This is a genomic window from Frankia umida, from assembly GCF_023242945.1.
GTDB classification, from domain to species: Bacteria; Actinomycetota; Actinomycetes; order Frankiales; family Frankiaceae; genus Frankia; species Frankia umida.
Window position 1 is genome coordinate 112585 of the sequence record NZ_JALKFT010000005.1, and the last position, 115343, is coordinate 227927.

General features: G+C 72.3%; 75 protein-coding genes, 2 tRNA genes, 1 other RNA gene and 1 riboswitch (2 of these 79 only partly in view). Of the genes, 46 read left to right on the top strand and 32 right to left on the bottom strand.

Annotation, left to right across the window (positions count from 1 at the left end; all coding sequences use genetic code 11):
* The 5 genes from MXD59_RS07070 to MXD59_RS07090 all read left to right on the top strand — a co-directional run.
* Positions 1 to 1654, top strand: the 3' portion of a protein-coding gene (locus MXD59_RS07070) for a cytochrome ubiquinol oxidase subunit I (protein WP_248823972.1). The gene continues 428 nt to the left of window position 1, outside the view; 1654 of the gene's 2082 nt are visible here — the last part of the coding sequence; its start codon lies off the left edge, out of view; the stop codon is at positions 1652 to 1654.
* The gene (locus MXD59_RS07075) at positions 1651 to 2643 is read left to right on the top strand and encodes a cytochrome d ubiquinol oxidase subunit II (RefSeq protein WP_163549767.1); all 993 of its coding nucleotides are present in this window, start codon (positions 1651 to 1653) and stop codon (positions 2641 to 2643) included. Before MXD59_RS07070 ends, MXD59_RS07075 begins: the two co-directional genes overlap by 4 nt.
* A gap of 161 nt (positions 2644 to 2804) precedes the next feature.
* Positions 2805 to 3608, top strand: coding sequence for a CPBP family intramembrane glutamic endopeptidase (locus MXD59_RS07080; protein WP_372511956.1), 804 nt, complete (start codon positions 2805 to 2807; stop codon positions 3606 to 3608).
* Between the two features lie 192 nt (positions 3609 to 3800).
* Positions 3801 to 5369, top strand: a complete 1569-nt coding sequence (locus MXD59_RS07085; RefSeq protein ID WP_248823973.1) for a CYTH and CHAD domain-containing protein — start codon at positions 3801 to 3803, stop codon at positions 5367 to 5369.
* A gap of 474 nt (positions 5370 to 5843) precedes the next feature.
* Positions 5844 to 6047: a cold-shock protein gene (locus MXD59_RS07090; protein ID WP_018500469.1), complete on the top strand. Its 204-nt coding sequence runs from the start codon at positions 5844 to 5846 to the stop codon at positions 6045 to 6047.
* Positions 6048 to 6532: 485 nt separating this feature from the next.
* Here the strand turns inward: MXD59_RS07090 and MXD59_RS07095 are convergent, their stop codons facing one another.
* Both MXD59_RS07095 and MXD59_RS07100 read right to left on the bottom strand, forming a co-directional pair.
* Positions 6533 to 7630 carry an aspartate-semialdehyde dehydrogenase gene (locus MXD59_RS07095; protein WP_248823974.1) on the bottom strand — a complete coding sequence of 366 codons (1098 nt, stop codon included), beginning with the start codon at positions 7628 to 7630 and terminating at the stop codon, positions 6533 to 6535.
* A 136-nt stretch (positions 7631 to 7766) separates the two neighbouring features.
* On the bottom strand, positions 7767 to 9035 hold the full coding sequence (locus tag MXD59_RS07100; RefSeq protein WP_248812626.1) for an aspartate kinase: 1269 nt from the start codon (positions 9033 to 9035) through the stop codon (positions 7767 to 7769).
* 297 nt (positions 9036 to 9332) lie between these two features.
* On the opposite strand from MXD59_RS07100, the gene MXD59_RS07105 reads away from it, so the two are divergent.
* Positions 9333 to 9917 (top strand): TerD family protein, encoded by a 585-nt coding sequence (locus tag MXD59_RS07105; RefSeq protein WP_163550012.1) that lies wholly within the window; start codon positions 9333 to 9335, stop codon positions 9915 to 9917.
* Between the two features lie 175 nt (positions 9918 to 10092).
* Here MXD59_RS07105 and MXD59_RS07110 read toward each other — a convergent pair whose 3' ends face one another.
* On the bottom strand, positions 10093 to 10545 hold the full coding sequence (locus tag MXD59_RS07110; protein ID WP_248823975.1) for a hypothetical protein: 453 nt from the start codon (positions 10543 to 10545) through the stop codon (positions 10093 to 10095).
* 888 nt (positions 10546 to 11433) lie between these two features.
* Here MXD59_RS07110 and MXD59_RS07115 point away from each other — a divergent pair.
* On the top strand, positions 11434 to 12072 hold the full coding sequence (locus MXD59_RS07115) for a hypothetical protein (RefSeq protein ID WP_248823976.1): 639 nt from the start codon (positions 11434 to 11436) through the stop codon (positions 12070 to 12072).
* A 99-nt stretch (positions 12073 to 12171) separates the two neighbouring features.
* Here the strand turns inward: MXD59_RS07115 and recR are convergent, their stop codons facing one another.
* The 4 genes from recR to ffs all read right to left on the bottom strand — a co-directional run bounded on the left by recR (position 12172) and on the right by ffs (position 16440).
* Complete coding sequence (gene recR, locus MXD59_RS07120) at positions 12172 to 12771, bottom strand: recombination mediator RecR (protein WP_163550014.1); 600 nt, start codon at positions 12769 to 12771, stop codon at positions 12172 to 12174.
* A gap of 34 nt (positions 12772 to 12805) precedes the next feature.
* Positions 12806 to 13345, bottom strand: coding sequence for a YbaB/EbfC family nucleoid-associated protein (locus MXD59_RS07125; protein WP_248823977.1), 540 nt, complete (start codon positions 13343 to 13345; stop codon positions 12806 to 12808).
* 53 nt (positions 13346 to 13398) lie between these two features.
* Complete coding sequence (locus MXD59_RS07130) at positions 13399 to 16305, bottom strand: DNA polymerase III subunit gamma and tau (RefSeq protein ID WP_248823978.1); 2907 nt, start codon at positions 16303 to 16305, stop codon at positions 13399 to 13401.
* A gap of 38 nt (positions 16306 to 16343) precedes the next feature.
* Positions 16344 to 16440, bottom strand: an RNA gene (gene ffs / locus MXD59_RS07135) — signal recognition particle sRNA small type.
* Between the two features lie 105 nt (positions 16441 to 16545).
* Here ffs and MXD59_RS07140 point away from each other — a divergent pair.
* The 3 genes from MXD59_RS07140 to MXD59_RS07150 all read left to right on the top strand — a co-directional run bounded on the left by MXD59_RS07140 (position 16546) and on the right by MXD59_RS07150 (position 17722).
* Positions 16546 to 16633, top strand: a tRNA-Ser gene (locus tag MXD59_RS07140).
* A 111-nt stretch (positions 16634 to 16744) separates the two neighbouring features.
* The gene (locus tag MXD59_RS07145; RefSeq protein WP_248812631.1) at positions 16745 to 17302 is read left to right on the top strand and encodes a Uma2 family endonuclease; all 558 of its coding nucleotides are present in this window, start codon (positions 16745 to 16747) and stop codon (positions 17300 to 17302) included.
* Positions 17303 to 17368: 66 nt separating this feature from the next.
* Entirely contained in the window at positions 17369 to 17722 is a 354-nt protein-coding gene (locus MXD59_RS07150) for a VOC family protein (RefSeq protein WP_248812621.1), read from the top strand.
* 64 nt (positions 17723 to 17786) lie between these two features.
* Here MXD59_RS07150 and MXD59_RS07155 read toward each other — a convergent pair whose 3' ends face one another.
* Together MXD59_RS07155 and MXD59_RS07160 are read right to left on the bottom strand one after the other, a co-directional pair.
* Entirely contained in the window at positions 17787 to 18377 is a 591-nt protein-coding gene (locus MXD59_RS07155; protein WP_248823979.1) for a GNAT family N-acetyltransferase, read from the bottom strand.
* A gap of 13 nt (positions 18378 to 18390) precedes the next feature.
* Positions 18391 to 19620: a helix-turn-helix transcriptional regulator gene (locus tag MXD59_RS07160; RefSeq protein WP_248823980.1), complete on the bottom strand. Its 1230-nt coding sequence runs from the start codon at positions 19618 to 19620 to the stop codon at positions 18391 to 18393.
* A gap of 181 nt (positions 19621 to 19801) precedes the next feature.
* Here MXD59_RS07160 and MXD59_RS07165 point away from each other — a divergent pair, with 181 nt between their 5' ends.
* Positions 19802 to 20719 (top strand): hypothetical protein, encoded by a 918-nt coding sequence (locus MXD59_RS07165; RefSeq protein ID WP_248823981.1) that lies wholly within the window; start codon positions 19802 to 19804, stop codon positions 20717 to 20719.
* A 62-nt stretch (positions 20720 to 20781) separates the two neighbouring features.
* Here MXD59_RS07165 and MXD59_RS07170 read toward each other — a convergent pair whose 3' ends face one another.
* The gene (locus tag MXD59_RS07170; RefSeq protein WP_248823982.1) at positions 20782 to 22209 is read right to left on the bottom strand and encodes a lysine N(6)-hydroxylase/L-ornithine N(5)-oxygenase family protein; all 1428 of its coding nucleotides are present in this window, start codon (positions 22207 to 22209) and stop codon (positions 20782 to 20784) included.
* A 430-nt stretch (positions 22210 to 22639) separates the two neighbouring features.
* Here MXD59_RS07170 and MXD59_RS07175 point away from each other — a divergent pair, with 430 nt between their 5' ends.
* The 15 genes from MXD59_RS07175 to MXD59_RS07250 all read left to right on the top strand — a co-directional run bounded on the left by MXD59_RS07175 (position 22640) and on the right by MXD59_RS07250 (position 68388).
* Positions 22640 to 23791, top strand: coding sequence for an iron chelate uptake ABC transporter family permease subunit (locus tag MXD59_RS07175; RefSeq protein WP_308301663.1), 1152 nt, complete (start codon positions 22640 to 22642; stop codon positions 23789 to 23791).
* Complete coding sequence (locus MXD59_RS07180; protein ID WP_248823983.1) at positions 23788 to 24876, top strand: FecCD family ABC transporter permease; 1089 nt, start codon at positions 23788 to 23790, stop codon at positions 24874 to 24876. Before MXD59_RS07175 ends, MXD59_RS07180 begins: the two co-directional genes overlap by 4 nt.
* A gap of 58 nt (positions 24877 to 24934) precedes the next feature.
* Positions 24935 to 25876 carry an ABC transporter ATP-binding protein gene (locus MXD59_RS07185; protein WP_248823984.1) on the top strand — a complete coding sequence of 314 codons (942 nt, stop codon included), beginning with the start codon at positions 24935 to 24937 and terminating at the stop codon, positions 25874 to 25876.
* A gap of 101 nt (positions 25877 to 25977) precedes the next feature.
* Complete coding sequence (locus tag MXD59_RS07190) at positions 25978 to 27708, top strand: ABC transporter ATP-binding protein (RefSeq protein ID WP_248823985.1); 1731 nt, start codon at positions 25978 to 25980, stop codon at positions 27706 to 27708.
* A complete protein-coding gene (locus MXD59_RS07195; RefSeq protein WP_248823986.1) occupies positions 27701 to 29425 on the top strand; it encodes an ABC transporter ATP-binding protein in 1725 nt (574 codons plus the stop codon). Before MXD59_RS07190 ends, MXD59_RS07195 begins: the two co-directional genes overlap by 8 nt.
* A 133-nt stretch (positions 29426 to 29558) precedes the next feature.
* A complete protein-coding gene (locus MXD59_RS26320; protein ID WP_283096488.1) occupies positions 29559 to 29879 on the top strand; it encodes an MbtH family protein in 321 nt (106 codons plus the stop codon).
* Positions 29876 to 35071, top strand: coding sequence for a salicylate synthase (locus MXD59_RS07205; protein ID WP_248823987.1), 5196 nt, complete (start codon positions 29876 to 29878; stop codon positions 35069 to 35071). Before MXD59_RS26320 ends, MXD59_RS07205 begins: the two co-directional genes overlap by 4 nt.
* Positions 35068 to 36738, top strand: a complete 1671-nt coding sequence (locus MXD59_RS07210) for a (2,3-dihydroxybenzoyl)adenylate synthase (RefSeq protein WP_248823988.1) — start codon at positions 35068 to 35070, stop codon at positions 36736 to 36738. The genes MXD59_RS07205 and MXD59_RS07210 overlap by 4 nt, the downstream gene beginning before the upstream one ends.
* A gap of 283 nt (positions 36739 to 37021) precedes the next feature.
* Entirely contained in the window at positions 37022 to 57169 is a 20148-nt protein-coding gene (locus MXD59_RS07220; protein ID WP_308301664.1) for a non-ribosomal peptide synthetase, read from the top strand.
* Between the two features lie 63 nt (positions 57170 to 57232).
* A complete protein-coding gene (locus MXD59_RS07225; protein ID WP_248823989.1) occupies positions 57233 to 58459 on the top strand; it encodes a YqcI/YcgG family protein in 1227 nt (408 codons plus the stop codon).
* A gap of 136 nt (positions 58460 to 58595) precedes the next feature.
* Complete coding sequence (locus tag MXD59_RS07230) at positions 58596 to 62339, top strand: non-ribosomal peptide synthetase (RefSeq protein ID WP_248823990.1); 3744 nt, start codon at positions 58596 to 58598, stop codon at positions 62337 to 62339.
* Entirely contained in the window at positions 62336 to 63931 is a 1596-nt protein-coding gene (locus tag MXD59_RS07235) for a cupin domain-containing protein (RefSeq protein WP_248823991.1), read from the top strand. The genes MXD59_RS07230 and MXD59_RS07235 overlap by 4 nt, the downstream gene beginning before the upstream one ends.
* Positions 63932 to 64579: 648 nt before the next feature.
* Entirely contained in the window at positions 64580 to 66241 is a 1662-nt protein-coding gene (locus MXD59_RS07240) for an amino acid adenylation domain-containing protein (protein WP_248823992.1), read from the top strand.
* 89 nt (positions 66242 to 66330) lie between these two features.
* The gene (locus MXD59_RS07245; RefSeq protein WP_248823993.1) at positions 66331 to 67329 is read left to right on the top strand and encodes an iron-siderophore ABC transporter substrate-binding protein; all 999 of its coding nucleotides are present in this window, start codon (positions 66331 to 66333) and stop codon (positions 67327 to 67329) included.
* A 339-nt stretch (positions 67330 to 67668) separates the two neighbouring features.
* Positions 67669 to 68388: a GNAT family N-acetyltransferase gene (locus MXD59_RS07250; RefSeq protein ID WP_372511958.1), complete on the top strand. Its 720-nt coding sequence runs from the start codon at positions 67669 to 67671 to the stop codon at positions 68386 to 68388.
* Here MXD59_RS07250 and MXD59_RS07255 read toward each other — a convergent pair.
* On the bottom strand, positions 68346 to 71417 hold the full coding sequence (locus MXD59_RS07255) for an nSTAND1 domain-containing NTPase (protein ID WP_248823994.1): 3072 nt from the start codon (positions 71415 to 71417) through the stop codon (positions 68346 to 68348). The two genes, MXD59_RS07250 and MXD59_RS07255, sit on opposite strands and share 43 nt — an antisense overlap.
* A gap of 1193 nt (positions 71418 to 72610) precedes the next feature.
* On the opposite strand from MXD59_RS07255, the gene MXD59_RS07260 reads away from it, so the two are divergent.
* Positions 72611 to 74080: a pyridoxal phosphate-dependent decarboxylase family protein gene (locus MXD59_RS07260; RefSeq protein ID WP_248823995.1), complete on the top strand. Its 1470-nt coding sequence runs from the start codon at positions 72611 to 72613 to the stop codon at positions 74078 to 74080.
* Positions 74081 to 74184: 104 nt separating this feature from the next.
* On the opposite strand, the gene MXD59_RS07265 is transcribed toward MXD59_RS07260, so the two are convergent.
* Positions 74185 to 74826: an NAD(P)-dependent oxidoreductase gene (locus tag MXD59_RS07265; RefSeq protein WP_248823996.1), complete on the bottom strand. Its 642-nt coding sequence runs from the start codon at positions 74824 to 74826 to the stop codon at positions 74185 to 74187.
* 259 nt (positions 74827 to 75085) lie between these two features.
* On the opposite strand from MXD59_RS07265, the gene MXD59_RS07270 reads away from it, so the two are divergent.
* On the top strand, positions 75086 to 75565 hold the full coding sequence (locus MXD59_RS07270) for a toll/interleukin-1 receptor domain-containing protein (protein WP_248823997.1): 480 nt from the start codon (positions 75086 to 75088) through the stop codon (positions 75563 to 75565).
* 91 nt (positions 75566 to 75656) lie between these two features.
* On the opposite strand, the gene MXD59_RS07275 is transcribed toward MXD59_RS07270, so the two are convergent.
* From MXD59_RS07275 to MXD59_RS07285, 3 genes are all read right to left on the bottom strand, one after another.
* A tRNA-Ser gene (locus MXD59_RS07275) sits at positions 75657 to 75743 on the bottom strand.
* A 307-nt stretch (positions 75744 to 76050) separates the two neighbouring features.
* Positions 76051 to 76545: a tRNA adenosine(34) deaminase TadA gene (gene tadA / locus MXD59_RS07280; protein ID WP_308301665.1), complete on the bottom strand. Its 495-nt coding sequence runs from the start codon at positions 76543 to 76545 to the stop codon at positions 76051 to 76053.
* Complete coding sequence (locus MXD59_RS07285) at positions 76538 to 77035, bottom strand: tRNA adenosine deaminase-associated protein (protein WP_248823998.1); 498 nt, start codon at positions 77033 to 77035, stop codon at positions 76538 to 76540. The genes tadA and MXD59_RS07285 overlap by 8 nt, the downstream gene beginning before the upstream one ends.
* Before the next feature lie 558 nt (positions 77036 to 77593).
* On the opposite strand from MXD59_RS07285, the gene MXD59_RS07290 reads away from it, so the two are divergent.
* The 3 genes from MXD59_RS07290 to MXD59_RS07300 all read left to right on the top strand — a co-directional run bounded on the left by MXD59_RS07290 (position 77594) and on the right by MXD59_RS07300 (position 80423).
* Positions 77594 to 78844 carry a Mur ligase family protein gene (locus MXD59_RS07290; protein WP_248823999.1) on the top strand — a complete coding sequence of 417 codons (1251 nt, stop codon included), beginning with the start codon at positions 77594 to 77596 and terminating at the stop codon, positions 78842 to 78844.
* The gene (locus tag MXD59_RS07295; RefSeq protein WP_248824000.1) at positions 78841 to 79680 is read left to right on the top strand and encodes a type 1 glutamine amidotransferase; all 840 of its coding nucleotides are present in this window, start codon (positions 78841 to 78843) and stop codon (positions 79678 to 79680) included. The genes MXD59_RS07290 and MXD59_RS07295 overlap by 4 nt, the downstream gene beginning before the upstream one ends.
* 92 nt (positions 79681 to 79772) lie before the next feature.
* On the top strand, positions 79773 to 80423 hold the full coding sequence (locus MXD59_RS07300) for a PHB depolymerase family esterase (RefSeq protein ID WP_248824001.1): 651 nt from the start codon (positions 79773 to 79775) through the stop codon (positions 80421 to 80423).
* A gap of 760 nt (positions 80424 to 81183) precedes the next feature.
* On the opposite strand, the gene MXD59_RS07305 is transcribed toward MXD59_RS07300, so the two are convergent.
* From MXD59_RS07305 to corA, 3 genes are all read right to left on the bottom strand, one after another.
* Complete coding sequence (locus MXD59_RS07305) at positions 81184 to 82155, bottom strand: C40 family peptidase (RefSeq protein WP_248824002.1); 972 nt, start codon at positions 82153 to 82155, stop codon at positions 81184 to 81186.
* Positions 82156 to 82280: 125 nt separating this feature from the next.
* Positions 82281 to 82459: riboswitch (cyclic di-AMP (ydaO/yuaA leader) on the bottom strand.
* 386 nt (positions 82460 to 82845) lie between these two features.
* The gene (locus MXD59_RS07310) at positions 82846 to 83232 is read right to left on the bottom strand and encodes a hypothetical protein (protein ID WP_163548335.1); all 387 of its coding nucleotides are present in this window, start codon (positions 83230 to 83232) and stop codon (positions 82846 to 82848) included.
* A 282-nt stretch (positions 83233 to 83514) separates the two neighbouring features.
* Positions 83515 to 84843, bottom strand: a complete 1329-nt coding sequence (gene corA / locus MXD59_RS07315; RefSeq protein WP_248824003.1) for a magnesium/cobalt transporter CorA — start codon at positions 84841 to 84843, stop codon at positions 83515 to 83517.
* A 170-nt stretch (positions 84844 to 85013) separates the two neighbouring features.
* On the opposite strand from corA, the gene MXD59_RS07320 reads away from it, so the two are divergent.
* Entirely contained in the window at positions 85014 to 85796 is a 783-nt protein-coding gene (locus tag MXD59_RS07320; protein WP_248824004.1) for a PhzF family phenazine biosynthesis protein, read from the top strand.
* Positions 85797 to 85891: 95 nt separating this feature from the next.
* Here MXD59_RS07320 and MXD59_RS07325 read toward each other — a convergent pair whose 3' ends face one another.
* Positions 85892 to 86320 (bottom strand): hypothetical protein, encoded by a 429-nt coding sequence (locus tag MXD59_RS07325; protein ID WP_248824005.1) that lies wholly within the window; start codon positions 86318 to 86320, stop codon positions 85892 to 85894.
* A 182-nt stretch (positions 86321 to 86502) separates the two neighbouring features.
* Between MXD59_RS07325 and MXD59_RS07330 the strand changes: the two genes are divergently transcribed.
* The 6 genes from MXD59_RS07330 to MXD59_RS07355 all read left to right on the top strand — a co-directional run bounded on the left by MXD59_RS07330 (position 86503) and on the right by MXD59_RS07355 (position 92489).
* On the top strand, positions 86503 to 87345 hold the full coding sequence (locus MXD59_RS07330) for a hemerythrin domain-containing protein (protein WP_248824006.1): 843 nt from the start codon (positions 86503 to 86505) through the stop codon (positions 87343 to 87345).
* Positions 87346 to 87522: 177 nt separating this feature from the next.
* Positions 87523 to 88716, top strand: coding sequence for a PP2C family protein-serine/threonine phosphatase (locus MXD59_RS07335; RefSeq protein WP_248824007.1), 1194 nt, complete (start codon positions 87523 to 87525; stop codon positions 88714 to 88716).
* Positions 88716 to 90521: a sensor histidine kinase gene (locus MXD59_RS07340; protein ID WP_248824008.1), complete on the top strand. Its 1806-nt coding sequence runs from the start codon at positions 88716 to 88718 to the stop codon at positions 90519 to 90521. Before MXD59_RS07335 ends, MXD59_RS07340 begins: the two co-directional genes overlap by 1 nt.
* Positions 90514 to 90954, top strand: coding sequence for a response regulator (locus MXD59_RS07345; protein ID WP_248824009.1), 441 nt, complete (start codon positions 90514 to 90516; stop codon positions 90952 to 90954). The genes MXD59_RS07340 and MXD59_RS07345 overlap by 8 nt, the downstream gene beginning before the upstream one ends.
* Before the next feature lie 89 nt (positions 90955 to 91043).
* On the top strand, positions 91044 to 91889 hold the full coding sequence (locus MXD59_RS07350; protein ID WP_248824010.1) for a TIGR03085 family metal-binding protein: 846 nt from the start codon (positions 91044 to 91046) through the stop codon (positions 91887 to 91889).
* Positions 91890 to 92009: 120 nt separating this feature from the next.
* On the top strand, positions 92010 to 92489 hold the full coding sequence (locus MXD59_RS07355) for an NUDIX hydrolase (RefSeq protein WP_248824011.1): 480 nt from the start codon (positions 92010 to 92012) through the stop codon (positions 92487 to 92489).
* 15 nt (positions 92490 to 92504) lie between these two features.
* Here MXD59_RS07355 and MXD59_RS07360 read toward each other — a convergent pair whose 3' ends face one another.
* The gene (locus tag MXD59_RS07360) at positions 92505 to 93842 is read right to left on the bottom strand and encodes a glycoside hydrolase family 26 protein (protein WP_248824012.1); all 1338 of its coding nucleotides are present in this window, start codon (positions 93840 to 93842) and stop codon (positions 92505 to 92507) included.
* A gap of 506 nt (positions 93843 to 94348) precedes the next feature.
* Here MXD59_RS07360 and MXD59_RS07365 point away from each other — a divergent pair.
* Positions 94349 to 95008, top strand: a complete 660-nt coding sequence (locus tag MXD59_RS07365) for a CD225/dispanin family protein (protein ID WP_248824013.1) — start codon at positions 94349 to 94351, stop codon at positions 95006 to 95008.
* A 7-nt stretch (positions 95009 to 95015) separates the two neighbouring features.
* Positions 95016 to 95432, top strand: coding sequence for a CD225/dispanin family protein (locus MXD59_RS07370; RefSeq protein ID WP_248824014.1), 417 nt, complete (start codon positions 95016 to 95018; stop codon positions 95430 to 95432).
* Here the strand turns inward: MXD59_RS07370 and MXD59_RS07375 are convergent.
* From MXD59_RS07375 to MXD59_RS07400, 6 genes are all read right to left on the bottom strand, one after another.
* Positions 95398 to 96255 (bottom strand): cytochrome b/b6 domain-containing protein, encoded by an 858-nt coding sequence (locus MXD59_RS07375; protein WP_248824015.1) that lies wholly within the window; start codon positions 96253 to 96255, stop codon positions 95398 to 95400. The genes MXD59_RS07370 and MXD59_RS07375 overlap by 35 nt on opposite strands.
* Positions 96242 to 96901, bottom strand: coding sequence for a molybdopterin-dependent oxidoreductase (locus MXD59_RS07380; RefSeq protein ID WP_248824084.1), 660 nt, complete (start codon positions 96899 to 96901; stop codon positions 96242 to 96244). Before MXD59_RS07380 ends, MXD59_RS07375 begins: the two co-directional genes overlap by 14 nt.
* Positions 96902 to 97044: 143 nt before the next feature.
* A complete protein-coding gene (locus tag MXD59_RS07385; protein WP_248824016.1) occupies positions 97045 to 97881 on the bottom strand; it encodes an ABC transporter in 837 nt (278 codons plus the stop codon).
* Positions 97878 to 99131: an ABC transporter ATP-binding protein gene (locus MXD59_RS07390; RefSeq protein ID WP_248824017.1), complete on the bottom strand. Its 1254-nt coding sequence runs from the start codon at positions 99129 to 99131 to the stop codon at positions 97878 to 97880. Before MXD59_RS07390 ends, MXD59_RS07385 begins: the two co-directional genes overlap by 4 nt.
* Before the next feature lie 48 nt (positions 99132 to 99179).
* Positions 99180 to 99821 carry a response regulator gene (locus tag MXD59_RS07395; RefSeq protein ID WP_248824018.1) on the bottom strand — a complete coding sequence of 214 codons (642 nt, stop codon included), beginning with the start codon at positions 99819 to 99821 and terminating at the stop codon, positions 99180 to 99182.
* Positions 99818 to 101212: a sensor histidine kinase gene (locus MXD59_RS07400; protein ID WP_248824019.1), complete on the bottom strand. Its 1395-nt coding sequence runs from the start codon at positions 101210 to 101212 to the stop codon at positions 99818 to 99820. Before MXD59_RS07400 ends, MXD59_RS07395 begins: the two co-directional genes overlap by 4 nt.
* Before the next feature lie 156 nt (positions 101213 to 101368).
* Here MXD59_RS07400 and MXD59_RS07405 point away from each other — a divergent pair, with 156 nt between their 5' ends.
* Both MXD59_RS07405 and MXD59_RS07410 read left to right on the top strand, forming a co-directional pair.
* Positions 101369 to 101812, top strand: a complete 444-nt coding sequence (locus MXD59_RS07405; RefSeq protein ID WP_248824020.1) for a hypothetical protein — start codon at positions 101369 to 101371, stop codon at positions 101810 to 101812.
* Complete coding sequence (locus MXD59_RS07410; RefSeq protein ID WP_163550298.1) at positions 101809 to 102453, top strand: dTMP kinase; 645 nt, start codon at positions 101809 to 101811, stop codon at positions 102451 to 102453. Before MXD59_RS07405 ends, MXD59_RS07410 begins: the two co-directional genes overlap by 4 nt.
* Before the next feature lie 16 nt (positions 102454 to 102469).
* On the opposite strand, the gene MXD59_RS07415 is transcribed toward MXD59_RS07410, so the two are convergent.
* The 3 genes from MXD59_RS07415 to MXD59_RS07425 all read right to left on the bottom strand — a co-directional run bounded on the left by MXD59_RS07415 (position 102470) and on the right by MXD59_RS07425 (position 104786).
* On the bottom strand, positions 102470 to 102982 hold the full coding sequence (locus MXD59_RS07415; protein ID WP_248824021.1) for a hypothetical protein: 513 nt from the start codon (positions 102980 to 102982) through the stop codon (positions 102470 to 102472).
* Between the two features lie 31 nt (positions 102983 to 103013).
* On the bottom strand, positions 103014 to 103685 hold the full coding sequence (locus MXD59_RS07420; RefSeq protein WP_248824022.1) for a hypothetical protein: 672 nt from the start codon (positions 103683 to 103685) through the stop codon (positions 103014 to 103016).
* A gap of 150 nt (positions 103686 to 103835) precedes the next feature.
* Positions 103836 to 104786 (bottom strand): acyl-ACP desaturase, encoded by a 951-nt coding sequence (locus MXD59_RS07425; RefSeq protein ID WP_248824023.1) that lies wholly within the window; start codon positions 104784 to 104786, stop codon positions 103836 to 103838.
* 305 nt (positions 104787 to 105091) lie between these two features.
* On the opposite strand from MXD59_RS07425, the gene MXD59_RS07430 reads away from it, so the two are divergent.
* Together MXD59_RS07430 and MXD59_RS07435 are read left to right on the top strand one after the other, a co-directional pair.
* Entirely contained in the window at positions 105092 to 105820 is a 729-nt protein-coding gene (locus MXD59_RS07430) for a response regulator transcription factor (RefSeq protein ID WP_248824085.1), read from the top strand.
* A 16-nt stretch (positions 105821 to 105836) separates the two neighbouring features.
* Entirely contained in the window at positions 105837 to 107486 is a 1650-nt protein-coding gene (locus MXD59_RS07435; RefSeq protein ID WP_248824024.1) for a sensor histidine kinase, read from the top strand.
* Between the two features lie 89 nt (positions 107487 to 107575).
* Here the strand turns inward: MXD59_RS07435 and MXD59_RS07440 are convergent, their stop codons facing one another.
* The 3 genes from MXD59_RS07440 to MXD59_RS07450 form a co-directional block, all read right to left on the bottom strand.
* The gene (locus MXD59_RS07440) at positions 107576 to 108502 is read right to left on the bottom strand and encodes a polysaccharide deacetylase family protein (RefSeq protein ID WP_248824025.1); all 927 of its coding nucleotides are present in this window, start codon (positions 108500 to 108502) and stop codon (positions 107576 to 107578) included.
* A gap of 204 nt (positions 108503 to 108706) precedes the next feature.
* Positions 108707 to 109246 (bottom strand): DinB family protein, encoded by a 540-nt coding sequence (locus tag MXD59_RS07445; protein WP_248824026.1) that lies wholly within the window; start codon positions 109244 to 109246, stop codon positions 108707 to 108709.
* Positions 109247 to 109335: 89 nt separating this feature from the next.
* Positions 109336 to 110733 (bottom strand): amidohydrolase family protein, encoded by a 1398-nt coding sequence (locus MXD59_RS07450; RefSeq protein ID WP_248824027.1) that lies wholly within the window; start codon positions 110731 to 110733, stop codon positions 109336 to 109338.
* A 402-nt stretch (positions 110734 to 111135) separates the two neighbouring features.
* On the opposite strand from MXD59_RS07450, the gene MXD59_RS07455 reads away from it, so the two are divergent.
* The gene (locus tag MXD59_RS07455; RefSeq protein ID WP_248824028.1) at positions 111136 to 112935 is read left to right on the top strand and encodes a glutamine synthetase family protein; all 1800 of its coding nucleotides are present in this window, start codon (positions 111136 to 111138) and stop codon (positions 112933 to 112935) included.
* A gap of 137 nt (positions 112936 to 113072) precedes the next feature.
* A protein-coding gene (locus tag MXD59_RS07460) for a pyruvate carboxylase (protein ID WP_248824029.1) crosses the window boundary here: on the top strand, positions 113073 to 115343 show its 5' portion. Its footprint extends 1113 nt past the window's final position; 2271 of the gene's 3384 nt are visible here — the first part of the coding sequence; its start codon is at positions 113073 to 113075; the stop codon falls past the right edge of the window.

Here is a 115343-nt window from a genome sequence, read left to right on the forward strand (position 1 = left end):
GCTGTTCATCATCACGGTCAACGCCTGGATGAACGTGCCGCGCGGCATCACCGAACGGGACGGCCGGGTCATCGCCGAGGAACCGCTCGCCCCGTTCACCAGCCCGTCGTTCGGACCGCAGCTCGTGCACATGCTGCTGGCCGCGTTCATGTGTGCCGGTGGAATGGTGGCGGCGATCTACGCGGTCGGCATGCTGCGCGGACGTCGGGACACCTACCACCGGCGTGGCCTCGCCATCGGACTGACCGCGGTGCTCGTCGCCGCCCCGTTGCAGCTCATCGCCGGTGACTGGGCCGGCCGCAGCGCCGGCGAACACCAGCCGCTCAAGCTCGCCGCGATGGAAGGGCTTTACCACACCGGTTCGAACGCCCCGTTCACACTCGGCGGGATCTACGACGACAAGACCGGTGAGGTCCGCGGCGGCCTGGAGATCCCCGGCATGCTGTCGTTGCTCGAGGGCTTCTCCACGAACCATGTGATGACGGGGCTCGATTCCGCCCCGCCGGAGGAACGCCCCGACGGCACGCTCGTACACGGCGCGTTCACGGTGATGATCGTGCTTGGTTCGGCCCTGATCGCGTTGTCGGGGGCGACCGGGTTCGCCGTCCTGCGGCGGCGGCGGCGCGGGCAGCACCCGCTGCTCCCGACCGGGCGGCCCTGGCTGCTCGCCGCGGCCTGCACCGGCCCGGCGGCGATGCTGGCCATGATCGCCGGCTGGGAGGTCACCGAGGGTGGCCGGCAGCCGTGGATCGTCGGTGGCCACATGAAGGTGGTCGACGCGGTCACCGGCAGCGACGGCGCCGCGCCGATCTTCGCCGGCACGCTCACGCTGTACCTGGGCCTGGCCGGCGCGCTGATCCTGATCCTGCGCCGGATGGCCACCGGTGGACCCAGCGGCGAGCAGCTGGTGCCCAACCGGCCGAGTGGGCCGTCGATGCCCAGCGCCCCGCGTCCGCGTGACGGCGGCCGTGGCACCGGCCCTGGTCGGCCCGATCGGGACGGCGACGGTTCCGACGGTTCCGACGGCAAGGACGACGACAAGGGCGACGCCAAGGAGTCCGCACCCGCCGCCACACACAAGCCCACCGCCGTACGTGAACCCGTCGCCGTGCGTGAACCCGCGGCCACGCATGAGCCCGCGGTCGCGCACGAGCCTGCCGCGACGCCCGCACGGGCCGACGCGGGCCGCTCGGCGACACCGTACGACCCGGCCGCGGAGCACGCGGGCCGCTACGCCCTCACCCCCGCCGGCGCCCCCGTTCCCGCCGGCGTCCCCCCGCGGACTCCGGCCGGCCGGGTTCCGGCAGACCGGGTTCCGGCAGAGCCGACTCCGGCAGACCGGGCTCCGGCCGCGGAGGCTGCGGCCGCGGAGGCTGCGGCCGACCAGGTGCCGGTCATCCCACATCCGCGGCATGAGGCGCGTACGAAGAGCGAGCGGGCGAACGCCGGGCGAGCGGGACTGTTCGGTCGTCCGTCCGGACGGCATGCCGTGTCGAACCGACGGTCGACGACCGTGACCCCGTCGGCTGGCCGTCCCGGTTGCACCCTGGCGGTCAACCCGCCAGAGCCGGGACCGACGACCGCCGCCCCGTCCGAGAACCGGGTCGAGGCCACCTCGGCCGCCGGCCGTAGCGAGCACGGAGAGTCCCGATGACATCCGCCGACCTGCTTCTCGTCGTCATGGTGATCGGGCTGACCGCCTACGCGCTGCTCGGCGGCGCCGACTTCGGCGGCGGCGTGTGGGATCTGCTGGCTCGAGGGCCGGACGCCCGCTCCCAGCGCCGGTTGATCTCGGCCTCGATCGGGCCGGTGTGGGAGGCCAACCACGTGTGGTTGGTGTTCATCGTCGTCGCCCTGTTCAGCGGTTTCCCGCCGGCCTATGGCGTGGTGGGATCGTCACTGGAGATCCCGCTGGCGGCCGCGCTCGTCGGCATCGTGCTGCGCGGCGCCGCCTACGTCTACCGGGCGTACGGCGCGGGCGCGGCCGGTCCGGACCACTGGTGGGGGCACGTCTTCGCGATCTCCTCGACGATCACCCCGTTCGCCCTCGGTGTGACCGGTGCGGCGCTGGCGACGGGCAAGATGTCGACGTCCGACCCGATGGAGCCGGTGCGCAGCGTCTTCGGGCTGGGCTGCGGCCTGTTCGCCGTCGCCGCGACCGCCTTCCTCGCGGCCGTGTACCTGTGCAAGGACGCCGGGGCGTCCCCGGTCACCGCGCATCTGGTGCCGGTGTTCCGTCGCCGGGCGTTCGGTGGGGCGGTGGTCTGCGGGGTGCTCGCGCTGGCCCTGCTGCCACTGTTCGCGCATGAGGCGCCGGTCGTCGCCGGCCGGTTCGGTGACCGATCGGTGCCGCTGGTCGCGTTGTCCGCGGTCGGTGGGGTCGCGGCGCTGGTGGCGCTGGGGCGCAACCAGTTCGTCGTCGCCCGGCTCGCCGCGGGCCTGGCCGTCGGCGGGATGCTCTGGGGCTGGGCGATCGCCCAGTACCCCGACCTGATCGTCGGCCAGGTCACGGTGGACGACGCCGCCGCGCCGTCGCCCAACATCCGCGCGATGCTCTACGCCGTCGTCGGCGGCCTGGTGATCGTCACGCCGCCGATGATCGTTCTGTACCGGCTGTTCACCCGCCCCGAGCCGGTCGAATGACGCGGACGGCCCGACGCGTCGAGGCGTCGGGCCGTCCCTCGGACCATCCCTCGAGCCGTCCCTCGGGCCATCCCTCGCCCAGGCCGTCGAGCCATCCCTCGAGCCGTCCGTCCGGCCATCCGTTGGGCGGGCGGCTCCGCGGGGTCGGCTAGGGTCGAACGGTGACGGACGCCGCGACGGCGCGGATCGTGGCGGGCGAGGACGGGCCGCCCACACGGCGCCAGCTGCGCGCCGAGCTCGGTGTCGTGCTGGGGATGTCCTTCGCGGCGTCGGCGCTCTACGCGATCATCCGCTATGTCGGTGTGCTGACCCGTCCCGGTCCGGTCCGCTCCCAGGTCGCGCAGCTCAACGGGTCGGCGGCCCCCGGCCGGCCGTGGCTGGACCTCGCCCTGCAGCTCGCCGGCGTGCTCACCGGCGTCATGCCGGTGCTGCTCGTGCTCTACCTGCTTGTCCGGCACGGCGGCGGGCGGCGGGCGATCGGGCTGGACGGCGCGAGTCCCGGCCGCGACAGCGCGCTGGGGGCGCTGCTGGCCGCCGGGATCGGCGGGATCGGTCTTGGTTTCTATCTGCTGGCCTGGCACAGCGGGGCCAACCTCACGGTGGCGCCGTCCGGGCTGCCGGACGTCTGGTGGCGCATCCCCGTCCTGGTGCTCAGCGCCTGGCAGAACGGGATCGCCGAAGAGGTGGTCGTCACGGGCTACCTGCTGGTCCGGCTGCGCGAGCTGGACGTCGCACCCCGGTCGGCGCTGGCGGCGAGCGCGGTGCTGCGCGGTTCGTACCACCTCTACCAGGGGCTCGGTGGATTCTTCGGCAATCTGGCGATGGGTCTGCTGTTCGGACGACTGTTCCAGCGCCGCGGCCGGGTGCTACCGCTCGTGATCGCCCACTCGCTGATCGACACCGTCGCGTTCGTCGGCTACGTCGTGCTCGTCGGGAAGGTCTCCTGGATCCCCGCGCCGCGTTAAGGTTAACGGCAGGGAAAGTGGCGTAGTCCATCTCGTGTGTGTCGCTTGCTCTCCAGGTGTCCCACCGTCCTTACGGCGGGTAGTCGCGGGGTGGTCGTCCATCGACCAGTGGGCCGCTGATCGCAGCGGTGCACGGGCACGGGCACGGGCCAGGTCTGGGCTGCGGCTGGGTGCTGGACGAAAGGGCAGGTCATGGCGGTCACCGTCCGGGAGATCGAACGTAAGTACGCCGTCACACCGGCGTTTGTGCTGCCGCGTCTCGGCGCGGTCAGCGGCGTGGTCACCGCTCGGACCCGCCGCACCGTCAGCCTTGAGGCCGTCTACTACGACACCGATGACCTGCGTCTGGCCCGCAACCGGATCACGCTGCGGCGGCGTACCGGCGGAGCCGACGCCGGATGGCACCTGAAGCTGCCGGTCCGGGTCGGCCAGCGCGACGAGCTGCGGCTGCCGCTCACCGCGAGCGAAGGCAGGATCCAGATCGCCGAGGGCGCCCGGCACACCCCGCCGGCCGAGTTCGTCGATCTGGTCGCGGTGCACGCGCGCGGGGCACAGCTGCGTCCGGTCGCCCGGCTGCGCACGCTGCGCACCGCCCGCCGGCTGCGCGACGCCACCGGCTCGGATCTCGCCGAGGTGGTCGACGACCAGGTCAGCGCGCAGACTCTCGGCGAGTCGACCACGCTGAGCACCTGGCGGGAGATCGAGGTGGAGCTGGTCGACGGCGGCCCCGAGGTGCTTGACGCCGTCGAGGAACTGCTGTTCGCGGCCGGCGCGGTGACCGCCGCCGACTCGTCGAAACTCGCCCGGCTGCTCGGCCCGGCCCTGGCCGCCGGCCCCGGGCCGGATCTGCCCACCGCCCCTCGGCGGCTGCGGCGCTCACAGCCCGCCGGTGAGGTCGTCCGGGCCTACCTGATCGAACAGGTGCGCGCCCTGCTCGCCGCCGACCCTCGGGTCCGCCTCGACGAACCCGAGGCCGTGCACCGAATGCGGGTCGCCTGCCGCCGAGCCCGCAGCGCCCTGCGGATCTTCGCCCCGCTGTTCCCGGCCCGGACGGTCGCGCAGCTCGACATCGAGCTGCGTGATCTCGCCGGAGCGCTGTCCGCCGCCCGTGACGCCGAGGTTCAGCTCGCCTACTTCGACGGACGGGTCGCCGAGCTGCCCGCCGCCCTCGTCGCCGGCGAGGTGCACGAGGTGGTCCGCGCCCACCTTGACACGGGCCTCGCGGCCGGTCGCGAGCAGGCCCTGGAGATGCTGCGCAGCGAGCGGTACCTCACCCTGATCGACAGCCTGCTCGCCCTGGTCCAGGCGCCGCTGACCGGCGAGGCCCGCAAGCCGGCCCGTAGCGTGCTGCCCACGCTCGTCCGCCGCGCCGACCAGGCGCTCGCCCGCAAGGTGAGCGCCGCCGCCCGGCTGCCCGTCGGCCATGAGCGGGACGAGCTGCTGCACACCGCCCGTAAGCAGGCCAAGCGGCTGCGCTACGCCGCCGAGATCGTGAGCCCGCTGTACGGGACGAAGGCGGCGAAGCTCGCCGATGCGGCGGCACAGGCACAGGAGCTGCTCGGCATCCATCAGGACGCCACGGTCGCCCGTGACCTGCTGCGCGCCTGGGGCATCGCCGCCCAGGCGCAGAGCAGTCCCACCGCGTTCACCCTCGGTGTGCTCTACGGGCTCGAGGAGTGCCGTGGCCGGCTGGCGGAGCGTGACTTCTTCGATGCCTGGCCGGCGATCTCCGCCCCCCGCCACCGCGGCTGGCTGTCCTAGCCCCTACAGCCGGCCCAGCCCCTACGGCCGGCCCAGCCTCCACGGCTGGTCCAGCCTCGTGGGGGGGTGGACCCCCACGAGGGTGTGGTCCCGACCGTGGTCGACCGGAAACCTCCGCGGAGATCACCGCTTCGGGTGCCACGTCCGGGCCATCGGCGCTCCAGCGCCGGCCGTGAACGGGTGAACCCCGGAAATGCCCTGGCAGCCCGCAGGATTGACCGATGACGTTGCCTGACCCGGCCGTGTGCCGACCGGCGGCGTTGTTCTGTTACCGGGGCATGAAGTGGACTTCCTTGCTCAGAGGACTCCCGCGAAGCCCTCCATCCGTGTAGCGTCGTCCTTGGCCGGAGTTCGCCAGTTCGCGTCTCATCCGAGACGCAGCGGAACAACGCCAGGAACTCTAGTGGCTTCCTGGCGTTCGGTCCGGGGCTCGCGTGGTGCGGGTCCTGACTGCACCAGCAGGGAGAACGGCACGTGGCTCAGGGCACGGTGAAGTGGTTCAACTCGGAGAAGGGCTTCGGCTTCATCTCCGTGGACGGCGGCGGCTCCGACGTCTTCGTTCACTACAGCGCGATTGACATGGACGGCTACAAGGCACTTGAGGAGGGCCAGCGGGTCGAGTTCCAGGTGACCCAGGGTCAGAAGGGTCCGCAGGCCGACGCCGTCCGCGTCGTCTGAGCCACGAGAGACTTCATGGTCAGCCCGCCCAACGGGTTCCCCGCTGGGCGGGCTTACTGTGTGTCCGGACTCTTCGCCACCCGTCCGATGGGCCTTCTCGCGGGTTCCGGGGCGCGGTGGATATTCCGGTTGACGGCGCGGGCGACCCCGGCCTGCCGGCTCGCCCCGCCCGTCCGCCGACAGTGTTGCCGAGCACCACCCGGCGGCACTGTCGGACAGTTCCGGAGAAGGCGGTATCCCACTGCTCGCGGTAGCAAAGGTGACGGGCCGCAGTCGGGTTGATGCGCTGTATCTCCGGTAATCCACGGCTACCTTGGTCGTATCGGGGACCCGGTCTTTTCATGCCAGCTTCGCATCGGCTTAAAGGTTCATAAGAAACAGTCGAAAAGCCATTGGTGTGCGTTGTCGAGATGCCTGGCCGGCGCTCTGCTGAGGCCGACCAGGCCATGCGTCGATCGAACGCGTCCCGGTTCGCCGACGCTGTGTCAGCCGGCCAGCGGTGCGGTCGTATCGTTCGCGCCCACCAGCAACTCGGCGATCTGCAGCGTGTTCAGCGCCGCGCCTTTGCGCAGGTTGTCACCGCACAGGAACAGGGCGATCTCGTGCGGATCGTCCGGTGACTGGCGGATGCGCCCGACCCAGGTGGGATCGGTACCGACCACATCGGAGGGCGTCGGGTACTCGCCCGCGGATGGATTGTCGACGACCTCGACGCCGGGCGCGGTGAGCAGCACCTCGCGTGCCTCACCGGCCGTCACCGGCCGACCGAAACGGGCGTGCACCGCGACCGCGTGTGTGGTGATCACCGGCACGCGCACGCAGGTCGCCGAGACCCGCAGCCCCGGCAGGCCGAGGATCTTGCGGGACTCGTTGCGGACCTTCAGTTCCTCCGACGACCAGCCGCCGTCCTTGAGGGAACCGGCCCACGGCACGACGTTGAGGGCCAACGGTGCGGGGAACGGGCCCAGCCCGTCCGCACCGAGGGCCTTGCGCACGTCGCCCGCGGTCTGCCCGAGCTCTCGGGTGCCCCCGACGGTGGCCAACTGGTCGTAGAGCGCGTCGATGCCGGCCTGCCCGGCGCCGCTGGCCGCCTGGTAGGACGCGGCGAACATCGACTCGAGGCCGAACGCGCGGTGCAGCGCCCCGAGCGCGACGATCATCGACAGGGTGGTGCAGTTCGGGTTGGCGATGATGCCCCGCGGCCGTGCGGCCAGCTGATCGGCGTTGACCTCGGGCACGATCAGCGGAACGTCGTCGTCCATCCGGAAGGCGCCGGAGTTGTCCACGGCGACCGCTCCGCGCGCCGCCGCGATCGGCGCCCACTCGGCGGACACCTCGTCGGGCACGTCGAACACGGCGACGTCCACCCCGTCGAAGACCTCGGGCGCCAGCAGGCGCACGACGACGTCCTCGCCGCGGACCCGTACCGTCCGCCCGGCGGAACGGGCCGAGGCGACCGGTCGGATCTCGCCCCAGACCTCCGGTCGTTCGGCGAGCAGCGACAGCATCACGGTGCCGACCGCGCCGGTCGCACCGACCACCGCAAGCGTCGGCCGTCGGCCCGGCGCTCCGTTGCCGCTCATCGTCCAGTTCCTCCGGTCGCTCGAGACTGCGCAGCAGCGCGCTGCGGCTGCCTGACTGGGTGGGTCAGTACGGCGGGGTGGGTCAGTACGGCGGGGTGGGTCAGTACGGCGGGGTGGGTCAGTACGGCTGGGTGGGTCATCGGCCGGAGCCGGCGTAGACCACGGCGCCGCCGTCGGGGTCACCGAGCTCGAAGGCGGCGTGGACGGCCCGCACCGCGGCCGGCAGGTCGTTGTCGCGGACCACCACCGAGATCCGGATCTCCGAGGTCGAGATGATCTCGACATTGATGCCGGCGTCGGCCAGGGAGCCGAAGAACCGGGCCGACACACCCGGATGCGACTTCATCCCGGCACCGATCAGCGAGAGCTTGCCGATGTGGTCGTCGTAGAGGGTCCGCTCGAAGCCGATCTCGCTCTGCACCTTCGCCAGCGCCGTCAGCGCGGTCCGCCCGTCCGTCTTGGGCAGGGTGAAGGAGATGTCGGTGCGTCCCGATCCGGCGACCGAACCCACCTGGACGATCATGTCCAGGTTGACGTCGGCGTTGGCGACGGCCCGGAACACCGCCGCGGCCACCCCGGGCTTGTCCGGACAGCCGACGACCGTCACCTTCGCCTCGGCGAGGTCGTGCGCGACGCCGCGGATGATGGCCTGTTCCACGAGCTGTGCCTCCGGAATCTCGGTGACCCACGTGCCCGGCTTCGAGGAGAAGGACGAGCGGACGTGCACGGGGACGTTGTAACGGCGGGCGTACTCGACACACCGCAACATCAGGATCTTCGCCCCGCAGGCCGCCATCTCCAGCATCTCCTCGTAGGAGATCCGGTCGATGCGACGGGCATCCGGGACGATGCGCGGGTCGGCGCTGAACACGCCGTCCACGTCGGTGTAGATCTCGCAGGCATCCGCGGACAGCGCGGCAGCCAGAGCCACCGCGGTCGTGTCGGAACCGCCGCGGCCCAGGGTGGTGATGTCCTTGGTGTCCTGGCTGACGCCCTGGAACCCGGCGACGATCGCGATCGCCCCCTCATCCAGCGCGGCGCGGATACGCCCGGGAGTGACGTCGATGATCCGGGCCCGACCATGGGACGAGTCGGTGATCACCCCGGCCTGGGAACCGGTGAAGGAACGGGCCTCCGCGCCCAGGGTGGTGATCGCCATCGCCAGCAGCGCCATCGAGATCCGCTCACCCGCGGTGAGCAGCATGTCGAGCTCGCGTGCCGGCGGCAGCGGGGACACCTGCTCGGCGAGATCGAGCAGCTCGTCGGTGGTGTCACCCATCGCGCTGACCACGACCACCACGTCGTTGCCGGCCCGGCGGGACTCCACCACCCGCTCCGCCACCCGTTTGATGCGGTCCGCGTCGGCAACGGAGGACCCACCGAACTTCGCGACCAGGAGCGCCATGGCAGTCAGGTTACCGAGCACAGCGGCCCGTCCGGGCTGCTCGCGAGCGAAACCACGCCACCCGTGGGCGCCTCGACGGCCCGGCTGGCCCCCTGCACCGACCCTGGACGTGGTCCGTGTCGTCCGGGCGACGGCAGACTGGGCGGATGCGGCAGGTTGTGCCAGGGTGACGGAGACGGCCGCGACAGCCACAACAACCGTGCCGGCACGCCGACCGTGCCGCGCACGGGTGCGCCCCGCGCGGCCCCGCGAACTGGCCACGACGCCGTGCGCCAGCCCCAGGAAGGACCAACCGCAATGGCAGTCAGCCTCGCCAAGGGTGGCAACGTCAGCCTCACGAAGCAGGCGGCGCAGGCCGGCAACACCCAGCTCACCTCCCTCAACGTGGGCCTGGGTTGGGATGCGCGCACCACCACCGGCACGGACTTCGACCTGGACGCCTCGGCGATCGGCCTCAAGCCTGACGGCAAGGCACTCAGCGACGCCTACTTCATCTTCTACAACAACCTCGCGACGCCGGACGGTGCGATCACGCTGACCGGCGACAACACGACCGGTGAGGGTGAGGGCGACGACGAGTCACTGATCATCAACCTGCCGGCGGTCCCGGCCGACATCGACCGGATCGTCGTGCCGGTGTCCATCTACGACGCGGCGAACCGATCGCAGAACTTCGGCCAGGTACGGAACGCCTACATCCGCGTCGTCGACCAGACCGGCAACGAGCTGGTCCGCTACGACCTGTCCGAGGACTACTCCACCGAGACCGTGGTGATCTTCGGAGAGGTGTACCGCAGCGGCGCCGAGTGGAAGTTCCGTGCCGTCGGTCAGGGCCACAACGACCTCGGTGGCCTGGCCCGCGACCACGGCGTCAGCGTCTGATCCACCGCCAGGCCACCGGCCGGCCGGGCCGCACGGTCCGAGCCGGCTGGCTGGCTGTGGTCTCCATCCGCGTCCGTCCAGCTGTGTGCCGGGCTGTCCGTGTGCCGGGCTGTCCCGTGCGTCGGGCTATCTGTGCGTCGGGCTGTCTGTGCGTCGGGCCGTCCCGTGCGTCGGGTCAGGTGGTGCGGGCGGCGAGGCGGCGTAGGAGCAGCGTGCCGGCGGCGGTGAGGGTCACCGCGGTGGCCACCTCGCGGGGGAGCCGGTTGCGCGCCTCGTTCTGAATACGCTCATGGAAGCGGTCGAAGCGGCTCGGCCAGGGGCTGATGCCGACGAAGTACCGTCCGACCTTGTCGGTGTCGGGCAGGCAGGCGCCGGTCATCCCGGCAAGTACCGCCAGGCGACGCCCGGGCGGAGCCGCCGCTGTCAGCAACGCCATCGCCGCGAGCCCAGCCACCCCGTCACGCCGGGCGATCGGTATCCACTCCGACTCGGTGTTCGGTCCGGTGCCCCAGTGCGGCATCGCGTCCATCGCCAGATGCGACGCGAATCCCGCCGCCACCGCCACCACCGGGTTGCGAACCGCCATCCCCACGAACGCGCCCGCGGGGACGTGCGAACTGATGATCATCTAGGGGCCTCTCTGGGACGATGCGGATGGGCTGGAGCTGTGGCCACCGCCTGACGCGTGCCACTCGACTCGCGTCCTGGTGCACTCGTGCTCCGTCAGCCTCCCACTCCCGCTTCGGGCCGCCCAACCCGCACCATCACTTCCCGCAACCAGACGAGCGCGCCAATCGGCCCGCCCGCGCCCCGCCCACGCTGGGGTTTCGTTTCCTCGTCCAGCCTCGGTGGGATTCGACCACCGTCTTCCGTTCGTCCGATATGTTCAGAAATAGGCGCATGTTGGGGTGCGGTGGTGGACGCCAAGCGCCTTGGCGCTCCCGTGATCGCGGCCTGGTTGCGGCCGAATCGCGGCCGAATCGCGGCCGAATCGCGGCCGAATCGCGGCCATGATCGCGGTATGCCGAGGGTTGTTCGGGGATTTCGGCTTCGCGATTGTGAACAGTCCTCGGCATGTGGCCGAACAGTCCTCGGCATCGTGGCTCGACGCGCCGAACGGGCGTCGGTGGCCGGGCGTACCAGCGGTCAGCGGTTGAGCCGATGGGACCCGAGCGGGTTACTGGTGGGTTTTGCCGCCGCGGGTCGAGGGGATGGTGAAATGCACCACTTTCAGCCGGTGTCGGGCGTGTGTCCGTGGCTGAGGGGTGGCCTGGCGGGCCGTCCAGCTGCACGTTTGGCGTGCGGGCGGGCGCATGTCCGAAGGGGCGGTATGACGCCTGACCATCGGCCCGGGCTGATGCCCGTGCAGATGCCTGGGCGAGCGCGCATCATTATGGGTCTGGACGCGGGGCGTAGCTGGCCTGTGCGGAGGGCGGAGTCTGGTCGCTGTCCGCAGCGCAGTGGCGCGCCGCTGATCGAGCCTCGAGGTGGCGGGTAGTCGAAGTTACGGAGGGTGATGGCGCTGGGAGGGGTGGCCTGGGGTGTGCGCGCGGGGTGCTGGCATCTGCATCCGCATCAGGTGCTCTCCGCCGAGGACTTCGCGCCGGATCTGCCGCCGGGAGCACTGGTCTCGGTGGCGTGGCTGTTGGACGGGGCCGGCAGGGTGGTCGGCGGGGCGCTACCGCGTGGCAACCCGCATGGCGGGGCCTGGGGTAAGCGGGTCCTGCGCGGTGAGGGCATCTGGCCGGCGGAGATGTATCCGCCGGGCCGGGAGATCACCGCGGAGCTTGACCTGGTGGAACCGGGCTCCGCCGCCGATCCGGCGCGCATCGTCGTCCACGGACCCCTGCATGACATCCCGGGCTTGGTCGACCAGCCCGGGTTACCCACCGCAGGCTGGACGCGGATGGTCACCCGCCTGCGCCGTGACTCGCGGCGCATCCGGATTCAGGCCGGGGGGCGGACCTGGTGGATTCGGGCGTCGCGGATGTTCGGGGTGCGGGTGGTCCGGGAGAACGGCGTGGACGTCTACTGCACCCGAGGCGGTCGGCAGGCGATGTTCAGCGCCGAGGCGGACGATCTCGACGTCAGCGTGGTGCTGTTGACTCTCGGGTCGATCCCCAGCTCCACCTACGCGCCGATCCTTGGTTTCTGAGCCCGCAGGGACGGTGCCAGAGCTCGAGCGGACAAGTGGCGAGCGGGCGAGCGGGCGAGCGGGCGTGCGGGCGGGCGGTCAGGCGGAGCTGGCGGGCGGTCAGGCGCCGACGACGCGGCGTCCCTCGAAGGCGCGGCCGAGTGTGACCTCGTCGGCCCATTCCAGGTCACCGCCCATGGGCAGGCCGCTGGCCAGCCGGGTGACCCGCAGGCCCATCGGGCCGATCTGACGGGCCAGGTAGGACGCGGTCACCTCACCCTCGGTGTTCGGGTCGGTGGCGAGGATCAGCTCGGTGACGGAGCCGTCGGCGAGGCGGGCGATGAGCTCACGGATGTGCAGGTCGTCAGGGCCGACGCCGCCGATCGGGTTGATCGCCCCGCCGAGCACGTGATAGCGGCCGCGGAACTCGCGGGTCCGCTCGATCGCGACGACGTCCTTGGGTTCCTCGACCACGCAGATGAGGCTCTGGTCGCGGCGAGGATCGGCGCAGATCCTGCACAGTTCGGCCTGGGCCACGTTGAAGCAGCTCCGGCAGAACCGGACCTTCTCCTTGACCTCGGTGAGCACCGCCGCCAGGCGACGGACGTCCACCGGGTCGGCGGCCAGCAGGTGGAACGCGATCCGCTGGGCGCTCTTCGGGCCTATGCCGGGCAGCCGCCCAAGCTCGTCGATGAGATCCTGGACGACGCCCTCGTACATCGGTGCTCCTGTCCGTCAGCGCCGGCGTGGCGACCTAGCGTGGAGTCTGGCCACCGGAGGCGGGCCGCGGATCGCCACCGGCAGCGCTGCCGCCGCCGGTACCGCCGCCACCCGCACCGCCGCCGAACAGTTCGCCCAGGGCGCCGAGGTCACCCAGCCCACCCAGGGCACCCGGAGCACGTGGCGTGCCCGGCGCGCTCGGAGCGCCGAAGGGGCTGCCCGCGGCACCTGGTCCGCCGAGGCCACCGGTGATGGAGCCCATGCGCTCGGCGGCGAGCCGGTGGGCGTTGGTGGTCGCGTCCCGCACCGCGGCGAGGATCAGGTCGGCGAGGGTCTCGGTGTCCTCCGGGTCGACCGCCTCGCGGCTGATCGTCAGATCGACCAGTTCGCCGCCGCCGTTGACGGTCGCCCTGACCAGGCCGCCGCCGGAGCTCCCGTCCACCCGGGCGTCCGCGAGCTCCTCCTGGGCGGACAGCAGTGCGGCCTGCATCTGCTGTGCCTGCTGGAAGATCTGCCCCAGCGCGAAGCCACCGGCTTCGCCCGCGTCACCGACGGGAATCTGCGGGTTCGACATATCCCCGAGCCTACTGTGCTCGGCGGTCCGCTCCCGACCGACGGCCCACCCGATCAGGAGGTCGGGGTCTGTTCGAGGACGGTCGCTCCGAGCCCCGTGCGCAGCAGGGACATCGCGGCCTCCTCACCGCCGCGCGGACCGCCCGCCTGCTGCGGGATGTCCTCGTCGTCGAAGGGCGGCTCGTCCATGATGGGCGGCCGCTGACCGGTGTCGAACGCGTCGCCGCCGCCCACGGTCGCTGGCCCTGAGGCTGCTCCGGGACGTCCCGCGGCGAAGGTGTTCCCGTTGCCCGCGACCGCGGCGCCGTTGGTGTTTCCCCAGGCTGGGGCGGCTGCGCGGGGCACCGTCCCATCGGGTCCGCCCGTCCCACCGGGTCCGCTTCCGCCCGGACCGCCCGGTCGGGGAGCCGGCGGCGGGTCGTCCTGGCCACCGCCGGTATGGACGATGGTGCTGGTGCGGCCCTGCACCGCACCGGCGTTCGCGGGATCGATGGCCGCCGCGTTCACCGCGGCCGCCTGTCCGAGCCCAAAGCCGCCGGCCTCACCCGTCGCGGCGACGCCCCACGTACCGGAACTTCCGCCGGAACCGTTCGGCACGGAACCGTTCGGCACGGAACCGTTCGGCACGGAACCGTTTGGCACGGCAGCGCCCTGGACGGCACCACCCTCGTCCCGGCCGCCCCAGGCAGGTGGCGATGTCGGCGTGCCCGCCGACGGGGGACGACCGAAGTCCTGACTGGCCGCGGCGCCCTGCCACTCTCCGGCGGTGGGCTGGCTGGGCTGACCGGGGCCGGGGGGATAGCCCGATCCGGGGGGGTGGGCAGGCCCGGCGGGTTGGCCCGATCCGTTGACGTGGCCTGCTCCGGACGGGGCCGTGCTGTCCGGATGGCCACCGCCCATGGCCACCGGGGGGGACGGTGGGGCGCCGCCGAACCCCGCGGCAGGGGACCCCGAAGCACCCGAAGGCGCCGGGGAGCCACCCCAGCTGGTCACGGTGCCCGGGCCGGTACCGCCGTGGCCTGCGCCGCCGTAGCCACCGGCGCCTCCGCCGTAGCCGCCGCCTGGGGGAGCGGGTGGTGGTCCGCCGGGACGTCCGCCGCCTCGTCCCGCGGGCGAACCACCGGCTGGCGCGACACTGACCCGCCAGCTCCCACCGACCTCTTCGGCCAGGGCGGCGCAGAACACCTCGGCGTTGTTGCCCTGCCCGAACATCCGACCCATCGGTTGGCTGGCGAACGCGAGGATGACCTCGTCCCCACGCACGTCGGCGACGCTGGCATGGTCCTTGAGGATCGCGTGGGTCTTGCGACTGCGCTGCGCGGCCCGGCCGAGGACGGCGTCCCACCGCGTCCGCAGCCCCGCCGCGTCAATCCGCCCGCCACCGCCCGCGCTGCCACTGCCCGCACCGGCATAACCACCGGTCATGCCGGTCGCGGCCGCCGATCCGTACCCTCCGGTCGGGCTGGCCACCGGAGCCCATCCACCGGGACCCTGGACGGCCGGACCAGGACGGACCGGGCCGGCCATCGCCGGAGCGCCGACAACCCCCGGCCCGCCCGGAATCCCGTGCCCGCCTGGCGCCCCGGCACCTTCGGACATCCCCTCCGGGACGTGCTGCCCGGCTGGGCCGGGCTGCTGCTGCCAAGCCGGGCCCTGCGGATCGACGGGAGGGCCGGCGGGGGTGGGGCGGCGCGGGTCGGGCGGGGGAGCGGCCGCCGCGTGGGCGGGGGGCTGGGCATGGGCGGTCGTGGCCGTGGGCGGGGGGCCTGCGGGCAGCGCGTCGTGGGACGGCAGGTGGCCGTCGAAGGCGGGGCGCCGTTCGAGTCGTTCGAGCCTGGTCAGCAGGGCCGCGGGATCGGTGGCGGCGGTGGGGAGCAGGGCGCGGGCCAGGATGAGTTCGAGCATGAGCCGCGGGCTGGTGGTGCCGCGCATCTCGATGAGGCCGGCGTGCAGCACGTCCGCGGTGCGGGAGAGCTCCGCCGGACCGACGGAGGTGGCCTGGGCGCGCATCCGGTCGACCTGGTCGGGGGAGAAGGACTCGAGCAGGCCGCGGTCGGCGGCGTCGGGGACGGCCGCCATCACGATCAGGTCACGGAACCGGTCGAGCAGGTCGAGGGCGAAACGCCGCGGATCGTGCCCGGCGGAGACGACCTTGTCGACCACGGTGAACAGGGCCGCGCCGTCCCGGCGGGCCAGCGCGTCGACCGTTTCGTCGAGCAGGACGCCGTCGGTCATGCCGAGCAGCGTCACTGCCCGCTCGTAGTGCAGGCCGTCATCATCGGCGCCGGCGAGCAGCTGGTCGAGCACGGACAGCGAATCACGCACCGAACCGGCGCCGGCCCGCACGATCAGCGGCAGCACCGTCGGGTCGACCGGCACCCCCTCCTGCTGGCAGATCGACGCCAGATGCTCACGCAGCACCGCCGGCGGCACGAGCCGGAAGGCGTAGTGGTGCGTGCGGGAGCGGATCGTCGGCAGGACCTTGTCCGGCTCGGTGGTGGCGAACACGAACTTCAGGTACGGCGGAGGTTCCTCGACGACCTTCAGCAGCGCGTTGAACGCCGCCGCCGTCACCATGTGCGCCTCGTCCACCACGAAGACCTTGAACCGGGCGGACGCCGGCGCGAAGAACGCCCGTTCGCGCAGGTCACGGGCATCATCGACGAGGCCGTGGGAGGCGGCGTCGATCTCGGTGACGTCCATCGACGACCCGGTGCGGATGCCGACGCACTCGTCGCACACCCCACACGGCTCCGGTGTGGGCCCGTGGACGCAGTTCAGCGAGGCGGCGAGGATGCGCGCCGAGGACGTCTTGCCGCAGCCCCGCGGGCCGCTGAACAGGTAGGCGTGGTGCAGCCGGCCCGTCGACAGGGCTCTGCGCAGCGCGTCGGTCACGTGCGCCTGCCCGACGATCTGGGCGAAGGTCGCGGGACGGTACCGGTTGTACAGCGCTGCGCTCACTGGCCTGCTCCACGTGCTCGTCGAGAAGATCGGCGAAACGAGGGGACCCCCCGCACACCCGCCAGAGCCCGCTTACCCTTGCTGCCTTCCGGCCCTGGGGGAGTTCACGAGGATAACGCCGCACGAGGGGTCTGCTGGGCAGTCTAACCTGCCCAGGGCGATCATGGGCGCCGAGGTCCCCCCACCGTCCCACCGACCCCCCTGCCCACGGTCCGCCGACGATCAGATAGTCTCGTCAGCGGAGGATTCGCCTAGTGGCCTAGGGCGCACGCTTGGAAAGCGTGTTGGGGGCAACCCCTCGAGAGTTCGAATCTCTCATCCTCCGCCAGAGATGCCAGATTTTCGCATGGACGGCCTGGGTCAGATCCGGCAAGCTCGGAGGCCGTGGCTGCGGCTGCCCGCTGGCTAAGTCGGGGAGGTGCGTGGCGTGACCGCGGAGATGCTCCCGCCGGTCTGGATGCACCAGCAGATCACGGCGGAGTTCTACGACACTCTCTCCGAAGCGCAGACTCGGGATATCGAGATCGTGGACGGGATGGTGCTCATGGTCCCGAGTGCCTCGCTGCGGCACAACCGACTCGCCAAGAAGGTCGCGGTCGCGCTGGAGGCGGCGGGGGCACCGGAATGGTTCGCTGATCTCGACTTCGATGTGCGGCTCGGCGAGGTACCGCTCACCGTCCGCCGGCCGGACATCGTGGTTTACCGGGCCAGCGCCGTGCGCGATGCGCCGATGCGCCCGGAGAACATTCTGTTGGTCGGCGAGGTGGTGTCGCCGGGGTCGGAGACCACCGATCGACTGGTCAAACCCGAGCAGTACGCCGCGGCCGGCATCGCCTGGTACTGGCGGATCGAGCCTTCCACCGCGGGGGGTGTCCCGATCGTGCACACGTACCTGCTCGATCCTGCGGCTCGGGTCTACCGGGCCGGCGACGTCCACGCGGGCGTCATTGATGTCCTAGCCCCGTTCCGGCTGAGGGTCGATCTCACGCTTGCGTAGCTCTCTGCGCGGGCAATGCCGAGGTGAGCGTGTCGGACCGGATCTCGGGTGCGGGAGGATGGCGGCATGGAACGTGTGCTGGGCATCGGTGGGTGTTTTCTGCGGGCGGCCGATCCGGCGGCCCTGGGCGCGTGGTACCGCGACCACCTGGGGTTGGACGCCGACGACCACGGTCTGTGGCAGCAGGAGGTCGGGCCGACGGTGTTCGCGACGTTCCCGGCCGACACCGACTATTTCGGGGCCGGCACCCAGCGGACGATGCTGAACTTCCGGGTTCGTGATCTGGATGCGATGCTCGCGCAGCTACGTGACAGGGGCGCGGAGGTCGTCCCCGAGACGCAGGACATGGATGGTGTCGGCCGGTTCGGCTGGGTCACCGATCCCGAGGGCAACCGGATCGAGCTCTGGCAGCCCGCCTGACCGCCCTACCTGACCATTCGCTGGCCGCACGGTGACCCGGCGCTGGCCCGCAGGGTCGACCGAGCTACTGCCCTTCGCCCATGGCCAGTTGTCGGGGGGACGCGGTCGCGGTGACCCATGCGGCGCGGGTGAGGGCGTAGATGTTGCGGGGTTCGCCGGAGCGGTCAACGGGGCCTTCGGCGAGGCGCAGGCCGAGCTTTTCGGCGACGCGGATCGAGGCGCGGTTCTCCGGGTGAATGATGGAGATCAGTCGGTCGCGGCCGAGGGCGGTGAAGGCGAACTCGACGGCGGCCTGGGCACCCTCGGTGGCGATGCCCTCGCCCCAGCGGTCATGGCGGACGGTCCAGGCGACCTCGCAACCCGGCCAGTCGGGTTCCTCATACAGACCGACCCGGCCGAGGAACTCGCCGGACTGTCGCTCCTCGATGATCCACATGCCGAAGTGGTTCAGCGCCCAGTGACCGATCTGGAAAGCGGTCATGTTCCACACGCCGCTTTCTCGGGATGGCGACGTCGTATACCGCGACATCTCTGGATGTAAGGCCATCCGAAGGTAGGGCTGCACGTCGTCCAGCCGCCAGCCGCGCAGGACGAGCCGTTCGGTCAGAACAGTGGGAATGGTGACGGTTTCGGGACGTCCGAACTCCAGTGTCATGGCGACTCCAGTGTCAGGGGGCGTTTCCCGGTAGGGAGAGGCGAGATCGGTGGACGAGTGCGTCCAGGCCGCGTACGTCGGGATCGGACGCCCACGGACCGAGATCCCGCACCACCCTGCTTACCGCAGCCACGACGGTGGCTGACAGATGGCCCTCCGGAACGCAGACGGCGGCGCGGCTCGCGGCCACGGCGGCGGCCGGGTCCGGTCGGTCGCCCAGCAGATGACCGGATGCCAGACACAGATAGGCATGGCCACGTTCCTCGTGGGTGTGGGGATCGGTGAGCTCGACGGCCCGGCGGGCCTGCGCTCTGGCCTCGGCGCCGTCGCGCAGCCCGACGGCGCACACAGCGGCGAACATCGCAGCCGAACCGGCGGTGAACGGGGACGATCCCGGTTGCGGTGCGGCGCTCGCCTCGACGGCGGCGTTCATGTCCGCCAGAGCGTCGGCCGTCTCGTGGTCACGGCCGAGGCGCGCGTGGCCACGTGCCTCGTAGGCGGCCAGCCGGGCGGCCAGATAGGGCGGGGCGTCCCGGCGGGCACGGGCGGCGGTGCTGGCGGCCTCGTCCCATCGTTGCGTGTAGTAGGAGATGCTGGAACGCAGCGCGGCCAGTGAACCGAGCAGCATCCCGTCGCCGATCTGCGCGGCATACCGGTCGGAGAGGTCGGCGAAGCGGCGGGCATCCCGGTAGTGGCCGCCGGTGAAGGCCAGCCGGCCGAGGTAGTAGGCGAGCTGCCCGCCGAGCAGGGTGGCCCGCTGGCTGTCGGTCACGTTCAGCCGGTTGTCGAGCATCGCCTCGACCTGATGCCAACGCCTGGCGATCTCGGCGATCAGCACCGGCCGGGGCGTCGTGTCGAATCCCGCGGCGATGTCGGTGACGTCGTCCTCGAGTTCGCCAAGGGTCGGCGCGGTGGCACTCGTATCGATCCGGTTGGTCGTCTCGAAGGCAAGCGCGGACAGCGCCGCGAGCTGAACGAGCTTGCGCCTGTCCGTCGGATCCTCCCTGGGTCCGTTCCCTGACGCATCCAGTCGCGCCTGCCAGGTGGCGAGTTCGCCGCCGGTCTGCCAGTAGCTGTCGAGAGCGGCACACAGCTCCGCGGACGGAAGTTCCCCGTTCTCGGCCTTGGATATCCGTGTGCGGTGAAACCCGATGCGTCGGCTCAGTACGTCCTGACTCATCCGACCACGAAGCTGTCGGATTCTTCGACCGAGTGCCGCGGTACTGCCCTCATCGTCGCCCACCGCTGCCGCTCCTCCCGGTTACGCCCGGAACAGGGCACACTCCGCGCACGATGCGGCACATCGCACAGCACAGCACGGAACGTACGCACGCCTGGCGCCGTGTTCGTCACATCCGCAGACTTCACTTATCGGCAAGGTAACCGGAGCACCACGCGAATGGCCAGATTTCCGGGAGGGACACGTGCTCAGCCCGCACACCGTCGGCGAACGCGCCGCGGTGATCCTCGATGCGATCGAGGCACACCCGCACTTCGAGCGGCTGCGTACGAGCACCCTCGCCTACTCGCAACGCTGGGTGACGTTCACCGGCCTGCCGCTGATCGCCGAATGGGATGTGGTGGTGGACGGCCCCGGTCTGTTCGTCGAGGCCGTACGCAGCATGGCGATGCGCGCCGCCGTGTATGAGCTGACCGGTGACGAACGGGCCGCCGAACTCGCTGTCTCCGCGCCGGTGGACGAGATGCTGCATGCCCTGGCCGCCCAGCTCACCGCGCTGACCCGCCTTCAGGCCGACCTGTCGCTGACCTTCGTCTCCTCCACCGGCGGACGATCGGTCGGCGAGCGCGGGACGCGGGGCCATCCGGTCCCCGGCCCTTCGGTCCCCGGCCATTCGGTCACGGGTCATCCCGTCGTGGGGCCTCCGGTGCCGGGGTCGCCGGGCGTCGGATATCCGATCATGGGGTATCCGGCTGCTGGTTACGCGGTGGGCGCGTCCGCCTTCGGTGCGCGCGCGGTTGACCGGAGTACCAGCGGGGTGCGCGCGGGTGGGCGGCGACCGGTGGGCCTGCGGGCGGGCGGCCGGCATCGTGTCGACGGCTTTTCCGCGGCGGGACGCCCCCCCACCGGCGCTGCTGAGCGCGGTGTTCCGGACGGCTCCGACGTCTCAGGTCGCGACATGGCTGAGGGTGATGCGGCCGTCTACGATCTGGACGGTCACACCGATCAGATCTACCGTGCCGCCGGATGGGGCGAGCCGCCCCGGCGGTTCTGGCTCGGCTGCCTCGAGGCCCGGCGTCGGCTCGATGTGCTGTACGAACACTACGAATCCATTGGGATTCACGCCGGCGGCGGAGCCCACTTCCTCACCTTCGGCCGCTAGCGCGCCTGTCCGCGCGTGCTCAGGGGCAGCGGCCGTCGTCCCAGCTCCGGAGACCGGACCAGTCAGCGGGTCGCCAGGGCGCTGAGCTCGTTGACGGTGCGGGTGGTGGATTCGTCGGCACCGGTGATGGGGGTGGTGCCTGCGGTCCTGGTGGGGGAGGAAACGGAAGCGGTGGTGTCGGCGATGCCCGCGGCGGCGGTGATGATCGAACGCAGGAGTTCGCCGGCGCGGACGGCGACGTTGGACAGCAGCGTCGAGGAGATGCCGTGGGAGTGTTCGGTGGCGCCGAGGACGTAGACGCCGGCGGTGGTGCCGGGGTCGGTGCGCAGGCGGTAGTCACGTCCGATGTGGGGGTGCCCGGTGGCGTCCGACGGGCAGTGTTCGGCCAGGGTGCCGAGTAGCTGGCGCGGGTCGCGGGAGCGGTAGCCGGTGGCGAACACGACGATGTCCGCCTCGAGGGTCTCCCGGGTGCCGGTGGGCAGGAACTCGATGTCGAGGGACACGCCGTCGGCCAGGGGGCGCAGGTCGAGCAGGCGGGAGGCGCGCATCATCCGCAGGCGTTCGCGGCCGTGCACCTTCTCCTGGTACATCCGCCGGTACAACTCGTCGATCAGGTCGATGTCGACCACCGAGTAGTTGGTGCCGCGGCTGTAGCCCGAAAGCATCTCCTTCACCGCGGGTGGCGCGGTGTAGAAGTCGTCGACGGCGGACGGGTCGAAGATCTGGTTGGCGAAAGCGCTGTTGTCCGCCGGGCTGAAGCCGTAGCGGGCGAAGACAGCGATCACCTCGGCCGCCGGATGGCGGGTGTGCAGGAACTCGGTGACCTCGGCCGCGCTCTGGCCGGCGCCGATGACGACGAACCGCTCACGGCTGGTGGCCGGCATGCTGGCCACCCGGTGCAGCAGGTCGTAGTTGTGCCAGACCCGTTCACCGAGGTCGATGCCGGCGGGCACATGTGGTTCGAGCCCGACGGCCAGAACGACGTTGCGAGCCCGGTGGATGACCGTCTCCCCGGTGTCGCCGCGGACCGCGACCACATCGACCAGGGCGATCTCGCCGTCGACCAGGACGGGGCGCAGATCGACGACCCGCAGGTCGTAGCTGACCAGATGGTCGAGCCGGCGGGCGGCCCACTCCAGATAGTCGTGGAATTCCTGGCGCAGTGGGAACTGCGTCTTGTGGTTGATGAAGTCGACCAGTCGGTTCTGCTCGTGCAGGAATGACAGGAAGCTGAAGTCGCTGGCCGGATTGCGCAGGGTCACCAGGTCCTTCAGGAAGGACACCTGCATGGTCGCGCCCTCGAGCAGCATGCCGCGGTGCCAGCCGAAGCTGTTCTGTCGTTCCAGAAACGACACGTTCAGCGCGTCCTGCGGGGACCGCGCCGCGTTGTGTTCTTCGATGGCGATCGCCAGAGCCAGGTTCGAGGGGCCGAATCCGACTCCGACGAGGTCCAGAATGCCGTTGTCTGCGGACGCCGGACGTCTTGCCACAGCCGATCCTCCGGTCACTGATCCTCCAGCCGCTGAGCGAATCGCTTCGTCTGCTGGCGAGGGTGGTATGGCGAGAATAAAATAAGTTAAGGTAGCCTTACCTTATCTTGTCCATCTTCGGGGTGGGCTCGTGGCATGTCAAGGGAATCGGGAGGGTCGCTGCCCTGGTTGAGGCCCTGGTCACGCCACCGGGCCTGGCTGTCGACGGTGTCTGTGAGCGGGCTGTCCGCTACCTGTGGGGAGGGGCGCGCGGGTGTGCGGCACGGGCGGTGCTGGCAGCCGGGGCGCAGGGGCTGACGGGGACTGGGGTGCCGGCCGTGACTCGGATGACGCCGGCGACCCTCTGGACGCAACGGCCGGAGCACGGATACCGTCCCTGGCTGGCAAGTTAACCTATCTTTACCCACCGGGTGGATTGTGAGGCACGTCGGTGCGAACTGTCGCGCACAACGGTCCGGCCGGGGCGACCCTGGCCGGCGCCGTCCACGTGCACGACCACGCGACGGCGGCGACACCCCTGACAACGACGACCCCGACAGCGACGCCCCCGATCCGGCCCCCGAGGCCGACGATCACGGGTGCGGCGGCGGTGCGGCGGCGGGTTGGTGGGCTGGTAGCGGCACTGGTGGTGCTGGCGGTGGTGTGTCTGCTCAGCCTGTGGCTGGGGGCCAACCGGGTGCCGTTCACCGAGGTCTGGCGGGTTCTGTGGCACAACGACGGGTCGAAGGCGGCCGTGATCGTGCACGACCTGCGGGTTCCCCGCACGCTGCTCGGGCTCGCGGTCGGCGCGGCGCTGGGGGTGTCCGGGGCGGTCACCCAGGCGCTGACCCGCAACGACCTGGCCGAACCGGGGCTGCTCGGGATCAGCATGGGCGCCTCGGCCGCGGTCGCGCTGGGCATCTCGGCGCTCGGGGTGACGAGCACGGCGGGCTACGTCTGGTTCGCGTTCGTCGGGGCGGCGCTCACCTCGGTCGCGGTGTTCGCGATCGGCACGGCCGGGCGCGGGGCGGACACGCCGGCGAACCTGGTGGTGGCCGGGGCGGCGGCGGTGGCGCTGCTCGGCGCGGTGGTCAACGCGATCCTGATCCTCGACCCGACCGCGTTCGACCGGTTTCGCTTCTGGGATGTCGGGTCGCTGGCCGCACCGGGCGCGCCGGCGCTGTCGACGATCTGGCCGTTCATCGTCGTCGGTCTGCTGCTGGCGGCCAGCCAGGCCCGCTCCCTGAACGCGCTCGCGCTTGGCGAACAGGCCGCCCGCGGCCTCGGCGTCCACCTGAACCGGGCCCGGCTGCTCGGTGCGCTCGCGGTGGTGCTGCTGTGCGGGGCGGCCACCGCCGCCGCCGGGCCGATCGCCTTTGTCGGCCTCGCCGTCCCGCATATCGCCCGGGCGATCGTGGGGACCGACCAGCGTTGGGTGCTGCCGTACTGCGCCGTGCTCGCCGCGGTGCTGCTGCTCGGCGCCGACCTGATCGGCCGACTTGTCGTCGCGCCGGGTGAGCTGCGGGTCGGTGTGGTCACGGCCTTCCTCGGCGCCCCGGTGTTCATCGCGCTGTGCCGCCGCGCCCGGCTGGCACGCGCATGAACTCCGCGCGGGTGACCAACCCGCGGGTGGCCGGGCCGGTGGTGGGGGCTGGTCGGGTCGTCCGGGTTCGGCGGTTCGGGGGGGACGCGGTGTCGGTGCGGATCTCCCCGCGGTCGATCACCATCAGCGCGGCGTTCACGGTGGCCGTGCTGGTCGCCGGGGTGGCCGCGCTGACAACGGGTGACTACCCGATCCCGTTCGCCGATGTCGTGCGCACCCTGGCGGGGCACGGCAGCGGTGGCAACGACTTCGTGGTCAACTCGCTGCGGCTGCCGCGGCTGCTCACCGGTCTGCTGGTCGGGGCGGGGCTCGCCCTGAGCGGGTCGATCTTCCAGAGCGTGTCGGGCAACCTGCTCGGCAGCCCGGACATCCTCGGGTTCACCACCGGCTCCGCCACCGGGGCGATCGTGGTTCTGCTGGTGCTGCATGGCACGGCGGGGCAGGCGACGTTCGGCGCGGTCGTCGGCGGGGTGATCACCGGGGCGCTGGTCTACCTGCTGGCGCATCGGCGGGGTGTCGCCGGGCCGCGGCTGGTGCTGATCGGGATCGCGGCCGGTGCGTTGCTGTCGTCGGTCAACTCGTATCTGATCACCAGGGCCGAGCTGGCCGACGCGGTCAACACCCAGATCTGGCTGATCGGCAGTCTGAACAGCCGCGGCTGGGAGCAGGTCCGTCCACTCGCGGCGGCGCTGGTCGTCCTGGTGCCACTCGCGCTGTGGCTGGGGCGCAGGCTTGCCTACCTGGAACTCGGTGACGACACCGCGCAGGCCCTGGGGGTGGGGGTCGGCCGGAGCCGGGCGGCGCTGATCGCGGTCGGGGCGGCGCTGGCGGCGGTCGCGACCGCCGCCGCCGGGCCGATCGGTTTCGTCGCGCTGACCGCGCCGCCGTTGGCCCGCTGGCTGTGCGGGGCGTCGGCGCCGCCGTTGGTGGCGACCGCGCTGGCCGGCGCGGCCCTGGTCGCCGTCAGCGATCTGGCGGCGCAGCGGCTGTTCGCCCCCACCCAGCTGCCGGTGGGGGTGGCGACCGCCGTGGTCGGCGGCGCCTATCTGGCCGTCCTGCTCGTCCGGCAACGGCGACCCGGATGACAGCACAGGCGGCACGGGCAGGGCGGAACGCATCCGACGGTGGGAGAGAGGGCGGCCGATGACGCGGCTGAGCGCGCACGAACTGACACTCGCGTATGACCGGCGGGTCGTGGCCAGCGGGCTGGACATCGAGATCCCGGACGGGGAGTTCACCGTCATCGTCGGGCCGAACGCCTGCGGCAAGTCGACGCTGCTGCGCGCGCTGGTCCGACTGTTGCGGCCGAAGGCGGGGGCCGTCCATCTCGACGGCGAACTGATCTCGTCCTATCCGACGAAGGAGGTCGCCCGCCGGCTTGGGCTGCTCGCCCAGTCGGCGACGGCGCCGGCCGGCATCACCGTCGCCGACCTGGTCGCCCGCGGCCGCTACCCGCACCAGCGGCTGCTGCGGCAGTGGTCACGTGAGGACGAGGAGGTCGTCGCCGCCGTCATGGCGCGCACCCACCTCACCGAACTCGCCGACCGCGCGGTGGACGAGCTCTCCGGCGGGCAGCGCCAGCGGGTGTGGCTGGCCATGGTGCTCGCCCAGCAGACGCCGATCCTGCTGCTGGACGAGCCGACCACCTTCCTCGACATCGCCCACCAGATCGAGGTGCTCGACCTGTGCGCCGACCTGCTGGTCGACGGCGGTCACACCCTGGTGGCGGTGCTGCACGACCTCAACCAGGCCAGCCGCTACGCGGGGCATCTGGTGGCGATGCGTGACGGGCGGATCGTCGCCCAGGGCCCGCCGAACGAGATCGTGACCGCCGAGCTCGTCGAGGAGGTGTTCGGTCTCGCCTGCCGGGTCATCACCGACCCGGAATCCGAGACGCCGCTGGTCATCCCGCTGCGCTCCCGGGCCGGCCAGGTCGTGCGGGTCGCACCGGCGAGCGTGGACGAGACCCCCGACACGACGGCGGACGCCACGAGCACCTCGACCGAGCCGGTGACGGACGGCGACGATGCCGTGGTCGGGGTGGGCGTAGGGGCGACGGCGGGCTCGGGCGGTCACAACGGTTGACGCGCAGCCAGGGACTTAGGTTACCTGTACCTAAATTCCGGAATGCGACCGCGGGCGCAGGGAGCCGGGTAAGCCGCAGGCAGGACGGATGGTGCTGGGTTGTGAACAGCTCGACGGGCAGACGGCTGCTGCGTGAGCGGCTGCGGCGTCAGCGGCGCGAGCTCACCCTCGGCGCCCTGGCCACGGTCGTCCAACAGGGCGCCATGCTCGCGTTGCCCTGGTGTGTGCAGCGGGCGCTGGACCGTGGGATCACGCCGGGCTCGGTGGACGAGACCGTGCGGTGGGCGATTCCCACGGCTCTGGTCGCCGTCGCCTTCACCCTCGGCGGGATCGGCGGGCTGCGCTGGTCGGGGCGGGCCGCGGCGCGCGTCGCGCATGGGCTGCGGGCCTCGATCGTCGAGCGGGTGGCCGCCTTCGACCGGCCGGCGCTGGCCCGCTACGGCCGCGGTGACCTGGCGATGCGCGCCACCCGGGACGTCGACCTGATCCGGCTGTGGGTGCAGAGCCTGTCGATCTGGATTCGGATCGCGGTGACGATCGTGGTGGTGCTGCCCGCGTTCGCCCTGCTCGATCCGCTGCTGCTGGTCGTCGGGATCGTGACGATCCCGCTGGTGGCGCTGGCCAACGCCTACTTTCCCGCCCGGTTCGACGTGGCCAACGACCGGCTGTCCGAGTCGTTCGGGGCCCGTGCCGACGCCGTCGACGACCTGCTGACGGCCAGCGCCGCCGTGCGGGGCATCGGCGGGGAGGCCCAACTGGTGCGCCGCCACCACGAGCGCAGCGCCGCCCTCACCGAGCACACGATGGTCGCCGCGCGGATCTCGGCGGCGTGGACGTCCGTTCCGCCGGCGGTGCCGCGGCTCGCGATCGCGGCGGGCCTGGGTATCGGGGGCACCGCCGCGCTGCACGGCGACCTCACCATCGGCGGTCTGGTCGCCTTCACCTCCTGGATGACCACACTGACGCTGGCCGTGACGATCGCGGTGGACCTGCTGTCCTCACGCGGGCAGGCCCGGGTCGCCGCCACCCGGATCGCCGAGGTGCTCGACACCGCGGTCAGCGCCGACGACCCGACGGGTGGCGAGGTGCCACCGGCCGAGGGTGCGCTGGTGGCCGAGGCCATCACCGCGGTGCGCGACGGCCGCCGCGTGCTGGGCCCGCTCGACCTGCGGGTCGGCCCCGGCGAGTTCGTCGCGGTCACCGGCCCGACCGGCAGCGGCAAGACGACGCTGGCCCGGGTGCTGTGCCGGCTGGAGGACCCCGAGACCGGCACGGTCAGCCTCGGCGGGGTGGACCTGCGCCGGGTCGCCCGGGTGGAGCTGTCCGCCCGGATCGGGCTGGTCCCGCAGCGGCCCCTGATCCTCGCCGGCACCGTGGCCGACAACCTGCGGGTGGGCCGGGAGTTCGACCTGGCGGCGATGCGCGGGGCGACCGAGGTCGCCGCGGTCGACGGCTTCGTGGCGAGCCTGCCCGAGGGCTACGACACCTCCCTCGGTGAACGCGGCGCGACGGTCTCCGGTGGTCAGGGCCAACGCCTGGCGCTGGCCCGTGGCCTGCTCGGCCGACCGGACGTGCTGATCCTCGACGACGTCACCGCCGCGGTGGACGCCGACACCGAGGCCACCATCCTGCGCCGGCTGCGGGCCTGGGCCCCGCGGGCCGCCCTGATCGTCATCTCGCATCGTCCGTCCGTGCTGGCCGCCGCCGACCGCGTCCTGTACCTGGGCCCGGACGGCGCTCCCGTCCACCCCGGGACCGAGACCCGGGCCGGTGAGCCCGAGGCGGCCGGCGGCGCCGACACGCGCGTCCCGGTGGGTGGTGGTCATGGCTGAGCTGCGTGAGCTGGCGGCCGAACCCTCGACCAAAAGGGTGTTCCGACGTTTCTGGCCGTACCTGCGGCCGCACCGGGTGATCGTGTCCGGCGCGGTGCTGGCCAGTCTCGCCAGCACCGCCGCGGTGGTCGCGATCGCACCGGTGATCGGCTGGGGTGTGGACGCGGTCACCGACCGCGACCGGTCCCGGCTGTGGTGGGCGGTCGTCGTGCTGGTCGCCGTGGTGGTGGCCCGGATGCTGCTGCTGCGGCAGTCCGAGGTGCTGCTCTCGCGGGCCGGCGAGCGGACCATCCGGGGGCTGCGGGATCTGGTCGTCGAACGGCTCGCCGCCGCGCCGCTGCGCTTCCTCGAGGCCCATCGCACCGGTGACCTGCTGCGCCGCTCCACCGGTGAGATCGCCGACCTGACGCTGTTCCTGCGCGACCAGCTACCGAACCTGATCGGCATCACGCTCACCGTCATCCTGACGATCGGCCTGCTGCTGGTCTACTCGTGGCTGCTGACACTGCTGCTCGTCGCGCTGTTCCTGCCGCTGGCGGCCGGGGTGCTGCTCTGGTTCAACGCCGGCGCCGCGGGCACGTTCGGCCGACAGGCCGCCTCGGACGCGACGATGACGGCGACCTTCACCGAGACCCTCACCGCGCACGAGGCGCTGGTGGCGCCGGGCCGTCCGGACGAATGGGTGCGCCGCTTCCGCGGGGACAACGACGAGCTGCGCGCGGCGAACGAGCGGGCCATCGACACGCAGTGCCGTCTGGAGCTGTTCGCCGCGCTCGAGGGCCTGGCCACGGCGGCGCTGCTGCTGCTCGGGGTCTGGCTGGTGCGGGGGGGTCATCTCGGGGTCGGCACGGTCGTCGTGTTCGTCGTCGCCACCCGCAACCTGTTCGAGAACCTGCTGGCCCTGTCCGGGCTCGCCGGCCAGGCGCAGCAGGCCCGGGTCGGCCTCGCCCGCCTGGTGGACCTGCTCACCGTCCTGCCACCCGTGGGCGCACCGCCGCCAGCGACCACGCTGGACGCCAGCACCACCGCGGACGCCACCGTCGTCGTGGGTGGTGGGCTGCCGGAGCGCGGGGAGCTGGCGGCCGAGGGGCTCACGTTCGCCTACGGGGACACCGACGTCGTACGGGATGTGTCGGTGGCGTTTCCACCGGGCGACCGGGCGGGGCTGATCGGCGTCACCGGCTCGGGCAAGACCACGTTGGCCAAGCTGCTCACCGGACTCTACGAACCGGATTCCGGTGTGGTCCGGTTCGGCGGAGTCGACCTGCGTACGGTGCATCCGGCCGAGGTTCGGGCGCGCATTGTGCTCGTCCCACAGCAGGTGCATCTGATCAGCGGCACGCTGGCCGAGAACCTGGCCCTGACCCCGGGCACGCCGGACCGGGACGCGATGCGTGACGCCGTCGCGCGACTCGGCCTCACCGACTGGGTCGACGGGCTCGACGGCGGGCTGGACGCGGACCTCGGCGCCCGTGGCGAGCGGTTGTCCGCGGGGGAACGCCAGATCGTCGGGCTGCTGCGGGCGGCTCTGGTCGACCCGCCGGTGCTGGTGCTCGACGAGGCGACCGCCGACCTCGATCCACAGGCGGCCCAGCGGCTGGAGGACGCCGTCGAACGGCTACGTCCCGGACGCACGCTGCTTGTCATCGCACACCGTCCGACAACGATCGAACGGCTTCCGCGCACTGTCCGAGTGGAAGCCGGTCGTCTGAGTTAGCACGGCATTCCCTGTGGGTGTCGCGTTGGAATTTTCTTCTCAAAGGGCTGGACTCATGCCCGTAACTTAAGTAAAGCTTACCTGAACGATTGTCTCATCGTTGTGAGCCGAAACCCAAGGAGCCGGGATCCGCATGTCGACGAACCCGTTCGATGACGAGAACGGCAGCTTCTACGTCCTTGTGAACGTCGAGGAGCAGCACTCGCTGTGGCCGACGTTCGTGCCGGTTCCGGCCGGCTGGCGCATCGTGCACGGTGCGACCGATCGGGCGTCCTGCCTCGACTACGTCGAGACCCACTGGACGGATCTGCGCCCGGCGAGCCTCATCGCCCGGATGGCGGCGGATCAGGAGGCCGCGGCCGGCGCCGACGTGACCGACGAGCCCGCTGCGGCCGACGCCGACGCCGACGCGCAGCGGCAGCCTGACGGCGCGGGTTCCGGCGCGACCCGATGACCGCGCCCCGGGCCTACCACGAGCGCGCCCTCGCGCTCGGTCTCGACCCACTCGCCGCCGCGGTGGGTCTGGTGCGTGCCGCCGAGGCGCCCTTCACCGTCTACGAGCGCGAGGGCGAGTGGAGCATCGGCACCGGTGTCCTGAGCGAGATCATCGTCTACTGGGACGAGATCCGTTACCGCACCGGCAGCACCTGGCGGGGCGAGCCGGTGGGCGACGACCCGCTGCGGGCGCTGGCCCGAGTGCTGGCCGACCTGCCGTTCGCCGGGTGGCGCGCCTACGGGGTGGTGGGCTTCGAGCTCGGCCCACGGCTGGCGGGACTGCCCGGCCCGGTGTCGGGTGAGCCGCTGGTGCATCTGGTCGTCCCGGCCCGGGAGGTGCGGCTGACGGCGGCCGGCGCCCTGCTGCGCGCGGTCGACCGCGCGGAACTGGACGAGCTCGCCCGCCAGCTGGCCGCCGTCGCGGCCGAGGGCGCCACCACCGCGGGGACGACGATGGCCGCGGAGGAGGACGGGTCGGCGTTCGCGGATCTTGAACATGGTGCGGCGCGGTACGAGGCGAACGTCGCGCAGGCCGTCGCCGACATCCAGGCCGGCCGGCTACGTAAGATGATCATGTCCCGGGTGGTTCCGGTGGACGGGCCGGTGGATCTGATCGCCACCTATGAGCGGGGCCGGCGCGGTAACACCCCGGCCCGGTCGTTCCTGCTGGACCTCGGTGGTCTGCGGGTCGGTGGGTTCAGCCCGGAGACGGTCGTCGAGGTCGCGGCGAACGGGCGGGTCTCCACCCAGCCGCTGGCCGGCACCACGGCACGTGACGGTGGGGCCGCCGATGACGGTGCCGCCGACCGGGCGCGCCGTGCGGCGCTGCTGGCCGACCCGAAGGAGATCTACGAGCACGCCGTGTCGGTGCAGGCCGCGCAGGAGGAGCTGCGTCCGCTGTGCCGGCCGGGGTCGCTGGTCGTCGACGAGTTCATGTCGGTGCTCGACCGCGGCAGCGTGCAGCACCTGGCCTCCCGGGTCAGCGGCCAGCTCACCCCCGGGCACGACGCCTGGGACGCGATGGCCGCCGTCTTCCCGTCGATCACCGCCTCGGGTATCCCGAAGGCCGACGCCCTCGCCGCGATCCGGCGCTACGAGTCGCAGCCGCGCGGGGTGTACAGCGGCGCGGTGCTCAGCGTCGACGCGGACGGTTCGCTCGACGCCGCGCTCGTGCTGCGTTCGGCCTACCAGCAGGACGGACGGACCTGGCTGCGGGCCGGCGCCGGCATCGTCGACGCGTCCCGGCCAGAGCGTGAGCTCGAGGAGACCCGCGAGAAGCTGCGCAGCGTCAGCCGTTTCCTGGTGGCCGCACCCAACCCCAGCCCCAGCCCCGACCGTGAGGACCTGCGTCGCCTCATCGCCGACCTGATCGACGAGGAGCCGGCCAACGTCGGCGACGAGGACAACCTGTTCGAGCTGGGCCTGGAGTCCATCGCGCTGATCCAGGCGGTCGGTGCCTGGCGCCGCGACGGCCTGGCGGTCACTTTCGGTGAGCTGGCCGAGAATCCCACCCTCGACGGCTGGTCCAAGATCCTGGGTAACCGGGCCGCGGCGGCCCGGTCGAAGGCCACCCGTGGCGGCACCGCTCCCGCCGACCCCGACGCACCCGTGGCTTCCGCCGTGTCCGCGGCCAGCGCCACGTCCGCCGGTACGTCGGACGAGGACGGCGCCGGCGCCGGCGCCGGTGGCGAGGGTGACAGCGCGGTCGACGGCGAGTTCCCGCTGGCGCTCATGCAGCACGCCTACTGGGTCGGCCGGGACCGCGGCCAGCCCCTCGGCGGTGTCGCGGCCCACCTCTACACCGAGTTCGACGGCCGTGACGTCGACCCCGACCGTCTCGCCGCGGCGATCCGCCGGTTGGTGACGCGGCACGAGGCGCTGCGGACGAGGATCACCGACAACGGTGCCCAGCGGGTCGCGTCGGAGTCGGGCTGGCGTGGGCTCACCATCCACGACCTGCGCGCCCTCGACCAGGCCAGCGCGCGGGCCCGGCTTGACACGGTGCGTGACGCACTGTCGCACCAGATGCTCGACATCGAGCACGGCGAGGTGTTCTCCACCGCGCTGAGCCTGCTGCCCGACGGGGCCACCCGACTGCACCTCGACGTGGACATGGTCGCCGCCGACGCGGTGAGCTACCGCGTCCTGCTCGCCGACCTGGCCCAGCTCTACGCCCACCCCGAGGACACCACCTCCGGTGGGGCGGTGGCGCCGGCACCGGGCTACACCTACCGCGAGTACCGCGAGCAGCGGGCGACGGCCCGCCGGCTGGCGGCCGAGCAGGCCCGCCAGGCCTGGCAGGACCGGCTGCCGAGCCTGCCAGGGGCGCCGGAACTGCCGCTGGCCTCGAGCGCGGTCGCGTCCGGCGACGACATTCCGACCCGGGTGACCCGCCGGCACGTCTGGCTGGCGCGGGCGGCCCGCGAGGAGCTCGGCCGATCGGCGCACCGGCGCGGAGTCACCCCGGCGGTGGCGGTGGCGACCGTGTTCGCCGAGGTCATCGGCGGTTGGAGCGCCCAGAGCCGGTTCGTGCTCAACGTGCCGCTGTTCGACCGTGAGCAGGTGCATCCGGACATCGACCGGGTGGTCGGCGACTTCACCAGCTCGGTGCTGCTCGAGGTCGACCTGACCGCCCGGGTGCCGTTCGTCGAGCGGGCGCGGCGCATCCAGTCCCGGCTGCACGCCGACGCCGCCCACGCCGCCTACTCCGGGGTGGAGGTGCTACGCGACGCCGGCCGGGCCCGCGGCGAGCGGCTGCTCGCCCCGATCGTGTTCACCAGCGCCCTCGGCCTCGGTGAACTGTTCGACCCGGCGGTGCGCACAGCGTTCGGGCGTCCCGAGTGGATCATCTCGCAGGGTCCGCAGGTTCTGTTGGACGCGCAGGTCACCGAGGTGGACGGCGGCCTGCTGATCAACTGGGATGTCCGCGAGGACGCGTTCGCCCCCGGTGTCGTCGACGCCATGTTCGCCGCCTTCGAACGGCTGGTACGCGAGCTCGCCTGGGATCTGCCGGTCGACGTGCTGCTCGACGACACGACGCGGGCGGTGCGCGCCCGGGTCGGTGCCGTCGCCGGGCCACGTTCGACCCGGCTGCTGCACGAGGGCTTCTTCGCCCACGCCGCCCGGACACCTGACGCCCCCGCCCTGCTGGGCTCGCCGGCTGCCACCACCACCACCACCACGGCGGACGGGCCGGTCGCGGCGGGCGAGGCGCTGACGTACGGGCAGCTCGCCGCGCGGGCCCGGGCGGTGGCCGGGGGACTGGTCGCCCGGGGTGTCCGTCCGGGTGACCTGGTGGGCGTCAGCCTGCCCAAGGGGTCCGCGCAGGTCGTCGCCGTGCTTGGCGTGCTCGCGGCGGGTGGGACCTACGTGCCCATCGGCGTGGAGCAGCCGTCGGCGCGGATCGCCCGGATCGTGGCCACCGCCGGACTCACCGTGGCGATCACCACCGCCGACCGGGCGGACGGTTCGGTCTGGCCCACCGGCGTGACCAGTGTGACCCTGACCGATCTGGTCGGGCCGACGGTGGACGCGGCCGGCGGCACCGAGCGGCTTGTGCTCGCCGCGTCGCAGGACCAGACCCGGTTGGACGAGCCGGCGTACGTGCTGTTCACCTCCGGCTCCACCGGCGAGCCCAAGGGTGTCGAGGTGTCGCACCGGGCGGCCATGAACACCATCGACGACCTGGTCGAACGCCTCGGCATCGGGGCGGACGACCGGACGCTCGCCGTCTCCGCCCTCGACTTCGACCTGTCGGTGTTCGACCTGTTCGCGCCGCTGGGCGCGGGCGGCGCGGTCGTCCTCGTCGACGAGGCGGCGCGCCGGGAGGCGACCCGCTGGGTCGAGCTGGTGGCCGCGCACGGCGTCACGATCCTCAACTGCGTGCCGGCCGTCCTCGACCTGCTCCTGACAACGGCGACCGCGACCGCGGCGACCGCGGCGACCGCGGCGGCTGGTGGCGGGCCGTCGTCCGCGGTCGGCGGTCTGCGGGCGGTGCTGCTGGGCGGGGACCGGGTCGGCGTCGACCTGCCCGGACGCCTCGCCGCCCTCGCCCCGCACGCCAGGTTCCTCGGGCTCGGCGGGACGACCGAGACGGCCATCCACTCGACCGTCTGCGAGGTCATCGGGGGTGTGCCGGTGCCCGAGCAGTGGAGCTCGGTGCCCTACGGCACGCCGCTGCGCAACGTGCGGCTGCGCGTGGTCGACCCGCTCGGCCGGGACTGCCCCGACCAGGTCACCGGCGAACTGTGGATCGGCGGGGACGGCGTCGCCGCCGGCTACCGCGGCGATCCCGAACGCACCGCCGACCGTTTCCTCACCCACGACGGTTCCCGCTGGTACCGCACCGGCGACCTGGCCCGCTACCTGCCCGACGGCACGGTGGAGTTCCTTGGCCGCCGCGACCACCAGGTGAAGATCCGCGGGTTCCGGGTGGAGCTCGGCGAGGTCGAAAGCGCCCTGGCCGCCGTTCCAGGCGTGCACGCCGCCGTCGCCGCCATCACCGGCGGGACCAGCGGGACCAGCGGGTCCGCTGCCCCGGGCGCCCGGTCGACGGCCTCCCTGGGCGCGGCGGTCGTCCTCGACCCGCGCTTCTCGGATACACCGGATGCGGCGGGCGGGGCGCAGGACGAGCCGGTCGAGGTCTGGCTGCGGGGGCAGGTGGGTGGGCTGCTGCCGCCGCACATGGTGCCGGACCGGATCGTGGTCGTCCCGGCGCTGCCACTGAGCGCCAACGGCAAGATCGACCGTACGGCCGCCGCCGCACTGCTCGGGTCAGCGGCCGACGGGGCGCGCCCGGTGACCGCGCCGAGCAGCGACCTGGAGCGCGTGATCCTGCTGGTCTGGCAGGACCTGCTCGGCGACACCTGCGGTGTCACCGACGAGTTCTTCACCGTCGGCGGGGACTCGGTGCTGGCCACCTCGGTCGTCACCCGGCTGCGCGACGAACTCGACACCTCCGAGGTGTCGGTGCGGATGCTGTTCGGCACGCCGACGGTGGCCGGGCTCGCGGCCGCGATGCGCACGGCCGAACGAACCCCGGGACGACTCGACCGGGTCGCGTCCATCGCCTGGGAGATCGCCAGCCTGTCCGACGACGAGATCGAGCTGCGCCTCGGGGACGAGGCCGACCCGGTGGGAGACGCGGCATGAGCCATCCGGCGGCGCTCACCGACGCGCATCGGACGGTCGACGGGTTCGTCCCGTGGCCGGCGGAGTTCGCGCGGCGTTACCAGGCGGACGGGCACTGGCAGGGCGGGCCGCTCGCGGACCGGCTGCGCGACTGGGCCGTCCGGTACGCCACCGGGACCGCGCTGGTCGGCGGGTCGTTCGAGGAGCCCGTCCGGCTGACCTACCGGGAGCTGGACGAGGCCGTCGACGACCTGGCCGCGGGCCTGACGGAACTGGGTCTGATCGCGGGCGACCGGGTGGTCGTGCACCTGCCGAACCGGATCGAGTTCGTGACGCTGCTGTTCGCGTCGCTGCGCCTCGGTGTGATTCCGGTGCTGACCCTGCCCGCGCACCGCCGGGTCGAGATCGAACATCTCGCCCGGCTCTCCGGTGCGGTGGCGTACGCGATCCCGGACGCGCACGAGGGGTTCGACCATCGGGTGCTCGCCGAGGAGATCGTGGCGGCGGTCCCGTCGGTGCGCCAGGTGCTGGTGGCCGGGGACGCCGGCCGGTTCACCGGGCTCGCCACCGTCGCCGCCGCCGGCGCCGCGGCCCGGGCCGACAGGCCCGTGACCAGCGCCGAACCGATCGACCCGGCGGGGGTCGCGGTGCTGCTCATCTCGGGTGGCACGACCGGCAAACCGAAGCTCATCCCGCGCACCCACTGGGACTACGCCTTCAACGCGGCGGCCAGCGCCCGGGTGTGCGGGCTGACCGCCGACGACGTCTACCTGGTCGCGTTGCCGGCCGCGCACAACTTCCCGCTGGCCTGCCCGGGCCTGCTGGGCGCGTTCGGTGTGGGTGCGAAGGTGGTGTTGGCCCCCGCTCCGAGTCCGGAGATCGCCTTCGGGCTCATCGCCCGCGAAGGGGTGACGGTCACCGCGGTCGTCCCGACACTGGCCCGGATCTGGGTGCTGGCCGCCGGCTGGGAAGGTCCGGACACGACCAGCCTGCGGTTGTTGCAGGTCGGTGGCGCGAAGCTGGACGCCGAGCTCGCCCGGCAGATCCGACCGGTGCTCGGCGCCAGCGTCCAACAGGTGTTCGGGATGGCCGAGGGCCTGCTCAACTACACCCGGCCGGACGACGGCGACGAGATCGCCTGCACCACGCAGGGCCGCCCGCTCGACGACGCCGACGAGATCCGGGTCGTCGACGAGCACGGAGTGGACGTCCCCCCGGGGACGACCGGTGAACTGTGGACCCGCGGGCCCTACACCATCCGCGGCTACTACCGGGCGGCCGAGCACAACGCGACCGCGTTCACCCCGGACGGCTTCTACCGCACCGGCGACCTGGTGCGGCGCACCGCCGAGGGCCACCTCGTCGTCGAGGGACGCATCAAGGATGTGATCAACCGGGGTGGGGAGAACGTCTCCGCCACCGAACTCGAGGAGCATCTGCTCACCCATCCCGCCATCGTCCAGGCCGCGGTCATCGCGGCCGCCGACGAACAGGTCGGCGAATCCGTGCGGGCCGTGATCGTGCTCGCCGCCGGCGCGTCACTGCGACTGCGCGAGCTCAAGGTCTACCTGCGCGACCGCGGCCTGGCCAGGTTCATGCAACCCGACCTGCTCACGATCGTGGACGACCTGCCCCTGACCGCCGTCGGCAAGATCGACAAGCGGGAGCTGCGGCGCCGGCTCGACTAGCCGCCCAGCCCCATCACCGTCCGTTCTCCCACCGGCTCCCCCCAGCCCCTTCAGCCAACTTCAGCCCCTTCAGCCCCTTCAGCCCCGCCCACCCCCTCAGCTCCTTTCATCCCCCGACCTCGATCTCGACCCGCTTCCCCGCCTCGGGTCGAACCCCGTCACCCGGCCGGCCGCCGCCTCCGGGCTGACTGTCATGCCCGGCCGGCCTCCGCGCCCGGGCCAGCAGCCATGCCCGCGGATCGCGACCGGCGGCCCGCCAGCCCGTCTCGGAAGGACATGTCCCGTGGCCAGTCCCGACTCCGCGCAGCGTAAGCGCGAGCTGCTCCGTCGTCGCCTCGCGGCCGCGGAGTTGGCGCGCGAGCCGGAGTCCGGCCCGGCCGGCGGCCCGGCGCGGGTGCCCGGCGAGGGTCATCCGGTGAGCGCGGGGCAGCGCCGGATGTGGTTCCTCTCGCGGCTGCGCCCCGACAGCCTGGCCTACACGATCTCGACGGCCTTCGACCTGACCGGCCCCCTGGACGTCGACGCCCTGCACGCCGCGCTGCGCACCGTCGCCCGCCGGCACGAGATTCTGCGCACCACCTACCGGGTGAGCGCCGACGGCGAACTCGAACAGGTCGTCCGCGACGACGTCGAACCGGCCTGGAGCAGCGTCGACGTCGGCGCCGAACCCGAGCCGCGCCGCGCCGCCGTCGCCCGGCAGGCCGCGCTGCGGGCGACCCGCCGTCCGTTCGACCTGGCGGTCGAGTCGCCGCTGCGGGTCACCGTCATCCGCCACGACGACGACCGGCACACCCTCGCCCTGGCCGCGCACCACATCGCCTGGGACGACGCCTGCTGGGACATCTTCTTCACCGACCTGCTTGCCGCCTACGACACCGGGACCGGCGCGGTGGCCGCCGCCGGCGGCCAGTACCTCGACGTCGCCTGGTCCGACCACGGCCCGGACGAGGCGGGACTCGCCTACTGGCGAACCGTCCTGTCCCCGCTGGCCGAGCCGCTCACCCTGCCCACCCCCACCCCGGACGACCTGGCCGCCCGCGACCGTCAGGTCGGCGACGGCGGCGGACCCGACGGTGGGCGTCAGGTCGTCCATCCGGCGTCGGGGGAGTTGGGTGGGCGGGTCCGGGCCTTCGCCGCCCGGCAGGGTGCCACCCCGTTCATGGTGGTCTTCGCCGCCTACGCGGCGCTGCTGCACCGGGTGACCGGCTCCCGCGACGTCACCGTCGGCACGCCGGTGGTCAACCGGGACGGCGCCGAGACCGCCGGTGTCCTGGGTTACTTCGGTAACAGCCTGGCGCTGCGGCTGTCCGTCGAGCCGGCCGACACGTTCACCGAGCTGCTGCTGCGCGCCCGCGAGGTCTGCCGGGGCGCTTTCGCCCATGCCGACGTCGACCTCGCCGATGTCGCCCGCGCCGTCAACCCGGACCGGGCCGACGGGGTGTCCAGCCTGTTCAACACGATGATCGCGGTGCGCCGGCCGGCCGCGGCGGCGCTGCGCGGCCGCGACCTGCGCGGCGTGCGGCGCCCCCTGCACAACGGCACCGCCCAGTTCCCGCTGCTGCTCGTCGCCGAGTTCACCGAAACCGACAGCACCGGGACCGACAGCACCGGGACCGGCGGTGGCGCCTCCGGTGCGTTCGAGCTGGAGACGACCTACCAGGACGCCGTGGTGTCCGCGACGTTCGCCGAGGCGGTCGGTCCCCGGCTGGCGCGGTTGCTGGCCGCCGCGCTCGCCGACCCCGACGCCCCGATCGCCACCCTCGACCTGCTCGCCTCCGCCGAGCGCGCCCACCTCCTGGCCGCCGGCAACGCCCCCACCAGCACCGCCGCCCCCACCAGCACCGCCGCCCCCACCGGCGACGTTCCCGTGGGCATCACGCACGACGCCGCGGCCAGCGCGGTGCCGTGGACGACGCGGTTCGCCGAGCAGGCCGCCCGAGCGCCGCGGCGGACGGCACTGGTCACCGCGGCGGGCAGCCTCACCTACGGGGAGCTGGCCGGACGAGCCGACACCCTGGCCCACGCCCTGGTCGGTCGGGGGGTGCGGCCCGGGACGGTTGTCGCGGTGGCGCTACCCCGCACCGCCGACCTGGTGGTGGCGGTGGCCGGCATCGGCCGGGCGGGCGGCGCGTACCTGCCCGTCGACGTCGACTACCCGGCCGAGCGGATCGCCTTCATGCTCGCCGACGCGGCCCCGACCGTGCTGGTCACGACACGTGATCTCGCGCCCGGGCTGCCCCACCCGTCCGACACCGTCGTGCTGCTGGTCGACGACCCCACGGCCGACCATCTGGCGGCCGACGGGACCGTGCCCGCGGACCCCGCCGCCACCGTCCCCGGGACGGAGCCGGCGCCGACGTGGCCGCCGGTGGTGCATCCGGACAGTCCCGTCTACGTCATCTACACGTCCGGGTCGACGGGACGACCCAAGGGTGTGGTCGTCAGCCACCGGTCGCTGGCGGTGTTCCTCGCGTCGTTCGTCGCGGCGGTACGCATCGGCCCGGACGACCGGCTGCTCGGCGCGACGACACTCGGCTTCGACCCGAGCACGGTCGAACTCCTCGCGCCGCTGACCGTGGGGGCCTCCTGCCATCTCGTCGAGGCCGGTGAGGGCCGGGACCCGGCGCGGCTCGCGGCGCTGATCACGGCCGGCGAGGTCACGATCGCGCAGGCCACCCCGTCGCGGTGGCGGTCGGTGCTGGACGCGGCGCCGCCCGGACCGCTGCCGGTGCGGGTCCTTTCCGGCGGTGAGCCGTTGCCGTCCGACCTGGCCGTTGAGCTGACCGCCCGGGCCCGCGAAGTGATCAACGTCTATGGGCCGACCGAGGTGACCGTCTGGGCCACCACCGGTGTCGTCCCCGCCGGCGACACGACCCCGGGCCGTCCGACGGTCGGACGACCCCTGCCGCACGTCCACGCCTATGTGCTCGATGGTGCGCTGACACCCGTCGTGCCCGGCGCGACCGGCGAGCTCTACCTGGCAGGACCGGCCGTGGCCGACGCGTACCTGGCCCGTCCGGCGCTGTCCGCCACCCGTTTCGTCGCGGACCCGTTCGACCCCACCCGCCGGATGTACCGCACGGGCGACCTCGCCCGCTGGCGCGCCACCGGTGAGCTCGACGTCGCCGGCCGCACCGATGACCAGGTGAAACTGCGCGGCTTCCGGATCGAACTCGGTGAGATCGAGACGGTGCTCGCCGCCGACCCGTCGGTGGCCCGCGCCGCCGCCGTCGTCCGCGACGACGGCCCCGCCGGCCGCGTCCTGGTCGCCTACGTCGTGCCCGCCGCGGCCGACGATCCCGCCACGGACGAGGACCCCGCCACGGCCGGGTCGTCCGCCGCGGCCGGGCAGCGGAAGTGGACCGAGCGGCTGCGGGCGTCCGTGGCGAGCCGGCTGCCGGGGCACATGGTGCCGGCGGCGTTCGTCGTGCTGGCGGCCCTGCCGACCACCGCGAACGGCAAGCTGGACCGCCGGGCGCTGCCCGCGCCGGACTTCGCCGCCGCCGTCGGCAGCGGCGGCCGGGCACCGGCGACAGCCGCCGAGACGATCCTGCGTGACGTCTTCGCCGACGTCCTCGGGCAGCCCGGCGTCGGCGTCGACGACTCGTTCTTCCACCTCGGCGGCGACAGCATTCTGGCGTTCTCGATGGTCACCCGGGCCGCCGCCCGCGGACTGACGGTGGCCCTGGCGGACGTGTTCGCCCACCCGACCGTCGCAGCCCTCGCCGCCCTGGCGGCCCCGGACGCCCTCGCCGCTCCTGCAACCCCGGACGCCACCGGCTCGATCGCCGCCACCGGCTCGACCAGGACCGAGATCGAGCTCGCGGTGGACGAGGCGGAGCTGGCCCGCGTCCGGGCGCGGTTCCCGGCCGCGACGTCGGTGTGGCCGCTGTCGCCGTCACAGTCGGGGTTGCTGTTCCACCGACTGCTCGACGGTGAGGACAGCCCCGACGTCTACGTCCTGCAGTTCGTCCTGGAACTGGGCGACGTCGGGGATGTGGCGCGGTTGCGGGCGGCGTCGCGGGCACTGATCGCCCGCCATGAGCTGCTGCGGGCCGCGATCGTGTCCGACGGGCGGGTGCCGGCGCAGGTGGTTCTGCCCGCCGCCGACCCGGAGTGGACCGTGGTCGACCTCTCCGGCTGGCCGGCGGCCGAGGCCCGGGCCGAGACCCGCCGGCTGGTCGAAGCCGACCGGGCCGGACGGTTCGACCTGGCGACACCGCCGCTGATCCGCTTTCTGTGGGTGCGTACCGGCACGCAGACGGCGACCCTGGCCGTCTGCGCCCACCATGTCGTCACCGACGGCTGGTCACTGCCGCTGCTGCTGCGTGAACTGTTCACGCTCGCGGCCGCCGACGATCCGGCTCTGGCCGGCGCAGGACTGCCGGCGCCGCGCCCGTACTCCGACCATCTGCGCTGGCTGCGAGCCCAGGACGGCGACGCGGCCCGAGCCGCCTGGCGCGCGGCGCTGGCCGGCCTCGACACACCGACCCTGCTCGCCGGCGGCGGCCATCGCACGACACCCGCCAGCGAGGCGTCCACGGGCAGCGCGTCCACGGGCAGCGCGTCCACAGGCAGTGCGTCCACGGGCGGTGCGTCCGGTGGGGGCAGCCCTGCGACGGTGGAGCGGGAGATCGACGCGGAGCTGGCCCGGCGGCTTGGCGAGCTTGGTCGGGCGCGGGGGTTGACGTTCGCGACGATCCTGCGGGCGGCGCACGCGGTGCTGCTGTCGCGGGCGGTCGGTCGGGACGACGTCGTGTTCGGCGAGGCGGCCTCCGGACGTCCACCGGCGCTGGCGGGGGTCGACACGATGGTCGGCCTGTTCGTCACCACCGTGCCGGTGCGGGTGACGGTGCGCGCCGGTGAGCCGGTCGCGGCCCTGATGGCCGATCTGCAGGCCGCGCAGGGTGCCCTGTTCGCCCATCACCACCTGGGTCTGGCCGAGATCCAGGCGGTGGCCGGGCTCGGGGAGCTGTTCGACACGCTGCTCGTCGTCGAGTCCTATCCGTTCGACCCGGCGACCCTGCTGCCCGCCGGCGGTCCGCGTCTGGTCGGTCTCGACGGCCATGACGCGACCCACTACGCGCTCACCGTCCGGGTCATCCCGGGCGAGCGGCCCCGGTTCACCTTCGGCTACCAGCCGGACCTGCTGGAAGCCACCACCGTGGCCGCCCTCGCCGACCGGCTGCTCGCCCTGCTGGCCGAGATCGCCGCCGACCCGGACCGTCCCGTCGGTGCCCTGGCGGGTTCGCGGCCGGCCGACCCGGCCGACCCGGCCGACCCGGCTGCCCCGCTCATCCCCGGTGTTCCGGGTGTTCCGTCCGAGTTGGTCGGGGCGTCCGAGCTGGTGGGGGCGTCCGAGGGGGGCGATCTGGACGTCACGTTGCCGCGGCTGTTCGAGGCGCAGGTGCGACGCGCCCCGGAGGCGGTGGCGTTGCGCTGGCGGGAGGAGGAGCTCACCTACGCCGAGCTCGACATACGGGCGAACCGGCTCGCCCAGGTGCTGCGTGGACGTGGGGTCGGCCCCGAATCGATCGTCGCGGTCGCCCTGCCCCGGTCGATCGACCTGGTCGTGGCGCTGCTCGCGGTGCAGAAGGCGGGCGGCGCGTACCTGCCGGTCGACCCGACCTACCCGTCCGAGCGGATCACGTTCATGCTGCGCGACGCGTCCCCGGTGTGCGCGGTGACGACCGTCGCCGACCGGGCGGCGCTGCCGGTGCGCACCGGGATACCACTGCTCGCGCTGGACGATCCGCTGGTCGTCACGGCCCTCGCCGAGCAGCCGCCGACCACGCCGGACATCGACCCGCGCGGCGACCATCTCGCCTACGTGATCTACACCTCCGGCTCCACCGGACGGCCCAAGGGCACGCTGATCCCGCACCGCAACGTCGTGCGGCTGTTCGCCGACACCCAGGACTGGTTCCACTTCGACGACCGCGACGTGTGGACGCTGTTCCACTCGGTGTCGTTCGACTTCTCCGTCTGGGAACTGTGGGGTCCGCTGCTGCACGGCGGACGGCTCGTCGTCGTCGACCACGAGGTGTCCCGCTCACCCGAGGCGTTCCGGGCGCTGCTGGCCCGCGAGGCGGTCACCGTCCTGAACCAGACGCCGTCGGCGTTCGCCACCCTCATCGATGCCGATGCCGATGCTGACGCCGCTGCCGGGCCGGGCACGTCCGCACCCGCGCTCGCCCTGCGACTGGTGATCTTCGGTGGGGAGGCGCTGGACACGAGCCGGCTCGCCCCCTGGTACGCCCGGCACGCGCCGGACGCCCCACACCTGGTCAACATGTACGGGATCACCGAGACCACGGTGCACGTCACCTACCTGCCGCTGCCGGTGGAGAACAACGACGGCGGACGTGGGCTGATCGGGGTGCCGATCCCCGGTCTGCGGGCGCGGCTGCTCGACCGGCACCTCACCCCCGTCCCGCCGGGGGTGCCCGGGGAGATCTACGTCAGCGGTGGGCAGCTCGCGCGGGGCTATTTGGGTCGGCCCGGTCTGAGCGCCACCCGGTTCGTCGCCGATCCCCACGGCACACCCGGTGATCGGCTCTACCGCACCGGTGACCTGGCCCGTCAGGCTCCGGACGGCACACTGGAATACCTCGGTCGGGCCGACGACCAGGTCAAGATCCGCGGCTTCCGGATCGAGCCGGGGGAGATCGAGGCGGTGCTCGCCGCCGATCCGACGGTGGCCCGCGCCGTCGTCCTCGCGCGTCCCGACGCGGCCGGGCGGGCCCGCCTGATCGCCTATGTCGTCCCGTCCGCGACCGACGCCGACGCCGTCCAGCAGGTTGATGTGGCGGCGCTGCGGGCCCGGGCCGCGGCGGTGCTGCCCGACTTCATGGTGCCCGCGGCCGTCGTGGCGCTGCCCGGACTGCCCCTGACCGGCAACGGCAAGCTCGACCGGGCCGCCCTGCCCGCCCCCGACCTCGGCGCCGCCACCTCGGCCCGAACCGGCCGCACCCAGCTCGAACGGACCCTGTGCGCGGTGTTCAGCACCGTGCTGGGCCTGGACCGGGTCGGCGTCGACGACGATTTCCTCACCCTCGGCGGCGACAGCATCCTCGCGATCGGGCTCGTCAACCGGGCCCGGCGCGAAGGCGTGCGCGTCACGCCCCGCGAGGTGTTCCTGCAGCGCACCCCGGCCGCCCTCGCCGCCCTCGTCGCCGCCCGCACCCCCACCGCGTCCACCGCTGCCACCTCCACCCCTGCCACCTCCACCCCTGCCACCTCCGCCTTTGCCACGTCCACCTCGGACGCGCCCGCCGCTGCTGCCTCCTCCGCCTCCGCGTCCACCGCCTTCGGTGCGGCTGGGGCGGCGCGGGAGGAGGCGCTCGGCATGCTGACGCCGCTGCCGATCGTGGCTCGGCTCGCCGAGTGGGGTGGGCAGATCCGGCGGTTCAACCAGGCGTTCCTGGTGGGGACACCGGCCGACGCCGACGAGCCGAGCCTGCGGGCGGCGCTGGAGGCGCTGCTGGCCCACCACGACGGGCTGCGCGCCCGGTTGCTGCGTCCGGCGCCGTCGGTGTGGCTGATGCGGATCGACCCGCCGGGCATCCCCGACCCGGACCTGCTCGTCCGGATCGACACCGCCGGGCTCGACGAGGCGGCGCTGCGGGCGACGATCACCGCCGCGTCCGGTTCGGCCGCGGGACGCCTCGACCCCGACGCCGCGACGATGGTCCGCGCGGTGTGGCTCGACGCCGGCCCCGGCCAGCCCGGACGGCTGGTGCTGGTCGCCCACCATCTTGTCGTCGACGGCGTGTCCTGGCGCATTCTGCTCGACGACCTGACCGACGCCTACGCGGCGGTGCGCGCCCAGCGGCCGGTCGCGCTCGACCCGGTCGGCACCTCACTGCGGGCCTTCTCCCGGATCACCGCCGAGGCCGCCGCCGCACCCGAACGCCTCGGCGAGCTGACCCACTGGCTGGCCACCCTCGCCCCCGGCGGACGTCCGTTCACCGAACCGTCCCGCTCGGGCGGGGTGGGCACGGTCGCCGGCACCGCACGGCTGCGGGTCGACCTGCCGGTGTCGACGACATCGGCGCTGCTCACCGGTGTTCCGGCGGCCACCGGCGCGGAAATCACCGATGTGCTGCTCACCGCGCTGCGCCAGGCGATCCCGGCGGAGGGTCCCTCCGGCGATCCGTCCGGCGATCTGATCGTCGACCTGGAACGGCACGGACGCACGGAGCTCACCGACGAGGTCGACCTCGCCCGCACGGTCGGCTGGTTCACCAGCATCGCCCCGGTACGCCTCGGCCCCGCCCACGGTTGCGCCCGCGAGGTGCTCGCCGCGGTCACCGCGACACTGCGGGCGGTACCGGACGCCGGGATCGGTTTCGGCCTGCTGCGCTACGCCAACCCGCTGGCCGGACCCACCCTCGCCGCGGCCGGACACGCCCAGGTGCTGTTCAACTACCTGGGCCGGTTCGGCACCGACGGACGCGCCGACTTCGCCCCGGCCCCCGAGTTCGACGCGCTCGCCGCCTCCTTCGACCCCGACCTCGGCGTCGGCTACCCGCTGACCGTCGACGTCGCCTGCGTCGACACCGCGCAGGGCCCACGGTTGCAGGCCACGTTCACCTACCTGACGACCATCCTCACACCGGACGTCACCGCCCGCCTCGCCGCCGCCTTCGTCGACGCCCTCGGCGATCTCGCGACACTGGCCACCCCGAACACCACCGCTGGTCCCGGCACCGACTCTGCCGCCAGCACCGACTCTGCCGCCAGCACCGACTCTGCGGCCGGCACCGGTCCGTCCTCGCCGATCGTGGCGGCGGCCCGTGCGCTCGTCGAACTGTCGGACGAGCAGACCAGCCGGATCGCGCAGGCCTTCCCGGCCGGAATCGACGCGGTCTGGCCGCTGTCACCGTTGCAGGAGGGGCTCTACTTCCAGTGGGCGCTGGACCGCACCAGCGACGCCTACACCGCCCAGTTCTCCTTCGACTTCGACCACCGTCTGGACGTCGACCGGCTGCGCCGAGCCACCACGGCGTTCATGGCCCACCACCCGACCGTGCGGGCCGGTTTCCTCAGCGACGGGCTGCCCCACACGGTGCAGGTCATCGTCCGGGGCCTGCCGGCGCCGGTCGAGGAGATCGACCTGACCGGGCTGCCGGAGGCGCTGCGGGAGCAGCGGGCACGGGAGATCGCGGCGGCCGACCGGGCCCGTCCGTTCGATGTCTGCGCGCCGCCGCTGTTCCGCCTGACCCTGCTGCACCTGGCCGACAACCTCGACCGGCTCGTCATCAACCGTCAGGTCCTGCTGTGGGACGGCTGGTCCGGCGCGCTGGTCGTCGAGGACCTGCTCACCCGCTACGCCGCCGACGAGGACAGTGCCGCACCGGCGACCGCGACCGCACCGGCGACCGCGGCGACCGCGGCGACCGCGGCGACCACGGTAGGCGCGTCGTTCGCGGACTACCTGGGCTGGCTGCGGGAGCAGGACACCGGCGCCGCCGAGGCGGCGTGGCGCTCGGCGCTCGCCGGGCTGGACGAGCCGACGATGGTGATCCCGGCGGCCCGCGGGCTGGCACCGGTCGCACCGGAGCGGATCACCGCCGAGGTGCCCGAGGGCACCGCCGCGGCGGCCCGCGCGGCCGCCCGGGCGCACGGCGTCACCCTCAACACGATCTTCAACACGGCGTTGGCGCTGGTCCTGGCCAGTGTCACCGGCGGCGACGACATCGTGTTCGGGACGACCGTCGCCGGGCGACCGACCGAGCTGGACGGCATCGACGAGGTCGTCGGACTGTTCCTGAACACCGTCCCGGTCCGCATCCGCCTCGACCCGGCCGAATCCGTCGGGGACCTGCTGCGCCGCGTCGCCGGTGACCGCCTTGACCTGCTCGACCACGAGTATCTCGGGCTCGCCGAGATCCAGCGGGCCAGCGGGCATCCGGTCCTGTTCGACACGCTCTACGTGCTGCAGAACTTCATCGACGAGGTGGCGAACGAGCGGACCACCGCCCGCCACGGCATCATCGCCGGGTCGAGCCTCGACCACACCCACTTCCCGCTGACGTTCGTCCTGGCCCCCGGCACGCGGATCACCATGCGGCTGGAGTACCGGGCGGACGTCGTCGACGCGGACCTGGCGCACGCCCTGTTCGACCGGTTCCTCGCCACCGTCGGCACTCTCGTCGCCGACCTCGACGCGCCCGTCGGACGGATCGACCCGCTGCTGCCCGCGGAACGGATCCGTCTGGCCAGCGACACCGCCCTCGTGCGCGAACCGATCGGCACCGAGACCATCGCCGACCTGCTCGCCACCCGGGCCGCGGCGGTCGGCGACGAGACCGCGCTCGTCCTGGGCGGCCAGCGGCTGACCTACGCCGAGCTCGACGCCCGGGTCAACCAGGTCGCCCGGCTGCTGAGCGCCCGCGGCGCCGGCCCCGAGACGGTGGTCGCGCTCGGCCTCGGCCGCACCCTGGACATGGTCGTCGCCCTGTTCGCGGTGCTGCGCACCGGCGCCGCCTACCTGCCGCTCGAACTCGACCATCCGCCGGCCCGCCTGACCAGCATGGTCGCCGACGCCGGCGCCACCCTGGCCCTGACCACCGCGGCCACCCACCGTTACCTCGCCGATCTGCCCGAGGGTGCCGACCTGCCCGAGGGTGCCGGCCTCGCCGAAGGCGCTGGCCTGTCCGAAGGCGCCGACCGGGTGGCGTCCGCGGCGGTGCGGTGGCTGGAACTGGACGATCCGGAGCTGGCCGCCGAACTCGCCGCCACCTCGGCGGACCCGCTCTCGGACGCCGAGCTCGGCGCGTTCGCGCGCGGCCGGGCCGACCGGCTCGACCATCCCGCGTACGTGATCTACACGTCCGGTTCGACGGGACGGCCCAAGGGTGTCGTCACGCCCTACCGCGGGCTGACGAACATGCAGCTCAACCACCAGAAGGAGATCTTCGCGCCGACGGTGGCGGCGGCCGGCGGCCGGCGGCTGCGGATCGCGCACACCGTCTCGTTCGCCTTCGACATGTCCTGGGAGGAGCTGCTCTGGCTCGTCGAGGGCCACGAGGTGCACATCTGCGACGAGGAACTGCGCCGCGACGCCGAAGGACTCGTCGCCTACTGCGACCGGCACCACATCGACGTCGTCAACGTGACGCCGACCTACGCGCTGCACCTGTTCGAGGCCGGCCTGCTCGAACGGGACGAGGCACCGGCGGGCACCGGGCGGCACCGTCCGGCGCTGGTGATGCTCGGCGGGGAAGCCGTCCCGGACTCGGTGTGGAACCGGCTGCGCGACACCGACGGCATCACCGGCTACAACCTGTACGGGCCGACCGAGTACACCATCAACACCCTCGGCGCCGGCACGTCCGACAGTGTCACCCCGGCGGTCGGCCGGCCGATCCGCAACACGGCGGTACTCGTCCTCGACCGCTGGCTGCGTCCCGTTCCCGACGGTGTCGCCGGCGAGCTCTACATCGCCGGGGACGGGCTGGCCCGCGGCTATCTCGGCCAGCTCGGGCTGACCGCGGCCCGGTTCGTCGCCGACCCCGTCCACCTGGGCGCGCGGATGTACCGCACCGGCGACCTGGTGGTCCGCCGGCCCGACGGCAACCTCGACTTCCTCGGACGCACCGACGACCAGCTGAAGATCCGCGGTCACCGGATCGAACTCGGCGAGGTCATCTCGGCGTTGGACGGCCATCCGGGGGTCAGCCAGTCCGCGGTCATCGCCGTCCCCGACCCGACGCTGCCCGGCTCCAAGCGGCTCGTCGCCTACGTCGTGCCGGCGCGGCGCGGCGCGGACGACCGGGCGGTCACCGAGACCGAGCAGGTCGGCGAATGGCAGCAGATCTACACCGACGAGTACGAGCGCATCCCCACCGCCGCCACCGTCGAGGACTTCGCCGGCTGGGACTCCAGCTACGACGGGACGCCGATCCCGCTGCCGGACATGCGCCAGTGGCGCGCGGCCACCGTCGAACGCGTCCAGGCACTGGCACCGGACGCGGGCCAGGGCCAGGCTCCGGGTCGACGCATCCTGGAGATCGGGGTTGGCACCGGTCTGCTGCTCGGCCCGCTCGCCCCCGGCTGCGAGGCGTACTGGGCGACGGACTTCGCCGCCCCGGTCGTCGCGAAGCTGCGCGCCGAGGCCGCCGCCGACCCGCGGCGATTCGGCGCCGTCGAGCTGCGCCACGCCCCCGCGCACATCACCGAGGGCCTGCCGCGCGCGTTCTTCGACACGGTCGTCATCAACTCGGTGATCCAGTACTTCCCGAGCGCCGACTACCTGCGCGGTGTGCTGCTCGGCGCCCTGGAACTGCTCGCCCCCGGCGGCTCCATCCTCATCGGGGACGTGCGTGACCTCGGCCGCCTGCGCGCCTTCCACAGCGCCATCGAACGTCGTGCCCTCGAACGCCGTGCCCTCGAACGTCGTGCCCTCGAACGTCGTGCCCTCGAACGCCGCGCCCTCGAAGGCGACGTCGACGCCGGTTCGGCCACCGATCCGCGGCGGTTCGCCGCCGCCGTCGACCGGCGTCTCCAGCTGGAGAAGGAACTGGTCGTCGCGCCCGCGTTCTTCCACGCCCTGGCCGCCGACGCCGGGCTCGAGGTCTGTGTGCGGGTCAAGCGTGGCCACCACCGCAACGAACTCACCCGCCACCGCTACGACGTCGTGCTGCGCCGCCCGACGGTCGCGCGGCACACCCCCGACCCGACGGCCGCGTCGGAGTGGACGGAACTGACCTGGGGGGTGGACGTGGTCGACCTGGCCGGGTTCACCGCGTTCCTACGGGGACGGCGACCGGCGCGGGTGCGGCTGGCCGCCATGCCCGACGCCCGGGTCGCCGCCGAACTCGCCACCATCGACCTCGCGGACGCCACCGCCGCCGAGGTGATCGGGCAGGCCGCGCAGACACTCGCCGTCGACCCCGAGGACGTCCACGCCCTCGCCGACACCCTCGGCTACACCGCCGCGCTCGAGCCCCGCAGCGACACCGCCGGCCTGCTCGACGTCGTGCTCGTCCACGGCACACGCCCGACCGACCTGCCCTTCACCGCCCCGACGACGTCCACCGCCGCGACGGAGCGCACCTCCGTGACGGCGTCCAGCGCCGCGGCGGAGCACACGAACGATCCGACGGCGGCGCGTGCGGCGGGAGCGCTGGTGGCCCGGCTGCGCACCGATCTCGCGACGGTGCTGCCGGACTACGCGGTACCGGCGGCGTTCATGCCGCTCACCGAGATCCCCCGCAACGCCAACGGCAAGCTGGACGTGGCCGCGTTGCCCGCGCCGCGGCCGGTGGCCCGCAGTTCGGGGCGCGCGCCGGCCGCCGGCGTCGAACAGGCCCTCGCCGACCTGTTCGCGGACATCCTGGGTCTGCCCTCGGTCGGGGCGGACGACAACTTCTTCGCCCTCGGCGGCCATTCGCTGCTCGCCACCCGAGTGGTCAGCCGGGCGAGGACGACACTCGGCGTGGAACTGGCCATCCGTGACCTGTTCGACGCGCCGACGGTCGAGGCACTGGCCGCGAAACTCACCACGGGCACGGGCACGGGTGCGGCGGGCGCCGGCCGGACCCGTCCGGTGCTGCGTGCGGCAACGCCCCGTCCGGCGCGCGTCCCGCTGTCGGCGGCGCAGCGCAGGCTGTGGCTGGTCGACCGGCTCGCCGGTGGCACCGACGCCTACAACTACCCGCTCGCCCTGCGCCTGGCCGGCCGGATCGACCTCGACGCGCTCCGGGCCGCCGTCGCCGACCTGATCACCCGGCACGAGGTGCTGCGCACGGTCATCACCACTGATGACGGCACGCCCTACCAGCACATCCTCGACCCGGCCGTCGCCCTCACCCGCATCACCATCACCCACGACGCCGCTGCCGGCGCTGAGGGCGGGGATGTCGGTGTCGAGGGGACGCAGCGGTGGATCGCGGCGGCGACGGCGCGGCCGTTCGACCTGGCGGTCGAGCCGCCGCTGCGGCTGCGGGTGCGCGGCGAGGCGGACGGTGACGTCCTGCTGGTCGTCCTGCATCACATCGCCACCGACGAATGGTCGGACCGGCCGTTCCTGCTCGATCTGGACGCCGCCTACACCGCCCGGCTCGCCGGGCGGACCCCACGGTTCGCGCCGCTGCCCGTCCAGTACGCGGACTTCACGCTGTGGCAGCGTGACCTGCTCGGTGACCCGGCGGACCAGGACAGCCTCGCCGCCCGTCAACTCGCCTTCTGGCTGGACGCGCTGCGCGGTCTGCCGCAGCGGATCGCGCTGCCGCTGGACCGGGAGCGCCCGGCTGAGCGCGACGGACGGTCCGGTCGGGCGGTGCGCGTCCTGCCGGCGCCGGTGACGGCCGGGCTGCGGGCACTGTGCACGGCCACCGCAACCAGCATATCGATGCTCGTCCACGCCGCCCTCGCCACCCTGCTGCACCGGCTCGGCGCCGGTGACGACATCCCGATCGGCGTGCCGGTCGCCGGACGCACCGACGCGGGTCTCGAACAGCTCGTCGGCTTCTTCGTCAACACCCTGGTCGTGCGTTCCGACCTGACCGACGACCCGACGTTCCGGGATCTGCTGGCCCGCACCCGCCAGACCGACCTGGCCGCCTTCGACCACGCCGACCTGCCGTTCGAGGACATCGTCGCGGCCCGTCGCGGCCGGCGCGTCCCCGGGGTGAACCCGCTGTTCCAGGTGATGGCGGGCTACCACCATCTGGGCGGCGACGACCGGGCACTGTTCGGCCAGCCGGTGAGCTGGATCAACCCGGAGGTCGGCAGCGCCAAGTTCGACCTGGACGTGACGTTCGTCGACCGGGCGGCCACCGGTGAGATCACCGCTCTGGTCGAGTTCGCCCTCGACATCCTCGACCCGTCCAGCGGCGCCAGGCTCGCCGACCGGCTCGTCCGGCTGCTGGCCAGGATCGTGGACGATCCTGATCGTCCGGTCAGCCGGCTGCTCCTGCTCGACGCCGACGAACGGGCCGCCGCCCTACGCGCCGCCGCCGGCCCCCGACGCGCCCTGCCCGCCACCCCAGCCGTCCCCGCCACCCCAGCCATCCTCACCACCCCAGCCGTCCCCGCCGCGCTGTCGGGCCCGGCCCGGACGGTGCCCGATCTGCTGGACCGGGCGGTGGCGGCCTACCCGGACCGGGTCGCGCTGGTCACCGAGACCGAGAGCCTCACGTTCACCGAACTCGCCGCCGAGGTGGCGCGGATCGCCCGGCGGATCGCCCGGCTGCGCCTCACCCCCGAGACGATCGTCGGCGCCGAGATGGTCGTCGCCGTCGCGCTGCCCCGGGCCCGGATGGTCCCGGGGATCTTCGGTGTGCTTGCGGCGGGCGCGGGCTATCTGCCGATCGACACCGAACAACCGGCGGACCGGTTGGCGTTCCTGCTCGCCGATGCCGCCCCCACGGCCATCCTCACCACCCGGATGTTCGCCACCCGCCTGCCCGAGCACACCGCCACCGTCATCCTGCTCGACGAGCCGACGTCCGACGTCGAGCCCGAACCCGAGCTCGACGGGAGGCCGGGGTCGCCGGCGGCCGGTGGACGGCGTCCGACCGCGGCCAGCGCCGCCAGCGTGATCTACACCTCGGGTTCGACCGGACGGCCCAAGGCGGTCGTTGGCACCCACCGTGGCCTGGTCAACCTGTTCGGTTCGCATGTCGTCGACCTCATCGCGCCGGCGCAGGACGCGGCCGGCCCCGGACGGGAGGCGCTGCGGGTCCTGCACGCGGCCTCGTTCAGCTTCGACGGCTCGTGGGAGCCGCTGCTGTGGCTGCTCGCCGGCCATGAGGTGCATGTGGTGGACGAGCGGACCGCCCGCGACTCCGCCGCCCTCGTCGCCTACCTCGAACGGGTCCGCGTCGACGTGCTCGACCTGACCCCGACCTACCTGCAGGAACTGATGAAGGACGGCTTCGGCCGGCGGGACGCGCACCGACCCGGTGTCCTGCTCGTCGGTGGCGAGGCGACCCCGCCCGCGCTGTGGGCGCAGCTGCGGGCGATGCCCCCGACGGTCGTGCACGACCTGTACGGGCCGACCGAGTACTCGGTCGACGCCTACGGCTGGCACAGCGGCGGCCCGGGCGGCGGGGCGTGCGGGCCAGCCGGGTCGCAGTGGGCGGCGCCGATCGCGAACACCGACGTCTACCTGTTGGACCAGGCGCTCGAGCCGGTCGCCGACGGTGTGCCCGGCGAGCTCTACCTGGCCGGACCGGGTCTGGCCCGCGGCTACCTCGGCCGGCCGGGGCTTTCCGCCACCCGTTTCGTCGCCGACCCGTTCGGTTCGGCGGGGCGGCGGATGTACCGCACCGGTGACCTGGCCCGCCGCCGTCCGGACAGCTCCCTCGCCTTCCTCGGCCGCGCCGACGACCAGATCAAGCTGCGTGGCTTCCGGGTCGAACTCGGCGAGATCGAACGGGCGTTGGAGGCGGTGCCCGGTGTCAGCCAGGCCGCCGTCCTCTTCCGCCCGGACGCCCCACCCGCCCGCCAACTCCTCGCCTACGTCGTGCCCGCCGCCGCTACCGGCCAGGGTGCCGCTGCCCAAGGGGCTGTCGGCCAGGGGGCCGCGGTCCAGGGGTCCGCGGTCCAGGGAGCTGGGGCCGAAGGGGCGGCGCTGGGTGCCATGGTGCGGGAGCAGGTGGCTCGGGTGCTGCCCGGGCATATGGTGCCGCAGGCGGTCGTCGTGCTCGTCCGGCTGCCCCGCACGACCAACGGCAAGCTGGACCGGGCGGCGCTGCCCGAACCGGTCACCACGCCACCCTCGGCGGGCCGTCGGCCGCGGGACGCCCGCGAGGAGCTGCTCGCCGAGCGGTTCGCCGCCGTCCTCGGGGTGGACCGGGTCGGCGTCGACGACGACTTCTTCACCCTCGGCGGTCACTCGCTGCTGGTGATGCGGCTGTGCGCGGCGATCCGCACGACGTTCGGCGTGGAGATCACCCCCCGCACCGTCTTCGAGGAGCCGACCGTCGCCCGCCTGGCCCGCCGGCTGGACACCGCCGGCACCGCCCGACCGGCCGTGCGCCGCCGGGCTCGCCCCGGCCAGCCGCCCCTGTCGTTCGCGCAGCGGCGGATGTGGGTCCTCGGCCAGGTGGAAGGGCCTGGCGCCACCTACAACATCCCGGTCACCTGGCGGTTCACCGGCGCGCTGGACCTCACCGCGCTGCGCGCCGCCATCGCGGACGTGGTCGGCCGACACGAGGCGTTGCGCACCGTCTTCCCCGCCGGCCCGGACGGCGAACCGGTCGCGCGCGTCCTGGACCCGGCGCAGGTCCACATCCCGTTCGACGTGATCGACCGGACGGCGGACGCCCCACCGCCACCACGGGACCCGCGGCTCGCGGACCTGCTGGCCAAGGCGGCGGCATACCCGTTCGACCTCGAACGGGAGGTGCCGGTGCGGGTGAGCGTCGTGCGCGCCACCCCGACGCTGCACCTCGTCCAACTGCTCATCCACCACATCGCCGCGGACGAGGGTTCCGACCTGCCCCTGTCGCGGGATCTGTCCACCGCCTACCGGGCCCGGACGGCCGGTGTGGCCCCGGACTGGGCGCCGCTGCCCGTCCAGTACGTCGACTACGCGCTGTGGCAGCGGGAGCTGCTCGGGGACGAGGCCGACCCGGCCAGTCCGGCGGCCGCGTCCCGACGGTTCTGGCGGGACGCGCTGGCCGGCCTGCCCGCGGAACTGGCGCTGCCCACCGACCGGGCGCGCCCGGACGAACCGACCCACGCCGGCGGCATCGTCGAGACGTCCATCGACGCCGAACTGGTCGCGGCGCTGCGGGCGCTCGGCCGGGAGCATGGCGCGAGCCTGTTCATGGTGGCGCGTGGCGCCGTGGCGACCCTGCTGCACCGCCTCGGCGCGGGGGTCGACGTGCCGATCGGCACACCGGTCTCCGGACGGGTCGACGCCGCGTTGGACGACCTCGTCGGTTTCTTCCTCAACACCGTCGTGCTGCGGACGGACCTGTCCGGCGACCCGTCGTTCGCCGACCTGCTCGGCCGGGTCCGCGCCGGTGACCTGGCCGCCTTCGACCACCAGGAGCTGCCCTTCGACCGGGTGGTGGACGCGGTCAACCCGCCGCGGCTGCTCGCCCGCCACCCCCTGTTCCAGGTGATGATCGTCTACCTGGCGGCCGCCGACGTCACCGACGGCCTGGACCTCGGCGGCGGTGTCCTCGGCCGACCCGAGCCGGTGCGCCGCTCCACCGCCAAGTTCGACCTGTCCTTCGACTTCGTCGAACAGCGTTCCGAGGACGGGGGCGCGGCCGGCATGACGATCGGCGTCGCCTACAGCGACGACCTGTTCGACCGGACCACCGCCGAGCGCCTGGCCGCCTGCCTGCGTCACCTGCTCGCCGCCCTCGCCGGCGCCCCAGGCACACCCGTGGGCACCCTCGAGGTCACCGACGGCGACGGCCGCCTGGTGGTCTTCCCCACCCACGCGATCGACGCGACGACGCCGGACGTGACGTCCGGCGACCCCGGCGCATCACGCGGCGCGGGCCAGCCGGTCAGCGAAGCCGCCTCGGCCGCCTCGGCCGCCTCGGCTGGCTCGGCTGGCTTGGGCGTCTCGGCTGGCGGTCGGCCGGCGGCCCGGCGGATGGCGGTGGGCGAGGTCGAGACCGCGCTGGTCACGGCGTTCGCGTCAGTGCTGGGGGTCGAGGAGGTCGGCGTCGACGACGACTTCTTCACTCTCGGCGGCGACAGCATCATCGCGATGCGGCTGGTCACCCGCATCCGCGCCGCCGGGTTCACGGTGACCCCGCGGCAGCTGTTCGGCCATCGCACCCCCGCGACCCTCGCCACCGTCACCCGCCGCCGCGGCGTTCGCCCGGCCCGGACCACCTCCGCCGGCGCGACCTCCACCGGCGCCGCGTCCACCAGCGCCACCTCCACCCGTGGCACGTCGGCTCCGGCGCGGGAGGCGGTGCTGCCGCCGACGCCGGCGTTGCAGTCGGCCCGGGAACGCGGTGGACACATCGGGCAGCGGCTGGCGTTCGCCTCGTTCACCTCACCGGTGCTCCTGCGCACCCCGGCCGGCCTGGACCTCGACACCCTGGTCGCCGGACTCGCCGCCGTCATCGAGCGGCACGAGGTCCTGCGCGCCCGGCTGGTGCGCACCTCCGGTGCCGGCGCCGACGGCGGGCCGGCCTGGTCGCTGGCGATCGCGGCCCCCGGCGTCCTGGACGCCCGCGACCTGGTCCGCCGGATCGACGCGACCGACCTCGCCGGTGCCGGTGCCGGTGCCGGTGCCGACGAGCGTGACGGGTTCGGCAGCCGCGGTGCGCTCGCGGCGATGTCGGGCCTGGCCGCGGCGACCAACGCCGAGATCGACCCGGACCGCGGCCAGCTGCTGCGGGCCGTCTGGCTGGACGCGGGCCCCGCGACACCCGGCCGACTGCTGCTGATCATCCACCATGCGCTGATCGACGGGGTGTCCTGGTCGGTGGTGCTGGAGGATCTGGCCGCGGCGGTCACCGCGCTGCGCACCGGTGCCTCCCCGGACCTGGCGCCCGTCGCCGTCCCGTTCGGCGACTGGGCCCGCCGCCTGGACGCCCGGGCCCGCGACCCGCGCACCGACGAGCGCCTCCCCTTCTGGCAGGACCTGCTCGCCCGCGCCACCCCGGTCACCTGGTCGCCGCCAGCACGGACGTCCGAGGAGCCGGCGACTGCCCAGGAGCTGGTGGCGTCCGAGGTGCCGGTGGCGGTGACCGTGCCGCCGCGGCGGGCCACGGCGCTGCTGTCGACGGTGCCCGCCGCGTTCGGCATCGGCGTGGACGAACTGCTGCTCGCCGCGCTGTCGCTGGCCGTCACCGAGCTGACCCGGCCGGATGACAGCGGCCGGTCGGGGATCGTCGTCGCGATGCAGGCGCACGGACGCCAGGAACACCTCGTCGGCGACGACGACCTGACCCGCACGGTCGGCTGGCTCGCCGAGATCTACCCGTTCCTGCTCGAATGCTCCAGCGGCCGTGCTGGTGCTGGCGACGGCAACGGCGACGGCGACCGGGAGATCGACGGGACGGTCGCGCGGGTGCGGGCGCTCATGGCCCAGATCCCCGACGGCGGCACCGACTACAGCCTGCTGCGCTACCTCAACCCGCGCACGGCGGCCACGCTCGCGGCCGCCCCCGCTCCCACGATCTACCTGAACTATGTGGGACGGCTGACCCGCGGCCAGGTCACCGACTGGTCGGTCGCCGCGCAGGACGAGGTGCTGTTCGCGGACTGGAACTCCGACCAGCCCGACCCGTTCCCGCTGAGCCTGATCGTGCGGGTCCTCGACACCCCGGACGGCCCCGAGCTCACCGCCCGCTGGACGACCGGCGACGACGCGCCACCCGCCGTGGTCGTGCACGCCCTCGCGGCCGCCTGGGAGCGAGCCCTGGCCGCCCTCGCCGACCGTGCCGACCGCCTGGACGCCGCCGCCCGACCGGGGGCGGTTCCGCCTGCTTCGTGACCTGCTGAACCAGCCACCGATCCCGGCCCGCCTGTCAGCCGATGAGCCCGAAGAGAGAAACCCGTGCCAGACACGACGCGATCCCTGGGGGAGAGCATGGCCAGCTCGATCGATGCCTACCGTGAGTCCGTCCAGGATCTGACCCTCGGGCCGCTGCCCGCCTGGGGCACCGACTGCGTCCGCAGCATGATCGACACGCTGACATCCACGGCCGAGCCGTTCCCCTGCGTGTTCGCGGTGGCCGCGGCGAACCGCGGTGGCCTGCGGTTCGGTTTCGTCGACGACCTCGACGACCCCCGGACCTGGTCGACCCTGCCGGACATCCTCGCCACCTACCTGGCTGTCTACAAGGAGATCTCGCGCAACACGTCGCTGGTCGTGTTCTTCGGCTCCGGCCAGGAGCAGGAGGGAGAAGCGGAGCGGGAGCCGGGGCAGCGGGTGCCGGAGGAAGCGCGGGCCGGCGACATCCTCGCCTACGAGCAGCGGTTCTGGTCGCTGCTTCAGTACCTGCACGACGGGGACGGCGAGCCCTGGCCGTCGGACATCCCGACCGAGACCGACGATCCCGGGTGGGAGTTCAGCTTCCGCGGCTCCCCGATCTTCGTGGTCTGCAACACCCCGTCCCACCATCGACTGCGCAGCCGGAGCAGCCCCGTCTTCAACATCACTTTCCAGCCGCGCTGGGTCTTCGAGGGCCTCGAGCCCTACACCCCGCGTGGGGCCGCCGCCCGCAGGACGATCCGTGAGCGGCTGCGCAAGATGGACGAGGTCGACTCGACCCCGCTGCTCGGCTCGTTCGGTGACCCGGCGAACCGCGAGTGGAAGCAGTACTTCCTGCGTGACGACGCCACCGTCGCCGACGGCTGCCCCTTCCTCGCCAACGCCGCCCGCACCGCCGCCGCCGGTACTGCCGGTACTGCCGGCTTTGCCGAGGTGGAGCCGTCGGGTCGGGCGTTCAAGGTGGTCGTCAACGAGGAGCAGCAGTACTCGGTGTGGCCGGCGAACCGGCGTAACGCGCTCGGTTGGTTCGACACGTCCGTCACCGGGACACGTGAGCAGTGCCTGGACAGCATCGCCTCGACCTGGTCCGACCTGCGGCCGCGCAGCCTGCGTCGGCGGATGTCCGGTGCCGCGGACGCCACCGTCCGGGACGCGGGTACGCGGGCCGGGATGGGAGCCGGCGGCCGTCCGCTACTGCCGATGACGGCCCACGCGCCGGCACCCCACACGTCCGAGGACGCCGAGCAGGACGAGGCCGAGCGCGAGTCGGTCTCCAGCCCCGCCCTCTGACGGCGGCCTCGCCCTCCGCCGGCGGCGCCGCCCTTCGCTGGCGACGCCTCCCACGGGCGGCGGGCCGTCCAGCCGCCAGCGGGGCGTCCGGCTGATCTCCGCATGTTCAACGTGAAACCGAAAGGAAACTCTGTCGATGGTCGCGAACCCGCCCAACGATGTGTCGCGGCCCGATGGCGCGTCCCGGCCGGACCGGGCGCCGCTGTCACCCGCCCAGCGCCGGTTCTGGTTCCTGCACCAGCTTGACCCGGCCGGACACACCCAGCACCTGACGCTGGGACTGCATCTGACCGGGCCACTGGACGTCGTCGCCCTCACCGCCGCGCTGCACGACGTCGTCGACCGGCACGAGGTCCTGCGCACCGTCTACCCGCCGGACGCGGCCGGTGAGCCGACCGCCCTCACCCTCACCCGGCTCGGCGTCGACCTGCTGACCGTCACCATCCGTGATCTTTCGGTGGAGCTGTGGGGTGCGGCGGCCGACGTCCCCGCGGACGCCACCGTCCAGGTCGATCCGATCGACCTCATCGACCCCGCGGACGACGGTGCCCTGCGGGCGGTGCTGGCCGCGTTCGGACAGGCGCCGATCGAGATCACCGACGACATCCCGCTGCGCGCCCAGCTCATCCGGGTCGGCCCGGACGACCATGTGCTGCAGCTGGTCCTCGCCCGCATCGCCGGGGACGAACCCGGCTTCGAGATCCTGCTCACCGATCTCGCCGCCTGCTACGCGGCCCGCTGCCAGGCCCGCCGAGCCGACCTCGGCCCGCCGCCGGCCCAGTACGTCGACCACGCCCGTTGGGCGGCCACCGCCGAGCGGCGGACGAAGGTCGTCGACCAGCTCACCTGGTGGCGCGACGAACTCAGCCCGCCGCCGCCCCCGCTCGCCCCCGCCCTGGCCGGTGGGTCACCGGTCGCCGCGACCACCGTCGCTGGTGGGCATCCGACCGTGCAACACCGGGTCACCCTCAGCCCCGAGGTCACCGACCGGTTGCGCGCCCTGGCCGCCGCTCACCGCGCCGACCTCGCCGAGGTGCTGCTCGCCGCCGGCATCGTCCTGGCGCACCGGTGCACCGGTCAGACCGACATCGCCGTCGGCACCTGCGTCCCGGGCCGCGACCGCTCCGGGTTCGCCGACGTCGCCGGCAACTTCGACAACCTGGTCGTGGTCCGCACCCGGGTGGACGCCCAGCAGACCTTCGGTGATCTGGTGGACGTGGTCCGCGCCCGCGCCCAGGCGGCCCGCGACCACGCGGACGCACCGTTCGACGAGGTGGTCCGCGCGGTCCGCGGCGAGAACGCCGGCTACGTCGGCTCGTCGGCCGCGCGCCTGGCCGCCGCCGCCGGTGAGGCCGCCCTCGCGGGTGGTGCCGCTACCGCGCACGGAGCCGCGGCCGGCGGGGGTCTCGTCGACGTGCTGGTCGGCTACCAGCCGCCGCTGCCCCCTGAGGTCACCCTCGGAGGTCTGCACGTCGAACCGCTGCGTCTGCGCACCAGCGGCGCGGGCCTGCCCCTGGCCCTGCTCGCCGAGGACAACGGCCTCACCGGCCCGTCCGGCCCGTCTGGTTCATCCGGTTCATCTGGTTCGTCCGGCACCGTGACGCTGACCGCTGTTGTCGACACCGGGGTGTTCGCCGCCGCCGACGCCGAACGGTTCGCGGGCCGCCTCGCTCGCCTGTGCGAGCAGATCGGCGCCGACGCGGTCCTCGGTGAGCTCGACACCATGACCGCCACCGAACGTCACCTCGTCGTCGACGAATGGCCCAGTGGACGGACGGACCCGCTGGTCGCCCGCTCTCTCACCGCCCTCGTGGCCGACCAGACCCGCCGCACCCCGGACGCCGTCGCCGTGGTCGCCCCCGCCCGTGCCACCGACCCCGCCCCCGACTCCGCTGCCGCCCCCGACTCCGCTTCTGACCCCGGTCTCGCGGGCGAGCCCGTCATGCTCACCTACCTCGAGCTTGAACAGCGGGCGGACGCGGTGGCCGCCGCACTGCGCGCCGTCGGCGTCGGACCTGAGGTCACCGTCGGGGTGTGCGTGCCGCGGTCGGCCGGCCTGATCGTCGCGCTGCTCGGGGTCCTGCGCGCCGGCGGTGCCTTCGTCCCCCTGGAACCGACCTGGCCGGCGCGTCGCCTGGCCGCGGTCGCCGCCGGCGCCGAGATCACCGCGGTCATCGCCGCCGTGGACCTCCCCGCCCTCGACGGCGCACCCACCGTGCTCCACCTGGACCTGGCCGGCGACCTGGACCGCACCGCCGACCTGGACCGCACCGCCGACCTGGGCCGTCCAGGAGCGGTGGGTGCTGCCGGCGCCGCGGAAACGGTTCCGCGGAACACCTCCGCCGCCCCGGTGACGTCCCTCCCGGACGTGCCTGACGTGCCTGACGTGCCTGACGTGCCTGACGTGCCTGACGTGCCGGACGGGCTGGACGGGCTGGACGGGCTGGATATGGATGTGGACGTCGAGCTGGGCGTGGACATGGAGAACCTGGCGTACGTCACCTTCACCTCGGGGTCGACCGGGGAGCCGAAGGGGGTGATGATCCGTCACCAGGCGATCTGCAACCGGCTGCGCTGGCAGGTCGACCTGCTCCGGCTGACCGGGGACGACGTCGTGCTGCACCGCGCGCCGCTCGGCCTGGACATCTCGATCAACGAGATCTTCCTGCCGCTGGTCGCCGGAGCCCGGCTCGTCGTCGCGCCGCCGGGCGTGGAGAGCGACCCGGGCGCACTGCTGGAGATCATCCGCGAGTATTCGGTCACCTTCTGCTATGTCGCGACGTCCATGCTGGAGGCGATGCTCGACCATCCGGGCGCACCCGAGGCGGGACGGTCGTTGCGCTACGTCTGGTGCGGCGGCGAGACGATGGGCGACGAGCTCTACCGGCGCTTCCGTGAACGGTGGAACGCCTGGATGTTCCACGGGTACGGGCCGGCCGAGGCGACGATCGGCGTGTCCTGCCGGGTGTTCGAACCGGCTACGGCCGCCGCCCACGTCACCATCGGACGGCCGAACCCGAACACCCAGCTGCGGGTGCTCGACGCCGACTACAACCCGGTACCGGTCGGGACGGTCGGTGAACTTTTCGTCAGCGGCCTGCCGCTGGCCCGCGGCTACCTGGGCGACCCCCGCCGCACCGCCGACCGCTTCGTCCCCGACCCGTTCGGCACCGCACCCGGCAGCCGGATGTACGCCACCGGCGACCTGGCCCGTTTCCGCGCCGACGGCGAGATCGAGTTCCTCGGCCGCGCCGACACCCAGGTGAAGATCCGCGGCTTCCGGGTCGAGCTCGAGGAGATCGAGCACGTCCTCGGCCGCCACCCCGGCGTCCGCCAGGCCGTCGTCGTCCTCACCCACGGCAGCGCCAACGCCAACGGCAACGGCGGCGGTGGCAACGGCGGTGGCGGTGGCGGCGAGGCGGGCGGTGACGAACTGCGGGCCTACTGGACGCCAGACCCGACCGCCGCGGTGCTACCGGATGCCGCGGAGCTGCGGGAATGGCTCGAACGTCGGCTGCCCCGCCACATGGTGCCGGACGTGTTCGTCGCCGCCGCCGGCCTGCCACCGACGTCCAGCGTCCACCCCGTGCACGTCGAGCCCGCCCCCGGCCTCCAGCGTCAGATCGCCGATGTCTGGTCGCACGTGCTCGACACCACCCGGATCGGTGCCCGGGACGACTTCTTCACCCTCGGCGGCCACTCGCTGCTGCTCCCACAGGTCCAGACGCGGCTTGGCCGGGAACTCGGCCGCCGGGTCCGCCTCGCCGAGCTGTACGCGTACACGACCGTCGAGGACCTCGCCCGCTGCCTGGGCGCCACCCCGGCGGTCGCAGCCAGCGCCCCCGCCGGAAACCACTCCCGCCGGAAGAGGAAGCCATGACCGCGGACAACACCACCACCCTGCCCAAGCCGACCACCACCGCCGCGCCCACCGACCCGGCACCGGCACCGACACCGCCGGAGGCCCCGCAGTCCCCGGCCCAGGCGGCGGCCGCGGCTCCGGGGGCGTCCGCTTCGGCGGGAGCCTCGGCCGATCTGGCCAGTCAGGTGATCGCCGCGCAGCAGGGTGCCGACGCGCATGCGCTGGTGCGGGCGTTCGCGGCGAACCCGGCGTTTCGCGCGGCCGAGTGGGAGGAGCTGACCACCGAGGGCAACCCGTACCGGCGGCCCGTCCGCCCGGCGGACCTGAAGTGGCTGAACTACGCCGCACCGCTGCGCGGCGAGCAGTTGCTGAAGCTGTCCGGCCTGCTCGGTCACCGGATGCTGCGCAACATCTACGACGCGGACCTGCTCTACCTCCCGGCCGCCCGCAACGACGCCGCCGACCACGACGCCGCCGACTTCTACCATCCGGACAACCGGCTGCGCGGCGCCCTGGCCCGTCCGGTGCTCGAACGGCACCTGTTCTCGTTCCTCGAAGCGCAGCGCTCCGCCCTGCCGGTGACCACCCTGGACGCGGTGCGCTCCCAGCTGCACGGCTACTGGGAGCAGCGCCGCGACCATCCCGGGGACGCGTTCGTCGTGCTGCGCGGCACCCGGGACCGGCGGGAGGCGACGACGTTCGCGTTGCTGCAGCTGTCGGCCTACCTACCGGCGACACGTAACGCGACCGCCCGGGCGGCGCTTGGTGAGTACGATCTGGCCCAGCCGTCCGCACGGGCCCTGCTGCTCGACGACTACCGCCGCTGGGTGGGCGACGGTTCGGCCTGGGCGGCGCTGCTCACCTCCGCCGGACTCACCACGACCGTCGGCGCCTACTGGCAGCTCTACCTCAACACCTCCCTGGCCCGCGGCAACCACCTGCACCACCTGTCCCGCGCCCCCGAGCGGCACGCCGAACTGCTCGGCGCGTACGTCCACCAGCGCATCGACGACGCCGCCGTCGCCGCCTCCTGGACGGACGCGGTCGCCGACGCCTTCGGCACCCGTCCCACCCTGTTCACCCCCGCCGAGCCCGCGTCCGGCTCAGCGTCCGCGTCCGGGGTGCCCGTGGTGACGCCGGCGGTCCTGGACGACCTGGTGGACACCCTGCTCACCCCGCTGGTCGCCGCCTGGGGCGAGGGCGCGCTGACGGCCTTCCACACCGGGTTCGCCGACGCCGCCCACCTCGCCCGCCGCCACGACCGGGACCTCGCCGAGCAGCTCGCCTGGGCGGACGCGATCGACGAGCACAAGGCCAGGGCCGAGGCGATCAGCGCCTATCTGACCAACGAGCGCATCGAGGTCGATCTGGACACCTTCGTCGAGACCTGCGACGAGACGTCCACGACGCACGTCCACGACGAACACCGTCTGGTGATGATCGAGTCGGGCGACATGCACTTCTGGAACAACGTCACCCACAAGATCTCACTCAGCGACGGCGACAAGATCCTCATCCCCAAGTCCCGGCTGCACGGCTCCACGGTGCTCTCCGGCTCCTGCACCTACCACCAGCCGATCATCCCCGACGACATGTACGCCCGCTTCTGACCCACCCGGCCCGGTCCTCGCCACCGGTCCTCGCCAGGAGCCGATCACGACCCCGCGGCCCATCCGACCGCCTGTGCGGAAACGGGCCGCGGGGTCGCGGTGGTGAGGCGCCCGGTGTCTTCGGCATCCCACGAATCGCATTGAGATCATGGACTGCCGAGGGTTGTTCGCGAATTTCACCCCCCACACACTGAACAACCCTCGGCATGCGGCCTCATAACCCTCGGCATGCGGCCGAACCGCCTCTGCCGCGTGGCCTGATCCGCCTCGGCGTGGCCCGATCTCCCCTGGCGCAGCGCGATCTCCCTTGGCGTGGCCGGATCTTCCTGGCGCGTCGCCTCGGGCGGGGGGCGTCGGCCGCTGGGCGGCGCGATACGCGTGGGCCACGAAGAGCGTCGCAGGATGAAGTGACATGAATCGTTTGGGTGACCTGGCGTCGGTGATCGCCGCAGGTCCATCGCGGAAAGTGGCTGATTCGAGCTATGTGGTGATTAGGTAAGGTTTCCTTGCATAGGTAAACCTTACTTGCTAGCCTGCCCTCCGACCGCCTCAGTCTGAGGGCGTTGCGTTGGAAACGTGCTGCTCAGGGCGGTGGTCGGGTCCGAATCGACGTCCGGGCAGAACGGGTCAGACGTGGAACAGAGGGGAGTGGCTGTGCAGCTGCGGGTCGAGGGCTCCCCGGCAGGGGCAGGGGCACAGGTGGGTGCTGCCGGCGGGCCGGAGAGCTTGGCCTTCTGGAACGACTACAGCGCTCCTCGCTCCACCACGACCGTCGCCGCGATGTTCACCGACCAGGTGCGACGTCGCCCGCAGGCCCCGGCGCTGGTCGCGCCGTCCGGTACGGGGGACGCGCTTCGGCTCACGTACGGCGAGCTGGGGGAGCGGGTGTTCCAGCTCGCCCGCGGGCTGCGGGCCCGTGGGCTCGGCCCGGAGGATGTCGTCGGCATCCGGCTCGTCCGCTCGGCCGAGATGGTCGTCGCGGTGCTCGCAGCCATGGTCGCTGGTGGGGCGTTCGTCCCGGTGGAACCGTCCTGGCCCGAGCAGCGCCGCCGTCGGGTTCTCGCCGACGCTCACGCCCGCCTGCTCGTCACGGCCGCCCCCGACGCGGCGAGCAGCGCCGAGGGCGCCGCCGGGACGACGGATGCGGATGGGGTGCCGGGTGTCGTGGTGGACCTGGCGGACTGGGGGTTCGGCGCGGAGGCCGCAGAGCCGCTGGACCTGCGGATTCCGAGTGCCGGGCTCGCCTACATCATGTTCACCTCCGGGTCGACCGGAGCGCCCAAGGGGGCGATGATCCGCCACGATGCGATCGCCGAACGGTTGCGCTGGCAGATCGAGGACCTTTTCGAGTTCGGCCCGGACGACGCGGCTCTGTTCAAGGCGCCGCTGTCCTTCGATATCTCGATCAACGAGATTCTTCTGCCGTTGGTCAGTGGTGGGCGAGTGGTCATCGCCGAGCCGGACGGTGAGCTTGACCCGGGCTATCTGCTCGACCTTGTCGCCGATGAGCAGATTACTTTTGTCTACCTGGTCTCGTCCATGTTGGACATTCTTCTCGAGGCGGCGCAGGACACCACTGATCTCGACTCGCTGCGCCACGTCTGGTGCGGCGGGGAGGTGCTCTCACCGGCGTTGTTCACGCGGTTCCGGGAGCAGCTCGGTACCGCGCTCTACCATGGTTATGGTCCGGCCGAGACGACGATCGGTGTTTCGCACGTCATCTACCGCGATTCCGCTGCCCGGCTCGCCGCGTCCATCGGACGGCCCAACCCGCACACCCAGCTGCACGTCCTGGACGACGGTCTCGCGGCCGTGCCGGACGGGGAGGTCGGCGAGCTCTACGTCGCCGGATTCCTGCTCGGCCGAGGATACGCGCACAACGGCGGGCTGACCGCGGCCCGGTTCGTCGCGAACCCGTTCACCGACGACAGCACCCGGATGTATCGAACCGGGGATCTCGCCCGGTGGAACAGCGCCGGCTGGCTCGAGTTCGTCGGGCGCGCCGACAACCAGGTGAAGATCCGCGGTATGCGCCTGGAGCTGGAGGAGGTGGAGGCGGCCCTGGCCGCCCATCCCCAGGTGCGTCGCGCCGCGGTCGTGCTTTCCCGCGACGGCGCCGCCCCCCGCCTGCTCGCCTTCGTCGTGCCCGACACCAGCATCCCGGACGCGACGGTGTCACCGGATGACGTCCTGGCCCACTGTGCGCGGCTGCTACCCCAGTACATGGTGCCGAGCGCCGTCACGGTGCTCGACACGTTGCCGCTCACCCCCGGGGGGAAGGTCGACCGCCGCGCCCTGATGCCGAGCTGACGGCGATCCGACGGCGATCCGACATGCACCACCCACGTAGATCGGCGACCGCGGCCCGCGCGCTCGCTCCACAAGGAAACGAGACGGTAGTGCGAAAGAAACTGAAGGTCCTCGCCGCACTGTGGCTGGCGATCACGGCTCTGGTCGTGGCGGCCGGCTGCGGCAGTAGCGGCAGCGACGGCGACGGCGACGGGACGGCCTCGGCGGGCACGTCACAGGGCGCCTTCCCGGTCACCTTGACGAACAAGTTCGGCACCACGACCATCAAGGCCGCGCCGAAACGCGTCATCGCCCTGAGCCTTGAAGAGGACACCCTCGCCACCCTGGGCATCACGCCGATCGCCTACGCGAAGGACGGCTACGGCGCGGCCAGCGACTATCCGTGGCTCAAAGGCAAGATGGACCTCTCGAAGAGCACCGCCCTCGAGGCCAGTGGCGACCTCAACCTCGAGCAGATCGCGGCCCTGCACCCCGATCTGATTCTCGCGACGAACCTCTACAACCTGGCCGACTACTACGATCGGCTTTCCAGGATCGCACCCACGGTCGGCTACACCGAGGACGCTGGCATCGCCACCTGGCAGGAGAACAGCACCCTGATCGGCAAGGCCGTCGGCCGGGAGGCGGATGTCAAGACGGCCATCGCCGCCACCCAGAAGATCATCGAAGGGGTGAAGGCGGACCTGCCGGGGCTCGCCGGAAAGACGTTCAGCTATTCCTTCTACTACGAGCCGGGTGGCCTCGCGGTCATCGACGACCCGGAGACCGTCTCCGTGCAGCTCTACTCGGATCTTGGGCTCAGGCTCGCCCCGGGTGTGACAGCGAACGTGAAGGACCGGTCGCTCAGCATGGAGAAACTCGACGCCCTCGACGCCGACTTCATGCTCATCGGCTACGCCACCGACGCGCTGAAAACCGAGATGAACGCCAACAAGCTGTTCACCGACATTCCCGCGGTCAAGGCCGGCCGGGTTCTGCAGGTCGACGCCTTCACCGCCGGCGCCGTCAACAACCCGACCATCCTGAACATCCCGTGGCAGCTCGACCAGCTCAGGCCGACCCTGAGCAAGGTCTCCTCGGCCAGCTGACCGACCGGGCCGATAACCCACATTCCGTCACCACCGGGTACTTGGTCCCGTCACTCCGGCAGGTCTTGACTTTCCAGGTCCTTAACCTCTGCAACCACTGGTTTTCCTGGCCCCGGACGAGGGTCGGCCGATCTCCGGGTGACCGTCCAGCCCTCGTCCGGCACAGCCGCTCGCGCGGCGCATGCCACCACCATGCGCCGCGCGAGCTTGCTTCCCGTCAGACATGTGGTGGTCCGGGGTAACACGATCTGGAATATTCGGACAGAAACCGGCGGCACTCCCGGGTATATCTGCGTCGGGGTGCTTCCCTGCCGGCTCCGGTAGGCGGACCATCGTTTCATGACGCTGACCTACGGGGTGCCGAGCCGCTGCGACATACCCACCGTCGTCACCTCGCGGCTGATCCTGCGGGGATGGCGGCCCGAGGATCTCGCTCCGTACGCGGCGATGAACGCCGACCCGGAAACTATGCGTTATCTTGACGGCCCCTTCGGGGTGGACGCCACCGAGCGGCTCGTCACGCATCTGATCGGCATGTGGTCGTTGCGCGGCCACGGCATGTGGGCGGTCGAGGATCGGGGCAGCGGCGAGTTCCTCGGTCGCGCCGGCTCCTATATCGCGCAGGGCTGGCCCGGCATCGAGGTCGCCGTGTCGATTCGCCGCGACCACTGGGGCCGCGGCCTCGGAACCGAGGCGATTCGCGCGTCCCTGGAGTTCGGCTTCGAACGGCTTCCCGTCGACGAGCTGATCACGTCGACCCATCGCGACAACACCGGCATGAACAGCATCGCCCACCGTCTCGGCATGAATTTCCGCGGCGTCGCCGACGTCGGCCCGTGGCGGGCCAGCAACGTGTACGCCATTACCCGCGCCGAATGGCGCTCCCGGCCACCCGCCACCACGACCACCACGACCACCACGACCACCATGGCCGCCGCGACGACGCCGGCCGCGGCATTACTGCGTATTCGCCAGAGCGGGCCTTCCTCGGGTGGGTATCCGTCGGTTGACTGCGGTCACGGCGAGCAGAGGTCGCGAAAGCGCACGCCCGGCAGGTAGTACTGCCACGACGACGCGTCCAGCCCCCTGCCCGCGCGCTGGCAGGCGTAGGTCACGATCTTCTTCGCGACGAATTCGTGGACCGCGGCGAGATCCCAGAGCCGAATCGTCCCGTCATTGGCACCGGAGGCCAGCACAGTTCCGTCCGGTGAGAAGGCGAGCGACAGCGGGGAAAGGGTGTGCCCGGCCAGCGGCTGCCCGATGGGTTTCAGTCTCGGCCAGGTGGTCGGATCACCGGTGTCGCCCCGCGGCCGGCCGAGTGAATCCGGGCCGGTCGCCCACAGCCGTACTCCGCGGCCCGCATCGGCGCTGGCCAGAATCCGGCGATCGGGCGAGAACGCCACCGCCCGCACCGCACCGGTATCGGTGTCGGCTTTGGCCAGGGCCGGTTTTCCGTCGCCGCAGCACATCCGCACGGTGAGCGCCCCCGTCACCGGACCGGGTCCCGCATCGCCCTCGGCACTCTGCTGGTCGTCCACCGGGGCAGGGTCGGCCGACGTCACCTGGCGCAGGGGCGCCGCGACACGTTCGGGTCGGGCGTCCACCTGGATGCTCAGATCGCGGGACGGCACGAGCAGCGGACCGAACGTCTCATCCCGTGCGGCGGCGGCTCTCGATGGGAGCCCATCCGCAGTGGCGCCCGAGGTGGTGGCGCCCGAGGTGGTGGCGCCCGACGAGGCGGGGCTGGTGGGGCCGGGGTGCTCGTCGGTGGTCAGCCGGGGTGCGGCGAGGTCGGTCAGATCCCAGGCGAGGGTGGTGCGCAGGGAGTCGTCCGCGGTCAGGCTTCGTCCGTCGGTGGTGAACCGCAGGGCGGTGACGGGGCCGTGTAGTCCGATCAGGGGGCTGCCCACCGCGGCGGGCTCGTCGGCCCGCAGCAGCCACAGGCGCACCGAGGCGTCCGCGGCACCGGCGGCGAGCAGGATCTCGCCCCGATCGGTACGGACGAACGCCAGCGCCGTCACCGGGGCGCCGACGGTGATGACGCCGGTCGGGTCGGCGGCGAGGCTCTGCAGCAGGTTCTCCTGGCTGGCCAGGTCGGGATGGACAGCCGCGGCGGCCAGGGCCAGGCGCAGCGCCTTGACCCGGTCGGTGGCGCGGACGTCGTCCGCGGCGGTGAGCAGCGACCGCGCCAGGGTCGCGATGCGGGCCCGGTCGGCGCCACGCTGGGCGTTACGGGCGTAGGCGGTCTGCACGGCGGCGAGCGCGGCGGCCGTCAACGCCACCACCAACGCGATCGACAGCAGGCTGACCACCCGCCGCCGACGCAACCGGACACGGCGGGCCTCGCTCTCGGCCCGCTGGTTACAGGCGGCGAGGAACTGGCGGCCGGCCCGGTTCAGGTTGACGACGGGTTCGGCGCCCTTGCCGAACTGGCCGTGCGCGCCCCACAGCACCGTGGTGGCCGCGGTGAGCCGGTCAGCACCCCACAACGGTCCGCCGCGAGCCCAGGCGGCGGCGGCCCGTTCCACCTGGCCCTCGGTGAACAGTGCCGCCTCCCGTTCCCGGATCGCCGAGTCCAACGGCTGCCAGGCTGTCAGCAGCGCCTCATGGACCACGCCCACCGCGGTGGTGCCGAGGCTTTCCGCCGGGGTCGACAGCAACCGCTGGTCGACGAACACCCCGAACGCCGTCCGCAGCGCGTCCGAGGACAGTTCCCCGAAGTCGACGCGGCGCCGGGTGCGCCGTCCGGCCTCGTCGATCGTGGCGAGTTCGGCCATGCTGGCCAGAATCACCTGCCGTGGCAGGTGGGCCGCCGCCACCGCCTCCTCCAGCACCGCGTCGGCCCGGCTGGCCAGCGCTCCGCGTACCCCGCCCAGCTGGTCATACCGCGCCGCCGAGAGCAGATCTCCCCGGGACAGCCCGCGGGCCAGCTCCTCCAGGGTGAACGCGAGCAGCGGCAGCGCCTCGCCGGCCTCGGTGTCCTCCACCATCCGGCTGACCAGCTCCGGAGCCACCCGCAGCCCCGCCACCCGCGCGGGCTCCGTGATCACCACGCTGAGCATCTCGCGCGACAGTGGACGTAGCGGGAACGCGTGCAGGTTCGCCTCTCGCAGTTCCGGCACGGCGAACCACTGGTCCTGAAACTCCGACCGCACCGCGACCACCACCCGAACGGGCCCCCCGAGCCCCTCCGAGAGCAACGTCGCGAACCACGAGCGGGCCTGCGGCGGCGTCCGGGTGAACAACTCCTCGCCCTGATCCACCACGATCAGCAACCGGTCGCGGGACGGACCCGAGCCCGCCGCCAACAGCTCCTCGGTGATCGACGCGAGTGCTCCCGGCTCCTCCCGCAGCCGCTGGTCGACCTCGGTGGCCGTCCACGGCACTCCCACCGAACCGGCGGCGTTCGCCAGCGCCAACGCCAGCTTGCGGGTCGGATCACGCCCCGGCACGAACGGCTCGGCCACCATCCACCCCGGCTCCTCGCTGAACCGTGCCGTCAGCCCCGCGCTGACCAGGGACGACTTCCCGCACCCCGACCCGCCGACGACCAGCAGCAGCCGACGGTCGCTGAGCGCCCGCAGCCGGTGCGCGAGCCGGCGCAGCTCGTCGTCGCGGCCGTAGAAGACCCGCGCCATGTCCCGGGTGAACGGTCGCAGCCCCGGAAACGGCGATCGCTCCCACACCCCCCGCCCGCCCGCCGCGTCGATCCGCCGCAGCGCCACATCCAGATCGGCGGCCCACTGCGGATTGTCGACGGCCACCGCGTACTGCCGGTCGGCCAACAACGGCGAGGACGCCTCCGGCTGTGCCCGCAGCGGCACCAGCAGGCTGCCCACCTCGTGTGCTATTCCGATTTCGTACGCGCACCAGGGCGACGCGTTATAGGCATCGGTGAGCACACAGACAACCGCATCGGCCGCCCGTAGCTCCTGATGCAGCCGTTCCTTCCAGAGATCACCCGGCGGGATACCCTCCCGGATGTTGCGGGCGAGAAAAACCTGATGCTGACGTTCGGACAACCTCTGGTGGATCTCGTCGGCCAACTCCCCGTCGGAGCCAGCGTGGCTGACGAAGATTCGCGCCACTCCACATCTCCAAGAATCGCTGTGCACAGATGATCCATCGCGCGTGGTGCCTGGGTGCCGGCTGCTCGGCTCGGTGCCTGCTGTCGGGCCCCTGCCCCGCCTCTCGAGAATATGTGTACGGGACGTCCTTTTCCGTACGACCCTGTACGGGTCTTCCGCTCCCGCGCGGGTCCGTGCCGTCTCGCCTCGGTCGCGTTCACCGCACGTACCCCCGGGAGTTACTGGTGGATGAACGTCCAACGGTTCCCCGTGGCCTCCCTGGTGACAGGAAAGTGAACATTGGACGGATGTCCCGGTCGATTTCCGGCCACTTGCCGACGTCCGCCAGAAATCCCCTGATGCCGAGGCTTGTTCGGTTACTGATGGCCCCGTTTTCCCAACAGCCCTCGGCATGTGGCCGCACAGCCCTCGGCATGTGCCTGGCAGCCCTCGGCGTCGAGCCTGACAGCCCTCGGCATCGCGACCGCGCCTCGTCCGGACCGACGGGCGCCCTGTGCTTCGCGGCAGGCGGGGGGCATGCCTGTGCTTCGCAGCAGGTGGGCGGGCAGGGAGGAGGGCGGGATGCGAGCGAGCGGGGCGGGGTGCTGTTGCCCTGGGGGTGGGTGGCGGGGACCCCCGGTGGGAAGCACACCGGACAGACGTCACCGACCCATGGCGCGATCGCGATGCGACCGTGAACGTCCGCCGGACGACACGCTCACCTGCGAATTGCCCGTGTGCGGGAGACGTGTCCGGCTCGGGTGTCGCCGACGCGACCGTCATTCGGCGGTCCAGCCGCGCAGCCGGGCGGGGTTCGTGGCATGCTCGGATTCCAACGACGACCGGACGCGACACCGCCGCCCGTGATGCGAAGTCAGCACGGCGGGGCGCCGTCCTTGGTGGCAGTTGTCCGCTTCGGCGGGATGCGGCCGTCATCACCGTTGTCGTGGCGGTATTGCCGTCCTGCGGTAACGCCGTTGTGGCTGACCCTGAGTCCTCATCGTGGAGGTTCGTTGTGAAGCGTGTCGGTGCGATTGTTCTGCTGGTTACGCTCGTGGGTGGCGGGTTCCTCTTCCGGCGTCAGCGCGGCAAGCAGGCTGCGTAGTCCCGTCCCGCTACCCGCGGGATTCTTTCGGTTTCCGCGCCCGGCGCGGGTCTCGTCCCCGCGTAGTGCGGGACGTCCGTCGACGTGGTGAGGGCAGGGCGGTCCGTCCGTGCACAGATTTGATGCCGACACGGCCGATCTGATGCGGGCGGTCTTCGACGCGACCCGGCTGCGGCTCGGATTCGACCAGGTGCCCCTGGACGGACCCGCCACCCCCGTGGAACTCGCCGCGCGGGTCGGGCGGACGATCACCCCGGGCGGTCTCGGTGGCCGGCGTGCGCTGGAACTGTTCGACGAGGTGCTGGCCCGGGCCTGCATCTCGGCGGACCATCCGCGCAACCTCGCCTTCATTCCGGCCGCCCCGACCAGATCGTCGGTCATGTTCGACCTGCTCGTCGGCGCCTCGTCCATCTACGGCGGAAGCTGGATGGAAGGCGCCGGCGCGGTGCACGCCGAGAACGAGGCGCTGCGCTGGCTCGCGGATCTCGCCGGCCTGCCCGTGGCGGCCGGCGGGGTGTTCGTGCCCGGTGGCACGGTGGGGAACCTGTCGGCGCTGGTCGCGGCGCGTGGGGCGGCCCGCGCGCGGCTGCTCGCCGAGGGCCGGCCGCTACCGTCGCGATGGCGGTTCATCTGCGGCGACGAGGCGCATTCGTCGCTCTACCAGGCCGCCGCCGTGCTCGACGCCGAGATCGTCCCCATCCCCACCGGTGCGGACGGTCGCCTCACCGGCCCCCTGCTCGCCGCGGCCCTGGCCGGCTTCGCCCGCGAGGACGCCTCCGCCGCGCGGGGGCTACGGCCGGACGGCCACGACCATGGCTATGGCGACGATGGTGGCGGTGGCGGCGGCGAGGCTGGTCGTGATGCGGCGGCGCTGGGGGTGTTCGCGGTCGTCGCGACGGCGGGGACGACGCAGTTCGGGGTTGTCGATGACATCCGGGGCATCGTCGACGTCGCCCGGGAGCATCGGCTCTGGGTGCACGCCGACGGCGCGTACGGGCTGGCGGCGCTGGCCGCGCCGTCCGCTCGGGTGCGCTTCGACGGCATCGCCGACGTCGACTCGTTCATCGTCGACCCGCACAAGTGGCTGTTCGCCCCGTTCGACGCCTGCGCCCTGCTCTACCGCGACCCGGCGCAGGGGCTCGCCGCGCATGGTCCGCAACGCGCCGCCTACCTCGAGGTACTCGACTCCCACACCAACTGGAACCCGTCCGACTACGCGATAGGCCTGTCGCGACGGGCCCGCGGCCTGCCGTTCTGGTTCTCCCTGGCCACCCATGGCACCCAGGCGTACGCCGACGCGATCGAAGTGACCCTGGCCACCACGCGGGCGGCCGCAGCGCAGATCACCGCGCGCCCCGAACTCGAACTCGTTCGGGAACCGGAACTGTCCGTCGTGGTCTTCCGCCGCCGGGGTTGGACGGACACCGACTACCAGCAGTGGAGCAGCGGCCTGCTCCGCGCCGGCTTCGCCTTCGTCCCGCCCACCCGCGTGGCCGGCGAAGCCGTCGCCCGCTTCGCCATCGTCAACCCCCGCACCACCCCTGACGACATCGGCGCCATCCTGTCCACGATGCTCTGACCCGCCACGCGCTGCGGGCGGCGCGGGGATGGGGTTCATCCCGGCGCCGCCCGAGCTGGCCACTGGTGGGCAGGGGTGACCACCAGCGGCGATGGATGGGGTGGTTAGTTGCCCACGGTGAAGCGGCGGTTGCGGTTACGCGGGTGTTCGATCTCGTCGATCACCGCTACGGCGAAGTCCTCGGTGGAGATGCCGATCTGACCCTGGGCGTCGATGACCGGATGGTCGACACCGGTGCGGTAGGCGCCTCGGCGCTGGCCGCTGCCGAAGTTCTGCGGCGGCGGGGCGATCGCGGCCCACCGGACGCCCCGGGCGCCGCGGTAGGTGTCGAGGGCGTCGACCTGGTCGAGCGCGTCCTTGCGCTCGGCGGCGGGGAAATCGGAGGTGTCGACGAGACGCTGCCCGTTCTCGTCCTCCAGCGTCCCCGCACTCGACACGTGGACGACCAGCGGCGCCTGCTCACCCAGCCGTGGCAGCACATCGACGAGGGTGCGGGCCGCGTTCGCGTGCACCGGCCGGTCCACCCCACCGACGGCGACGACGACGGCGTCCGCCTCCTGGGCCAGCCGCTGCACGGTGTCCCGGGACGTCACGTCTCCCTCGACGGCGTTCGCCTTACGGGCGAGCTTCTTCACCCGGGAGGCGTCCACCTCGACCGCGGTGACCTCATGCCCACGCCTGATCGCCTCGTCGGTGATGCGACGCCCGATCTGCCCCGCGGCGCCAAAAACCACAATCCTCGCCATGCCATTGCCTCCGACTCACCGGCCGTGCAACTGATGGATAGTCTCGCGATCCGTTCGACGTGCTGGTGATGCTGGCGTTCTGGTGATGCTGGAAGGCGGTCGGCGCGCCATTGAGCCGACCGCCGTGGTCAGTAACTTCCATTACCTTCCGCGAAAACTATGCTCACGCTCCGCATCGCCCGGCAAGTTGACGTCGCCTTTTGGTATGCCGCCGGCGCCGCCGTTCGCCCGGCGCGGGTGGGCGGCCGGGCTCTTCCCGGTGGATTCGTCCGCCGGTGGGCTGCGTCGTCCGGTGATGGTGGAGACCGTCCGCGTGACGGTCGGGGGCGCCGTGGATGACGGCTACGAGTGGGACTTCTTCGTCTCCTACACGGCGATGGACCAGCCGTGGGCGGTCTGGGTGGTCTGGGTGGCCTGGGTGCTGGAAGAGGCCGGATTCCACCTTCTGGTGCAGGACTGGGACTTCCAGACGGGAACGAACTGGGTCGCGAAGATGGACGAGGGTGTTTCCCGCACCCGGCGGACCATCGCGGTGCTGTCCGAGCACCACGCCCGTTCGGTCTACGGGAAAGCCGAATGGCAGGCCGCATGGGTGTCGGATCCGCTGGGTGCGGACCAGCGGCTGCTGGTGTTCCGGGTGAAGCGGTGTACAGCCCGAAGCATCCCACTGTGCGAACGATCCGCGGGAATCTCGAAGCGGCGCACGACGAGCCCAACGAGTGATCTTGGACGGTGCTGACCGGAGCACCATGCCCGCCGCTAGAAATGGATCAGGCCCGAACCCACCGGTGGGTTCGGGCCTGTAGCTGTGTCTTGCGACATGACAAGTGCGGTGGAGGTGGGATTTGAACCCACGGAGGGGTTGCCCCCTCACACGCTTTCGAGGCGTGCGCCCTCGGCCACTAGGCGACTCCACCGTAGGTGAGCCTACCGGACGCGCCGGGCATGTGGTTCGCCGGGTCCGGACCGGATGCCGCCAGCCCTCCACGGCCAGGCCGCGATCCGGGCCCACACCCGCCGCCGTGCTCGCGGCTCGGCTCCGGTTCGGAGCCTGCCGGGTACCCGCTTGGCGATGATGGTGACGGTATGTAACGAAAAACGGGGTGGCGCGTGGGGGTCGTGGGCTAAGGGGGTCGTCGCGGGGGTGATCGTGTCCGCGATGGACATCAGGCCCAGCGGCCGGCAATCGGGAGCCGATCATGAAAGTCGGCCTGATCCGCGAAATCACCTGGGGGTGGGGGTGGGGCGGGTGCTGGTGGTGCGGCGGGTGGTGAAGAAGGTGGTGAGGAGGGTGGTGCATTCGGGGGCGCGGATGGCGGGGATGACCTCGGGGCGGTGGTTGAGGCGGCGGTCACGGACGACGTCCCAGAGGGAGCCGACGGCGCCGGCCTTGTCGTCCACGGCGCCGTAGACGAGGCGGGCGATGCGGGCGAGGACCAGGGCGCCGGCGCACATGGTGCAGGGCTCGAGGGTGACGACGAGGGTGGTGCCGGTCAGGCGCCAGGAGCCCAGGGCCTGGGCGGCGGCGCGTAGGGCGATGACCTCGGCGTGGGCGGTGGGGTCGCCGTCGCGCTCGCGGGTGTTGTAGCCGGTGCCGATCACCGTGCCATCGGCGGCGAGGACGACCGCGCCGACCGGGACGTCGCCGGAGGCCAGAGCGAGACGCGCCTGGTCCAGCGCCAGGCCCATCGCCGCCTCGTGACTGAACGAGTCAGCCACGGGCGTCGTCGAAGATCTCCCCGGCGCCGGCGCGTTCGCTCAGGGCGCTGATCAGGTCGGCGGGGAGCATGCCTTCCTCGCCGATGAGTTCGAGCAGGTCCTCCTCGGAGGTACCCAGGTCGGCGAGGAGATCCAGGTCACCGACGGGGGAGGCCTGGAGCAGGACGGCGGAGTCGTCGTCGTCCTCGTCGTCCTCGGTGGACAGGCCGGCCATGGAGGGCAGCGCGTCGGAGAAGAGACGGCCGGCGAGGTCGGAGCTGACCAGGGCGCGGCGGTCGGAGAGGAAGACCGACGGGTCCAGCTGCTTGTCACCCAGGCGGACGATCGCGAGGTACTCGTCGTCCTCCTCGAGGAAGGCGACGACGGAGGCGTCACCGAGGTCGCGCATGGCGTCGGTGAGGGCGTCGAGGTCGTCGAGGTCCGCGGGGTCGAGTTCGTGCACGGACCAGTGGCCGTGCTCCCGAGCGATCGCGATTGCCTTCGTGGTCACGGTGTGCCCTCACGTCCCTTCTGCGACCGGTCGGTGCTCGACCGGTCCGAACTCCCGCCCGACGGGGAGACCCGTAGGTCCGACGGCCGGCTGGTCCGGTGACCGGCTGGTCCGCTGGTCTGGTGGACCGGTCACTGGGCCGGTGCCCCGAAGCGCCGATCGGCGAACCTCGAAGTTCCCGGGCACCCGCGACAGCGAGCTCCAGGTCGTCAAACCGCAGGTCAGCATGGCCGCCGGTAGTTAACCGACCTGTCCCACCATGCACTACCTGTGATTCTCACTCCAGAAGCCGGATCCCGGTGGCCCGGTTCACCCCAATGGGTGAGTTCTACCGTGCCAGTCGGGTGACAGCTACACCAAGGTCCCATGGGCACATCCGGGTAGTCCGCGCGTAACGGACCGAACAAGTCCGTCCGTGCGGGGTGGGGTGTCGAACGGCGGCTCACGGTAGCCGCTCGCAGTGTGCGCACAGCGCACAGCGGATGCCGGGGAGATACCGGAACGGATCCGGGGGCGGCGTCCGGTGCCGGCTGTCGCCGTGGCACTGTAGAAAGCGCGATGACGACATCATTTCCGCGTAGGTTCACCGCCCGGACGCAGGCCGCCCTTGCCCTGGAGCGACTCGCCGCCGAGGCGTCCCGTCGGCTTGGCCGTGGTTCCGGGGAGATGATCGGCGGGAAACTGGCCCTTCGGGTGTCCCCGGGGGCCCTCGCCGAGGTCGGCTCCCGGCGTCCCACCGCCTGCGTGTCGGGCACGAACGGCAAGACGACGACGACCCGGCTGCTCGCGCGGGCGCTGGGCACCCTGGGGCCGGTCAAGTCGAACAGCGGCGGGGCGAACATGGCCCCGGGGGTGTTCGCCGCCCTGTCGAAGCCGCCGTTCGACGCGGCGGCGGCCCTCGAGGTCGACGAGATCTGGCTGCCGAAGGTCACCCGGGAGATCGGGCCGCGGGTCGTGCTGCTGCTCAACATCAGCCGCGACCAGCTGGACCGGTCCAACGAGACCCGGCGGATCGCCGCGATGTGGCGTGAACTCGGCGCCGAACTGCCCGACACGACCGTCGTCGCCAATGTGGACGATCCCCTCGTCGCGTGGGCGGCGGCCGGCTGGTCACGGCAGGTGTGGGTGTCGGCGGGGCAGAACTGGACGGCGGACGCGATGGTCTGCCCACAGTGCGCCCGGCTGCTGCACCGCAACGCCAACGGCTGGTGGTCCGAATGCGGGCTGGCCCGGCCGGAGCCGATCGTCTCGGTGATCGGGCCGCGGGAGCTGCGCTGGTACGGCCGCACTGTCCCCGCCCGCCTCGACCTGCCCGGACGGGTGAACCTCGGCAACGCGGCGATGGCCGCCGCCGCCGCCCGCGAGTTCGGCGTGGAGGTCGAGGCGGCGCTGGCCGCGATGACCGGCCTGGGTGACGTCCAGGGCCGTTATCAGGAGGTCTTCCTCGGCGAACAGGGCCGGCGCGGGCGGCTGCTGCTCGCGAAGAACCCCGCCGGCTGGGTGGAGATGATGGAACTGCTCGCCGACGCCCCGCCGCGTCCCGTCGTCATCGACTTCAACTCGCAGACCGCCGACGGCCGAGACCCCTCGTGGATCTGGGACGTCCCGCTCGAACGGCTCGCCGGCCGGCAGGTGCTCGTCACCGGGGAGCGCAAGGAGGACATGAGCGTGCGCCTGGCCTACGCGGAGGTGCCGCACAGCGTGCACCGCAGCGCTGAGGACGCAGCCCAGGCGGCCAACGAGAAGGTCGTCGACGTGGTCGCCAACTACACCGCCTTCCGCGACCTGCTCGTGCGGTGCACCCGATGAGCCGCCGCGGCGTCTCGACGACCCGGATCGCGCTGATCTACCCGGAGCTGCTCGGCACCTACGGCGACGGCGGCAACGCGATCGTGTTGGAACGGCGGCTGCGCTGGCGTGGCCTGCCGGTCGAACGGGTCGATGTCCCCGCCGGTTCGCCGGTGCCCGAAGGGTGCGACATCTACCTGCTCGGCGGCGGTGAGGACGCCCCGCAGGTGCTCGCGGCCGACGGTATCCGGCAGAACCGGGCGATCCCCCGGGCGGTGCACGGCGGTGCGGCGGTGCTCGCGGTCTGCGCCGGCTACCAGGTGATCGGTCAGAGCTTCCCGTCCGGCGGGGAGATCCACGAGGGGCTGGGTCTGGTCGGGATCGAGACCCGCCGTTCCTTCGCCGGTCCGGACGCCCCCCCGCCGGGGCGCGCCGTCGGCGACATCGTCGTCGAACCCGACCCCCGCCTCGGCCTGCCCACCCTCTTCGGCTACGAGAACCACGCCGGACGGACCAGGCGCCTGCCCGGCTGCCAGGGATTCCCCCTCGGGACGGTCCGCCGCGGCATCGGCGACGGCTCCGGCGGTGCTGGTGCCGCCGGAGCTGCCGGTGGTGGCGCGGGCGGGCGTGCCGGTGGGACGGCTGGGCCGGATGACGGCTCGTCCTCGGCGGGGACCGACGGGATCGTGGACGGGCGGGTGCTGGGCACCTACCTGCACGGGCCGGTGCTGGCGCAGAATCCGGCGCTGGCGGACCTGCTGCTGACCTGGGTACATGGCACGCTGCCGCCGCTGTCCGGACCGCCGGAAACCGTTGCACTGCGGGAGGCCCGGCACCGCGCGCTCACCGCCGGCTGACCGCCCAACGGCACCTTCGTGGTGGTCGGGCCACGGTTGTCCGATCACACGTTTGCGGGGTTTCGACTGGGGCGGTGTGGTTCCGTGGGACCGTGGCAGCCAATCCCCTTGCCGGCTGGTGGGGCAAGAACAAACGAACCGGGTACATCGTCGCGGCGGTCGTCGTCGTGCTCTGGGTCTTCATCCAGCATGACAGCGGTCCGAAGACCAAGCGGGACGCGATACCGAAGGGCTACGGTTCGTCCGGCCGGGAGCTGTATGTGCACGCTCCCGGCAGCCCCAAGAAGCCGATTCCGCTCGTGCTGATCCTTCACGACGACAACACCTCGGCCAAGACCTTCGACCATGACAGCAAGGCCGGCTCCGTGGCCAACGAGAAGACCTTCGCCGTCGCCTACCCCGAAGCCGTCGGCGGTACCTGGCGCATCGACAGCCCCGACGGCCCCGACGCCCGCTACATCCGGGACGTCATCGACTACGTGTCGACGAAGAAGAGCAAGATCGATCCGAATCGGATCTACATCTGGGGCGTCGGTGAAGGCGCCCGGCTGGCCCTCACCGCCGTCTGCTCGGCAGGCACCCCCGCCTTCGCCGTCGTGGGCGTCGTGGGCCAGTTCACCCAGGAGCCCCAGTCGCCCTGTGCCGGCCGCGTCCCCGTCGAACGCGTCGCTGAGACGGACTGGGACAAAAAAGTCAGCGAGACCCTCTGGAAGGCCTCCTCAGGCCACCGCCTGCCCGCCTGACCGGCCTTCCCGTCCCCGGCCTTCCCGTCCGGCCTGTCCGTCCGCCCCGTCAGACGTGGGCTGGCGGATGAAGAGAACTGTCGGACGAGGCCCGGCGCAGGGGAAAGGCCGGACGCGGGTCGGCGCAGGAGAGAAGGCCGGACGTGGGCCGGTGGGGATGGGAGGCCCGGGGGGCGCCCCCGGGGGGGGGGGGGGGGGGGGGGGGGGGGGGGGGGGGGGGCGGCCGCCGAGCGGCCCGGCCGCCCGTGGGGGGGCAGATCTGACGTCCGTCCGGCCGGAAGGAACAGACGGCTCCTGCCAGACAGGTGCGGGGCGACCGGTCGAGTGCGGCAGTGACTGGTCGGGGTACGGCTGGGGCCAGGTGCCAAGGGCATGGCGATGGCCGGCCGGGCGGGGAGGGGCGGTCGCATGGCCGGGGTCATCAGCGGCCAGGTTGGGGTGTGGCCGGGTCAGCGACGATGGTGACCCGGTAAGGGCAGCGTGCTGCTGCCGGACGACCGGTCGGGGGAGCATGCCCGACCAGGGCACTGGATGGTGCCGAACGTGTCCAGAAGTACGAAACGTGCCGACGCGTGGACGTGTACGGCTGCTACCTGACCGCGGCCGGAGGGGGGTGGTCGCGGGCGGCGTCAGTCGTCCAGGTCAGGGTCGTGTCCACGGCAGGCGCCGCGAGGTCCAGGAAAGGCTGCTGGCTACCCTCGGGACGTGCGGGAGGGTGGCCGCTGGGCCCGGCTCGGACGAAGCGGTGGCGAAGGTGTCGTCAGATCCGGCCCACGTAGTACGACGTGGTGTAGATCGACTGGAGCTTCACGACGTCGCCGGTGTGCGGGGCGACCCACATCTTGCCGTTGCCGGCGTAGATGCCGACGTGGTAGATGTTGCCGGGCGTACCCAGGAAGATCAGATCTCCGGGCTGCTTGTTGTACATGGAGATCCGGGTGGTGGCGGCGAACTGGGCGTCCGTCGTGCGCGGCAGGGTCTTGCCCAGCTGCCGGTAGACGTACTGGACGAGCCCGGAGCAGTCGAACGAGCTCGGGCCGTCGGCACCGTAGACGTAGGGCTTGCCGGCCTGCAGAGAGGCCAGGTAGACGGCCTTCTCACCGATGGAGTTCGCCGGGAGCGGGACGTCCACGTCGACGGAGACGTTGTCGATGATCGCACCGCGGGTGCGCGAGGCCGCCGCCGGGGCGGGCTGCGCGACCTGCAGGGTGGCGTCGTTCGACGAGTGCGCCGACTGGAGGGCGTCCGTCCCGTCGAAGATCGCGGTGACGTTCGTCGTGGTGAGCACCCGGGCCGTGTACGACGTGTAGCCCTGGTCGTTGGTGTACAGGTGCTTGAAGGTCGCCCAGCCGGTGGGCAGCTTGACCTGCACCTTGACGAGCTGGTTCGCCAGCGGCTCGTGGGTGGCCTCGTTGAACAGCGAGAAGCCGATGTCCACGGGCTCGTTCGGGGTGACCGTCACGTTCGGGTTGGTGACCCGCAGGCCGACCTGCACCTTGCCCGCCAGGGGCGGTGCGTCGACGGTCGTGGTGGTCAGGGTGGTGCCGACGGAACCGTCGGAGCTGATCGCCGCAGCGGCGATGCTGCCGCCGAGGGCGGCTCGCGAGCCGATCTGCGCGGCGAGAGTGACCGGGGCGGTGTTCGTCGACTCGTCGCGCGCCTGGTCGGCGTGGACGTCGGTGGCACAGCCAGCCAGGGCCACTCCGGAGACCGCTACGGTCCCGGTGGTCATCGCGGCGAAGGCACGCGCCCGGCCCCGACTACGGGTGACCGGCGTGGGGGACGGGGCACGGTGACGGCCGCGACCCGCGACGCGTGAATCTTCGTCGAGCTGCACGCTTTGTGCGGACAACGATGTATTCCTTCCCGTACGCCTGCGAAGTGAGCTGTCGGGTTCGGGCTGGGCTGCCCGGCCCGCGGCGTGACCTTCACGCTGCGGACTTCACCCCTAGGCCGGCACCGCGGTTCGGTGCTGGCCGGTGTGGAGGATGGGTCCCCCGCTCCTGCCCCAGATGACGACTCGGAGGGGACACCGGGGCCGGGGGCAGGATTCGGCGTTCGGCCCGGTGTTGTCGTTTCGTCGGCGTGAGACTAGTCCACTCGGATGGTGCGGGTAAACACTAGCTCCTCCCAACTACAGGCAGTGTGCACTGAAGTGCCCGCGCCCGGGCCACCACAAGTGCCGCCTGGCCGAGCCGATCAGGCTGTCCCAGCACGCGAAAACGCCTGGATGGGAGGTGGTCGCCAACCCCCGGATCGATGCCGTGACGTCGTGGAACCGGGTGTCCGCAGCCGGGTCGCCCCGATTGGACACCCACAGGTGGACACGGCCTCGGTCGCACCCGGTAACCGCGGAGCCGGGGCCGTGCAGCGGGCCGCCCGGGCCGTGGTTCATGCCCATCAGGCAGATCCGAGGGGTGCGTCAACGGGGGGTCCGGCCGCGGCGGGAGAGGAAGCCGGCGGTGTCGAGCATCTGGAGTTCGAGGGCGAGCAGCTGGACCTCGCCGGGCAACGAACGCTGGTGGGCAAGGGAGGCGACGGCGGCGCGGGCACGGTCGGCGAGCGCGTCCAGGGCGCGTTGGCGCTGGCGCATCCGGGCCCGCTCCTCCTGGATGGTGCGGACCGTCTCCTCCTGCCAGTCGCGCGTGCGGGCGAGGAACTCGCTGGCGTCCTTGGCCTGACGCTCGGCTTCCTCCAACCGGCTCAACAGGCCGTCGAGGACCTCCAGGCGGCCGACCAGCTCGACGATCAGATCACCGCGGTCGGGCATGGGGGTGGTCGCTCGCCGGGCGGGGTCAGACGAGGGCATGAGCTCCCCTGGGGGGTGGGGGATCGGGGGCTGTGCCGAGCCGCGGAGACGAGGCCCGGTCGCTCCGACACGGATGGTTACGGTAGCCGACGGCGACGACCGAATGTAACCCATCGTACGGATACGTCGGCACTGTCAACTGATAGTAAAAATGAACCATGGACCACCGGCTGGCTGCGTGTTTTGCGGCGTACCGGCGGTTTGGGCGCTATTTGTATGGGCATGCGCTGCGGGGCACCGGTTCCCGGCCGGCGTCAATGACGCAGGTCACTTTCGGGCCGGCTAAAGCCAGCCGTTACGTTTGAACGCCCGGTACAGCAGCAGACAGGCGACCACCATCACGCTCAGGACCGCGGGATAACCCCAGGTCTGGCGCAGCTCGGGCATGTGCTCGAAGTTCATTCCGTAGATTCCGGCGAGCGCGGTCGGAACGGCGGCGATCGCCACCCAGGCGCTGATCCGCCGCATGTCCTCGTTCTGCGCGATGGTCAGCTGGGTAAGTGTGGCCTGGAGCACCGAGGAGAGCAGTTCGTCAAAGTGCGAGATCCGCTCGCTGACCTGCTCGAGATGGTCGGCGACGTCGCGGAAGTAGCGGCGCATCGCGACGTCCACCATTCGTGGCCGGTCCAGGATGAGGCTGCGCAGCGGTCCGGTCAGCGGCTGGACGGCGTGCTTGAGCTCGAGCAGCTCCCGCTTCATCTGGTAGGCGGACTCGGTGGACGGGGTGTGTTCGCGGCGGAACACCCCGGCCTCGATCTGGTCGACATCCACCTGGATCTTCTCGACGGTGTCCACGTAGTCATCGACGATGCTGTCGCAGATCGCGTGCAGGACGGCGGTCGGGCCGTGGCGCAGCATCTCCGGGGCGGCCTCAAGCCGACGGCGCAGCTTCGACATCTCACCGTGCTGCCCGTGGCGCACCGTGACGACGAAGTCCTCCCCCAGAAAGATCATGATCTCGCCGGTGGTGACCACCTCCGAGGTGCCGGTCACCTCGGTGTGCGCGACGTAGGTCGTGGTCTTGAGCACCATGAACAGGTGGTTCTCGTACTGCTCGAGCTTGGGTCGCTGCCCGCCGGTGACGGCGTCCTCGACGGCGAGCTTGTCCAGTCCGTACTCCTGCGCGACCTCGGCGAGCTGCTCGTAGGTCGGTTCGAACAGGCCCAGCCAGGCGAACCCGTCCCGTTCGTCGCGTGCGAGCCGGAGCGCGTCGGCGGTGTTGACGTCCATCGTCACCCGCTTGCCGTGGCTGTAGACCCCGCAGGCCATCACCCGTCCGTCCGGCGTGGACTGCCGGATGATCGCGCGGGCCCGGCGCCGCTTGCGGCCGACCCGCACCAGCGAGACCGCCGGTCGGCTGAGCGCGCCGGCCAGCCGGTGGGCGTTCGCCGAGGCGTGCTCCAACGCGTCCAGCACCGGATGCTCACCCTGCGACCCCGACTGGTCGAGCGCACCGGACGGGTCGGCCGGGCCGAAGCGGTCGGAGCGGTCGGAGCGGTCGGAGTCGTCCGATCCGCCGCCGTGCGGTGTCGAGAAGTGAGGTTGTCCGGTGGTGTTCGCCGTACTGGAGATGTCCACACCGTTGTTGTCCGCGGCGTCGCCTTGTGTCATCGCTTCGTCGCCCCCTTCCAGGCCATCGGCGTACCGTTGGCGGTTCTGACGTACCGGTTGCCATCGTGACAAGGCGGCCGGGACTGCCGGGCAGGGTCCCGGTCGGGTAAGAGGATCCGTCCTCGGTTTTCCGCGCGGATGCGCGGGTGTGCCGTGGGATGGCGAGCGTGATGGCGAAGGTGACGCGCACACTGCCGTGGCGGCCCACGGGCGGCCCGGCGCCAGCCACGGAGGTACGGGTGACCGAGATCGAGGTACGCAGGCTGCGGGTGTTCGCCGATGAGACCGGCGCGGCGGGCAGCCTGCTCGCGGTGGTGCTCGACGCCGCCAAACTACTGCCCGACCAGCGGGAACGGGCTCAGATCGCACGGCGGCTCGGTGTGCCCGCGACCGTCTTCGTCGACGACCTGGAGCAGGCGGAACTCGCCGTGCACACCCCTGACCGGCAGGTGCCGACCGCGGGGGACGCCCTTGTCGGCGCCGCGTGGCTGATCGCCCGGCTGCTGGGCGGGCATCCGGCGGTCCTGCGCCTGGCCGGTGGGGACGCGGTGAGCTGGCAGGACCAGGGCCGGGTGTGGACCCGGACGGCGCTCACCGGTGTCACCGGCTGGACGCACCGCCAGGTGGGCAGCCCCGCCGAGGTCGAGCAGCTGACACTGCCACGCCCCGAACAGGACGATCTCGTGCAGGTCTGGGCCTGGCTGGACGAACAGGCCGGCGTCGTGCGGGCGCGTGCGTTCGGGGAGCGCCACGGTGTCGCCGAGGACGAGGCGTGTGGGTCGGCGTCCATGCTGCTCGCCGCGCGGCTCGAGCGCCGGCTGACGATCCGCCACGGCATCGGCTCGATCGTGCTGGCCGGGCCCGGCCCGGAGGGCTTCGCCGACATCGGCGGCCTTGTCGTCGAGGACGAGACCCTCCACATCGACCATCTCGACGACTTCCTCGCCGACTGAGCCCCACCCGCCAGCGGCGCCTCTCCTCTCCTGCCCGCGCGGACGGCTACTCCCCGCGCGGACGGCTACTCCCCGCGCGGACGGCTACCCGCTCGTCAGAGTGGCGGTTCGGCGGGTGAGCGCAGCATGCGCGTCCACGCGCCTTCGGTGATCTCGCCGCGGGCGTCGATGATGGCCCAGTCGACGATGTCGACGCTGTGGATGCGCAGCGGCAGGCCCATCCGGACGTGGGTGAGCGAGGGGTGCGCGCCGTCGCTGAGGCTGCGCCCGTGCAGCAGCGCCGGATGCGGCCAGCCGGACACGCGTGCCCAGGGCCACTCGACGGTGTCGGCCACCGCGATCTGATGGCGCACGAGCAGACTGCCCAGCGGGGGCAGCGCATGGTTGAGGTAACGCCGCCGGGCGTCGGTCAGGCGTGAGCGGGCGGCGAAGACCGCCTGCTCCCGGACCAGCCGCGACTGCTCTCGCACCGGCTGGTCGGGTGTGGGCTGGTTCTGGATCAGGGGGACATTCCTGACGGCCATGGCGGCCACAGTAGTGGAAATCTTTCTCAGGGTACACATATGCACCTCGAGTTCGGCACGCGTTCTTCGGTGCCCGCTTACTTTGTGTAGACATTTTCCAGATGCGGTCGTCGTGAGCAGGGCGTATCTTCGACGTATTGACAGTGATCCGCTACTCCATTCGTCCGTTCGACGAGGTGATCATGGCTGAGGCGTTGGCGACCCTGGTGGATTCGGCGCATGCGGATGCCTTCCACCTGATCGAACTGGCCGGTGGCTCGCCCGAGGTCGATCCAGGGGGCGCGGCCGATCCGGGGGGCGCGAACGCCACGCCCAGCGATCCGCGGCAGGTGCTGCGGGCCAACGACGTCGCCGTCGCGGCGATCTCCGCGCATCTGAGCGCGATGGAGGCCGTCGTCTACCCGATGTGCGCGCGCAACGTGCCCGGCGGGCGAGCGCGGGTGGCGGAGCTGCGCCGGTTGGCGCGGCGCGGCTCCTCGGTGATGCGCGGCATCGAGCAGTACGTGCAGGGCGATCTCAACCGTCCGGCGGCCAGCGTCACGAGCCTGCGCCGGGACCTCGCGGTCCTGCTCACCGAGCATGCCCAGACCGAGAACGCGCTGCTGCACGAGCTCGACCGGACGCTGTCCGACAGCGAGCGCACCCGCCTGCGGGAGCGGTTCTCCGCCGCGATGCGCCACGCCCCGAGCCGGCCGCATCCGCATCTCGGGCACGGCGGCCCGTTCGGCGGAAGCGCCACCGTCCGGCTGCTTGGCACCATCGATCATCTGCTGGATGTGATGGATGCCCGTGAGGTGGCCGGCGCCCCCGTTCGTGCTCCGGCGCCCGCCGGTCTCTGGGGCTGGTACCTGCTGGGCCGCCCGACCGCACCGGCCCCGGAGTGGCCCGCCGAGACCCTCACCGTCACCACCACCGATCCCACGGCCGGTGCCGCGGGACCCGCGGCCAGGCCGGCCGGCGGATCGCCCGCGGACGGCGCCACCGCCGCAGCCGGTGAGCGGGCACGATCGGTGGGTGGCGGATAGTCGATCGGGGGGTGGTGACCCTGACCGTATGGTGAAATGTTACTGACCTTGGTCGGGTAATGACCGCGACGACAAGCCCGTTCGGTGTTCCCTGCCCCGCGTCTGCCACTCGACATGCCATGCTTCGGGTCCAGGTTGGGCCGATATGGCCTGCACGTCGTGCACTGCCGAGGAGATGTGTCCGGAACCGAGAGCGCCGTCGCCCCGGCGCCCGCGACGCCAGCGGACGTGATCTGGCCGATCCTGCTGGTCGAGGATGATGACGGGGATGCCTTCCTCGTCTCCGAGCTGTTGGAGGAGGTGTCCGCCCCGGTCTCCGTCACCCGGGTGCGCACCGTCGCCGAGGCGCTGGTCGGCAGCGCCGGCGCCGCCTGCATCCTGTTGGATCTCGGCCTGCCCGACAGCGAGGGTCTGTCCGCGCTGCGGCGGCTGCTCGAGGTCGAGTCCGGTGCGCCGGTCGTCGTGCTCACCGGTCTGGTCGACGAGTACCGCGGCGAGCAGGCCGTCGCCGCGGGCGCGCAGGACTACCTGGTCAAGGGCCAGGTGGACGGGCGCGACCTGGTCCGCGCGGTGCGTTACGCGATCGAGCGGACCAGGGCCGACACGGCCGCCCAGGCGCTGCGTGAGTCCGAGTTGCAGGCCGCGGAGCGGTCCCGGCTCGAACGCGGCCTGCTCCCGCGCCCCCTCTACGACGACCTGCGGCTGCGCCACGACACCCGCTATCGCCCCGGTCGGCGCCAGTCGCTGCTCGGCGGGGACTTCTACGACATGGTGGCGACGCCCGACGGTGTCCTGCACGTCCTGCTCGGCGATGTCTGCGGGCACGGCCCGGACGAGGCGGCCCTCGGGGTGAGCCTGCGTATCGCGTGGCGAACACTTGTGCTCGCCGGTGTGCGGGAGGCCGACCGGTTGGGGTATCTCCAGCGGGTGCTGGTCAGCGAACGAGATCATGATGAGATTTTCGCGACGGTCTGTGAGCTCTCCATCGCCGCGGATCGTGAGTACGCCCGGATGCGCCTGGCCGGGCATCCGCCCCCGGCGATTCTGTATCCGCGGCTCGCGGCCCTGCCCGGTGATGTCGTCAGCCCCGCCCTCGGCATCCTCGACGAGGACCTGACCCAGGAGGTGCGGGTCGAGCTCGGCCCGCGCTGGGCGCTGCTGCTGGCCACCGACGGCCTGCTGGAGGGTCGTGACGGCCCCGGTGGCGAACCCCTGGGGTGGGAGGGGGTTCTCCCCGAGCTCGCGAAGCTGTGGCCGCCTCAGGGCCCCGACCGCCTGCTCGACAGTCTCATCGACCGGATCGAGGCCCGCAACGGCGGCCCGCTCACCGACGACGTCGCCCTGCTCCTGCTGATGCGGGGCGACGACTGATGCCCGCCGCCGCGGCACCCAGCGCGCCGACGGATGGCGCGCCGACGGCTGGTGCCCCGGCCGCCGGTGGCCCGGCCGGGGATGGTGCGACCGGGGGTGGTTCGTCCGGGCTGGGTAGGTGGCGACTGCGGCGGCGACTGGGAGTCACCTATGTGATCGCGGCGGTGGTGCTGCTGGTCGTGGTGGGTGTGGTCGCGTCGTCGCTGGTGCGGCTCACCGATGCCATCCACACCCGCAGCGACGTGATGGCGCCGGCGTTGCTGGCGTCCAACCGGCTCGTCGCCAGCGTGGTGGACCAGGAGACCGGCCTGCGCGGCTACCTGCTGCAGGGCACCGAGGACTACCTCTCTCCCTACAACGCCGGACGGACCGAGGAACGCCGTGATCTCGCCGAGCTGCGTGGGGTGCTGGCCGGCCGGCCCGACCTGCTGGCCGGTGTCACGGCGTTGGACGCGCGCATCCGTGCCTGGCACACCGCGTACGCCGACCCGGCGATCGCCGCGGTGCGCGCCCAGGGCGTCTCGGCAGCCCGTCAGGTGCCGCTGGCCCCCGGCAAGGTCCTGTTCGACGCGGTCCGCGGCAGCGCCAACGCGCTCAACGCGGTGTTGCTCGAACACGCCAGCGAGGCCCGCTCGGATGTCCGGAGCGCGCTGAACTTCCTGGTGATAGCGCTGTTGATCGGTGCCGCGGCGCTGGTGGCCCTGTTCGCCGCGATCTACTGGGCGCTGCGCGTCTGGGTCACCCGTCCGATCGAACAGGTCGGTGGGGACGCCCGCACCGTCGCCACCGGCAGCCTCGACCATGTGGTCGAACCCACCGGTCCGCCGGAGATCGTCACGCTCGCGTCCGCCGTCGAGCTGATGCGCCAGCAGCTCATCGGTGAGCTCGGCGTCGCCCGGGCGGCCCGCGGCGAGGTCGAGGCGCAGGCCGAGGTGCTGCGCCGCTCCAACCGCGACCTCGAGCAGTTCGCCTACGTCGCCTCGCACGACCTGCAGGAGCCCCTGCGCAAGGTCGCGAGCTTCTGCCAGCTGCTCGAACGCCGCTACGGCGACAAGCTCGACGACCGCGGCGTCCAGTACATCGCCTTCGCCGTCGACGGCGCCAAGCGGATGCAACAGCTGATCAACGACCTGCTTGCCTTCTCCCGGGTCGGACGGACCACCGAGAGCTTCGTCGACATCCCCCTCGGCGAGCTGCTCACCCGTGCCACCACGACCCTGTCGCTGACGATCGAAAGCCTCGACGCCGAGGTCAGCGCGGACGAACTGCCGATCGTGCGCGGCGACCCGATGCTGCTCACCCAGCTGCTGACCAACCTGATCGGCAACGCCCTGAAGTTCCACGGGGAGGATCCGCCGCGGGTGCACATCGGTGTGGTCGAACACGCCGATGCCTTCGAGTTCTCCTGTGCCGACAACGGCATCGGCATCGAAACCGAGTACGCCGAGAAGATCTTCGTCATCTTCCAGCGTCTGCACAGCCGGGAGGTGTTCGCCGGGACCGGTATCGGTCTCGCCCTGTGCCGTAAGATCATCGAGTTCCATGGTGGCCTGATCTGGCTCGACACCGAGGCCCGCCCCGGCACCACCTTCCGCTTCACCCTCCCGCGCCGCACCGCCGCCGCCCCCGCTGCCGCCGCCGCTGCCGCCGCCGCTGCCGCGGCCTCCGTGCCCGCCGCCTCCGTGCCTGGCGCCGACTCCCCGGCGCCATCTCCCGTTGTATCCGTCGGCCCTGTGTCTGCCGGCGCTGTCGATCTCGTCCGCGCCGCCAAGGCCGCCCGACCGTCCGGAGAACAACGTGAGTGAACAGCTCGTCCCTGTCGAGGTCCTGCTCGTCGAGGACGACCCCGGGGACGTCCTCATGACCCGTGAGGCGTTCGCGGACCACAAACTGCGCAACCATCTCAACGTCGTCAGCGACGGCGTCGAGGCGCTCGCCTACCTGCGGGGCGAGGGCGAGTATGCCGGCGCCCCCCGGCCCGACCTGATCCTGCTCGACCTCAACCTGCCCCGCCGTGACGGACGGGAGGTCCTGCGCGAGGTCAAGGCCGATGAGCGCCTGCGACGCATCCCGATCGTCGTGCTCACCACGTCCGAGGCCGAGGAGGACGTGCTGCGCAGCTACGACCTGCACGCCAACGCCTACATCACCAAGCCGGTCGACTTCGACCGTTTCGTCGCGGTCGTCCGCCATATCGACGACTTCTTCGTCACCGTCGCCCGCCTCCCCGGCCAGTGACCCGGCGCCAGTGACCTTCCTCTGCCCGATGCGGTAGCTGGCGGTCGGCGTTGCCGCGCGGACGGGCCGAGGTCGCCTACAGTGCGAACATGGCCACCGGACCACGACCCGCCCGCGTGCAGCGCCAGGCCCTGGCCGATCTGCTCGGCGAGTACGGCCCGGCCCATCCCACGCTGTGTACGGGCTGGACGAACCACGACCTGGCAGCCCATCTGGTCACCCGGGAGCGGTCACCGTGGGCCGCTCCCGGCCTGGTGATCGGCCGCCTGCACGGCATCACCGAACGAGCAGAGCGCGCCACCATGCGCGCCCATCCGTATCCGGACCTGATCGAGATCTTCCGCGCCGGCCCGCCCCGCTGGCATCCGACCCGCTTCGGCCCGCTCGACGACGCCACCAACCTCGTCGAGTTCTTCATCCACGCCGAGGACATCCGCCGTTCCACCGCGGTCCCGACCGCACGCTCCACCATCGGCGCCGGCGCACGCTCCGCCGTCGGTTCCGCCGTGGGCTCCGGTGCAGGCTCCGGTTCGGGTTCCGGTTCGGGTTCCGGCGCGGGTCCGGGCGCCGATCCCAGCGCGGGATCCACAGACGGCTCCAGCGTCGGCTCCAACCTCGGCTTCGGGTTCGGCCTGGACATCGACATCGCCTGGAAGCCCCGCGATCTCGACGTGGCCAGCCGCGGCATGATGTGGAACGCCCTGCGCCTGGCCGGACTGGTCGGTTTCCGCCGGGCCGGCATCGGCGTGGTCGCCGAACGCACCGACCGCCCTGGCCGGCTCACACTGCGCGGCGGCGATCCCGTGGTCGAGATAGTCGGCCTCCCCGAGGAGATCCTCCTGTTCGCGTTCGGCCGTGGCCGGATCGCCCAGGTGGACCTGCGCGGCACCGCCGCCGACATCGACCACCTGCGCCACGCCCCCATCGGGCTCTGAGTCGTCCGACCCCCACCGATCCCCGCCGCGGCGCGGGCGGCGAGCCGCGTGGCCGGGCGGACATCGGGCATTCGGCGCAATTCGCCGGCACTGATGGGCGAGGGCTGCGAGGCTGGGAGCATGGTGGCGAAGCCCCGGCGGGCCGCGCGTGTGCTGCTGGTCGATCCGACGGACGCGGTGCTGCTGATCCGCTCCCATGATCCGAGCCTGGACGCGGCGCCGTCCTGGTGGCATGTGCCGGGCGGGGGGCTTGATCCGGGCGAGACGCCGGAGCAGGCGGCGGTCCGGGAGATCTTCGAGGAGGTCGGCTACCGGTTGGCCGACACGGGCCAGCCGGTCGCGACCCGCCGGACGTCCTTCACCTACCTGGGTCGGGACTATCGCCAGGCCGAGACGTTCTACGCCGTCCGCGTGCCGCATCGACCGGAGCCGGACGCCTCGCGGTGGACGGAGACGGAGCGCCGGTCGATTCTCGGCTGGTCCTGGTGGACGGCGGCCGAACTGCGCGTGACCGGCGACACGGTCTACCCGACCGGTCTGGTGCGCCTGCTCGACAGCTGGCTTTCGGGAGGCCCACCGAGCACCCCCCTACGCCTGTGACCGACCTTCAGGCGACTACCACAGGGAGGCGTAGGTGGCGGCGCCGTTCGGGTTCTCGTTGGGGTTCAGCAGGGACGAGTGGACGTTGCCCGGCGCGGAGTCGTTGAAGTACGCCTCGTAGGCGAGGATGTCCTTGTTCGCCTTGAACGTGTTGTACATGTTGCGGATGTAGACGGGGTTGTCGCCGCCGGCCTTCCCCGCCCGTCCGGCACCGGTGTCGGACTTGCCGACCAGGCCCCATTCGGGCACCGAGAACTGTTTGCCGTGCTGGCGGGCGAAGGCGATCGCCGAGCACAGGCCGGTGGCCTCGGCGCACTGGGTGGCGAAGGTGGCGTCGCTGGTGCTCGCCGGCCAGTGGTCGTAGGTGTCCACACCGATGATGTCGACGTAGGCGTCACCCGGGTAGACCGACCAGGCTCCACCGCTGTGTGCGTTCAGGGCCCAGTCGATGCGGGCCTGCGGGTCGGTCGAGCGGATGGCGCTGACGACCTGCCGGAAGCAGTTGACCCAGGTGGTGGCGTTCGTCTTCGACACCGACCAGGGGAACCAGTCGCCGTTGAACTCCCAGGCGAGGCGGACGATGCTGGCGGGCCGCCCCTTGGCGACGAGCCAGCGGCCGAAGCTCGCCCACTGGCTGCTGTAGGCACCGTTCGCGCAGGAGTTCATGTCACCCTGCCCGTTCGGGAAGAACGGCTGCGAGATCACCCAGGTGCCGGCGAAGGTCGAAAGCTTCTCCGGGCCCGAACCCAGCCACGGGTTCGTGATCGTCTGCCAGCTGGACCGGTCGCTGAAGGCGACCACGGCGGTGACCGGGGAGCCGCGGAAGGCCGCCCACGCGTTCACCTGTGTCAGGGAGCCGGCGGCCAACCCGCTCATCCCACCGGGAACGGCGCCGCCACCGGACACGGCCGGCGGGGCCACCACGGGTGCGGCGGGTGCCCGCGTGGGGGTGGTGGTGCGCGGCGCGGTGGTCGTGGTCGTCCGGGAGCCCGACGCGGTACCGGAGGATGTACCGGACGTACCGGTTGCCCCGGACTTGCCGGTGCCGGTGCCGCCCGCGGCCGGGCTGGGGGCGGGCGAGGTGGTGCCGCGCGCGGTGGCGCTGGCCGAGGGGGTCGGGCTGGCGGAAGGCCGACCACGATGCTGGTTCGGGTGCGCGGCCGCCGCCTCGATGGTGGACGCGCCGTCAGTGCTGTCGCCCGTGGGGGCGAGGTTCCAGCCGATCGCCGCGGCCAGGATGGCCAGCACGCCAAGCGAGGCGAGCCAGACCGGATGGCGGGAGTGCCGCCGTCGACGCCGTGAGCCAGCGCGGGCCTTCGGCGGACCGGACGTGCCCTCCGATCGGTGCTTCACCGCGGTATCCCTCCGTGCGTGGCGTGTCGGCGTCAGAACCCCCCCGGGTCCCGGCTTCGCGAGCGAAGCGGATGACCTCCATGTCGCGCAGCGGCCAGAGATGTCGATGTGGGGTGCGGCCGGGGTACCCCCTCGGTGCCCCAGTGGTCGATCTGGTCAGGTATGACCGGACACTACACGGACGAAATTTTTGGGGACGTCCCAGGTAGCGCAGTATGTCTTAGATGTCCGTAGGATGACCGCCTGAGCGATGTGTGTCCCTTGTTCTTCGGGTGAGATTCGCGGTCTGAGTGCCGAATCGGGGGTCTCCGGGGGCCCTCGCGAAGGTGGCCGGCCAGCCGGCCGCGAGGGTCGCCGATGCCACGACCGGCGGGACGGCACACGGAGGTCAACAAGGTCCCGTTGTGCCACAATGTGCTCGCGCGCATGTGCCCACGAGCGAGCGGTCGCCGTGGTTGGGGTCGTCCGCTCACCCACGACTTTTCCAGACGCCAGGAGCACACCGAATGTCCCAGCCACCCGAGTACCCGTCGGGCACGGATCCCCAGGGCGGCTACCAGCCGGGGCAGGGCGGCTACGACCAGGGGCAGGGCCAGCCCGACTGGAACCAGCCCGGCCAGGGCCACCCCAACTCCGGTTACGAGCAGGGTGGATACGGCCAGGGTGGCTACGTTCAGCCCGGAACCGGCTATGGCCAGCCCGGTTACGGCCAGCCCGGTTACGGCCAGCCCGGTTACCAGCAGGGGCAGGACGCGCAGGGCTACGGGCAGCCCGCCGGCGGCTATGGTCCGCCACCGGGCGGCTACGGCGCGCCCCAGGGCTACGGGGCGCCGCAGGGTTACGGAGCTCCCGGTGGGTTCGGCCCGCCGCCGCCCTACGGCCAGCCCGTCCCGAACTATCTGTGGCAGTCGATCGTGGTGACGCTGCTGTGCTGTCTGCCAGCCGGCGTGGTCGCGATCCTCTACGCGACCAAGGTCGATCCGCGCCGGCAGATCGGTGACATCGACGGTGCCCGCAACGCGTCCAGCAAGGCGCGGATGTGGTGCGTCATCTCGCTGCTGCTGGCCATCGTGCCGCTGGCCATCGTCCTGATCCTGGGGTTCTCCGGCGCGTTCGACGACGACTCGAGTGGCGGATTCTCCACCCTCGGCCCGCTGACGACCTGAGCGTCCCATGCCCGTCCGGCCTGATCCCGCCGACTCCGCCGACCACGGCACCTCCGCCGACGAGGACGTGTTCGTGGAGTACGGCGGTGTGGGCGAGGCCGGGGTCCCGGTCGTCGAGGTCGGGGTCCCGGTCGTCGAGGTCGGGCCGTCGGGTGAGGTCGAGTGGGAGCGACCGGTCCGGACCTATCTGTGGCAGTCGCTGGTTGCCACCCTGCTGTGCTGCCTGCCCACCGGCGCCATCGCGCTGGTGTACGCGTCGATCGCGCAGAACCGGCTGCAACTGGGGGATGTGCGGGCGGCCCGCCAGGCGTCGGCTCGGGCGCGACGCTGGTGCATCGTCTCGCTGATCACGTTCGTGGTGGTACTGCTGACCTACGTCGTCGCGGTCGTCATCCTCGTGGCGATCGCGCACGACCGGGCCTGACGGCCGGGTCGTCCTCGCTGGTCGGGGTGTCCTCGCTGGTCAGGGTGTCCTCGTCGGTCAGGGTGTCCTCGTCGGTCAGGGTGTCCTCGTCGAGGGTGCGGTGGGGGCGGGCGGCGGATGTCGTCCAGGCGGGGTGTTCGCGGGCGGCCCACCAGGCGGGAACGGTGCCGGTGCGGATGCCGACCCGGGCGATCGGGTCGTGTGCGGCCATCCAGAGGTGGCCGGCGACGCCGAAGAACAGGCCGTAGGCCAGCAGGTCGTGGACGAAGGTCGAGCCGGTGCGCCACGCGTCCGGTAGACCGCCGGGCAGGTCCGGACCCCACTGCATCAGGACGCCGGTGCCGAGCATCACCAGGATGCCGCCCGCGACGAACGCGGCGTAGAGCTTCTGGCCGGCGTTGAACTTGCCGACCCCACCGGCGGTCACACCCCGGGCTCGGGCCCGTCGCCAGGCCCCGAGCCGTAGCCTGGCCCGCAGCCAGGCCCCGTCCGACGTGGTGAAACGGTTGAGCGCGCGGACGTCGCGGCGGTAGCTCACGGCTCCTGCCGCGACGAGCATCGGGATGGGCAGAGCCAGCCCGGAGTACAGGTGGATGGTCTCGACCAGTCGCCGCCGGCCCACGAGTTCGGCCAACGGTGGCAGCAGCAGCACGGCCCCGGTGATCAGGCAGCTTCCCATCGCCGCGGCGGTCGTCCAGTGGACCAGCCGGGTCGCTCGCCCGAACCGCCGCACGGACGCCACCCCGCCGCCGCGCCCCGCGTCCGAGGGAACAGCCGGCTCGCCCGGGGTCGTCGGCACGACGGGGAACTCAGACGGGGTCATCGTCGCGACCGTTGGAGCGGCCGATCCAGCCGTCGACGTCGTAGCCGCGCTGCTCCCAGTAGCCGGGGGTGACATGGTCGACGGCCTCGATCTCGCCGAGCCATTTGATCGACTTGTAGCCGTACATCGGCGCGATGTACAGGCGGACGGGTCCGCCATGGTCGTGGGTGACCGGGCCGTCGAGCATCCTCAGGGCGACCAGGACGTCCGGTCGGGTGGCCTGGTCGAGGGTGAGACTCTCGGTGTAGCTGCCGTCGAAGGAGCGAAACGTCAGCGCCCGCGCGGTGGGCCGGACCCCGACGGCGGCCAGCAGGTCGCTCAGCAGCACCCCGGACCAGTGCACGTTGCCGACCCGCCAGCCGGTGACGCACTGGAAGTCGCGGACCAGCGCGGTCTGGCGCATCGCGCCGAGGTCGGCGAGTGTCAGCGTCCGCGGCCGGTCGACCAGGCCGTGCACGCGCAGCCGGTAGTCGGCCGGCCCGAGCCGCGGGACGCTGGAGGTGACCGAGTAGTAGCGGAAGTTGCCGATGGGCACGAGATCGGACAGGCCGGTCGGATCGCTGCGCCGCACCGGGTCGATGGCCCGCTCCAGTACCCGCTCGACCCGTGCGCCGACAGCGATGCCCGCGGCACCGAGCGCGACCATCCCGAGCACGATCCGCCGGCCCACCGGCGTGCCCTCGGATGCCACCTTCTCAGTGAACACCCGGTTCCTTAACAAACCCGACCGGCCGCCGGACCAGCACGGCCCGCAGCCGTCAGCGTCGCAAGGAGACGTCCCGTGGCGGGTCAGGAGGTGATGTCCCGGCGGGTGAGGGTGAGCGCGGCGACGGCGGCCGCGCCGAGGGCGTAGGCCGTCCCGACGAGCAGGGCGTCGCCGTAGCTGACGTCGGCGACGCCGCCCTGGCCGACGGTGTCGAAGACCAGGCCGGGGAAGACCCGGCCCGCGCCGTTCCACGACGCCTCGATGATGTGCTCGAGGGGGAACATCCAGGCGACACCGGCGGCGAGCGTCACCGCCGTGGACCGCAGCGCCACGCCGAGCGCGGTACCGACCACGCTGAAGAACGCCGACGCCAGCAGGGCGTTGCGGTAACTGGTGGCGAGCGCGCGGGCACCGTCCACGCTCCACCAGGCGGACGTGTCGATGCCGCGGATCCCGGCGGTCACCACCGCCGCCGCCACGCTGAGCACCAGGGCCGCGACCAGCGCCACCGCGACCAGCGCGAGGGTGAGGATCATCCGCCCGGCCAGCCAGCCGAGCCGGCGCGGCTCGCGCAGAAAGAGGGTGCGCAGCGTTCCCTGGCCGTATTCGAGGGTGATCGCGATGGCGACCACCAGGAAGACCAGCAGTCCGGTGAAGGTGCTGCCACCCGCGAACCCACGAGCTATCCCGGATGCGGCCGTGAGCTGGGTGGTCGTCACGGTGAACCCCACCGCCCCGTCGCCGGAGCCAGGCGCCGGTGGTCCGCCGCCGGGCGCGGGATCGTCCGCCAGACCGAGGATGAGGACGGTCGAGAGCACACTGAGCGCCGCCAGCAGCCCTGTCGCCACCGCCGTGCTCGGCCGCCACACCTTCACCAGCTCGGCCCGCAGGGACCGCCACGTCGATCGAACACCGTTCATCGCCGAGCCTCCTGAGCCGTGGACGTGTGCGCCGTGGACGTGTGTGTCGTGGGTGGGTGAGTCGCCCCGCCGGCGCGGGCCGCGGTGACGAGACCCTGGTAGCGGTCCTCAAGACTGTCGCGCCGGGGGGACATCTCGATCAGGGTGATGCCGCGGGACGCCGCTGCCCGGTTCACCTCGGCGAGCGCGCGGACGTACTCCCGGGACTCGCGGTCTCCCGCGTCCACCGTGACGACGACGTCGCGCTCCCCGCGGGTGGCCGGTAGGCCAAGGCCGGCGAGCAGGTCCGTCAGGGGCGCGAGGTCGTGGTCGTGCTCCGGGCGCAGGACGACGTCGACGGTGTGGCTGGCCATCAGCCGGTCGGTGGGCCCCTGGTAGGCGAGCCGGCCGCCCTCCACGACGATCAGCCAGTCGCAGATCTGCTCCACCTCGGCCAGCAGATGGGACGAGACGAGCACCGTCCGCCCCCGCGGGCGAGCGGAACCGGCGTCGGCGTCGGTCTCGGGGGGCTGGGTGGGGCGTCCGGTCAGCGAGCGGATGAGGGTGCGCATCTCGCGGATGCCGATCGGGTCCAGACCGTTGGTCGGCTCGTCCAGGACGAGCAGGTCCGGGTCGGTGAGCAGGGCGGCGCCGATCGCGAGGCGCTGCTTCATCCCCAGGGAGTAGGAGCGGAAGCGGTCACCGCCGCGGCCGGCGAGCCCCACCTGGTCGAGGATCGTCTCGACCCGTGCGTCCACCTGGGCGCGGGGGATGCCGGCGAGGACGGCGAGGGCGGTGAGGTTACGTCGGCCCGACAGCGCCGGATACAGCGCCGGGCTCTCGATCAGCGCACCCACCCGGGGCAGGTAGGAGGCGGGGGCCCGCAGCGGCTGCCCGAGGACGGTCCCGTCGCCGCCACTGGGCCGGACCAGGCCGAGCAGCATCCGCAGTGTGGTGGTCTTGCCGGCACCGTTCGGTCCGACGAAGCCGGCGACGACCCCCGTGGGAATCGTGATGTCCAGCCCGTCCACCGCGGTGCGTCGGCCGTATCGCTTCGTCAGTCCCCGCACGTCAATGGCGCTGGGGAGGCCTGTGGCACTGGGGACGTCTGTGGACGGCCAGGTGGGGGAGCCGGCGGCGGGTCCGGGCGCGGATCGGGCGGAGCCTGGTGGTGTCGGGGTCGCCCCGGGCGGGCGGCCGATCGCTGTTGTCATGTCGAGCAGCGTGCCGGTGCGGGTCGCGTGCGTCGTCCGACGGACAGCGACATGCACCTACGTAACCGCGCGCAGTCCAGGCTGCGCGCCTCGGCCGGGTGGCGCTCAGCCGAGGCCGGACTGGTGGGCGAGGACGGCCAGTTGCGCGCGGTCGCGGGCGGCCAGTTTGACCATCACCCGGCTGACGTGGGTGCGTGCCGTCGCCGGGCTGATGACCAGGCGGGCGGCGATCTCGTCGTTGGACAGGCCGCGACCCACCAGGCCCATCACCTCGCGTTCGCGTTCGGTGAGACTGCGCAGGTCAGGGGCGTCGAGGGTCGGTCGGCGGGCGAACGTGTCGATCACCAGGCGGGTCACCGACGGGGACAGCAGCGACTCGCCCGCCGCGACCACCCGAACCGCGCGCAACAGATCGGCCGGCTCCGCGTCCTTGAGCAGGAAACCGGACGCCCCGGAGCGCAGCGCCTCGAAGACGTACTCGTCCACCTCGAACGTGGTGACGATGATGACCCTGGTCGCCGCCAACGCCGGCTCGGCGACGATCGCGCGCAGCGCGGCCAGGCCGTCGAGCACCGGCATCCGGATGTCGAGCAGCACCACGTCCGGCCGGGTCGCGCGGACCATGTCGACCGCGGCCTGACCGTTCTCGGCCTCGCCGACCAGCGTCAGATCGTCCTCGGTCTCCAACAGAACCCGCAGCCCCAGGCGCACCAGTGGCTGATCGTCCGCGATCACGACCCGAATCACGACACTCCCCGCCGCCGCGGCGCCGCCTCCACCGGCCGCGCCCCCGGCGGTGGGGCCGCCAGCGACGGTGCGCCCGAGTGCGGCTGAGCGCGGGCCGGCAGGACGGCGTGTACCCGCCAGCCGTCGGCCACCGGTCCCGCGGACATCGTCCCACCCAGCTCCGCCGTGCGTTCCCGCAGGCCGGTGAGTCCGTGACCCACCGGCGCCACATCGTCGACGACCGGTGGGATCTGGTCGAGGACGTGGTCCACGACCTCGAGGGTGAGCCGCTGCTCGGCGAGGGTCACGACCACCTCGACCCGGGTCGTACCGCGTGCGGTGTGTCGCAGCACGTTCGTCAGCGACTCCTGGATGATCCGGAACGCCGCCAGGTCGACGTCCAGCGGCAGGTGTTCGAGCTGTTCCGGCACCCCGCCCAGGCGCAGTTCGACCGGTATCCCACACAGCCGCACCTCGTCCACCAGCGACGACAGCCGCCGCAACCCGGTCAACGGCGGAGCCGGCGCGTCCACCTCGGACGCACGGGGCTCGGACGTGCCAGGGCCTGGGCCGGCGGCGGCGGCAGTAGCGGCGGCAGGAGCAGGAGCAGGAGCAGGGGCAGCAGCAGTGGCGGGGCTGAGGCTGGGGGAGAGAGGGCCGACTCGACTGAGGGTGCCGGCACGGCTGAGGGTCAGGGTGGCACGCAGCTCCTCGAGGGCGTCGACGCTGGTCCGGCGGATCGCCTCGAGCGCCAACTGGGCCTGCTCGGGTCGGCGGTCGAGGACGTGCAGGGCGACGGCGGCGCGCAGCGAGATGACCGACAGGCTGTGCCCGACCACGTCATGGACCTCCCGCGCCAGCCGCAGCCGCTCCTGTTCGATCCGGCGCAGCGTGGCCTCCTCCTTGGCCCGGGCCGCGGCCCCACGACTGCCGCGCAGCAGAATCCCGATCAGAGTCGGGACACCGCAGACCAGGATCACCACCAGGACGCGGACGGACCATCCCCACCCGGACGCCGGCTCCTGGCGGACGGCGGCCACCGTCGTCCCGGCGAGCACCAGCACGGCGGCGCCGCCCGCGGCCCACCAGGCCATCCGGCGATCACGATGCAGACCCAGCGACAGCAGCGCCACCACCAGCGGCGCGAACGACGGCCCATGCGGATACCCGGCGCCGAGATAGACCCCGAGCACAGGAGCGGCCACCACCACCATCATCAACGGCGACCGTTCACGCAGCAGCACCGTGCCCGTCAGCAACCCGAGCAACACGAAGGCCGCGGCGTCCAGCTGACGCCCACTCTCGACGTCGTGCGACGCGCCCGCCGAACCGCCGATCACCACCGCCGCCGCGACGACCAGCCGGAGGACCTCCGCCGCCCACCGCGCCGTACGCCTCGCCGCGTCCGCCATCCCGCGACGGTAACGGCTCGCGGACGGGCAGGTCATCCGCCTGCGGACGTACCTCGCCTACGGCACGTCGCGTACAGCGCTAGGCTCCTGCGCGAGCCGGGTAGTCAGTGGCCGGGTATGCGTGCGTCGTGCTCGGTGGTCGGAGCGGAGGGCCGCATGCTCGTGTCGGGAACGCCGCCGGCGCTGCTGTCCCTGTGGTATCTGGCGGCGTGCCTCGCCGGGCGGGGGGACCGGCTGGAGTACCGCCATCCGCTGGTCGCGGTGCGCAACGGGAACAACCTGGTCACCGGTGGTCTGGACATCGTGCGTGGGGAGCCCGCGGCCTCCGCGGTCATCCGCGGCGAAGGCTGGTGGTCCAGGGCGGTCCTGGGGACGGCGGCGGCCGCACTGCCACCCATCGACGGCGCCGCGCTGACCGGCCTGTGGGCCGGCTTCCAGGGCAAGGCCGGAACGATCGCCCTGCTGCCGCAGCCGGCCCGCTTCGCCCGGATCGGAGCGGCCGCGGAGCTTGCCGGCATCACCCCGACCCTCGCCGGGCGGCTGCTGGCCTGGTCGGACGCGGTCGTCGAGCATTTCCGCAACCAGCCGGTGATGGAATGATCATCACGATCGAGGGCGTCGACGGTGCCGGCAAGAACACCCTGACCGAACGTCTCGTCGCCCGCCTCACCGCCGCTGGCCGCCGCGTCGCCACCCTGGCCTACCCCCGGTACGACGCCGAACCCCTCGGCCCGGCCATCCGCACCATGCTCGCCGGTGGGGGTGGGCTTGCGGCCGTGTCGGCCTCGCCGCGGGCGACGGCGCTGATGTTCGCGCTGGACCGTGCCGCGTCCCGGCCCGAACTGGACGCGCTGCTGGCCGCGTCCGACGTCGTGCTGCTCGACCGTTACGTCGCGTCGAACGCCGCCTACGGTGCGGCCCGGCTGCCCACGGCCGAACGGGCCGACTTCCCCGCCTGGATCGCCGATCTCGAGTTCGGCTCCCTCGGCCTCCCGATTCCCGACCTTCAGGTTCTCCTGCGGGTCTCGACAACCCAGGCCCGCGCGGACGCCACCGCCCGCGCCGCCGCCGACCCGGCTCGGCTACGGGACACCTTCGAGTCCGACGACGGCCTCCAGGCCCGCTGCGCCCACCTCTACGAGGAGCTTGCCGCCGCGAACTGGGCCTCGCCCTGGCTGGTCGTCGGCCGCGAGTCCGGCGTCGACGCCATCCTCCGCGAGCTTCGGATCACCGCGTCGTAGGCCGTTCTCCGCGGCTTCAGCAGGTGAACAGGCAGGTGGGGATGGTGACGACGGGGAGGTTGAGCTCGCCGGGCCGGCTTCCGGACGGACGGCGGGGCGCCGGCGTCGAGCCCGGGTTCACCCGGTCACGGGGGGTGGGCTGGGCGCCCGTGTCGCCGGCGGTCGGGTCGGCATCGGTGTCGTACCGGGCGGCGCTGGCGGCGGTCGGGTCCGCGTCGGGGGAGTCCGCGGCCGCGTCGACGGAGGCCGATGAGGCGATCTTGGTGGCGACCGGCGGTGCGGGTGTCGCACCGCGACCGGTGCCGGTGCCACCGTCGGTCGGGACGTGAGGTGCGGGGGTGCCGGACGGTCCGATGCCGGTCGTGGCCGCGCCGCCGGACCTGCCGTCCGCGCTGGTGTTACCGGCCTCGCGGGACGGGGAGGAACCCGGCGACTTGATCAGCAGGGCGACGACCACCGCCGCGACGGCCAGGACGGCGAGGGCCACCTGCGGGAGGGGAATCCGATAGCCAGGTCGATGCAGACCCACGAGCACTCCGTCCGTCCAGTCACCTGGTCCGTCAGCAGTTGATCAGGCAGTTTGGCAGGGCGATCGCGACGGCGGGCAGGCGCACGTCCACCTCGACGTCCGCCAGACGCTGCGGCGGCGAGGGCGTGGCGGGCCGCGGCGGCCCAAGCGGGGCCGGGGCTGCCGTCCGCGGATTCTGGGCGACCGCGCTGACCACACCGGCCACGACCCCGCCCAGGTCAGGCGCTCCGTCACTGACAGTGCCAGCAGTATCGCCCACGCCGGTCCCGCCCGCGCCGGTCTCGCCCGCACCAGCGTCGCTCACACCCGTGCCGCCAGGGCCAGCGCCGGACACGCCCGATCCACCCCGATCGGGTGGGGCCACAGGTGCCTGCTGGCGGACGGACGGGAGCCGCTCGTCGGCGGCGGATACCCGCTGGGCGACCTTGCCCGGCCCCACCGGCGACGGCCCGGAGACCACGGCCGCGGCCGGAGCCGGAACCCCGTCGACCTTCCCGCCCGACGGGCCGGGAGCCGCCGGTGAGGCGGAGGCACCGCCCGGATCGATCAGCGACGAGGATGTGCCGACGCCGCTGGCGCCCTCGGCAGGGTTGCCCGCGTTGGGGGTGTTGAGCAGGACAGCGACCGCCACGGCGGCGACGGCCACCAGGCCGAGTCCGAGCTGCGGGAGAGTGATCCGGTGGCTGCCTCGGGGCAGGCTCACGGCGGCTCCGTCCGTCCAGTTCCGTCCGGTGCGTACAGATGCGTACGAGTGCGTTCAGGTCTGTCCGTTGGTGTCAACGGCCCGGACCCTAGCACGTACACGATCCATCCGGACAGACTGGACGACTCGCCCAATCCTCCCCAAGGAGCGTCAGGCGCTGGCCATGGCCTCCGTGCGGCGGGCGTCGGCGCGGGCCCGGCGGGCATCGGCCTCGGCGAACTTCTCCGTCTGACGGCTGGCGGCGTCGTCCAGTGCCGCGACGAAGGCGACGATCTCGTCGCGGGCCTGCTCGCCGGCGGCGTCCAGACCTTCGAGTTCGGCCAGTCGCCACTGCCGCAGGACCGGGGCGACCACGTCGTCATGGTGAATGCGCAGGTTGTAGATGCCGGCCTGGGCGATCTGGATCGCCTTGCGCCGGAAGTCGCGAATCCCGACACCGGGCATCTCGAAGCCCATGAGCTCGTCGCGGATGGCCGCGAGCGTCGCCGACGGTGAGATCTCCAGCGCGGCGGCGACCAGGTTCCGGTAGAAGATCATGTGCAGGTTCTCGTCGGTGGCGACGCGGGTGAGCAGCCGCTCGGCGATCGGCTCGGCACACACCCGGCCGGTGTTGCGATGGCTGACCCGGGTGGCGAGCTCCTGGAACGACACGTAGGCCAGCGTGCGCAGCGGGCCGAGGTTCGGCCGGTCGTAGCCGTTGCACATCTGGAACATCCGGTCGCGCTCGACGACCTGCGGGTCCGAACCGCGGGTGACCATCAGATAGTCACGCATCGCGATGCTGTGCCGACCCTCCTCGGCCGTCCATCGATTGGCCCAGGTACCCCACGCGCTGTCCTGGCCGAAGCCGGACACGATGAGACGGTGGTAGCTGGGCAGGTTGTCCTCGGTGAGCAGGTTGAGTTCGAAGGAGATCCGGGCGACCGTCGGCAACACCGATTGACCGGGTTCCCAGGGCAGCTCGTCGAAGTCTCGCGCAAGGCCCCAGGGGACGTACTCATGGGGCATCCACTCCACGGCGATGCCGAGGTGTCGCCGAAGGTTCTCCTCGGCGACCGGCTCCAACTCGCGGAGCAGATCCAGGTCCGTAAGGGATCTCATTAGGAAACAGTTCCAGATTCGAGGCGGGTCAACCATGGCCGCCGGGAGTGGAAACCCGACTGGCGGACTGTACCCCCGGATCAAGTCGGCCACCGTACGCAACGCGCCTGGCCCCCGCCGGACCCCTTCCCGTCCCGCACTGTCCCGTTCCGCCACGTCCGTGGCACTGTCGGCACCGTCGGTGCAGTCGGTGCAGTCGGTTCTTCACATGAAACTCTCACGCTGTTCCGATGAACTGGATGGCGCGCACAGGTCGGTGTGGACGCACCGCCCGCCAGCGGCACGCCTACCTCGAGGGAGCCGGCATGACACCCGCACCGGCCAACGACCGTCCCGCCGGCGGTGAGCGGGCGCCGCGGGTTCTCGTCGTCGACGACGAGCCGAACATCGTGGACCTGCTGCGGATGGCGCTGCGCTTCCACGGTTTCGACGTCGTGACCGCCTCCACCGGACACGGCGCCCTGCGTCTGGCCGCCGAGGCCGAACCCGACCTCGTGATCCTCGACGTGATGCTGCCGGACGTGGACGGCTTCGAGGTCTGCCGTCAGTTGCGCGACTACGGGCAGAACGTCCCCGTCGTCTATCTCACCGCGCGGGACTCCCACCGGGACAAGATCGCCGGGCTGACCTACGGTGGGGACGACTACGTCACCAAGCCGTTCGCCGTGGACGAGCTGGTCGCCAGGGTCCGGGCCGTGTTGCGTCGCACCAGACCCGCGCCGGCGGTGCTGCGCTTCGCCGACGTCGTGCTGGACCCCGACACACACCTGGTCACCCGCGCCGGCGCACCGATCGAACTGTCGCCGACCGAGTTCTCGCTGTTGCGCTACTTCCTGACCAATCCCGGCCGGGTGCTGTCGCGTACCCAGATCCTGGACGCGGTGTGGAGCTACGACTACGTCGGGGAATCCACGGTGGTCGACCAGTACGTGAGCTACCTGCGTCGCAAACTCGGCCAGCACGGTGGCCCGCTCCTGCACACCCAGCGCGGCTTCGGCTACGCGCTGCGGCTGCCGCCGGGGACACCCGGATGACCCGATGGGTGATCCGATGACCCTGCGGCTTCGGCTGATGGCGGGTCTGGTGGCGTTGTGCGCGCTCGGGCTCGCTGTCGCGGGGACGGCCAGCGCCTTCGCGTTGCGCGCCTACCTGCTCGCGCGGGTGGACGACCAGCTCGTCCGGGTCGAGCAGCTCGGCGGCGCCACCCCGGCGATCATGACGAACCGGCTGCGGTTGCTGGAACGTTCCGGGGTCGACCAGGTCGACGGCCCCAGCGACTACCTGCTGGAGATCCGCCGACCCAACGGCATGGTGCGCCGGATCACCGGAGCCGCCAGCCCCACCCCGCCGTCCACCCTGCTGCTGGACGCGGCCGCCCGCGCGGGTCGGCTCACCAGCGTCGCCCCGCGCACCACCTCGGACGTGTCGCATCCGTTCACGGTCACCGCGGACGGTGCCCGTTACCGTGCCGTCGACCGCGTCTACGCCGAAGGCAGCCGGGTGCTGGTCGCCCTGCCGTTGCGACCGGTCGCCGACACGGTCCGCAGGCTGGTCCGCATCGAGCTGGCTGTCGGGGCCGCGGTGCTGCTCGTCCTGGCCGGGCTCGCCTGGATGCTGCTGACCCGGGGCCTGCGTCCCCTGCGCCAGATGATCGGCACGGCCGCCGCGATCGCCGACGGTGACCTGGACCGACGGGTTCCCGCCGACGACTCCCGTTCGGAGACCGGTCAGCTCGCCGCCGCCCTCAACACGATGCTCGCCCAGATCCAGGCCGCCTTCGCCGCCCGCGTCGCCTCCCAGGAACAGGAACGCCGCTTCGCCGCCGACGCCGCCCACGAACTGCGCACCCCCCTGACCTCCATCCGCGGCTACGCCGACCTGCTGCGCGCCGGGATGGTCCCGGCGCAGGACACCGACGCCGCCCTGCGCCGCGTCCAGGCCGAAGCGACCCGGATGGCCACCCTCGTCGACGACCTTCTCTATCTGGCCTACCTCGACCTGGCCCATCACGACCCGGCCCATCACGACCCGGCCCATCACGACCCCGGCGGACGTCCGGATACCGCCGGGCTGGACGGTCAGCGGCCGCTGCCGATGGCCGAGTTCGACCTGGCCGCGGTCGTCCGCGACGCCGTCGCCGATCTGCGTGCCGCCGCCCCCGACCGGCCCGTCCACGCCGAACTGCCGCCGGCCTGCCTCGTCCACGGCGACATCGACGCCCTGCGCCAGCTCGTCGGTAACCTGCTCACCAACGCCCGCATCCACACCCCACCCGACACTCCCGTCACCATCCACCTGCACCCCGCCCAGCCGGATCCCGCCCACCCGCACCCCGTCGCCATGCCCCACTCGTCCCCGCGGTCCGGCACACCCGCGCTCGCGCCGCGCGACGGTTCCGCGGAACACCCGCGCGGCCGCGTGGACGCACGGGACGGTTCCGCGGAACACCAGATCGGTTCCGCGGAACACCGTGTCGTGCTGCTCGAGGTCGTCGACGAGGGCCCGGGGATGCCGGCGGACGTCGTCGAGCACGTCTTTGACCGCTTCTACCGAGCCGCGGACAGCCGGGCGGGCGGCCGCGGCGGAAGCGGCCTGGGCCTGTCCATCGTCGCCGCGATCGCGCAGGCCCACGGCGGCCGCATCGAGGCCACCAGCTCTCCCGGCGTCGGCACGACCTTCCGCCTGACACTGCCGAGGTGATGCCGGCTCGTCCGGCGGTGGCTGTGGTGCCGTCCGTCCGTCCGGATCGTGGGTCAGGGGGCCGGAGGGGCCGGAGGGGCCGGAGGTGGTCAGCCGACGGAGCGAGAGGTGCCGAACATGGTGTCGAGGGTGACGGGCTCGAGGCGGCGTTCGGCGATCAGCTTCTCCACCTGCGAGAACAGACCGAGGATGGTGGCGTGGTTGGCATGGCCGAGCATGACCGTGCCGGGCTGCAGATAGCGGGAGGCCAGGGACATCAGCTGCTCGGGGGTGATCAGGGTGGAGTCGCCGAAGCTGCCGTTCCACAGCAGAATCCTGGTGTAGCCGAGTTCACCGACAAGGCCGTCCACATGCGCGTTGTGGGCGCCGTAGGGCGGGCGAAACCAGGGGCGGCTGGTAATGCCGAAGGTGGTCTGAATCCACTGTTCGTTGCGTTCCACGTCGGCCCGGATGTCGGCGTCCGTCCGGGGGCTTTGCAGGCTTCGGTGCGACCAGGTGTGGTTGACGATCTGTATCTGCTCTGATTCGACCAGCGGCCGCAGCACATCGGCATGTGGGCTCCAGACGGCGCTGTACGCCCCGTTGGGAGAGAAGGTGAGCGGGATCCTCGACCGCTGGGCGAACTCGACGTAGCCGGCGACGGTCCGCGTGTCATAACCGTCGTCGATGGTCAGGGCGATGCGTCGGGTCGGCCCGGGAGCCTGGAAGACCGTCGTCGGCGGGCCCGGACGCGCCGGCGGGATCGGGGGCAGTCCCCGCGATGAGGGTGTGGGGACGGGCGTGACCGGCGCGTCCGGGGAGGTCAGCGGTAGCGGGGAGTGGACGCCGGCTGGCGAGGCGGGGTTGTCGGACAGTGACCGGGCGCCGCCACTGTGCCCAGGGGGATCACCGGTCGGCAGGGCTGCCGTCGCGCTGGTGGCCGCGTGGCCGCTCGCGCACCCGATGAGCGCCTGGGCGGCACCGATGCTCAACATCGACAGCAGCAGTCGACGATCCATCGCCGGATGAGCGGACATTCCCGAAACAGTACGATCCGTGGCGTTCCGATAATCCCATCGGAAGCCGGACAGCGAAAAAAATAATGTCCGAATAGCACTTTCGAGACAACGGGCCGTCGGCGAGGCCGCCAATCAGGTCGGCCGCGGTGTGTCCTGCCCTACCTGTCGAGATGGTGCGGGACAGGTGGTGCTGTCTGGCTGGATGATTCTCGGGCTGGTATGTCAGCCCATGGTGCGGTGGCCGTCGATGGCCTCGCGCAGGATGTCGGCGTGGCCGCTGTGCTGGGCGGTCTCGCCGATGAGGTGCAGCAGCACCGTGCGGGCCGACCACTGGGTGCCCGGCTGGAACCAGGGTCGCGGGGGCAGCGGGTGGGCCTGGTCGAGGCTCGCGATCTCGCTGGTGATGATCTGCTCCGTGCGCTGGGCGATCCGCGCGTACAGGTCGAGAACACCGGCCAGGGTCTCCCCGGGCAGCAGTCGGAACGCGTCCTCGCGGGCGATCGGGTTGTCGTCGAAGGCGGTCGGGCCCTCAAGGACGAACCGCAGCCACTCCTGCTCCGTCAGCGCCACGTGCTTGATCAGGCCGGCCAGGTTGAGCGCGCTCACCGTGGACCGGCTGGTCGCCTGCGTGTCGTCGAGTCCGTCGACGGTGTGACGCAGAAAGAACCGTCGCCCCGCCAACTGCGCCAGCAGCTCCGCCCGGGCGTCGGCCTCGTCCGCGGACAGGGTGGGGTGGGCTGGGGTGATCGTGGCCTCGCTCATGGGGTCGCCTCCGTGGTCGGCTGGTGTCGACGCGGGTGCCGAGGCCGGTCGCCTCGGTGCGCCGTCACCGACCCTAGAGGCCATTGAGGTCAGATCCTGGCCGCAATATGCGGGGGTGGGGAGGCCGTCCGAGCTGATTCCTCGGCGGTCTGGGATCGCCCGGTCTGGGATCGCCCGGTCTGGGAACGCCCGGTCTCGGATCGTGCGGTCTGGGATCGCGCCGCTCGGGCGGGGGAGGGCCGGGTGGGGAAGCCTGCGGGCTGGGGGGGCGCGGGCAGGCGGTAGACGCGGCGGGCGTTGCCGGCGCTGATCAGCTGGGTGATCCGGGTGGCGTCGTCGGGCGTCCAGGCGTCGTCGGCGACGCCGGCGTCGAGGAAGCTGGCCAGGCCCCGGCGGAACAGGGTCGCGCCGAGCAGGAACAGTTCGGCCAGCGCGTAGGCGTCGGTGGAGAACAGCAGCTTGGCGAACGGTGCCAGTTCCAGCGCCTGGGCGAGCAGGGCGGCCGAGCCACGTCCGGTGTTGTGGATGGCGAGGCCGAGATCAAGGTGCACGTTCGGGAAGACCTGGGCGAGATAGGCGGCCTCGCGGTGGTACGGATAGCAGTGCAGCAGCAGGACGCTCACCTCGCTCGGGGCGATGGCGCGCAGCAGGCCGGTGAGCAGCAGCGGATTGCCGCGGGTGAGGTCGAGGTCGTTGTCGCCGTAGCCGACGTGGATCTGCACGGGCAGCCCGGCGTCCACCCCGCACCAGATCAGGAACGCGTGCAGGACGGGATCATGCAGCCGGATCGGCGCACCCCCACGTATCTCGTTGATCCAGGTCCGGGTGGCGGCGGCGATCTCGCGCTCGGTGGGCCGCACCGCAGGAAGCTCCAGCCCGGCCCGGTAGGCGGCAACGGACTTCACCGCGACGGTCGTCGATGACCGGTCGGCCAGCCGGGCACGGACCGTGTCCGCGAGATGTCCCACCCCGATCTGCCCGGTGAGCACGTCGACCGCGGCGAGCTCGGCGATCCGCTCCAGCCGCATGACATCCAGACCGCACGCCGGCAGCGGGCTGGTGGCGCTGGTGGCAGCGCCGGTGGGGGTGGCGGTGGGCGGGGTGGCGGTGGGCGGGGTGGCGGCGGGTGGAGTGGCGTAGGCGGCGAGCTGCGCGGAGCTGGTCAGGGGTTCGGGCTGGAAGCCGGTGTCGACGCAGAAGGTGGTGATCCCGGCCGCGGTGAGCAGCCGACGGTGGACCTCCTCGTGGCCGAGTTCGGCGCGACGCTCGAGGTAGGTGTCGGGCTCGGCGTGCGGCGGCAGATCGAGTTGGGGCGCGCACCAGCGGCGCAGGGCGAACCCGAGCTGGCTGTCGAACAGGGTGGTGCCGGGCGGTCCGGGCGTGTCCGCCTCGGTGAGCATGCTTTCGAACTCCGGCCGGTCCAGGTCCCGTTGGACGAGCCCATGGCAGTGGTGATCGATGAGCTCTCCGTCCACGCGCAGCGCCATCCCTGGTGCATCCCCCCTGGACGGGCTGGTCATGCCTGGCTGGCACGTCCCCCCGGTCGTTGCACACAGTGATATTCACCAGTGGACGACGCCTGTGGATAACGTGTGGACAACTACGGTGCTCCTGGGGACAGTCGGATCTGAAATCCGTGATGTTGGCGTGTTTTCAGAGTTTCTTGACTCGCAGCTAACTGTGGAAAACGTTGGACGGGCCAAGGGTGGCGCGCGCTGATCTCGAGCCACGGCCGGCAGCTCGGCTACTTTTGGTTATCACTTCGCGCTGTGGTCGGCGTCTCGTCCGATGTTCTCGGGCACCAGCGCGCCGTCGGAAGCACGCTCCTTCGGTCCGGCGTCGCCGCAGCGGGGAAGGGTGGCCAGCAGGCATCCGCCGAGGAGGCGACGATGAACGAGCCCGGTCCGAAACCAGTGTCAACGCCACCCCCCGCCCATCCGACCCCACCCGCGTCCGCGGCCTCGCCCGGCTACGTGTCCCCCCCGAGACCGACCTCCGCGTCCCCCGCGGTGACCGTCGCGGTGCGGACGTCCCGGGAGTCGGACGGGGGCGAGGCGGCAGCGGCGGCGGCACCGGCGGTGTCGTCGCGGGGGGTGCCGGTGGCGGCGTCGACGCTGGCGGCGGTTCGGGGCGGCTGGGAGCGGGATCGGATCGCCGCGGCGGCACGGCACGCGGCGACGAACCTGGCGGTGCGCGGGGTGGTCTGCGTGGCCTGCACCTTCGTCGACAACAGCGGCATCACGAGGGTGAAGGGCGTGCCGGTCGGACGGCTGGACGCGGCGGCGGTCTGGGGCGTGGGCATGTCGCCGGTGTTCGACGCCTTTCTTCCCGACGACGCGATTCTCGGCGACACGGCGGCCGGTAGCCCCGTCGGCGACCTGCGGCTGCATCCGGACCTTGACCGGTTGACCCTGCTGGCCGCCCAGCCGGGCTGGGCGTGGGCACCCGCGGACCGTCGCGACCAGGACGGCCAGCCCCATCCCCAGGACGGCCGGGAACTCGTCCGCCGCCAGATGGCCCGGCTCGCCACCCGGGGGATCGAGGTGGCGCTCGCGTTCGAGGTCGAGTGGACGGTGGCCACCGCCGACGCCGACCCCGACGAGTTCGTACCGGCGGCGCGCGGACCCGCGTACGGGATGACCCGGGTCACCGAACTCGCCGACTACCTGCGTGACGTCGTCGCGGCGCTCACCGACCAGGGGCTCGTCGTCGAGCAGATCCATCCCGAGTACGCCGCCGGTCAGTTCGAGGTCTCGGTCGCCCCACAGGACCCGCTCGCCGCCGCGGACACCTGCGTGCTGGTCAAGGAGACCATCCGCGGGATCAGCACGCGCCACGGCCTGCGCGCCTCGTTCGCCCCCCAGCTGGTCGCCGGCGGTGTTGGCAACGGCGGCCACATCCACCTCAGTCTGTGGGCCAACGACAGCCCGTGGCGCGCCGACCCGGACGACCTCGACGACCTCGGCAACCAGCGTGGCTCCCACGATGCGTCCGGCCCGCGTCGACACGGTGATCCCGGCGCCGTGGCGGGGGCCGCGGCGGGGGCGGGTGTCGGGTCGGCGCGGTGGGACGCGGTGTCGGTGGGTCTTGCCGAGGGCGGATGGGTGAACCTGATGGGGGCGGGTTCGGGTCCGGCCGGACTCACCGCGGCCGGGGAGGCGTTCGCCGCGGGCATCCTGGGGCGGCTGCCGGCGCTGATGGCGCTGGGAGCCCCGAGCGTCGCGTCCTACCTGCGGCTCGTGCCGTCACGGTGGGCGGGTGTGTACGCCTGCTGGGGACGGGAGAACCGGGAGGCGGCGCTGCGGATGGTCCCGGGCCCGGCCGCGGCCGGTGGGCGCTCGGCGAACCTCGAGGTGAAGTGCTTCGATCTGGCGGCGAACCCCTACCTGGTCGTCGCGGCGCTGCTCGCCGCCGGGCAGGACGGGCTGCTCGCCGGCGCCCGGCTGCCCGCCGCGGTGGACGTCGACCCCGCCCGGCTGGAGGCCGCCGAACGCGATCGCCGTGGCATCCGACGGCTGCCCACGACCCTCAGCGCGGCGCTGGCGGCCTTCGAGGCGGACGAGGTGCTGCGGGCCGCCTGCGGGCCGCGGCTGCACGACACGGTCGTCGCCCTCCGGCACGCGGAGATCCGCCGGTTCGCCGCCGCCGCGCCGGAGGAGGTCGTCGCCGCGACCCGCTGGCGATACTGACCGCGCGCCGCCGGACGCGGCGTGGAAGCGGACCGGACGTAAACGTCGGGACGTCCTATGTGGCGAAGGCCACGTTGCTTTGGCGTGTGCGTGGGCTTTCCCTTCACAATGATGCGCACCCGTCCGAGGAGGCGCGTGTGCGCAAGGTCCTGGTAGCCAACCGCAGTGAGATCGCCGTCCGAGTTTTTCGTGCCGCCCAGGAACTGGGCCTGCGCACGGTTGCCGTCTATACCCCTGAGGACGTGTCCGCACTTCATCGCACCAAGGCATCCGAGGCTTATGAGATCGGTGTTCCCGGGCATCCTGTGCGGGGTTATCTGGATATCGACGCGTTGCTGACGGTGGCCAAGCAGGCCGAAGCGGACGCGTTGCATCCGGGCTACGGCTTCCTGTCGGAGTCCGCGGTGCTGGCGGAGGCGTGTGCCGCGGCCGGGGTGACCTTCGTCGGCCCGCCGCCGTCGGTGCTGCGCCTGACCGGAGACAAGGTCGCGGCGCGGGACGCGGCGATGGCGGCCGGGCTGCCGGTCCTGCGCGCCTCGGCGCCGTTGCCCGACGGTGTGGGCGCGGAGCAGGCCGCGGCGGCGGTGGGTTTCCCGCTGTTCGTGAAGGCGTCCGCGGGCGGTGGGGGACGTGGACTGCGCCGGGTGGAGCGCCCGGCGGATCTCGCGGACGCGGTGGGTAGCGCGTCACGGGAGGCGGCGGCGGCGTTCGGGGACGGCACGGTGTTCCTGGAACAGGCGGTCGACCGCCCGCGGCACATCGAGGTGCAGGTGTTCGCCGACTCGTACGGAAACATCATCCACCTGTACGAGCGGGACTGTTCGGTGCAGCGCCGGCATCAGAAGGTCGTCGAGATCGCGCCGGCGCCCGAACTGGACGAGGCTGTGCGCGCCAGCATCTGCGCGGACGCCGTGCGATTCGCCCGCCATGTCGGCTATGTCAATGCCGGTACCGTCGAATTCCTGCTGGGCGCCGATGGCTCCTACACCTTCATGGAGATGAATCCGCGGATCCAGGTGGAGCACACGGTCACCGAGGAGGTGACCGGCGTCGACCTGGTGGCCGCGCAGCTGCGTGTCGCCGCAGGGGAGAGCCTCGACGATCTGAACCTCAGCCAGGACCGGATCGCGCTGCGTGGCACCGCCATCCAGTGCCGGGTCACCACCGAGGACCCCTCCGACGGCTTCCGCCCCGACACCGGCACGATCAGCTTCTACCAGTCGCCCGGTGGTCCCGGTGTCCGCCTGGACGGGGCGACGTACGCGGGTGCGGAGGTCAGCCCGTACTTCGACTCGCTGCTGGTGAAACTGACGACCCGCGGCAGCACCCTGGAGAAGGCCGCCCGGCGGGCCCGGCGGGCCCTGGACGAGTTCCGCGTCCGCGGTGTCCGCACCAACATCGACTTCCTCGGCCGGGTGCTGGTCGACCCGGGTTTCCTCGCCGGCGGGGTCAGCACGTCGTTCATCGACGAACGTCCCGAACTGCTGGTGCCCGGCCGCGGCGCCGACCGCACCAGCCGGATGCTCGCCCGGCTCGCCGAAAGCACCGTCAACGGCCTGCCGCGGCCCGCCGGTGTCCTCGTCGACCCGCGCACGGCCCTGCCGGAGCTGCCCGAGGTCCCCGCCGAACCGCGCGGGTCACGTCAGCTGCTGGCGGAGCTTGGACCGGCCGGCTGGGCCGCGCGGCTGCGCGCCCAGGAGACGCTGGCCGTCACCGACACGACGTTGCGCGACGCGCACCAGTCGCTGCTGGCGACCCGGCTGCGCAGCTTCGACATTCTCGCGGCGGCGCCCGCGTTCGCCGCGCTCACCCCGAACCTGCTGAGCCTGGAGGCGTGGGGTGGGGCGACCTACGACGTGGCGCTGCGCTTCCTCGCCGAGGACCCGTGGGAGCGCCTCGCCGCGCTGCGCGCGGTCGCGCCGAACATGTGCGTCCAGATGCTGCTGCGTGGCCGCAACGCCGTCGGCTACACCCCCTACCCGGACGATGTGGTGCGGGCGTTCGTCGCGGAGGCCGCGGCCACCGGCGTCGACATCTTCCGGATCTTCGACGCGTTGAACGACATGGAACAGATGCGCCCGGCGATCGACGCGGTGCTCGCCACCGGCACGGCGATCGCCGAGGGCACCCTGTGCTACACCGGTGACCTGTCGAACCCCGCCGAGCGGATCTACACCCTGGACTACTACCTGCGGCTGGCCGAGCAGCTCGTCGACGCGGGCGTCCACGTCCTGGCGATCAAGGACATGGCCGGTCTGCTGCGTCCCACCGCCGCCAGCACCCTGGTCACCGCCCTGCGGGAACGCTTCGACCTACCCGTCCACCTGCACACCCACGACACCGCCGGCGGCCAGCTCGCCACCCTGCTCGCCGCCGCCGCGGCCGGTGTCGACGCCGTCGACGCCGCC

Coding starts and splice junctions, on each gene's coding strand:
- MXD59_RS07075 (WP_163549767.1), top strand. CDS start 1,651: ATGACATCCGCCGACCTGCTTCTCGTCGTCATGGTGATCGGGCTGACC.
- MXD59_RS07085 (WP_248823973.1), top strand. CDS start 3,801: ATGGCGGTCACCGTCCGGGAGATCGAACGTAAGTACGCCGTCACACCG.
- MXD59_RS07095 (WP_248823974.1), bottom strand. CDS start 7,630: ATGAGCGGCAACGGAGCGCCGGGCCGACGGCCGACGCTTGCGGTGGTC.
- MXD59_RS07100 (WP_248812626.1), bottom strand. CDS start 9,035: ATGGCGCTCCTGGTCGCGAAGTTCGGTGGGTCCTCCGTTGCCGACGCG.
- MXD59_RS07105 (WP_163550012.1), top strand. CDS start 9,333: ATGGCAGTCAGCCTCGCCAAGGGTGGCAACGTCAGCCTCACGAAGCAG.
- MXD59_RS07110 (WP_248823975.1), bottom strand. CDS start 10,545: ATGATCATCAGTTCGCACGTCCCCGCGGGCGCGTTCGTGGGGATGGCG.
- MXD59_RS07115 (WP_248823976.1), top strand. CDS start 11,434: ATGGCGCTGGGAGGGGTGGCCTGGGGTGTGCGCGCGGGGTGCTGGCAT.
- recR (WP_163550014.1), bottom strand. CDS start 12,771: ATGTACGAGGGCGTCGTCCAGGATCTCATCGACGAGCTTGGGCGGCTG.
- MXD59_RS07125 (WP_248823977.1), bottom strand. CDS start 13,345: ATGTCGAACCCGCAGATTCCCGTCGGTGACGCGGGCGAAGCCGGTGGC.
- MXD59_RS07145 (WP_248812631.1), top strand. CDS start 16,745: ATGCTCCCGCCGGTCTGGATGCACCAGCAGATCACGGCGGAGTTCTAC.
- MXD59_RS07150 (WP_248812621.1), top strand. CDS start 17,369: ATGGAACGTGTGCTGGGCATCGGTGGGTGTTTTCTGCGGGCGGCCGAT.
- MXD59_RS07155 (WP_248823979.1), bottom strand. CDS start 18,377: ATGACACTGGAGTTCGGACGTCCCGAAACCGTCACCATTCCCACTGTT.
- MXD59_RS07180 (WP_248823983.1), top strand. CDS start 23,788: ATGAACTCCGCGCGGGTGACCAACCCGCGGGTGGCCGGGCCGGTGGTG.
- MXD59_RS07185 (WP_248823984.1), top strand. CDS start 24,935: ATGACGCGGCTGAGCGCGCACGAACTGACACTCGCGTATGACCGGCGG.
- MXD59_RS07195 (WP_248823986.1), top strand. CDS start 27,701: ATGGCTGAGCTGCGTGAGCTGGCGGCCGAACCCTCGACCAAAAGGGTG.
- MXD59_RS26320 (WP_283096488.1), top strand. CDS start 29,559: ATGTCGACGAACCCGTTCGATGACGAGAACGGCAGCTTCTACGTCCTT.
- MXD59_RS07205 (WP_248823987.1), top strand. CDS start 29,876: ATGACCGCGCCCCGGGCCTACCACGAGCGCGCCCTCGCGCTCGGTCTC.
- MXD59_RS07210 (WP_248823988.1), top strand. CDS start 35,068: ATGAGCCATCCGGCGGCGCTCACCGACGCGCATCGGACGGTCGACGGG.
- MXD59_RS07230 (WP_248823990.1), top strand. CDS start 58,596: ATGGTCGCGAACCCGCCCAACGATGTGTCGCGGCCCGATGGCGCGTCC.
- MXD59_RS07235 (WP_248823991.1), top strand. CDS start 62,336: ATGACCGCGGACAACACCACCACCCTGCCCAAGCCGACCACCACCGCC.
- MXD59_RS07250 (WP_372511958.1), top strand. CDS start 67,669: ATGACGCTGACCTACGGGGTGCCGAGCCGCTGCGACATACCCACCGTC.
- MXD59_RS07265 (WP_248823996.1), bottom strand. CDS start 74,826: ATGGCGAGGATTGTGGTTTTTGGCGCCGCGGGGCAGATCGGGCGTCGC.
- MXD59_RS07290 (WP_248823999.1), top strand. CDS start 77,594: ATGACGACATCATTTCCGCGTAGGTTCACCGCCCGGACGCAGGCCGCC.
- MXD59_RS07295 (WP_248824000.1), top strand. CDS start 78,841: ATGAGCCGCCGCGGCGTCTCGACGACCCGGATCGCGCTGATCTACCCG.
- MXD59_RS07305 (WP_248824002.1), bottom strand. CDS start 82,155: ATGACCACCGGGACCGTAGCGGTCTCCGGAGTGGCCCTGGCTGGCTGT.
- MXD59_RS07310 (WP_163548335.1), bottom strand. CDS start 83,232: ATGCCCTCGTCTGACCCCGCCCGGCGAGCGACCACCCCCATGCCCGAC.
- corA (WP_248824003.1), bottom strand. CDS start 84,843: ATGACACAAGGCGACGCCGCGGACAACAACGGTGTGGACATCTCCAGT.
- MXD59_RS07320 (WP_248824004.1), top strand. CDS start 85,014: ATGGCGAAGGTGACGCGCACACTGCCGTGGCGGCCCACGGGCGGCCCG.
- MXD59_RS07325 (WP_248824005.1), bottom strand. CDS start 86,320: ATGGCCGTCAGGAATGTCCCCCTGATCCAGAACCAGCCCACACCCGAC.
- MXD59_RS07330 (WP_248824006.1), top strand. CDS start 86,503: ATGGCTGAGGCGTTGGCGACCCTGGTGGATTCGGCGCATGCGGATGCC.
- MXD59_RS07340 (WP_248824008.1), top strand. CDS start 88,716: ATGCCCGCCGCCGCGGCACCCAGCGCGCCGACGGATGGCGCGCCGACG.
- MXD59_RS07350 (WP_248824010.1), top strand. CDS start 91,044: ATGGCCACCGGACCACGACCCGCCCGCGTGCAGCGCCAGGCCCTGGCC.
- MXD59_RS07355 (WP_248824011.1), top strand. CDS start 92,010: ATGGTGGCGAAGCCCCGGCGGGCCGCGCGTGTGCTGCTGGTCGATCCG.
- MXD59_RS07365 (WP_248824013.1), top strand. CDS start 94,349: ATGTCCCAGCCACCCGAGTACCCGTCGGGCACGGATCCCCAGGGCGGC.
- MXD59_RS07370 (WP_248824014.1), top strand. CDS start 95,016: ATGCCCGTCCGGCCTGATCCCGCCGACTCCGCCGACCACGGCACCTCC.
- MXD59_RS07375 (WP_248824015.1), bottom strand. CDS start 96,255: ATGACCCCGTCTGAGTTCCCCGTCGTGCCGACGACCCCGGGCGAGCCG.
- MXD59_RS07380 (WP_248824084.1), bottom strand. CDS start 96,901: ATGGTCGCGCTCGGTGCCGCGGGCATCGCTGTCGGCGCACGGGTCGAG.
- MXD59_RS07385 (WP_248824016.1), bottom strand. CDS start 97,881: ATGAACGGTGTTCGATCGACGTGGCGGTCCCTGCGGGCCGAGCTGGTG.
- MXD59_RS07400 (WP_248824019.1), bottom strand. CDS start 101,212: ATGGCGGACGCGGCGAGGCGTACGGCGCGGTGGGCGGCGGAGGTCCTC.
- MXD59_RS07405 (WP_248824020.1), top strand. CDS start 101,369: ATGCTCGTGTCGGGAACGCCGCCGGCGCTGCTGTCCCTGTGGTATCTG.
- MXD59_RS07410 (WP_163550298.1), top strand. CDS start 101,809: ATGATCATCACGATCGAGGGCGTCGACGGTGCCGGCAAGAACACCCTG.
- MXD59_RS07425 (WP_248824023.1), bottom strand. CDS start 104,786: ATGAGATCCCTTACGGACCTGGATCTGCTCCGCGAGTTGGAGCCGGTC.
- MXD59_RS07430 (WP_248824085.1), top strand. CDS start 105,092: ATGACACCCGCACCGGCCAACGACCGTCCCGCCGGCGGTGAGCGGGCG.
- MXD59_RS07435 (WP_248824024.1), top strand. CDS start 105,837: ATGACCCTGCGGCTTCGGCTGATGGCGGGTCTGGTGGCGTTGTGCGCG.
- MXD59_RS07440 (WP_248824025.1), bottom strand. CDS start 108,502: ATGTCCGCTCATCCGGCGATGGATCGTCGACTGCTGCTGTCGATGTTG.
- MXD59_RS07445 (WP_248824026.1), bottom strand. CDS start 109,246: ATGAGCGAGGCCACGATCACCCCAGCCCACCCCACCCTGTCCGCGGAC.
- MXD59_RS07450 (WP_248824027.1), bottom strand. CDS start 110,733: ATGGCGCTGCGCGTGGACGGAGAGCTCATCGATCACCACTGCCATGGG.
- MXD59_RS07455 (WP_248824028.1), top strand. CDS start 111,136: ATGAACGAGCCCGGTCCGAAACCAGTGTCAACGCCACCCCCCGCCCAT.